The sequence below is a fragment of the Pseudomonas sp. Leaf434 genome (genome assembly GCF_001425545.1).
GTDB lineage: Bacteria > Pseudomonadota > Gammaproteobacteria > Pseudomonadales > Pseudomonadaceae > Aquipseudomonas > Aquipseudomonas siliginis.
In genome coordinates, this window is the sequence record NZ_LMQZ01000012.1 from 172,421 (window position 1) to 285,187 (window position 112,767).

A 112,767-nucleotide genomic window follows, 5' to 3' on the forward strand; every position below is an offset into this window, starting at 1 on the left:
TGCGCCGAAACATCGTTCATCAGGCTCAAGCGCGGGTCGTACATGGTCCGCAGCAGGCCTTCGACTTTCAGGTTCGGGTTGAGCAGCTCGGCGATGCGCTTGATGTTATCCACAAGGTCGCTCAAACCTTCCAGCGCAAAGTATTCGCACTGCATGGGGATAATCACCCCGTCAGCGGCGACCAGTGCGTTGAGTGTGAGCATCGACAGCGACGGTGGGCAGTCGATCAAAATGTAATCGTAGTTGTCACGGATCGGCGCCAGCGCGCTGCGCAGACGGCTTTCCTTCATCTGCATTTCCAGCAGCACCACTTCGGCCGCGGTCAGATCGCGGTTGGCCGGCAGCAATTGATAACCGCCGTGCTCGGAGAAGTGCATGGCCTGACCCAGGTCGCATTCACCGATCAGCAGATCGTAGACCGAGTTTTCCAGACCATGTTTATCCACACCGCTACCCATGGTGGCGTTGCCCTGTGGATCGAGATCGATCAACAGCACCCGGCGCTTGGTCGCGACCAGGGATGCTGCGAGGTTGATGCAGGTGGTGGTTTTGCCCACACCACCCTTCTGGTTCGCTATCGCGAATACCTTAGCCATTCTTGCTTGTGTTCCCAATCATGCCGTGCGGCGCAGTATCAGCAGATGGCGTTGGCCTTGGCAACCGGGGACGGCCAGGGCGTGTTCGCTATCGAGTTTGAAATCTGCCGGCAATGCTACCAGCTCATCGGCCGGATGAACGCCCTTCATTGCCAGCCAGCGTGTATCGGCATCGCCGAGGTGACGCGTCCAGTTGGTAAAGTTTTCCATGCTGCTGAAGGCCCGGGAAATGATCCCGTTGAATGGTTGCGCAGGCTGAAACGCTTCGACGCGACTGTGGATAACTTGCAGGTTATCCAGCTTCAGCTCCAGTTTGACCTGAGTCAGAAAGCGGGTTTTCTTGCCATTGCTGTCCAGACAGGTCACCTGCGAGTCCGGATACAGGATCGCCAGCGGAATACCAGGCATGCCACCACCACTGCCGACATCGAGCCAGCGACCGTTTTCGATAAACGACATCACGCTGAGACTATCGAGCAAGTGCCGCGAAACCATTTCGTCCGGATCGCGCACAGCGGTCAGGTTGTAGGCCTGGTTCCATTTGATCAACAGGGCCAGATAACCCAGCAGCAATGCGTGCTGAGTTTCTGTGAGATTGACACCGAGCTCGCGGGCTCCTGTGGATAACTCTTCGGCGTGTTGCGAAGTGACCCTGGCACTCAAGCGCTTTGCTCCAACTGACGGCCCGCGCCGCGTTTTTTCAAATGAATCATCAACAGCGAAATCGCTGCCGGGGTCACGCCCGGGATCCGCGAAGCCTGGCCCAGCGTTTCAGGACGTGTGGCGCCGAGCTTGCTCTGGATCTCCTTGGACAGACCGGAGATGTTGGTGTAATCGATATCCACAGGCAATTTCGTGTCTTCGCTGGCGCGCAGACGGGCGATTTCGTCCTGTTGGCGGTCGATGTAACCGGCGTACTTGGTCTTGATCTCAACCTGCTCGGCGACCTGTGGATCTTCGGCGCCCTGCCCGGTCACTTCGACCAGACCGACGTAGTCGATTTCCGGACGGCTCAACAGGTTGAGCAGGTTGTATTCGTGGGTCAGCGGCGTGCCGAATTTCTCGGCAATCGCATCGCCCTGCGGGGTGTTCGGCCGAACCCAGGTGCTTTTCAGGCGCTGTTCTTCAAGCTCGATGCTTTCGCGTTTCTTGCAGAAGGCCGCCCAGCGCGCGTCATCGACCAGACCGAGTTCGCGACCTTTTTCGGTCAGACGCAGGTCGGCGTTGTCTTCGCGCAGAATCAGGCGGTATTCGGCGCGGGACGTGAACATGCGATACGGCTCTTGGGTACCGAGGGTGATCAGGTCGTCGACCAGAACGCCGATGTACGCTTCATCGCGGCGCGGACACCAGGCCTCTTTGCCCTTCGCCCGCAGCGCGGCGTTGGCGCCGGCGAGCAGACCTTGAGCGCCAGCTTCTTCGTAACCGGTGGTGCCGTTGATCTGCCCGGCGAAAAACAGACCGCCGATGACTTTGGTTTCCAGACTGTACTTCAGATCGCGGGGATCGAAGTAGTCGTACTCGATCGCATAACCCGGACGCACGATGTGCGCGTTTTCCATACCGCGGATCGACTGCACGATCTGCAATTGCACGTCGAACGGCAGGCTTGTGGATATCCCGTTCGGATACAGCTCATGGGTGGTCAGACCTTCCGGTTCGATGAACACCTGATGGCTTTCCTTGTCGGCAAAGCGATGAATCTTGTCTTCGATCGACGGGCAATAACGCGGGCCGACACCTTCGATTTCACCGGCAGCGGAATACATCGGCGAACGATCAAGATTCGCCGCGATGATTTCGTGGGTACGCGCATTGGTATGGGTAATCCAGCAACTGACCTGGCGCGGATGCTGCTCCTTGCTGCCCATGAACGACATCACCGGGATCGGAGTGTCACCCGGCTGCTCGGTCATCACCGAGAAATCCACAGATTTGCCATCAATACGCGGCGGTGTACCGGTTTTCAGGCGCCCGACACGCAATGGCAACTCACGCAGACGGTGAGCCAGAGCAATCGACGGTGGATCACCGGCGCGACCGCCAGAGAAATTCTGCAAACCGATGTGGATAAGTCCGCCGAGGAATGTACCGGTGGTCAACACCACGGAATCGGCGAAGAAACGCAGACCCATCTGTGTGACGACACCACGGACTTGCTCCTGCTCGACAATCAGGTCGTCAGCAGCCTGTTGAAATATCCACAGGTTTGGCTGGTTTTCCAGGATTTCGCGGACAGCGGCCTTATAGAGAATTCGGTCGGCTTGCGCACGGGTGGCCCGTACTGCCGGGCCTTTGCGGCTGTTCAACACACGAAACTGGATGCCGCCCTTGTCGGTAGCCATGGCCATCGCGCCGCCGAGGGCATCGATTTCCTTGACCAGATGGCTTTTGCCGATGCCACCGATGGCCGGGTTGCAACTCATGGCGCCGAGGGTTTCCACGTTATGCGTCAGCAACAGGGTTTTTGCCCCCATGCGTGCTGACGCCAGTGCTGCCTCGGTACCGGCATGACCGCCGCCGATGACGATCACTTCAAAACGGGAAGGGAAATCCACCACGCACCTCGTGCCTGCTTAAGTAGGTCATTCAGGAAATATTGAAACCAGGTTTCTGGACCTGGTCGGCAAGTATAGGGACTTCGCCCTTTCTAAAGAACCCTTTGCACAAAATTTAACCAGCTGTGGAGAACTCGAGGTTAAAAAAATAAAAAAGAGAGAAATTTATAAAACCTTTGTTTTTATGTTTATTCTTACTGAACCACTTTTCTGTGGATAGATCGCTACAGACCTTATTTTTCAGCGTGTACAGAGATTAAAAACCCTGTGCTCATGTGGCAATGAGGCCCTTGGATAACCGGTGTAAGCCTGTGGATGAAAGGGGTGGTTATCCACAGCGTGGGTTATCTCCAGTTTTGAGGCCCTGTTATCAACTGCCCTCAGTGGCAGTTATTCACAGGGCTTAATCCACAGAAATTTGATGGAGGAAGAGGTACCGGGCAGCCGAAAACCGCTCAGGGAGAAAAAATCTGCCCGGCACTCTTGGAGGATTTTAGAAAAGAGGGAAGCAGACAGGTCGCGAACGGACCTGTCTGTGAATAGCAGGAGGGTTATTTGCCGATGCAGAAGCTGGAGAAGATCCTTCCAAGCAAATCATCCGAGCTGAATGCCCCGGTGATTTCACCCAGAGCGTGCTGTGCCTGACGCAAATCTTCAGCCAACAGTTCACCGGCCCCGGCCAGCGTCAATTGTGCGCGACCGTGTTCCAGTGCTGCACTGGCGTGGCGCAGCGCTTCCAGATGCCGGCGGCGTGCGCTGAAACTGCTTTCCGAGGTCTGTTCGTAGCCCATGCAGGCTTTGAGGTGTTCGCGCAGCAATTCCAGCCCCTCACCCGCCGATTTGGCGCTGAGGCTGATGGTGACGTGGCCATCCTCGCTGACTTCCAGGGCAATCGCTTCACCCGTCAGGTCCGCCTTGTTGCGGATCAGGGTCACTTTCGCCGGATCGGGCCGGGGTTCGAGGAACTCCGGCCACAGGGCAAACGGATCTGCTGCTTCCGGCGCTGTCGCATCGACGACCAACAACACCCGATCGGCTTCTGTGATGGCCTTGAGCGCCCGTTCCACGCCGATCTTTTCCACCTGATCGTCCGTATCGCGCAGACCAGCGGTATCCACCACATGCAACGGCATGCCGTCGATGTGGATATGTTCGCGCAGAATGTCCCGCGTGGTGCCGGCGATCTCGGTGACGATCGCAGCTTCACGCCCCGCCAAAGCATTCAACAGGCTGGACTTGCCGGCATTCGGTCGGCCGGCGATCACTACGGTCATGCCATCGCGCAGCAATGCGCCCTGCCCGGCTTCGCGCAGCACTGTGGATAATTCATCGCGTACCTTGTCGAGCATGCTCAGCACATGGCCATCGGCAAGGAAGTCGATTTCTTCTTCCGGAAAGTCGATGGCCGCTTCGACATAGATTCGCAGGCTGATCAACTGCTCGGTCAGGTTATGCACACGCTGGGAGAACGCTCCTTGCAAGGAACGCAGTGCATTGCGCGCAGCCTGTGCAGAACTGGCTTCGATCAAATCGGCAATTGCTTCGGCCTGGGCCAGATCGAGTTTGTCATTGAGGAAGGCGCGCTCGCTGAATTCACCTGGACGGGCCAGACGGCAGCCCAGTTCCAGACAACGCTTGAGCAACATGTCCAGAACGATCGGGCCGCCATGGCCCTGCAATTCCAAGACGTCTTCGCCGGTAAACGAGTTCGGACCCGGAAAATACAAAGCCAGACCTTCGTCCAGCACCTGCTGGTCGTCACTGAAAAACGGCCCGTAATGGGCGTAACGTGGTTTCAGTTCTCGGCCGCTGATGGCTATTGCCGCAACGCTGGCCAACGGCCCGGAAATACGGACGATGCCCACACCGCCGCGCCCTTGAGCGGTGGCGACAGCGGCGATGGTTTCACGGGGTGTGCTCATAAAGCGGCATCCAGACAAAAGTGGCAGATAGCAAAACGCCCCACTAGGGGGCGCTTTGAGTGGTGTTATCCACAGTGCAAGTTACGCCTCGGCTTTTTTCGTCGCCGCTTCGATCTTACGCGTGATGTACCACTGTTGTGCAATCGACAGGCAGTTGTTCACAACCCAGTACAGTACCAGGCCCGCCGGGAACCACAGGAAGAAGAAGGTGAAGATGATTGGCATCATTTTCATGACCTTCGCCTGCATCGGATCCGGAGGCGTCGGGTTCAGCTGCTGCTGGATGAACATGGTTGCGCCCATGATGATCGGCAGAATGAAGAACGGATCCTTGATCGACAGGTCAGTGATCCACAGCATGAACGGCGCCTGGCGCATTTCCACGCTTTCCAGCAGAACCCAGTACAGCGACAGGAAGACCGGCATCTGCACGAGGATCGGCAAGCAGCCGCCCAGTGGATTGATCTTCTCTTTCTTGTACAGCTCCATCATGGCCTGCGACATTTTCTGCCGGTCATCGCCATGTTGCTCTTTCAGCGCAGCCAGTTTCGGAGCCACGGCACGCATGCGCGCCATCGATTTGTAGCTGGCGGCCGACAGCGGGAAGAAGATCCCTTTGATCAGCATGGTCAGGAAGATGATCGACCAGCCCCAGTTACCGACAATGGCGTGGATATGTTGCAGCAGCCAGAAGATCGGCTGGGCAATGAACCACAGAATGCCGTAGTCGACGGTCAGTTCCAGACCTGGGGACAACTCTTTCAACACAGCCTGGCTTTTCGGACCTGCGTACAGCACAGCGCTGGTTTCAACTTTTGCACCTGGAGCAGCGGTCAGAGTCGGACCGGTGTAACCGATGATGTAGTTGCCTTTGCTGTCTTTACGGGTCTGGACGATATTGTTCTCGCCCTTGGCCGGAATCCACGCGGTCACGAAGTAGTGCTGCAGCCAGGCTACCCAACCACCGGTGACGGTTTCCTTGAGCTGCGCCTTGTCCATGTCCTTCATCGACACTTTCTTGTACGGCTCGGAACTTGTCCACAGGGCGGCGCCCAGGTAAGTCGCGGTGCCAGTAGCCGTGGTCGACGAAGGATCAGCGCTGGCGTCGCGCTTCAACTGGGCAAACATTGCGCCGTTCCAGGGCTGAGCGCTCTGGTTATCCACAATGTAGGAGACAGCGACGTCGTACAGGCCACGTTTCATGGTGAAACGTTTGATGTAGTTGACGCCGTCCTTGCTGAATTTCAGGTCAACGACGAGTTGATCCTGACCGTCAGCCAGTTGGTAAACCTTCTTCTCCGAGGAATAAACCGGACGACCGGCCGGGTTTGCATCCGGGCCGTTGGTACCGATCAGACCGCTTTGCGCCAGATATACACGTTCGCCGCCGTTATCGAACAGCTGGAACGGAACGTCAGGACGATCCTGACGACGTGGATACAAAGGCAGAGTCAGTTGCGCAACGTCGCCACCCTGTGGATCGATCGCCAGATCGAGCACATCGGTCTTGACCTGAATCAGATCCTTGCTGGCGGCGACCGGCGTTTCGGCAGGTGCGCTGGTATCGCTGGCGGCGCGCGGAATATCGTCACTGGCAGCATTTGTGCCAGTGGCGGTGTCCGGCAAACCGGATGTAGTCGTACTGGAAGCAACATTCTGAGTCGGCAGGGCAGCCTGACCATAATCCTGGTTCCATTTAAGAACCATGACGTAGGACACGATTGCCAGGGCGACGATCAGGATCGTGCGTTTGATATCCATGATTACTCGGCCATCGAAGAAGAACGGGAGGTAGGGACAGGTGGAACCGGGTCATAACCACCGGGATTCCACGGATGACAGCGACCTAAACGACGAAAGGTCAGCCAGCCACCGCGCAGAAGGCCATGATTTTCAATGGCTTCATACGCGTAGCAGGAACAACTGGGGTAGAAGCGACAGTGGCTGGCCATTAAAGGACTAATGGCATAGCGATAAAACTGGATCGGAACGAGGGCCAGTTTACGCATCGGTACTGTCTACCCCTACAGTTTCGGTGTTGACTGCCGGAACGGGCTTGTTGCGTGCCAGACGCTTCCAGAGTTTGCCGAAATGCTGAATCAATTCGGGGTTTTCTACATCACCCAAACCTTTGCGCGCGACGATAACGATGTCCCAGCCGACCAGTGAATCCTGGTGCAGACGGAACGATTCGCGCATCAGACGTTTGAGGCGATTGCGCTCAACGGAGAGCTTTACGCTCTTTTTCCCGATAACCAGCCCGAGACGGGGGTGATCAAGATCGTTGTTGCGTGCAAGGAGCAGGAGATTTTTCCCCGGAACCTTGCCGGTAGGGGAGTCAAAGACTGCCTTGAAATGCCGGGGGGTAAGCAGACGCTTTTCCCGACTGAAGTCCTGACTCACCTCCAGTACCGGATTATCAAACTGCCAGACGCGCACGACCTTTGGCGCGACGACGCGACAGGACTGCGCGGCCGTTCTTGGTAGCCATGCGAGCACGGAAACCGTGGGTACGAGCGCGTTTGATAGTGCTTGGTTGGAAAGTACGTTTCATGTCGTGTTACCTGGTTCGTCCACAACGGGCCGGAATGGCCCCCGTTTTAAGAGACCGGGGATTCTAGAGAAAGCAAGCCTTCAGGTCAATTTCCAACCAGCGTTTCCTTATAAATAGATCAGGGCAGGGTTTGAGCTCGAAAGCCTGTCAGCTAGATATAGAAATAAAGAAGGGAATTATTTAAAGCTTTTCTGTAAAGCTTGTAAAAGCTAGACACACCATCTTCTGTGGATAACTGCCATGGGGCCTTATTCTACGGGGTGTACAGAGAATGACAACTACAGTGGAAAACCGTGTTCAGCCTGTGCTGCGCTATCGGAAAAGCTGTGTGTGAAAGGGCTTGTTATCCACAGGCTGGTTATCCACCGGGTTTAACCCCCAGTTGTCCAGTGCCCTCAGAGGCGTTTATCCACAGGGCTTATTCATGTGCCGTTGGTCGCCTTTTAATGCGTTAACGCATTGATAAATGATGGCGATGGACCTACCTGCATGTGGATAAGTGAACCGCTCGCCGCTACAATGGCCGCTTGTTTTTGCCTCACCGGCTTTCAACTTAGGGGATATCCGTGTCAGTGGAACTTTGGCAGCAGTGCGTGGAGCTTTTGCGCGAAGAGCTGCCTGCCCAACAATTCAACACCTGGATCCGTCCACTACAGGTCGAAGCCGAAGGCGACGAGTTGCGCGTCTACGCACCGAATCGTTTCGTGCTGGACTGGGTCAACGAAAAGTACCTGGGCCGCGTTCTTGAACTGCTGGATGAGCACGGCAATGGCTCGACGCCGGCGCTGTCCTTGTTAATAGGCAGCAAGCGCAGCTCGGCACCTCGTGCCGCACCCAATGCGCCGCTGGCGGCCGCGCAGGTTGCTCAGGCGCAGGCCAATAATGTGCCAGCGAGCAATCCGGCACCGACGCCAGCCCCTGCTCCGGCCAAGCGTTCCACACAGAAGGCCGCTGAAGTCAGCGAAGAGCCTTCCCGCGACAGCTTCGACCCGATGGCGGGTGCTGCTTCGCAGCAGGCCCCGGTTCGCGCGGAGCAGCGCACCGTGCAGGTAGAAGGTGCGCTCAAGCACACCAGTTACCTGAATCGCACGTTCACCTTCGAAAACTTCGTTGAAGGTAAATCCAACCAGCTAGCCCGTGCGGCGGCCTGGCAGGTGGCGGACAATCCCAAGCACGGCTATAACCCGCTGTTCCTTTATGGTGGCGTCGGCCTGGGTAAAACCCACTTGATGCACGCAGTGGGCAACCATCTATTAAAGAAGAATCCGAATGCCAAGGTCGTGTACCTGCATTCCGAGCGTTTCGTGGCCGACATGGTCAAAGCGCTGCAACTGAACGCCATCAACGAATTCAAGCGTTTCTACCGTTCGGTGGACGCCTTGCTGATCGACGATATTCAGTTCTTCGCCCGCAAGGAGCGTTCCCAGGAAGAGTTTTTCCACACCTTCAACGCGCTGCTTGAAGGTGGTCAGCAGGTCATTCTCACCAGTGACCGCTACCCGAAAGAAATCGAAGGCCTTGAAGAACGCCTCAAATCCCGCTTCGGCTGGGGCCTGACCGTTGCGGTCGAGCCGCCGGAACTGGAAACCCGCGTGGCGATCCTGATGAAGAAGGCCGATCAGGCCAAAGTCGAGTTGCCCCATGACGCCGCGTTCTTCATCGCCCAGCGCATCCGCTCGAACGTTCGTGAGCTGGAAGGCGCGCTGAAACGTGTGATCGCTCACTCGCACTTCATGGGCCGCGACATCACCATCGAGCTGATTCGCGAATCCCTGAAAGACTTGCTGGCGTTGCAGGACAAACTTGTTTCTGTGGATAACATTCAGCGCACCGTCGCCGAGTATTACAAGATCAAGATTTCCGACCTGCTGTCCAAGCGCCGTTCGCGCTCGGTGGCTCGTCCGCGTCAGGTGGCCATGGCGTTGTCCAAGGAACTGACCAACCACAGCCTGCCGGAAATCGGCGATGTGTTTGGCGGCCGCGACCACACCACCGTGCTGCACGCCTGCCGCAAGATCAACGAACTTAAGGAATCCGACGCGGACATCCGCGAGGACTACAAGAACCTGCTGCGTACACTGACCACTTGATGAACACCAGCGCAGCTTATTAAGGCAAGGGACTAGACCATGCATTTCACCATTCAACGCGAAGCCCTGTTGAAACCCCTGCAACTGGTCGCAGGCGTCGTCGAGCGCCGACAGACCTTGCCGGTACTGTCCAACGTGCTGTTGGTCGTCGAAGGCCAGCAACTGTCGCTGACCGGTACCGACCTGGAAGTCGAGCTGGTCGGTCGTGTGCAACTCGAAGAGCCGGCCGAAACCGGTTCCATCACCGTGCCGGCGCGCAAGCTGATGGATATCTGCAAAAGCCTGCCCAACGATGCGCTGATCGACATCAAGGTCGACGAGCAGAAGCTGGTGGTAAAGGCCGGCCGTAGCCGCTTCACCCTGTCGACCCTGCCGGCCAACGATTTCCCGACCGTCGAAGAAGGCCCGGGCTCGCTGACCTGCAGCCTGGAGCAAAGCAAACTGCGTCGTCTGATCGAACGCACCAGCTTCGCCATGGCCCAGCAGGACGTGCGTTACTACCTCAACGGCATGCTGCTGGAAGTTTCCGCTGGTGTGATCCGCGCCGTGGCCACCGACGGACACCGTCTGGCGATGTGCTCGATGCAGGCCGATATCGGTCAGCCGGATCGCCATCAGGTGATCGTGCCGCGCAAAGGTATCCTCGAACTGGCGCGTCTGCTCACCGAGCCGGATGGCAATGTCAGCATCGTCCTCGGCCAGCACCACATCCGCGCCACCACTGGCGAGTTCACTTTCACCTCGAAACTGGTCGACGGTAAATTCCCGGATTACGAGCGCGTCCTGCCGAAAGGTGGTGACAAGCTGGTACTCGGCGATCGTCAGGCGTTGCGTGAAGCGTTCAGCCGTACCGCGATTCTGTCCAACGAGAAGTACCGCGGTATCCGTCTGCAACTGGCCAGCGGTCAGTTGAAGATCCAGGCCAACAACCCGGAGCAGGAAGAAGCGGAAGAAGAAGTGGGCGTTGAATACAACGGCGGCTCGCTGGAGATCGGCTTCAACGTCAGCTACCTGCTCGACGTGCTGGGCGTGATGACCACCGAGCAGGTTCGCCTGATCCTGTCCGACTCCAACAGCAGTGCGCTGGTGCAAGAGTCCGACAATGACGATTCGGCTTACGTTGTCATGCCGATGCGTCTGTAATCAGCTGATCCTGAATGTCGTTAAGTCGTGTTTCGGTCACCGCGGTGCGCAATCTGCACCCGGTGACCTTCTCCCCCTCCCCCCGCATCAACATTCTTTACGGCGCCAACGGCAGCGGCAAAACCAGTGTTCTGGAAGCCATTCATCTGCTGGGGCTTGCCCGTTCGTTTCGCAGCACGCGGCTGTTGCCCGTCATTCAGTACGAACAGCTTGCCTGTACCGTATTCGGTCAGGTTGAGCTGGCTGAAGGCGGACACAGTGCGCTGGGGATTTCCCGCGACCGTCAGGGCGAGTTCCAGATTCGCATCGACGGCCAGAACGCCCGTAGCGCTGCGCAGTTGGCGGAGATCCTGCCGCTGCAGTTGATCAACCCGGACAGCTTCCGTCTGCTGGAAGGCGCACCGAAGATTCGCCGGCAGTTTCTCGACTGGGGCGTGTTCCACGTCGAACCGCGTTTCATGGCCACTTGGCAGCGTTTGCAGAAGGCGCTGCGCCAGAGAAACTCCTGGCTGCGGCATGGTACACTTGACGCCGTTTCGCAAGCGGTTTGGGACAGGGAACTGTGCCAGGCCAGCGCTGAAATCGATGAATACCGCCGCGCTTACATCACAGCCTTGAAACCGGTCTTCGAACAGACCTTGAGCGAACTGGTTGAGCTCGAGGGTTTGACGCTCAGCTATTACCGAGGCTGGGACAAGGACCGCGAATTGAGCGCCGTACTCGCCGCTTCCGTACAACGGGACCAGCAGATGGGGCACACCCAGGCCGGACCGCAACGAGCTGATTTGCGTCTCAGATTGGGCGCACACAATGCCGCGGACATTTTGTCCCGGGGTCAGCAGAAGTTGGTGGTGTGTGCACTGCGGATTGCCCAAGGGCACCTGGTCAGCCAGGCCCGTCGCGGACAGTGTATTTATCTGGTGGATGACTTGCCGTCCGAGCTGGACGAGAGCCACCGTCGCGCGCTATGCCGCTTGCTGGAAGACTTACGCTGCCAGGTGTTTATCACCTGTGTAGATCACGAATTACTGAGGGAAGGCTGGCAGACGGAAACGCCAGTCGCTTTGTTCCACGTGGAACAGGGCCGTATCACCCAGACCCACGACCATCGGGAGTGAAGGCATTGAGCGAAGAAAATACGTACGACTCAACGAGCATTAAAGTGCTGAAAGGCCTGGATGCCGTACGCAAACGTCCCGGTATGTACATTGGTGACACCGACGATGGCAGCGGTCTGCACCACATGGTGTTCGAGGTGGTCGACAACTCGATCGACGAAGCCCTCGCCGGCCATTGCGACGACATCAGCATCATCATTCACCCGGACGAATCCATCACCGTTAAAGACAACGGTCGTGGCATCCCGGTAGACGTGCATAAAGAGGAAGGCGTTTCCGCCGCAGAGGTCATCATGACCGTCCTCCACGCTGGCGGTAAGTTCGACGACAACTCCTACAAAGTATCCGGCGGTCTGCACGGCGTAGGTGTGTCGGTGGTGAACGCGCTGTCCGAAGAACTGGTCCTGACCGTTCGCCGCAGTGGCAAGATCTGGGAACAGACCTACGTCCACGGCGTGCCTCAGGCACCGATGGCCATCGTTGGCGACAGCGAAACCACCGGTACCCAGATCCACTTCAAGGCTTCCAGCGAAACCTTCAAGAACATTCACTTCAGCTGGGACATCCTCGCCAAGCGCATTCGTGAACTGTCCTTCCTCAACTCCGGTGTCGGCATCGTCCTCAAGGACGAGCGCAGCGGCAAGGAAGAGCTGTTCAAGTACGAAGGCGGCCTGCGTGCGTTCGTTGAATACCTGAACACCAACAAGACTGCGGTCAATCAGGTGTTCCACTTCAACATCCAGCGTGAAGACGGCATCGGCGTGGAAATCGCCCTGCAGTGGAACGACAGCTTCAACGAGAACCTGTTGTGCTTCACCAACAACATTCCGCAGCGCGACGGCGGCACTCACCTGGTGGGCTTCCGCTCGGCACTGACGCGTAACCTGAACAACTACATCGAGCAGGAAGGTCTGGCGAAGAAGCACAAAGTCGCCACCACCGGTGACGACGCTCGTGAAGGCCTGACCGCGATCATCTCGGTGAAAGTGCCGGATCCGAAGTTCAGCTCGCAGACTAAAGACAAGCTGGTGTCTTCCGAAGTGAAGACTGCAGTGGAACAGGAGATGGGCAAATACTTCTCCGACTTCCTTCTGGAGAACCCGAACGAAGCCAAGCTGGTAGTCGGCAAGATGATCGACGCCGCCCGTGCCCGTGAAGCCGCGCGCAAGGCCCGTGAGATGACCCGCCGCAAAGGCGCGCTGGACATCGCCGGTCTGCCGGGCAAGCTCGCCGACTGCCAGGAAAAAGACCCGGCGCTGTCCGAACTGTACCTGGTGGAGGGTGACTCCGCGGGCGGTTCTGCGAAGCAGGGACGTAACCGCAAGACCCAGGCGATCCTGCCGTTGAAGGGCAAGATCCTCAACGTCGAGAAAGCCCGTTTCGACAAGATGATCTCGTCCCAGGAAGTGGGCACGCTGATCACCGCGCTGGGCTGTGGCATCGGTCGCGAAGAGTACAACATCGACAAGCTGCGCTATCACAACATCATCATCATGACCGATGCTGACGTCGACGGTTCGCACATCCGTACCCTGCTGCTGACCTTCTTCTTCCGTCAGTTGCCCGAGCTGATCGAGCGTGGCTACATCTACATCGCCCAGCCACCGCTGTACAAAGTCAAAAAAGGCAAGCAAGAGCAATACATCAAAGACGACGACGCCATGGAAGAGTACATGACGCAGTCGGCCCTGGAAGATGCAAGCCTGCACCTGAACGAAGAAGCCCCGGGCATTTCCGGCGAAGCGCTGGAACGTCTGGTGAACGACTTCCGCATGGTGATGAAGACCCTCAAGCGTCTGTCGCGTCTGTACCCTCAGGAGCTGACCGAGCACTTCATCTATCTGCCGGCCGTCAGTCTGGAAACCCTGGGCGACCACGCGGCGATGCAAGAGTGGCTGGCGCAGTATGAAGTCCGTCTGCGTACCAACGAGAAGTCGGGTCTGGTCTACAAGGCCAGCCTGCGTGAGGATCGCGAACGTGGCGTCTGGCTGCCAGAGGTCGAACTGATCTCCCACGGTCTGTCGAACTACGTCACCTTCAACCGCGACTTCTTCGGCAGCAACGACTACAAAACCGTGGTCACCCTGGGCGCGCAACTGAGCACCCTGCTCGATGAAGGCGCGTACATCCAGCGTGGCGAGCGCAAGAAAGCCGTTACCGAGTTCAAGGAAGCCCTCGACTGGCTGATGGCCGAAAGCACCAAGCGCCACACCATCCAGCGCTACAAAGGTCTGGGCGAAATGAACCCGGATCAGCTGTGGGAAACCACCATGGACCCAAGCGTGCGGCGCATGCTGAAAGTCACCATCGAAGACGCCATCGGTGCAGACCAGATCTTCAACACCCTGATGGGTGATGCGGTCGAACCTCGCCGAGATTTCATCGAGAGCAACGCACTGGCGGTTTCCAACCTGGACTTCTGATCCTGTTTGCTACCCGCTCATGGAAAACCCCGGCCAATGCCGGGGTTTTTTTGTTGCCTCACTCATTCCCAGTGCCGACACTCTCCAACCGATACCCATACCCATAAATTGTCAGCAACTGCCAACCCCGATCCGCTGTCAGCCCGAGCTTGTTGCGCAATCGGTAGATATGCGTATCCAGTGGCCGCGAAGAAGTTGTCTCCTCGTTCGGCCAGAAGCGCTCGTACAGGTAATCCCGCGACAATGGCCGCCCCAGGTTGCTGAACAGGCAACGCGCCAGGCGGTATTCGCGTTCGGTCATGAGGATCGGTTTGCCTTCACGGGTGACGGTCAGTTCGGCGTCGTCGAAAGTCAGATCGTGAAACGTCTGTATTTCGCGCGCCGCGCTGCGCGGTTGGCTATGCCGACGCAATACCGCAGCCACCCTCGCCTTCAACTCATTGGGGCGAAACGGCTTGCTGACATAATCGTCAGCCCCGGCATTCAAGGCTTGAACGATATCGCTTTCGCCGTCGCGGCTGGTGAGCATGATCGCCGCAGGTGGCGCGTCCATGTGTTCGCGGGTCCAGCGCAGCAGTGCCAGGCCCGTGAGATCAGGAAGTTGCCAATCGAGAATCAACAGGTCGAAGGTTTCCCGGCGCAACTGGCGCAACAAGTCTTCGCCGCGCTCGAAGCTGTGCAGCGACCACGGCTGTTCGCCAGCTTCGGCCATTTGCTCCAGGGTTTGCTCGACCCGGCGCAGTTCGGCAGGTTCGTCGTCCAGAATGGCAACGCGCATCGGCGGTGTTCCTTGTCGCTGGGGCTGGGATGTCGACAATAGCGACTCCCCGGCCGCGATGAAAGAAGCAGCCCGTCGTTGGTCGACGTCCGCTATGATTCTTCGGGTCTACGCCTCAGACCTGAGACCTATGAAACCATTCCCACTGCCCTGCCCTGTGCCTCATGCATAAAACTCAACGCCGACGTGAAAGTCGTGAGCCGAGCCAGGTCCAGCGTCTGTTCCGCCGGCTGGTGCGCGAGTGGTTGTGGATAAGTTTAGTGCTGTTGCCGCTGACTGCCTTGTTGTCTTATCGCGCCCAGATCAATCTGCACAATCCGTCGCCAGCGCCCGGCGCACTGTTGTCGGTGGCGATGGTCGCGAGTGTGCTGGGATTGTTGCTGTGGCGGCCGCGTTGGGCGCTGTGGGTAACCTTGGTGGGTATGGCCTGTGCGCTGATCGCCAGCGCCCTGCTGGCCGAAGTCCGCTACTGGTGGTCGCCAACGCCAGCAGCCCTGGGGATGTTGTTCGGTTACCTGATCTGGAACTGGCGACGCTTGAGTGTTGTGCTGACGTATTTCGGCTGGGAGCTGGCACGTCTGGACAGCGAACCGAAAGTCTTCCCTGAACGTCGGCGGACCCGCTTCACCGGTGCCGACCGTTTGCAGGGCCAGATCATGGCGCTCGAACAAGCCATGAGCCGCACCCGCGACACCCGGCGGTTCATTGCCGATGGCCTGGAATACCTGCCGGTGGCGACGCTGATCAGTGATCCGCTGGGCAAGATCCTGCTGGGCAATCGCAAGGCGCGCGAGTTGTTCGAGGATCCGCTGGTGGGCGATGACGTACTCGATCAACTGGCACGGCTCGGCTATCCGGAATTATCCACAGCGCCGCGGCCGCCGCTGGCCACCCTGCCGCTGCTGGAATTTCGCGATCACAGGGAACGCAGTCTGCGCCTGGAAAGAGCGGCGCTGCTGCCGGTCGACGGCGATACGCCGATCGGTTGGCTGCTCAGCCTGACGGACTTGAGTGCCGAGCGTGCGGCTGAGGAGCAGCGCGGCGTCCTGCTGCGTTTTCTTTCCCACGACCTGCGCGCCCCCCATTCGGCGATCCTCGCCCTGCTGGATGTGCATCGTCACCAGGCGGGTGCTGATGCGCCGCTGTTCGAGCAGATTGAGCGTCAGGTGCGCCGCGCGCTGGATCTGACTGATGGTTTTGTCTTGTTGGCGCGGGCTGAATCCGAAACCTACCAGTTCCGCCCGACATTGTTCGCCATGCTGGTACTGGATGTGCTCGATCAGGCGTTGCCGATCGCCCAGCAGAAACGCATCGAGCTGCTCAACGAGGTCGATGAGCAATGCCAGGAGCGGCTGATTCTGGCCGATCAGGGATTGCTGACGCGCGCCCTGTTCAACCTGCTGGAAAACGCGATCAAGTACAGCCCCGCAGACAGCACTGTGCAACTGCAGGTCAGCTGTGCTGGACAGTGGCTGCGCTGCGAATTGACCGATCAGGGCAAGGGCATTGCCGCCGATGAATTGCCTGACCTGTTCAGCCAGTATCGGCGTTTCTCTTCGGCCCAAGGCATCGACGGCGTGGGCTTGGGTTTGTCGATGGTCAAAGCCGTGATTGATCATCATGGCGGTACGATTGAGTGTCGTAGCGTGGTCGATGCGGGAACCACTTTCCTTATCGAGTTGCCGCTGCTCGCTGAATGAAAAAGGGGCACAAAAAAACCGGCTATAACGGCCGGTTTTTTTACATCCGAATAAAACTTATGCACCGATTTTGTTCAATTCATAAATTTATAAATATCTATGAAAATCAATAAGTTAGAAAACAATTGCGGTCTTTTTTAGCAAAAGCGTACACAGGTTATCCACAAAATTCAGACAGCCAGCTGGTCACTCGCTGCCGGTGCCTGTGGCGCCGGTGGCAGCGAGCCCATTTCACGCTGGGTTTTCTCGTTCCACGCCTGCACACGGTCATTCAGATCAGCGATGGCGCGCGGCCCGCTGCCTTCGGCATACATCGGTTCGCCGATGACCACGGTGATCACTCCGGCCTGTTTGCCCCAGCCGATTTTTGGCCAGAATTTGCCGGCATTGTGTGCAATCGGCAGCACAGGAAGCGCCGCATTCACCGCCAACGCACTGCCACTGCGAGAGAATTTTCCGACAGTGCCGTAGGGGACTCGTGTGCCTTCGGGAAAGATCAGCACCCAGACGTTGTCCTTGAGCAGCTCGTCGCCTTTAGCCGCGACTTGTTTGAGCGCGGCCTTCGGGTTGTCGCGGTCAATGGCGATCGGGCGCAGCATTGCCATGGCCCAGCCGAAGAACGGCACGTAGAGCAATTCGCGCTTGAGCACTTGGCTCAATGGCGAGAAATAAGCGGAGAGAAAGAAGGTCTCCCAAGTGCTCTGATGGTTCGATTGAATCACGCAGGGCCGGTCAGGCACGTTTTCCGCGCCTTTGATTTCGTAGCGGATGCCAAGGAAAACCTTGGTCAGCCACAGGGCGCAACGGCACCAGTACACGTTGATGAAACGATAGCGCGCCTTGAAGGACAGAAACGGCGCGATGAAAAAGCTCAGACTGCACCACAGCAACGCTGTTGTGCCCAGCAGCAGGTAAAAAATAAAGATTCTGAAGGCCCGCAGTATCGACATGGCGACGGTTACCGTTACGGGGCAATGCCCCGACTGTTCAAGCGCACTCCCGAGCAATCCCTGGCCAGGAAATTCAGAAGTACTCTAGTTGTGGATAAGTTCTGCGGCAATCGCCGCCAGATCGTCAAAAATCAGGGTGCCAACCGGCAGGGTTTTACCCTGAGTCTTTTCGCCTTTCCCGGTCTTCACCAAAACTGGCTGTGAATCGACGGCTTTGGCGGCCTCCAGGTCACCAAGGCTGTCGCCGACGAACCAGACGTTGGTCAACGGCACCGTGTAATGCTCGGCAATGGTTTTGAGCATTCCCGGTTTCGGTTTGCGGCAATCGCAACCTTCATCCGGGCCATGCGGGCAATACACGATCAAACCGACTTCACCGCCCTGCTCCGCGACCAGCTCGCGCAGGCGCGCGTGCATGGCCTCGAGGGTGGCGAGGTCGTAATAGCCACGAGCAATGCCCGACTGGTTGGTGGCCACCGCCACCGTCCAGCCGGCCTTGCTCAACTGCGCGATCGCTTCGATCGAGCCGGGCAGCGGGATCCACTCCTCCACCGACTTGATGTAGGCATCGGAGTCGTAATTGATCACGCCGTCACGATCGAGAATCAGCAGTTTCAACAGCAATCCCTCAACTCAGCAGCGAAATGTCGGCAACACCGAGGAACAGGCCACGCAGGCGCGCCAGCAGCGCGTAGCGGTTAGCTCGCACATTGGCGTCGTCGGCATTGACCATCACCGCGTCGAAGAACGCGTCGACCGGCTCGCGCAGCGCCGCCAGGCGTGCCAGCGATTCGTTGTACTGACGCGCTGCGGCCATTGGCTGCACGGCCTGATCCGCTTGCTGGATCGCCGAGTACAGCGAGAACTCGTTGGCGTTGTCGAAATACTTGGCTTCGACCACGGTCGGTACCGAGCCTTCGACTTTGCTCAACAGGTTCGACACGCGCTTGTTCACCGCCGCCAGCGCTGCCGCTTCCGGCAGTTTGCGGAAGGCCTGAACCGCTTGCACACGCTGGTCGAAGTCCAGCGCCGAACCCGGCTTCAATGCACGTACCGACAGGTAGGTGGCGACGTCGACGCCTTCGTCTTCATAACGCGCACGCAGACGGTCGAAGATGAATTCCAGCACGGCTTCGTTGAGGCCGGCCGCCTTGACCTTGCCGCCAAATGCAGTCACGGCGAACGCCACGGCGTCGTTCAGGTCTAGATCGAGTTTCTTTTCGATCAGGATACGCAGCACGCCCAGTGCCGCACGGCGCAGGGCATAAGGGTCTTTGCTGCCGGTAGGCAGCATGCCGATACCGAAGATGCCGACCAGAGTGTCGAGCTTGTCGGCGATGGCGACGGCTGCACCGGTCAGGGTCGCCGGCAATTCGGCACCGGCACCGCGTGGCATGTATTGCTCGTTCAGCGCCAGCGCGACGTCCTGCGGCTCGCCGTCATTGAGGGCGTAGTAGTAACCGGCGACACCTTGCATCTCCGGGAACTCGCCAACCATTTCGGTGGCCAGGTCGCACTTCGACAGCAGGCCCGCACGGGCAGCCCACGAGGCGTTGCCGCCGATGCGCGCGGCGATGTACGCGGCCAGTTTGGAAACGCGCTCGGCCTTGTCGTAGACGCTGCCGAGTTTTTCCTGGAACACCACGTTCTGCAGGCGCAGGTTGAAGTCTTCGAGTTTCTGCTTCTTGTCCTGCTTGAAGAAGAACTCGGCGTCGGTCAGGCGTGGGCGAACCACTTTCTCGTTACCGGCGATGATCTGCTGCGGGTCTTTGCTTTCGATGTTGGCCACGGTAATGAAACGTGGCAGCAACTTGCCGTCGGCATCCAGCAGGCAGAAGTACTTCTGGTTGTCCTGCATGGTGGTGATCAGCGCTTCCTGCGGCACGTCGAGGAAGCGTTCTTCGAACGAGCACACCAGCGGCACCGGCCATTCAACCAGCGCAGTCACTTCGTCGAGCAGTGCCGGCGGCACGATCGCCGTGCCTTCCTGACGGGTGGCCAGCTCTTCGGTGCGCTTGCTGATGATCTCGCGACGCTCGTTGGCATCGGCCAATACGTAAGCGGCACGCAAGTCGGCGAGGTAGCTCGACGGCGAACCGATGCGCACGCTCTCCGGATGATGAAAACGGTGACCACGGGATTCACGGCCAGCCTTCTGCGCGAGGATCGTGCAGTCGATGACCTGGTCACCGAGCAGCATCACCAGCCACTGGGTCGGACGCACGAATTCTTCCTTGCGCGCACCCCAACGCATGCGTTTCGGGATCGGCAGGTCGTTCAGCGAATCTTCGACGATGGTCGGCAGCAGGCTCGCGGTCGGCTTGCCGGCGATGTTCTGGCTATAACGCAGTTTCGGACCGCTCTGGTCGATTTCGCTCAGCTCGACGCCGCACTTCTTGGCGAAGCCCAGGGCGGCCTGAGTCGGATTGCCATCAGCGTCGAACGCGGCCTGACGTGGCGGGCCATCGAGGTTGATGCTGCGATCCGGCTGCTGAGTGGCCAGCGCAGTGATCAGCACGGCCAGACGACGTGGCGCGGCATAAACGGTTTTGCTTTCGTAGCTCAGGCCGGCGGCTTGCAGGCCCTTGTCGATACCGGCGAGGAACGCATCAGCCAAAGTGTTCAGGGCTTTGGGTGGCAGTTCTTCGGTGCCCAGTTCAACCAGAAAATCTTGCGCACTCATTGTGCAGCCTCCAGCTTGGCCAGTACTTCGTCACGCAGGTCCGGGGTCGCCATCGGGAAGCCCAGCTTGGCGCGGGCCAGCAGGTAGGCTTGCGCAACGGAACGCGCCAGGGTGCGCACGCGCAGAATGTATTGCTGACGCGCAGTCACCGAGATTGCCCGGCGCGCATCCAGCAGGTTGAAGGTGTGCGACGCCTTCAGCACCATTTCGTAGCTCGGCAACGGCAGCGGCTGGTCGAGTTCGATCAGGCGCTTGGCTTCGCTTTCATAGAAGTCGAACAGCTCGAACAGTTTGTCGACGTTGGCGTGTTCGAAGTTGTAGGTGGACTGCTCCACTTCGTTCTGGTGGAACACATCGCCATAGGTGACTTTGCCGAACGGGCCGTCAGCCCAGACCAGGTCGTAGACCGAATCGACGCCTTGCAGGTACATCGCCAGACGCTCGAGACCGTAGGTGATCTCGCCGGTCACCGGGTAGCACTCGATGCCGCCCGCTTGCTGGAAGTAGGTGAACTGGGTGACTTCCATGCCGTTGAGCCAGACTTCCCAGCCCAGACCCCAGGCGCCGAGGGTCGGCGATTCCCAGTTGTCTTCGACGAAGCGGATGTCGTGCACCAGCGGGTCGAGGCCGACATGCTTGAGCGAGCCCAGGTACAGTTCCTGGAAGTTGTCCGGGTTCGGCTTCAGGACTACCTGGAACTGGTAGTAGTGCTGCAGACGGTTCGGGTTTTCGCCGTAACGGCCGTCAGTCGGACGGCGGCTTGGCTGCACGTACGCGGCGTTCCAGGTTTCCGGGCCGATGGCGCGCAGGAAGGTCGCGGTGTGGAAAGTGCCGGCGCCTACTTCCATATCGTAGGGCTGAAGTACCACACAACCTTGCTCGGCCCAGTATTGCTGGAGCGCGAGGATCAAGTCTTGGAAGGTACGCACGGCTGGCGTAGGCTGGCTCACGAAATTCACCTGTTTCTTGGGCTGCGATTTAAAGAGCGGGAGTATACCCGATTCGTTGCTGCGCACGCCCCCTGGAGCCTTATGCCACGCTGCTTTTGGTGTACCGAAGATCCGCTGTACATGGCTTATCACGATCAGGAGTGGGGCACGCCGCTGCGCGATGCGCAGGGTTTGTTCGAGTTGCTTTTGCTCGAAGGGTTCCAGGCCGGGTTGTCGTGGATCACTGTGTTGCGCAAACGTGAGCGCTATCGCCAGGTGCTGTTTGGCTTCGACGTGCAGCGCGTCGCGCAGATGAGCGATGCCGAAATCGACGAGCTGATGCTCGACCCGGGCATCATCCGCAATCGCCTGAAACTCAACGCTGCGCGGCGCAATGCCCAGGCGTGGCTGGCGCTGGAGGATCCGGTGGCGTTGCTCTGGTCATTCGTAGGCGACCAACCGATCATCAATCATTTCAAGGATCGCAGCGAAGTCCCGGCGATCACCCCGGAAGCGCTGGCCATGAGCAAGGCGCTGAAAAAAGCCGGCTTCACCTTCGTCGGTCCGACCATTTGCTACGCGCTGATGCAGGCCTCGGGCATGGTCATGGACCACACCCAGGATTGCGACCGCTACGCGCAGCTCGCCAACGCCGGTTAGAATGCCCGCCTCGCGCACAGCACAAAGATCAGGAGTGACCTGTGGAAAAGTTTAAAGGCGCCTTGCTGGTAGGCGCTCTGCGGCTGTTTGCCCTGCTGCCATGGCGGGCCGTGCAGGCCGTGGGTTCGGTGATCGGCTGGATCATGTGGAAAACCCCCAATCGTTCCCGCGACGTGGTGCGGATCAACCTGTCCAAGTGTTTTCCGCAGATGGATGCGGCCGAACGTGAGCGTCTGGTCGGGCAGAGTCTGAAGGACATCGGCAAGTCGCTGACCGAAAGCGCCTGCGCGTGGATCTGGCCGGCGCAGCGCTCGATCGATCTGGTCCGCGAAGTCGAAGGCCTCGATGTGTTGAAAGACGCGCTGGCCTCGGGCAAAGGCGTGGTCGGAATCACCAGCCACCTCGGCAACTGGGAAGTGCTCAACCACTTCTATTGCAGCCAGTGCAAACCGATCATTTTCTATCGTCCGCCGAAGCTCAAGGCAGTGGATGAATTGCTGCGCAAACAGCGCGTGCAGCTGGGCAACAAGGTCGCGGCGTCGACCAAGGAAGGCATTCTCAGCGTCATCAAGGAAGTGCGCAAGGGTGGTGCCGTGGGCATTCCCGCCGACCCGGAACCGGCCGAATCCGCCGGGATTTTCGTGCCGTTTTTCGCCACCCAGGCGCTGACCAGCAAATTCGTGCCGAACATGTTGGCCGGCGGCAAAGCGGTCGGTGTGTTCCTGCACGCCCTGCGCCTGCCTGACGGCTCTGGCTACAAAGTCATTCTCGAAGCCGCGCCCGAAGCGATGTACAGCACCGATACCGCAGAGTCCTGCGCGGCGATGAGCAAGGTAGTGGAACGTTATGTTGCGGCGTATCCGAGCCAGTACATGTGGAGCATGAAACGCTTCAAGAAGCGTCCGCCGGGCGAGGCGCGCTGGTACTGAGCAACTTCGATGGGGTGACGGTTGATGCAGACGGGCTCGCCTTGCTCAATCGGTAGCTCAAGGCGCCTGCCGCTCAAGCTTTTTCAGGAATACCGTCATCTCCTTCTCGGCCTGTTTGTCACCGTGGGCGCGGGCCGCTTCCAGGCCTTGTTCCCAGGCCTGACGCGCAGCGGCGTGATCGCCTAGCGCCAGCTGCGCCTTGCCCAGCAGCTTCCACGCTGCCGAGTATTTCGGATCGAAAGCGACACAACGCTGAAAATGCTCGGCAGCCTTGGCGTTTTCACCCAGGTCCAGATAACCCTTGCCCAGACCGAAGCGCAACAGCGCGTTATCCACACCCTTGGCGAGCATTTTTTCCAGGGATTCGAGCATTGGCGGATTCCTTTCTATTGTTCGTCAGAGAACCTGCGAGTCTGTCAAACCGCTTTCGCGAGCAGGCTCGCTCCCACATTTGGAATGCATTCCACTGTGGGAGCGAGCCTGCTCGCGAAGGGGCCATCACGGGCAACGTTGTCTTCAGGTCAGAAAAAGCTCAACCCCACATGAAACAGCTTTTCCACATCGCGAATATGCTTTTTATCCACAAGGAACAGAATCACATGGTCACCCGCTTCGATCACCGTGTCGTCGTGGGCGATGATCACGTTCTCGTTGCGGATCACTGCGCCGATGGTGGTGCCCGGCGGCAGGCCGATCTTCTCGATCGGCTTGCCGATGACCTTGCTGGACTTCGCATCACCGTGGGCAATCGCCTCGATCGCTTCCGCCGCGCCGCGCCGTAGTGAGTGCACGCTGACGATATCGCCTCGGCGCACGTGGGCGAGCAAGGTGCCGATGGTCGCCAGTTGCGGGCTGATGGCGATATCAATGTCGCCGCCCTGGATCAGGTCGACGTAGGCCGGATTGTTGATGATCGTCATGACCTTCTTCGCCCCCAGCCGTTTGGCCAGCAGCGACGACATGATGTTGGCTTCATCGTCGTTGGTCAGGGCGAGGAAGATATCGGCGTCGGCGATGTTCTCTTCCAGCAGCAGATCGCGATCCGACGCACTGCCCTGCAAGACCACGGTGCTGTCGAGGGTATCGGAGAGGTAGCGGCAGCGCGCCGGGCTCATCTCGATGATCTTCACCTGATAACGGCTTTCGATCGCCTCGGCCAGGCGCTCGCCGATCTGCCCGCCCCCGGCGATAACGATGCGTTTGTAGGTTTCGTCGAGGCGACGCATTTCGCTCATCACTGCGCGAATGTCCTCACGGGCAGCGATGAAGAACACCTCGTCATCGGCCTCGATCACCGTGTCGCCCTGCGGCAAAATCGGCCGGTCACGGCGGAAGATCGCCGCTACGCGGGTTTCGACATTCGGCATGTGCTCGCGCAACTGGCGCAGTTGCTGGCCGACCAAAGGCCCGCCGTAATAGGCGCGCACCGCCACCAGTTGCGCCGCGCCTTCGGCGAAGTCGATCACCTGCAAGGCGCCGGGATGCTGGATCAGGCGCTTGATGTAGTTGGTCACGACCTGCTCGGGACTGATCAGCACGTCGACCGGAATCGCTTCGTTCTGGAACAGCTGTTCCTCGCGATTGAGGTACGACGCTTCCCGCACGCGAGCGATCTTGGTCGGCGTGTGGAACAGCGTGTGCGCGACCTGGCAGGCAACCATGTTGGTTTCGTCGCTGTTGGTCACCGCTACCAGCATGTCGGCGTCGTCGGCACCGGCCTGACGCAGCACCGACGGCAGCGAGCCCCGGCCCTGCACGGTGCGGATGTCGAGGCGGTCGCCGAGGTCGCGCAGGCGCTCGCCATCGGTGTCGACCACAGTGATGTCGTTGGCCTCGCTGGCCAGATGTTCGGCCAGCGAACCGCCGACCTGTCCCGCACCGAGGATGATGATTTTCATCCAGTCACTCCATGAATCCGTTTAGCCGCGCGCGGCGGCGATCTTGATCAGCTTGGCGTAGTAAAACCCGTCATGCCCGCCCTGCTGGGCCAGCAACTGGCGACCATGGGGCTGCTTGATTCCCGCCGCTGTGGCCAGGTCCAGTTCACGGGCACCGGGGGTGCGCGCGAGGAACGCGGCGATGACTTCGGTGTTCTCGGTCGGCAGCGTCGAGCACGTGGCGTAGAGCAGGATGCCGCCGACTTCGAGGGTTTTCCACATGGCGTCGAGCAGTTCGCCTTGCAGTTGCGCGAGGGCTGTGATGTCGTCGGGCTGACGGGTCAGCTTGATGTCCGGATGACGGCGAATTACCCCGGTGGCCGAGCATGGCGCGTCGAGGAGGATGCGCTGGAACGGTTTGCCGTCCCACCATTTGTCGATATCGCGACCGTCGGCGGCGATCAGTTCAGCGTCGAGGCCGAGGCGCTCGAGGTTTTCCTTCACCCGCACCAGACGCTTGGCCTCCAGATCCACCGCCACCACCCCGGCCAACGCCGGTTCGGCTTCAAGGATGTGGCAGGTCTTGCCGCCAGGGGCGCAACAGGCGTCGAGTACGCGCTGGCCCGGGGCCAGATCGAGCAGGTCGGCGGCCAGTTGCGCGGCTTCGTCCTGCACGCTGATCCAGCCTTCGGCGAAACCCGGCAGGCTGCGCACGTCGGCAGCGGCTTCGAGGACGATGCCGTCGCGGCTGTAAACGCACGGTGTCGCGGCGATCCCGGTTTCGCCCAGCAACGCAAGATAAGCATCGCGGCTGTGATGACGGCGGTTGACCCGCAGGATCATTGGCGGATGCGCGTTGTTCGCTGCGCAGATCGCTTCCCACTGCTCGGGCCAAAATGCCTTCAGGGATTTTTGCAGCCAGCGCGGGTGGGCCGTGCGCACCACCGGGTCGCGTTCCAGTTCGGCGAAGATCGTCTCGCTTTCGCGCTGGGCATTGCGCAGCACGGCGTTGAGCAGACCTTTGGCCCAGGGCTTTTTCAGCTTGTCTGCGCAGCCGACGGTTTCGCCGATCGCGGCATGGGCCGGTACCCGGGTGTATAGCAGTTGATACAGACCGACCAGCAGCAAAGCCTCGACATCAGCGTCGGCGGCTTTAAACGGTTTCTGCAGGAGTTTTTCCGCCAATGCCGACAGGCGTGGCTGCCAGCGTGCGGTGCCGAAGGCCAGATCCTGAGTGAAACCGCGATCACGATCCTCGACCTTGTCCAGTTGCGTCGGCAGGGAGCTGTTCAGCGAAGCCTTGCCGCTGAGTACGGCGGCGAGCGCCTTGGCGGCGGCCAGACGCGGGTTCATTGCGCTTCCACCGCAGCGCCGAGGACGCTGCCGACGGCGAATTTCTCGCGGCGGCTGTTGAACAGGTCGCTGAAGTTCAGCGCCTTGCCGCCAGGCAATTGCAGGCGGGTCAGGCACAGCGCTTGTGCACCACAGGCGACGATCAGGACGTCCTTGCTGGCGCTGAGGATTTCACCCGGAGCGCCAGTGCCTTCGGCCACGGTCGCGGCCAGCACTTTCAACGCTTCGCCATTGAGCGTGCTGTGGGTGATCGGCCATGGATTGAAGGCGCGGACCAGACGTTCCAGCTCCACCGCCGGACGGCTCCAGTCGATGCGTGCTTCGTCTTTGTTGAGTTTGTGTGCGTAGGTGGCGAGTTCGTCATTCTGCACCTCACCTTGCAGGGTGCCGGCAGCCAGACCGGCAATCGCCTGCACCACAGCGGGCGGCCCCATCTCGGCGAGGCGATCATGCAGGGTGCCGCCAGTGTCTTGCGCGCTGATCGGCGTGACGACCTTGAGCAGCATCGGCCCGGTATCCAGCCCGGCCTCCATGCGCATCACCGTTACACCGCTTTCGGCATCGCCGTGTTCGACCGCGCGCTGGATCGGCGCCGCACCGCGCCAGCGCGGCAGCAACGACGCATGGCTGTTGATGCAACCCAGACGCGGAATATCCAGCACCGCTTGCGGCAGGATCAAACCGTAGGCGACCACCACCATCAAGTCCGGCTTCAGCGCGGCCAGCTCCGCCTGGGCCTCGGCATTGCGCAAGGTCGGCGGCTGCAACACCTGGATATTATTTTCCAGGGCGAGTTGTTTGACCGGGCTTGGCATCAGTTTTTGCCCACGGCCGGCCGGGCGATCCGGCTGGGTGTAGACCGCAACTATCTCGTACGGGCTGCTCAGCAGGGCCTTGAGGTGTTCGGCGGCGAATTCCGGGGTACCGGCAAAAACAATGCGCAGTGGCTCAGTCATGAAAGGCGTCTCATAAAAAGAAAAAGGCTTGCCGCAGCAAGCCTTTGAAGAGGGGCATCAAGCGCTCTGGCGGTGCAGCTTTTCCAGTTTCTTCTTGATCCGGTCGCGTTTGAGCGTGGACAGGTAATCGACGAACAATTTGCCGTTGAGGTGGTCGCATTCGTGCTGGATGCACACGGCGAGCAGGCCTTCGGCGATCAGTTCATAGGGCTTGCCGTCGCGGTCCAGCGCCTTGATCTTGACCTTTTGCGGGCGGTCGACGTTTTCGTAGAAGCCCGGTACCGAAAGGCAGCCTTCCTGATACTGGTCCATCTCGTCGGTCAGCGATTCGAACTCGGGGTTGATGAACACCCGTGGCTCGGTACGGTCTTCGGACAGGTCCATCACGACGATACGTTTGTGCACGTTGACCTGGGTCGCGGCGAGGCCGATGCCCGGCGCTTCATACATTGTTTCAAACATGTCGTCGACCAACTGACGCACTTCGTCGTCCACTACAGCCACTGGTTTGGCGATAGTGCGCAGACGCGGGTCCGGAAATTCGAGGATGTTTAAAATGGCCATAGGCTTCGCTTGCTGCACACGTTGAGTAAAGTCGGGTCGATGGCCTGGCGGGTCCGAGGATGCAGGCTACCGTTGTGAAGCGTAGCTTCTGAAAAACAGAAGCGAGCCACGGGGGCTCTGACGATTCACGCGAACGCACATGATAAAGGGATTCACTGCATGAGGAAAACACTACTCGCCCTGCTGCTCCTGGCTTCGGCCGGCGCCGCGCAAGGGCAAGTGCAACTCAAGGATGGTTTTCCACAGCAATACACGGTGGTTTCCGGGGACACGCTCTGGGACATTTCCGGCAAATACCTGCGCGAGCCGTGGCAGTGGCCACAACTGTGGCGGGCCAACCCGCAGATCGAAAACCCCAACCTGATCTATCCCGGCGACACGCTGACCCTCAGCTACGTCAACGGCCAGCCGCAACTGACCGTCCATCGTGGCGAGTCGCGCGGCACCATCAAACTCTCGCCACGGATTCGCACCAGCCCGGTGGCCGAGGCGATTCCGAGCATTCCGCTGAAATCGATCAACAGTTTTCTGCTGAGCAATCGCATCGTCGACAAGGCCGAAGACTTCGACAAGGCGCCGTATATCGTCGCCGGCGATGCCGAACGGGTGCTCAGCGGTACAGGCGATCGCATCTTCGCCCGTGGCCATTTCGATCCGGAGCAGCCGGTGTACGGCATCTTCCGCCAGGGCAAGGTCTACACCGACCCGCAGACCAAGGAATTCCTCGGCATCAACGCCGACGATATCGGCGGCGGCGAGGTTGTTGCCACCGAAGGCGACGTTGCCACTCTCGCCTTGCAACGCACCACCCAGGAAGTGCGCCTCGGTGACCGCTTGTTCGGCGGTGAAGAACGCTCGATCAATTCGACTTTCATGCCCAGCGCGCCGAAGCGTTCCATCGACGGCCTGATCATCGACGTGCCACGCGGCGTCACGCAGATCGGTGTGATGGACGTGGTTACCCTGAACAAAGGCAAACGTGACGGTCTGGCCGAAGGCAATGTCCTGGCGGTGATGAAAACCGGCGAAACGGTGCGCGACCGGATTACCGGCCAACCGCTGAAAATTCCCGATGAACGAGCCGGCCTGCTGATGGTGTTCCGCACCTACGACAAACTCAGTTACGGCCTGGTCCTCAATGCTTCACGCTCGCTGGCGGTGCTCGACAAGGTGCGAAATCCGTAAGCTTGCTTAACAAGTTACCAACAGAGTTATCCACAGCTTGTTCCGAATGGTTCGGAGCATCGAACGATCAAGGATGATCCATTCATGTTGTCTGTCAGTACAGCCATTTCCCCGGCGGAACTGGAGGCGCGTCTGCGCCTGCACCGCATGCCGGATATCGGCCCCAAGCGTTTTGCCAAACTGCTCGAAGCCTTCGGCTCGGCGTCCAAAGCCCTCAGCGCGCCGGCCAGTGCCTGGCGCTCGCTGGGATTGCCGGCGGCGTGCGCCGAGGCACGGCGTTGTCCGACGGTGCGCGACGGCGCCAGCCACGCAATGCGCTGGCTAGAGCGCCCCGGTCAACATTTGCTGATGTGGGACCAGGCGGACTATCCAGCGTTGCTGGCGCAGATTCCTGACCCGCCGCCACTGTTATTCGTCGCCGGCGATCCGTCGATTCTGGAAAAACCGCAACTGGCGATGGTCGGCAGCCGCCGCGCTTCGCGCCCGGGCATGGACACGGCGGCGGCGTTTTCTCGCAGTCTGGCCGGGGCCGGTTTTGTCATCACCAGTGGTCTGGCGCTGGGCATCGATGCGGCTGCCCATCAGGCCGCACTGGACGTTGGCGGCTTGACCGTGGGGGTGCTTGGCACGGGCCTGGAAAATTTTTATCCACAACGCAATAAACGCTTGGCTGAGGCGATGATTGCGTCGGGCAGCGCGGTGCTCTCGGAGTTTCCGCTGGACGCCGGGCCAACCGCGAGCAACTTCCCCCGGCGCAATCGCATCATCAGCGGGTTATCCCTTGGCGTGCTGGTGGTCGAGGCCAGTGTTGCCAGCGGTTCGTTGATTACCGCGCGGCTGGCGGCAGAGCAAGGGCGCGAGGTTTATGCCATTCCGGGCTCTATCCATCACCCCGGCGCGCGCGGTTGTCACCAGTTGATTCGCGACGGGGCGGTGTTGGTGGAGACTATCGAACATATCCTCGAAGCGCTGCGCGGCTGGCAGCAACCGTTGTTATCCACAGCGCCGCCGCAGGCCGATCACCCGTTGCTGGCGCTGCTTCACGCCGCGCCGCACACCAGCGAGGCGTTGGCCGCGAGCTGTGGCTGGGCGTTGCCGAAAGTGCTGGCAACGTTGACCGAGCTGGAAATCGAAGGCCGTGCGGTATGCGAAAACGGTCGCTGGTTGGCGCGGTCAAGCTAGGTTTTACGATGAAGATCGGTAAACTGCGCGAAACCTGTTTGTGGAGAGTTTTTTCATGGTCAACAGTTGGCGTGTGCAACAAGCCGCGCGTGAAGTTCGCGCCGGCGCGGTGATTGCCTATCCAACCGAAGCCGTCTGGGGGCTGGGTTGCGACCCGTGGAACGAAGACGCAGTGGACCGCTTGCTGGCGATCAAGAATCGCTCGGTGAGCAAAGGGCTGATCCTGGTCGCCGACAATATCCGCCAGTTCGATTTCCTCTTCGAGGACTTCCCGCAGGACTGGATCGACCGCATGGCCAGCACCTGGCCGGGGCCGAACACCTGGCTGGTGCCGCATCAGAACCTGTTGCCGGAATGGGTCACAGGCGTGCATGACACCGTGGCGCTGCGAGTCAGCGATCACCCGCAGGTGCGCGACTTGTGCTCGCTGGTCGGGCCGCTGATCTCGACATCAGCCAATCCACAGGGGCGACCGCCCGCGCGCACGCGTTTGCGCATCGAGCAGTATTTCCGTGGGCAGGTCGATCTGGTGCTCGGCGGCAGCCTTGGCGGGCGCAAGAATCCCAGCGTGATCCGCGACCTGGCCACCGGTAACGTCGTTCGTCCTGACTGACGCCTTTCTTTTTATTTTTTGCGGACTCCTCGGCGCTATCGACGAGGAGTTTTGCGCATGCCCGCAGTTTGTTCCTGCACTCGTTTAAAACTTATCCGTTGCCATTGTTCTTGCATGCGTCAGACGGTTCTTCGACTCTGCAATATCTGTAAGTTTTCCCACGCGATTATCAGAACGCGTGCAGTGGCGAGATTTTCAAAAGCATCCATTCTTTCAATGTGCTTGATACAACTTCGAAATGTTAATGGCTGCGGAGAAGTAATGGATATTACGGATTTACACCTCAAGGATTATCTGCAGGGCTTTCAAGAGGCACTCAAGAATCAACAGGCCGATTATCGTGTGGCCATTCTTGAGGCGGGGTCGGACGCCGGAGAATTCGAGCGTTTCATTGGTCGGCAGTTTCGCCTGCGATTGCAGCATTACATGCTCACCTCCAGAGCCCGGGCGCTGGAAACCCGCTTGGCGATCACCTCGCGCAGTACGCACTTCCTGCTCTACCAGCGAGATCAACTCATTGCAGTGCTGCGGGCAACCCCGGCGCCGTTCGAATGGGCCTCACTGGCGCAGCATCATGTGTCTCCCACTGTGGCATTGGCGCGGCATGTCGAATTCAGTCGCTTGATTACCCATTCCCAGCAGCACCGGCCGGTGTCGATCAATGGCTTGCTCGCCACCGCCGCCGAATGGGCGATCGATCGCGGATATCAGGGGGTGACGGCCTTGTGCAGATCGCCACAGCGGCAACTGTTTCAGCGCTTCGGCCTGACACCGATCGCTTCGCACGCCATGCACATCGAGCAGCGTGCCCGGGGCGATTATTGGCTGTTGTCCGCCGAATGGCGGCAAATCCTGATGGCCCTGGATCAGCCAGTGAACATGAACGTGCATCAGCCGGAGTATCGTGATGTTCACAACCGTCAGTATTGATCCGCCAATAATCGAAGAGTGGGCAGAGAAATGGCTTGTATACGAGTCGAAGAAGTTACGCAGGAAGTTTTCCGGTCGTAGGCCAGCGGCGAAGAAACTTCACCGGAAGATGTACTTGATATAGCTGAAAGATACTCGGCGAACTCATGGAAGAGTTCACCGAGTGTCAACTTGAAGCGTTATGGCAACAGAATCGTGGAACCGGTAGTGCGCCGTGCCGACAGTTCGGTTTGTGCTTTTGCCGCATCGGCCAATGCATGGCGCTGGCTGATGTCGACCTTCAGCTTGCCGCTGATGATCATCTCGAACAGCTCGTCGGCCATGCGCTGCAGGTTCTCGGCGTTGTTGGCGTAGGTCGCCAGCGTAGGCCGGGTGACGTACAACGAGCCCTTCGCGGCAAGAATGCCCAGGTTGACGCCGTCGACTGCGCCCGAAGCATTGCCGAAACTCACTACAAGGCCACGTGGTGCCACGCTGTCCAGGGACGTGAGCCAGGTGTCCTTGCCGACGCCGTCATACACCACCGGGACTTTCTTGCCGTCAGTCAGCGCCAGCACGCGCTCGGCAACGTTTTCATGGCTGTAGTCGATGGTGGCCCAGGCGCCGTTGGCCTTGGCCAGTTCGGCTTTCTCCTTCGAGCTGACGGTGCCGATCAGCTTCACGCCCAGCGCTTTGGCCCATTGGCAGGCCAGAGAGCCGACGCCACCGGCTGCGGCGTGGAACAGAATGGTTTCGCCGCCCTGCAGTTGGTAGGTCTGGCGCAGCAGATATTGCACCGTCAGACCCTTGAGCATGACCCCGGCGGCAGTTTCGAAACTGATTTCATCGGGCAGGTGCACCAGATTGTCCTGCGGCAGAACATGCAGCTGGCTATAGGCGCCGAGCGGGCCGCTGCCGTATGCCACGCGATCGCCGACCTTGAAACGGGTGACTTCGCTGCCCACCGCTTCGACCGTGCCGGCGCCTTCCGAACCCAGGCCGGACGGCAACGCGGGTGGTGCATAGAGGCCGCTGCGGTAATAGGTGTCGATGAAGTTCAGGCCGATCGCCTGGTTGGCCACGCGCACCTGATTCGGCCCGGGTTCAGCGGGTTCGTAGTCAACATGTTCGAGCACTTCGGGACCGCCGTGGGCGCGGAACTGGATACGCTTTGCCATCTGCCTGCTCTCCTTGGGTCGTTGCTAAGCCCTCTATCCAACTCCCCTGCTTGATCTTCGTCAACTGCGGCGCGCCGGTCTGCGATGGTATGCTACGCGCCCATTTGCGCCGCCCGCCTGCCGGGGCGCCGCCCGATTCAAGGTGAAGCCATGACGACCCGCACCGACGCCGTAAAGGCCTATCTGCTCGATCTGCAAGACCGCATCTGCGCTGCACTGGAAACCGAAGACGGCGGCAAATGCTTCGTCGAAGACGCCTGGACCCGGCCGGCGGGCGGTGGCGGGCGCACCCGCGTGCTGGAAAACGGCACGCTGATCGAAAAGGGCGGCGTCAATTTTTCCCACGTGTTCGGCAGCGGCCTGCCGCCCTCGGCCAGCGCCCATCGGCCGGAACTGGCCGGGCGTGGTTTCGAGGCGCTCGGCGTGTCGCTGGTGATCCACCCGCACAACCCGCATGTGCCGACCTCCCACGCCAACGTGCGTTTTTTCATTGCTGAAAAAGAAGGCGAAGAACCGGTCTGGTGGTTTGGCGGCGGTTTCGACCTGACCCCGTATTACGGCGTTGAGGAAGATTGCATTCATTGGCACCGCGTCGCCGAGCAAGCCTGTGCGCCGTTCGGTGCGGACGTCTATCCGCGTTACAAGGCCTGGTGCGACACCTATTTCCATATCAAGCATCGTCATGAGCCACGGGGCATTGGCGGTCTGTTCTTCGACGATCTGAACGAGTGGGATTTCGACACCAGTTTCGCCTTCATGCGCGCCATCGGCGATGCCTATATCGAGGCCTACCTGCCGATCGTGCAACGGCGCAAGAACGACGCCTTCACTGCCCAGCAGCGCGAATTCCAGGAATTCCGCCGAGGCCGCTACGTCGAATTCAACCTGGTTTACGACCGTGGCACGCTGTTCGGTCTGCAATCGGGTGGCCGCACTGAATCGATTCTGATGTCGCTGCCACCGCAAGTGCGCTGGGGCTATGACTGGAAGGCCGAGCCGGGCAGTGCAGAAGCGCGCCTGACCGATTACTTCCTGCAGGATCGCGACTGGCTGGCCGAGGCCTGAGGACGGGTGATGGATCGTTACGTTGTTTTCGGTAATCCGATCGGCCACAGCAAGTCGCCGATGATTCACCAGTTGTTCGCCGAACAGACCGGCCAGCGCCTCGACTACAGCACGCTGCTGGCGCCGCTGGATGATTTTGTCGGCTGCGCCAAGGCGTTCTTTCGCGAAGGGCGCGGCGCCAATGTGACGGTGCCGTTCAAGGAAGACGCCTACCGTCTGGCCAACAGCCTGACCGCCCGCGCGCAGCGCGCCGGTGCGGTGAACACCTTGAGCAAACTGGACGATGGCTCACTGCTCGGCGACAACACCGATGGCGCAGGCCTGGTCCGCGATCTGACGGTGAATGCCGGGTTCAGCCTGACCGGTAAGCGCATCCTTTTGCTCGGCGCTGGCGGCGCGGTGCGCGGTGCGCTGGAGCCATTGCTGGCGGAGAAGCCGGCCTCGGTGATCATCGCCAATCGCACCGTGGACAAGGCTGAACTGCTGGCCGAGTTGTTCTGCGACCTCGGGCCGGTGTCGGCCAGTGGTTTCGACTGGCTGCGCGAACCGGTGGACGTGATCATCAACGCCACCTCCGCCAGCCTGACCGGTGACGTGCCGCCGATTGCGCCAAGCCTGATCGAGCCAGGCCAGACGCTGTGCTACGACATGATGTACGGCAAGGAGCCGACCGCGTTTTGCCGCTGGGCCAATGAGCACGGCGCGGCGCTGGCGATGGATGGTCTGGGCATGCTCGCCGAACAGGCGGCAGAGGCATTCTGGCTGTGGCGTGGCGTGCGCCCGGATACCGCGCCGGTACTCGCCGAGCTGCGCCGCCAACTGGCCCTTTAAGCTTTGCTCCCACATTGAAATACGATCAATGTGGGAGCGAGCCTGCTCGCGAATCGCATCACCACCGCGATATCAGATCAATCCTCAAACCTGATTGGGCACTTCTCCGCCCCCTCCAGCTTCCTCAACTCCTCCACCACCGGCGGCCGCGCCCGGCGCAGGGTCAGGCTGCGACGCTGGCTCAGCAGGCGTCGCGCTTCCTGGTGCAGCATCTCCACCCCCGAATAATCGATGAAGTTGATCTGCTCTGCCTCGATCACCACCCGTGCGCCATGCAGGCGTTGCAGGCGCACTTGCAGGTAATGGCTGGCGCCGAAAAAGATCGAACCGCCCACGCGCAGCACATCGTCGTCACCGTCGCGCCAATGCTGCACCCGTGGTTGCGAGGTGCGCTTGAGGTAAAAGAACAACGACGCCAGCACCCCGGCGTAGATCGCCGTCTGCAATTCCAGCAGCAAGGTCGCAAGACAGGTCAGGGCCATCACCACGAACTCGGCACGGCTGACCCGCAGCAAAGCGCGAATGCCCCGGTGATCGACCAGACCCCAGGCGATCAACAGGATGCTGCCGGCCATGGCCGGGATCGGGATGTGCGCGATCAGCCCTGCGCCGAACACCGCAAACAGCGCCACCCAGAGCGCCGAAAACACCCCGGCCAGCGGCGAGCAGGCACCCGCCTCATAACTCAATCCCGAACGGGTAAACGATCCGGCTGAGAGCGACCCGGAAAAGAACGCACCGACGATGTTCGACAAACCCTGTGCGCGGACTTCCTGATTGGCATCGAGCAACTGCTGCGACCGCGCCGAAATCGAGCGGGCAATCGACAGGCTGGTGACCAGCCCGAGCATGCCCACTGCCACCGCGCTTGGCAGCAGGCGCAGGATAACCTCCAGATCCAGCGGCAGCGTACTGAACGGCGGCAAGCGTCCGACGAAAGCGCTGACCAGATGCACATGGCCGAACATCGCTGGCCAGATCCACACCAGCAGACTGGCCAGCACCAGCGTGAGCAACAGCGTCGGCCAGCGCGGCAGAAGTTTTTTCAGGGCCACGCCGACGATCACTGTAGCGACGCCGAGCATCAGCGAGGGCTTATCCACAGCCCCCAGATGCCGCAACAGGTCCATCAGGCTGGCGAGCGCTGTGGTGTTGGCCGGCAATTCCAGCCCGAGCAGATTGGGCAATTGCCCGATGGCGATCACCACGGCGGCACCGAGGGTGAAGCCGAGCACCACCGAATGCGAAACGAAATTCACCAGTGCGCCAAAGCGCAGCAAGCCGAGCAACCATTGGAAAATCCCCGCAAGGAACGTCAGCAGCAGGATCAGAGTGATGTAGTCCTCGGAAGCCGGCACCGCGAGCGGGCTGACGCTGGCGTACAGGACAATCGAAATCGCCGCCGTCGGGCCGCAGATCAGATGCCATGACGACCCCCACAGGCAGGCGATCAACACCGGGATGATCGCCGCATACAGGCCGTATTCCGGTGGCAGCCCGGCAATCAGCGCGTAGGCAATCGACTGGGGCAAGGCGAGAATCGCACCGCTGAGGCCGACGATCAGGTCCCGCCCGACGCTGGCGCGGGTTTGCCGTGGCAACCAGCTCAGGAAAGGAAAAAGTGAATGGCGGCAGGGGAAGGCCATGGGTCCTCGCGGTTGGGGTTTTGTTCAAGGTTATCAGGGTGTCAGGTCTAAAAGCCCCTCACCCTAGCCCTCTCCCTGAGGGAGAGGGGACTGACCGAGCTGTTTGTTGAAGATTCACCGACCTGCGATTTCGGCGTTGAACGCAAGTTTCGATTCAACAGCGATCGGCTCCCTTTCCCCCTCGCCCCCTTGGGGGAGAGGGCTGGGGTGAGGGGGAAAAAATCTCCAGCCGAATGCTATCCCAGCAACCCTGAGATCAAAGCTTGGCCTTCACCGCCACCAACGCATCCTTGCCATCCACCGTTTTCACCCCGTCCAGCCACTTGTCCAGCACCGCCGGATTGGCCTTGATCCACGCCTTCGCCGCTTCGGCATTGCTGACCTTCTTGTTCACCACCTCGGCCATGATGCTGTTCTCCATGTCCTGGGTGAACGCCAGATTGGTCAGCAATTTACCCACATTAGGGCAGGCCTCGGCGTAGCCCTTACGGGTCAGGGTGAATACGCTGCCGGTATCGCCGAAGTATTTTTCGCCGCCCTTGAGGTAACGCATTTTCAACTGCACGTTCATCGGGTGCGGGGTCCAGCCGAGGAAGGTGACGAATTTCTGTTTCTTCACCGCCCGCGACACTTCGGCGAGCATCGCCTGTTCGCTGGACTCGATCAGCTTCCACTGGCCCATGTTGAAGTCGTTCTTCTTGATGATCTCCTGCAGCGAAATGTTCGCCGGCGCGCCTGAGCCGATGCCGTAGATCTTCTTGTCGAACTTGTCGGCGAATTTGTTCAGGTCGGCAAAATCATGCACACCCGCCTCCCAGACATAGTCGGGGACGGCGAGGGTGAATTCGGTGCCTTCCAGGTTCTTGGCCAATTGCGTCACATCACCGGTGGCGACGAACTTGTCATAGAAGCCCTGCTGCGCCGGCATCCAGTTGCCGAGGAACACGTCAACCTGGCCATCCTTCAAGCCGCCGAAGGTGATCGGCACCGCAAGGGTGTCGACTTTGGCCTTATAGCCCATGCCGTCCAGCAGAAACCCGGTGATGGCATTGGTTGCGGCGATGTCGCTCCAGCCCGGATCGGCCATCTTCACGGTCTCGCAGCTTTGCTCGGCGAAGGCCGAGGCGCTGCTCAATGCGATCAGACCGACAGTGACAGCTGTGGATAACTTGCGCATGGACTTCCCCTTAACATTTTTGGTTTTGGCAGGGTTGTGGATAACGGGCCTTGCGCTCCAGATCATCAAGGTCGATGTGGTTGCGCATGTACTGCTGACTGGCATCGACCAGCGGCTGGTGATCCCAGCTCTTCAACTTGCCGATGGTTAACGCATCGGCGACGAAACGGCGTCGGCGCTGGCTGGCCAGCACGTCCCGATGGATCGCCGGAATGTCCCACTTGGCCCGCGCTTCGGCGAGAAAGTCTTCGAACAGCTGACGATGTTGCGGCGATTGGCTCAGCTCTTCTTCTTCGCGCGGATCGTTATCCACATCGAAGAGTAGGCACGGGTCGCTTTCGCTGTAGATAAATTTGTAGGCGCCCCGGCGAATCATCATCAGCGGGCTGACAGTGCCTTCGGCCATGTATTCGCCGAACACCTCGTCATGCCCGCCCTGCCCTTGCAGGTGCGGCAGCAAGGAACGGCCGTCCAGTGGCAGGCCCGGCTCAAGCGTGCCACCGGCCAGATCCACGAAGGTCGGCAGCAGGTCGGCGGTGGAAACGGCGGCGCTGACCCGGCCGGCCTCGAATTGTCCCGGGGCGCTGATCAGCAGCGGCACTCGAGCAGCCATCTCGAACCAGTGCATTTTGTACCAGAGGCCTTTCTCGCCGAGCATGTCGCCATGGTCACCGGAGAAGACGATGACGGTGTCATCGATCAGCCCGGTTTCCTCAAGGGTTTGCAGCAGTTTGCCGACATTGGCGTCGATATAGCTGCAAGCGCCGAAGTAGGCGCGACGGGCATCGCGGATCTTATCCACAGGCAGCGGCTTGTCCCACAGGTCGTAAACCTTGAGCAGACGTTGCGAGTGCGGATCGAGTTCGCCCTGGTTCAAAGCTGTAGGCAACGGGATATCAGCATCGTCATACAGATCCCAGAACGCCTTGGGAATCGTGTACGGGTCGTGCGGGTGGGTCATCGACACAGTCAGGCAGAACGGCTGGTCGCCGTCCTCGCGGATGTGATCGAACAGATATTGCTGCGCCTTGAACACCACCTCTTCGTCGAAATCCAGCTGATTGGTGCGCACGCACGGCCCGGCCTGCAGTACCGAAGACATATTGTGATACCAGCTCGGCCGCACGTCCGGCTCGTCCCAGTTCACCGCCCAACCGTAATCGGCCGGATAGATATCGCTGGTCAGGCGTTCTTCATAACCGTGCAACTGGTCCGGCCCGCAGAAGTGCATCTTGCCCGACAGCGCGGTGCGGTAGCCGAGACGCCGCAGGTAATGCGCGTAAGTCGGAATGTCGGCAGGAAAGTCAGCCGCGTTGTCGTAGGCGCCGATCTTGCTCGGCAACTGGCCGCTGACCAGGGTGAAACGCGACGGCGCGCACAGCGGGCTGTTGCAGTAAGCAGCATCGAACACCACGCCTTGGGCGGCGAGGCGGGACAGATTCGGCAGTTTGATTGGCGATGGGCCGTAGAACGGCAACATTGGCGCGGCCATTTGATCGGCCATGATGAAAAGAATGTTCTTGCGCTTCATGTGATCGCGGCATTCCATGTTGAATATTTATGCGAGAGTGCTGCGATCGAGCATGGATTCCATGCCTGTTCCGGTAAAGCCCGCGCCGGACAATGACTAGGATAAGTACAGCTTATGTATGACGCCCTCGGTGACCTCTCCCTCGATCTGCTGCGCGCTTTTGAAGCGGCGGCCCGCCATCGCAGTTTTACCGCTGCTGCGGTGGAGCTTGGCACCACGCAACCGGCTATCAGCCAGCAGATAAAACGTCTGGAGGAGCAGCTCGGCACACGCCTGTTCGACCGGATTTACCGGGGTATCGAGTTGACAGAGGTTGGCGCCCTGCTTTTCGAGCAAGTTGCCCTCGGTTTGCAGAATATCGACGCAGGATTAAGCGCAATCAGCACTCAGCAGCAACATGAAGTGCTGCAAGTGGCCACGGATTTCGCTTTCGCCGCTTATTGGCTGATGCCGCGCCTGCATCGCTTCCATGAGGCCAATCCGCATATCGATGTCAGCTTGGTCACCAGCGAGCGCAACCACAACATGCTGCGCACCGACATCGACGTGGCGATCCTGTTTGGCGATGGTCGATTCAAGCAGGGTGAGAGCCACTGGCTGTTCAGCGAAGAAGTATTCCCGGTGTGCAGCCCGCTGCTGCTCAAGGAGCGTTCATTGCCGTTGCCCGCGCAGGCCCTGCTGGAATTGCCGCTGCTGCATCTGCGTGGTGAAAACAGCAGCAACTGGTTCGACTGGAGCGGGCTGTTCCGTCAACTTGGCCTGACCACGCCGCCGGCGCCGGGGCAGCTGCGCTTCGACAATTACACGTTATTGATCCAAGCGGCGATCGGCGGACAAGGCGTGGCGATTGGCTGGCGGCACCTTGTGGATAACTTGCTGGTGCAGGGTTTGCTGTGCCGGCCGCTGGCGGAAACCACGCTGTCGCGGCTGGGGTATTACGTGGTGTTGCCGCAACGCAAGCGTCGGGGTGCGTTGATTCAGGATTTTGTTGATTGGTTAATGGCGGAACAGGCCAGCAGTGCCGAATCGCTTAACGGTCTGGCCCTGCCCTCGATTGCGGTGTGAAGAGCAAAAGATCGTCCGATCTTTTACGAATCAGAAGCCGCCACAAAATTCACATGCTGCCCCACATGCAGGTTCAACCGCAGTTCATCGGCAATCCCCACCGCGACACGGTTCAAGCGTTCCAGCGGTTCGGCCAATCCCGGTTCGAGATTGCCGCCGACCTGACTGAAGTGCTCGATGGTCAACCCGGCCACGCCATGGGGCGCGTTGACCAGGGTCCAGCGCAGTGAGCTGCTTTGTACCGCCTCAAGGATTTCTTCGGCGGCGTGACGCTGCAGACGCTCGTCATTGTCAGGCTCGTCGAGCACACCGAAGTTGCCGACCAGAAACAGGCGCGGCACGCTGGCCAGTTGCAAACCTTCGACCAGCGCGTCGACTGCCAGTACCTGTTCGACCGGCCCCAGCGTTACCGAGCGTTCGACATGATCGCTGCTGAACGGCAACCCCGGAGCATCGAGCAGGCAGATCACCGCCGAACTGCCGGCGACGCTCTGATTGACCCGCTCGGCATCGAATAGATCGCCGGTCTTGGTGCGCAACCCCGGACGCGGCGCGAGTGCGGTGAGATCGTCGAGAATGGCGATGACTTCGTGTTGGCGACGCAGCAATTCAGCCATCAATGCACCGCCCAGGCTGGCCATGGCACCATAAAGCACCACTTTGACCACTGGGGTCTCGGCATTTTTCATGGCTGTTTTCCTTATAGTTGTCCTATATGACCTGTGACGGTGGAAACAGCCAAGGGTTCGAACCGATTGAGAGGCGAAACGATGCAAGGGATCAAGGGCTATCACGCCCATGTCTATTTCGACGCGCAAACCATCGACCAGGCGCGGGCCTTGTGCGAACAGGCCGCGCAGTTGTTTGCGCTGAAAATGGGCCGCGTGCACGAACGCCCGGTGGGGCCGCACCCCGACTGGAGCTGCCAACTGGCTTTCGGTCCCGAGCTGATCGGCGAGGTGCTGCCGTGGCTGGCGCTTAACCGCAAGGGGTTGGTGGTGTTCCTGCATCCGGACACTGGCGATGACCTGCTCGACCACACCGAACACGCGATCTGGATGGGCGCGGTGCGGCCGCTGGATCTGTCGATTTTTTAACCAAGTGCTTGGACTGAACTGATAACGAATATGTCCAGGCTGCCAGCCAGCGTTGTTCTATCCGTTCACTCGTATCGCTTCTCGTCCCGTACTCATTGGCTGTCGCTGCATCCGACCGCCGGTTGACCATTCATTCATCGCTTTCTGTCGCGAAAGGTAGCTGAAAGCTTCCCCGATTAGGATCGCCCCACTCCCGGCAACAGACCGGTTGGCCCAAGCCCTGTGTTTTTTCCACAGGCCCGGCCCAATTAACAACAACAATGGTGATTCTGATGTCTTCTGCAACCCGCCGTTTCTCCCGCTTCCTGCTGGTCACTCCGCCCGTACGCCTCGCGCCTCCCGTTTTGCGCTGATCCCGCCCGATCCGCTCATTCAACTAGCCGCGCTACGCCTGGAGTATTCCCATGCTGACTTTCCTTGGCTTCGCCATGGTCATCACGTTCATGTTCCTGATCATGACCAAGCGCCTGTCCGCGCTGATCGCCCTGATCATCATCCCGATCCTGTTCGCCCTGTTCGGTGGTTTCGCGCCGAAGATCGGCCCGATGATGCTTGAAGGCATCACCAAACTGGCGCCGACCGGCGTGATGTTGATGTTCGCCATTCTGTATTTCGCCCTGATGATCGACTCCGGTCTGTTCGACCCGGCCGTGCGCAAGATCCTCAAACTGGTCAAGGGCGACCCGTTGAAAGTTTCGGTCGGTACCGCCGTTCTGGCGCTCGTCGTTTCCCTCGATGGTGACGGCGCGACCACTTACATGATCTGCGTGGCTGCGATGCTGCCGCTGTACAGCCGCATCGGCATGAGCCCGCGAATCATGGCCGGTCTGATCATCCTCGCCGGTGGCGTGATGAACATGACCCCGTGGGGCGGCCCGACCGCCCGCGCGGCGAGTGCCCTGCATGTCGATCCGTCGGACATTTTCGTACCGATGATCCCGGCCATGGCCGCCGGTGTCTTGGCGATCCTGGTGATTGCCTACTTCTACGGCAAGCGTGAACGTGCCCGCCTCGGCGAGCTGCACCTGGTTGGCGATGAGATCGATCACAGTGAAATCAGCGTCTCGCAATTCCCCGACGCACGCCGTCCGAAGCTGATCTGGTTCAATGCCGCACTGACTTTCGGCCTGATGTGCACGCTGATCGGCGGCCTGTTGCCGCTGCCGGTGCTGTTCATGGTGGCGTTCAGTATTGCGATGATCGTCAACTACCCATGCCTGCAAATGCAGAAGGATCGCGTCGCCGCGCATTCCGGCAGCGTGCTGGCAGTGGTCGGGCTGATCTTTGCGGCCGGTATCTTCACCGGTATCCTGTCGGGCACCGGCATGGTCGATGCGATGTCGAAGAGCCTGTTGGCGGTGATTCCGGAATTCCTCGGCCCGTACCTGGCGGTGATTACGGCGCTGGTGAGCATGCCGTTCACCTTCTTCATGTCCAACGATGCGTTCTATTACGGTGTATTGCCGGTGCTGACCGAAGCGGCCAGCCACTATGGGATCACTGCGGTGGAAATGGCCCGTGCCTCGATCGTCGGCCAGCCCGTCCACTTGCTGAGCCCGTTGGTGCCGTCGACCTATCTGTTGGTGGCGCTGGCCGGCATCGATTTCGGTGATCACCAGCGTTTCACCCTGAAATGGGCGATCCTGGTGTGTATCTGCATTCTGATTGCTGCACTGCTGTTGGGGACTTTCCCGCTGTTCAGCACTCTATAAGCCCAAGACTCACCGTTACGGGTCCCGGCTTCGCGGTTTGAAGCCCGGACCTGTTTCGGTTTAACACTCGCTCAAAGGAATACACATGGATTGGCTGACCAACCCCGAAATCTGGGTTGCCTTTTTTACCCTGACCGCCCTGGAAATCGTCCTCGGTATCGATAACATCATCATGATTTCGATCCTGGTCAGCCGCATGCCGAAACACATGCAGCAGCGCACGCGGATCTTCGGTCTTGGCCTGGCCATGGTCACCCGGATCCTGTTGCTGCTGTCGATTACCTGGGTCATGCGCCTCACTGCCGACCTGTTCGAAGTGTTCGGCCAGGGCATTTCCGGCCGCGACCTGATCCTGTTCTTCGGTGGCCTGTTCCTGTTGTGGAAGAGTTCGCAGGAGATGTACCACGCGCTGGAAGGTGAAGATGAAAGCGACGACGCGCCATCGGGCAAGGGCGGCAACTTCCTCTACACCATCATCCAGATCGCGATCATCGATATCGTCTTCTCGCTGGACTCGGTGATCACTGCCGTCGGCATGGTCTCCCACGTTCCGGTCATGGTCGCGGCGATCGTCGTGGCGGTGCTGGTGATGATGCTGGCGTCGGGCAAAATCAGCGAATTCATCGACAAGCACCCGTCGCTGAAAATGCTCGCGCTGTCGTTCCTGCTGGTGGTCGGTACCGTGCTGATCGCCGAATCGTTCGACGTGCACGTGCCAAAAGGCTACGTCTACTTCGCCATGGCGTTCTCGCTGGCGGTTGAGGCTATCAACATCAAACTGCGCGGCGCGATGGCCCGGAAAAAGAAACAGCAGGATCCGGTGAAACTGCGCAAGGATGTTCCGGGCCAATAATCCGGTAGTCCCGGCAGCACGCTACACCCCTGTGGGAGCGAGCCTGCTCGCGAAGACGGAGTGCCAGTCGACAACAATGTTGGCTGGCCCACCGCTTTCGCGAGCAGGCTCGCTCCCACATTTGTTTGTGCAGCATTCAGGCACCGCGGACCCTGTGGGAGCTGGCTTGCCAGCGATAGCGGAATGTCAGGCGACATCAATGTTGGTTGTGCCGACGCCATCGCTGGCAAGCCAGCTCCCACAGGGGCGGCGTTGATTTAAATGGGAGTGTATGAAGCGCTTCTCATGACACTTTTGTTTCAATCCACTCTTTAGCTGTGCAATGCTGGCGCCGAGACCGTTCGCCAACTACAGCTTAAGTATCAAAAACGTAGAAACCGCGCGGTGCCGTTCACTTGCCCCTCTGGGGCGCTGCTACTACAGGGGGTCTGCATGCTCACCCTGCTCAATCTGTTGTCCGCCGTCGCCCTGTTGATCTGGGGCACGCACATCGTCCGAACCGGCATCCTGCGGGTTTATGGCACCAATCTGCGACATGTCATCGGCCAGAACATGTCGAAGAAATGGCTGGCGTTCATCGCCGGTATTCTCGTCACCGCCATGGTGCAGAGCAGCAACGCCACGGCGATGCTGGTCACTTCGTTTGTCGGCCAGGGCCTGATGGCGCTGACCCCGGCGCTGGCGACCATGCTGGGCGCCGATGTCGGTACCGCGTTGATGGCGCGGGTGCTGACCCTCGATCTGTCGTGGCTGTCGCCGCTGCTGATTTTCCTCGGGGTGATTTTCTTTCTGTCGCGCAAACAGACGCGGCTCGGGCAGATGGGCCGGGTGTCGATCGGGCTGGGGCTGATCATTCTCGCCCTGCAATTGATCGTCGAGGCCGCTGCGCCGATCACTCATGCGCAGGGGGTGAAGGTGATTTTCGCCTCGCTGACCGGCGACATCCTCCTCGACGCCCTGGTTGGCGCCCTGTTCGCGATGATTTCCTACTCCAGCCTCGCCGCCGTGCTGCTCACCGCTACATTGGCCGGTGCTGCGGTGATCAGCTTGCCGGTGGCGATCGGTCTGGTGATCGGCGCCAATATCGGCAGCGGCATTCTTGCCTTCATGAGCACCAGCATGCAGAACGCCGCCGGCCGCCAGGTTGCGCTGGGCAGTCTGCTGTACAAACTGATCGGCCTGCTGCTGATCATCCCGGTACTCGACCCGCTGGTGCACTGGATCGACAGCCTCGATTTCAGCCCGCAGGAAATGGTCATCGGCTTCCACCTGCTCTACAACACCGCGCGCTGCCTGATCCTGCTGCCCAGCGTCGGGCCGATGGCGCGGCTTTGTGCGTGGCTGCTGCCCGAGCGGCCGGAGGTCAACGGCGCCGCCAAACCACGCCATCTCGACCCGACCGCGCTGGTCACGCCGAGCCTGGCGCTGGCCAATGCCGCGCGGGAAACCCTGCGCATGGGTGATCTGCTCGACAACATGCTCGACGCCTCCCTCGATGTGTTGCGCGGCAAGCAGACCGCCGTCACCCAGGAGATGCGCCGACTGACCGACGACATCGAAGCGCTGTACAGCGCGATCAAGCTGTATCTGGCGCAGATGCCCCGCGAGGATCTCGGCGAGCACGACAGTCGGCGCTGGGCCGAGATCATCGAACTGGCGATCAACCTGAAACTCGCCGCCGACCTGATCGAGCGCATGCTGCGCAAGATCCAGCAGCAGAAGACTTCGCAGCGTCGTTCGTTTTCCGAAGAAGGCCTGGAAGATCTTGCCGGGCTGCAACAGCAACTGATCGCCAACCTGCGCCTGGGCCTGTCGGTGTTTCTCAGCGGCGACCGCGAAAGCGCGCGGCAGTTGTTACGGGAGAAACGCCGCTTTCGTGCGCAGGAACGGCGTCTGGCCCATGCGCATGTCAGCCGTTTGCAACGCAAGATCGTTCAGAGCCTGGAGACCAGCTCGCTGCATCTGGAGTTGATCGCCGACATGAAACGGCTCAATTCTTTGTTCTGCAGCAGCGCCTATGTGGTGCTGGAAACGGCGGACACCGGCGCGCTGGCGGTGGATGACATGGCCGACATTACGCATTCGCCTTGAACGTCTGGGGCTGGGGCCAGTCAGTTACAGTGGTTCAGCCTTGAGACCGTCATCGCTGGCAAGCCAGCTCCCACAGGGTTTTGTAAGCGCCGCAGATCCTTGTGGGAGCTGGCTTGCCAGCGATGGGGCCCTGACTGACGACACGGATCTCCAAATCAGCCGTATGGAAGCCTGTTATGCGTTGCCTGTTGTTTGCCTGTCTGTTGCTCGGTTCCCTGCCCGCTTTTGCCCTGGATCGGTTTCAGGTCGAAGGCTATGCGCTGCCCAATGGTTTACAGCTGATGCTCAAGCCCGGCACCGAGCGTGGGCATGTGGCGATCCGGCTGGTGGTCGGCGTCGGCCTGGATGATTTCGACTGCGACGAGAAAGAGCTGCCGCATTTGCTCGAACACCTGCTGTTCAGCGGTATCGACGCCACTGGCGAAGGTGGTCTGGAAGAACGCATGCAGGCGCTGGGCGGTGACTGGAATGCGTTCACCAGCAACGCCGACACCACGTTCGTCATCGAGGCCCCGGCGAAAAACCAGCGCAAGGTGCTCGACCTGCTGCTCGCGCTGCTGACCCAGACACGCATCGACGACAACGCAATCAACGCGGCGAAACGGGTGGTCGAGCGTGAGGACGGCGGGCATTACACCAGGCTGCAACGTTTCCTCGACCGTCAGGACCTCGGTCATACCGCGAGCAATCAACTGGCTGTCGAGCTGGGACTGAAATGCCCGCAGCGTGCCGAAGTCGGCCATCTGACCCAAGAGCAATTGGAGAAGGTGCGCAAGGCCTGGTACGCGCCGAACAACATGACCCTGATCGTCGTCGGCGAACTCGACAAACTGCTGCCGGCCTATCTCGAGCGTACCTGGGGCGAGCTGGAGCCGGTCGAGCCCACCGAACACCGCGCGCTGCCGGACATCCGCACCAGCGCCGCCCATGAGCGCACCCTCACCCGTGGCTTCATTGGCGACAGCGCCAAACTGCACTGGCTGGTGCCGGAACCGGTGCTCGACGATCAGTACGATCAGACGTTCGACATTCTCAAGGATTACCTCGACTGGGCACTGTACCGGCAGATTCGTCTCAACCATGGCTTGTCGTACGGGCCCTGGGCCGAGCGTGAAGTGTTCGGCGGTGTCGGCTTCATGAGCCTCAACGCGGACCTGGATCGCGATGACGTCGACGAAGCCATCCAGGTACTCGATGACCTCAAAGCCGACCTGCTGAAAAACGGCCTCGACCCGAGCACTTTCGCCCGCATCAAACAAGCCGCCATTGCTCACCAGGCCTGGGCCGTGCAGGGCAACAGCGCGCTGGCGGACTATTACTGGAGCGCGCTGGCCGACTATCAGGATGGCCGCTTTGCCAATCCCGCGCGCGAGCTGCAAGGGGTGACGCTGGAAGCGGCGAACAAGGCGATGCGCGAGCTGTTGCTGCAGCCGGGGTATATCCGGATCGAGAAGCCTTTGATCAGTGATGATCAGGTGTTGTGGCTGGCTGCAGGTGGGGTGGGTCTGGTACTGCTGATGTTGATCGGCTGGCGTGTGTATCGTCGCCACAAAATTGCTGGAAGCCATTGATCCTGTGGTGAGTGAGCACTTGTGGCGAGGGGATTTATCCCCGATGGGCTGCGCAGCAGCCCCAATAAGGGCTGCTCGGTATATCCAGACAAAATTCGCTCGCAGGATCTACGACGGCTGCGCCGCCGATCGGGGATAAATCCCCTCGCCACAGGGGGCATGCGGCGTTAACCTTTCCGGGATTTTCCCCATAACGTCGTGAACCGCCAAAATGCCAAAACTGACCCTCCTTATCCAGCGCCTTCTCGAGCTGATGAAGCGCTACCCCGGGTTGATCGCAGCGGGTGGTTTCATTTCCGGGGTCGGCAGTTTCATCCTCGTCGATCGGCAACAGGGGCTGGCCAGCTGGATCACGGTGATCATGCTGCTCAGCTGGATCTGGCTGATGCTGGAAAACACCCTGACCGGGCTGTTCACGCGGATCTTCAAGCGCGAGATTCCCCAGCCGCTGCTGCGTTATGCGACGCAGATGATCCATCAGGAAAGCCTGTTTTTCGTCCTGCCGTTCTTCTTCATCACCACCACGTGGAACAGCGGCCAGTTTGTCTTTACGGGGCTGCTCAGCGTTGCTGCAATGATCTCTATCGTCGATCCGCTGTACTACAAATGGCTGGCGCCACGGCGCTGGGCGTTTCTCGCGCTGCACACCCTGACCCTGTTCGCCGCACTGCTCACTGCGTTGCCGGTGATCATGCACCTGACCACCGCGCAGAGTTTCAAATGGGCGCTGGGAATTGCCGTGCTGCTGTCGTTCCCGAGCCTGGCGTCAATCTTCCCGATCCGCACGGTGCGCAATGCCCTGGCGATTCTGTTCATTACCTTCGGCATCGGCGGCGTCGGTTGGGCGCTGCGTTCGTGGGTGCCGCCGGCAACGCTGTGGATGACCGACGTAGCGATCAGCACGCAGTTGCAGGATCGCACCCCCGGCGCCAGCCTCGACACCGTCAGTGCCGAGCAGATCCGCAGCGGCGGGCTCTACGCCTACACTGCGATCAACGCGCCGCGCGGTCTCGACGAGCGGATTTATCACGTGTGGACTTTCAACGGCAAAGAGGTCGACCGCATCGCCCTCGACATCCATGGCGGGCGCAAGGAAGGCTACCGGGCGTGGACGCACAAACAGAACTTCCCCGGCAACCCGGCGGGCAAGTGGCAGGTGCGGGTGCTGACCGAGGATGGCCAGTTGATTGGCGTGCTGCGTTTCGCAATTACCGACAGCACACCGGCCAAAGAAAAGTAATCCGGTTCGTGCTATTACGTAGGATCTCGTAACGGCCGTACAAGCACGGAGCTTATGACCAGCAGCCCAACCCCCGGCAGTGCCCACCTGGACACCGCGCTCAGCCCTGCCCGTCTGCGGGTCAGCGGCGACTGGACGCTCGCCCACTACACCGCGCTCAAGCATCTGAGCGAAAAGCTCCGCGGCCAGTACGACGTCAACACTTCCATCGATCTGAACGGCCTCGGAGCCCTCGACACCGCCGGCGCCTCGTTGCTGGTCGAGCTGCTCGGTTCCGAGCGCTTGGGCAAAACCGCCGAACACCCCGATTGCACCCTTTCGACGGCTGATCGCGCCTTGCTGCAAACCGTGTATTGCTCGCTGAGCGATTTCTGCGTGCCGATCAAGGAACCGGAAATCAGCGTCAGCGTGCAACTGCTGACGCGCATCGGCCGCGCAGTGGATACGGTGTGGAAAGACACGATGCAGCTGCTCGGCTTCGTCGGCCTGATTCTCGAAGTCATCGCCCGTGGTCTGTTGCGGCCCAAGCGCTGGCGGATCACGCCGATGATCGCGCACATCGAGCAGACCGGCCTCGACGCTGCGCCGATCGTGGCCTTGCTGACGTTTCTGGTCGGTGCGGTGGTGGCGTTTCTTGGCGCCACGGTACTGGCCAGTTTCGGCGCGACGATTTTCACCGTGGACCTGGTCGGCTTCTCGTTCCTGCGCGAATTCGGCGTGTTGCTCACGGCGATCCTGATGGCCGGGCGCACCGCCAGTGCTTTTACCGCACAGATCGGCTCGATGAAGGCCAACGAAGAAATCGACGCGATCCGCACCCTCGGCCTCGACCCGATCGAGTTGCTGGTGGTGCCGCGTGTGCTGGCGCTGCTGGTGGCGCTGCCGATGCTGACGTTTCTGGCGATGCTCTCGGGGATCGTCGGCGGCGGTGTGGTCTGTGCGGTGTCGCTGGACATTTCGCCGGCAATGTTCCTTTCGCTGCTGCAATCGGACATCGGCATTCAGCATTTTCTGGTCGGGCTGGTGAAGGCGCCGATCTTCGCCTTCCTGATCGCGGCAATTGGTTGCCTGGAAGGTTTCAAGGTCAGCGGCAGCGCCGAATCGGTCGGCGCGCACACCACCTCCAGCGTGGTGCAGTCGATTTTTGTGGTGATCGTGCTTGATGCGGTGGCTGCGCTGTTTTTCATGGAGATGGGCTGGTGAGTCGTCTACCCCGCGCGCCCTCGGAGGCGGTGATCGAAGTCCGTGGCCTGTGCAATCGCTTCGGCCCGCAGAGCGTGCACGAGAACCTTGATCTGGACGTGTACAAGGGCGAGATCCTCGCCGTGGTTGGCGGTTCCGGTACCGGCAAATCGGTGCTGCTGCGCAGCATTGTCGGGCTGAATCGGCCCAGCGAAGGCATGGTCAAAGTCTTCGGCCAGAACCTGCCGAACCTGGCCGAGCATGAACGCTCGCTGATCGAACGCCGCTTCGGTGTGCTGTTCCAGAAAGGCGCGCTGTTCTCGTCGCTGACCGTGACCGAGAACGTCGCCCTGCCCCTGATCGAACACGCCGGCCTCAGCCGTCACGACGCCGAGCATCTGGCGGCGGTGAAACTGGCGCTGGCCGGGCTGCCGTTGTCGGCGGCGGATAAATACCCGGCGTCGCTGTCCGGCGGCATGATCAAGCGCGCGGCACTGGCGCGGGCCCTGGCGCTGGATCCGGACATTCTGTTTCTCGACGAACCCACCGCCGGCCTTGATCCGATTGGCGCGGCGCAGTTCGATCAATTGATCCTGACCCTGCGTGATGCGTTGGGGCTGAGCGTGTTTCTGGTGACCCACGACCTCGACACGCTGTACACCATCACCGATCGCGTGGCGGTGCTGGCGCAGAAGAAAGTGCTGGTTGCCGGCCCTATCGACGTCGTCTCGGAAACCGCCGACGCGTGGATTCACGAATACTTCCACGGCCCGCGCGGCCGCTCGGCGCTGGACGCCGCCAAACTGCTCAACGAGGTCTGATATGGAAACCCGAGCCCATCATGTGTTGATCGGCCTGTTCACGGTGATCGTCGTGGCCGGCGCCCTGCTCTTCGGCCTGTTTCTGGCAAAGTCCAGCGTCGACACCGAATTCAAGGATTACGAAGTGGTGTTCAACGAGGCGGTCAGCGGTCTGTCCAAGGGCAGCTCGGTGCAGTACAGCGGCATCAAGGTCGGAGACGTGGTCAGCCTGCGCCTCGACCCGCAGGACCCGCGTCGGGTGCTGGCGCGGATTCGTCTGGCGGGCGACACGCCGGTCAAGGAAGACACCCAGGCCAAACTGGCACTGACCGGCATTACTGGCACGTCGATCATCCAGCTGAGCGGTGGTACGCCAGAGAGCCCGAAATTGCGCGGGCATGACGGCAAGCTGCCAACGCTGGTCGCCTCGCCCTCGCCTATTTCGCGTCTGCTCAACGACAGCAGCGACTTGATGACCGGCATCAGCGCCCTGCTGCAAAACGCCAACCACATGTTCTCCGCGGAAAACGTCGAGCGCGTGAGCAAGACCCTCGCCCATCTGGAACAGACCACCGGCACCATCAATGACCAGCGCGGCGACATCAAGCAAGCCATGCAGCAACTGGCAACAGTCGGCAAACAGGCCGGCAGCATGCTCGAGCAGACCTCGCTGCTGATGCGCAACGCCAACGGCCTGCTCAACGATCAGGGCAAACAGGCCCTTGGCAGCGCCGAGCAGGCGATGAAGTCGCTGGAGCAAAGCAGCGTGACCATCAACGGCTTGCTCAGCAAAAACCAGAACTCGCTGGATAACGGCATGCAGGGCCTCAACGGCCTGGCCCCGGCGATTCGCGAACTGCGCGAGACGCTGACCTCGCTGCGCGCGATTTCCCAGCGCCTTGAGGCCAATCCCAGCGGCTACCTGCTGGGCAGCGACAAGAACAAGGAATTCACCCCATGAAACTGACTCGAATCGCCCTGCTCGGCGCTGGCCTGACCCTGATCGGCGCGTGCTCGATCTTGCCCAAGTCGGAACCTTCGGATGTTTACCGCCTGCCCGCTGCACCGGCGCCCGCCTCGGCCAGCCCGGCGACGGCGCAGTCGTGGTCGCTGCGCTTGAATAAATTGCAGGCCAGCGAAGCACTGAACCGGCCGAGCATTGCCGTGATTCCGCAGGGCGATGTGATCAGCTCCTACAAGGGCTCGCGCTGGAGTGATCCGGCGCCGGTGCTGCTGCGCAATCGCCTGCTCGATGGATTCCAGCGTGACGGCAGAGTGACGTTGCTGAGCACCGACGACAGCAACTTCCAGGCGGATCTGGAACTGGGCGGTAGTTTGCAGGCGTTTCAGACCGAATATCAGGGCACCCAGGCCGGCGTTGTGGTGCGGGTTGATGCGTTGCTGGTGCGTGGTTACGACCAGCGCATCCTCGCCAGCCGCCGTTTTGAAGAGCGCCAGTCGTTGAATGATGTGCAGGTGCCAGCGGTGGTCGCCGGGTTTGGCCAGGCCAGTGATCGCCTTACGGCCAAGGTTGTGGCCTGGGCCGTGGAGCAAGGCCAGAAACTGGCCCCCCAAAGGCCTTAAGCCCAACACAATCCCTGTGAGAGCGGGCTTGCCCGCGATGGCGGTGTGTCAGCTACCAGATATTTCGGATGTGCTTCCCTCATCGCTGGCAAGCCAGCTCCCACAGGGTTCTTTATCAACCAAAGAACCAGTAGCAGACCCCGATAGCGCCCACCACACCAGCAAACTCCGCCAGCAACGCACACCCCACCGCATGCCGTGCGCGCTGAATCCCCACCGCGCCGAAGTACACCGCCAGCACATAGAACGTGGTTTCGGTACTGCCCTGCACCGTCGCCGCGACCAGCGCCGGGAAGCTGTCGACGCCGGAAGTCTGCATGGTCTCGATGAGCATCGCCCGCGCGGCGCTGCCGGAGAACGGTTTGACCATCGCCGTCGGCAGCGCATCGACGAAGCGCGTGTCCCAGCCGGCCCACTCGACCAGATGACGAATACCGTCCAGGCCGAAATCCAGCGCACCAGAGGCGCGCAACACGCCAACCGCACAGAGCATCGCCACCAGATACGGCAAGAGGTTCTTCGCCACATCGAAGCCCTCTTTCGCGCCTTCGACGAACGCCTCGTACACCTTGACCTTGCGCAGCGCGCCGATCAGCAAGAACAGCATGATCAAGCCGAACAGCGTGAGATTGCCGAGGATCGACGACAATCCCGCCAGTGCTGTCGCAGAAAGCGTACCAAGCAGGGCCATGAAGCCGCCGAGGATCAGCGCGCCGGGCACCAGATAGGCGAGCACCACCGGGTCCCAGATGCGCAGGCGTTGCATGAAGGCAACGGAGAGGAAGCCGACGATGGTCGAGCAACTGGTCGCCAGCAGAATCGGCAGGAACACCAGCGTCGGATCCGGCGCGCCTTGCTGGGCGCGGTACATGAAGATGGTCACGGGCAGCAGGGTCAGCGACGAGGCATTGAGCACCAGAAACAGGATCTGCGCATTACTGGCGATGGTGGCGCTGGGGTTCAGCTCCTGCAGCGCTTTCATGGCCTTGAGGCCGATCGGCGTGGCGGCGTTGTCCAGGCCCAGACCGTTGGCGGCGAAGTTCAGCGTGATCAGGCCAAGGGCAGGGTGGCCGGCCGGGACTTCCGGCATCAGCCGCAGAAACAGCGGGCCGAGGACCTTGGCCAGCCACTCGACGATCCCGGCCTTTTCGGCGATGCGCAGAAAGCCCAGCCACAGGGTAAGGGTGCCGAACAGCAGCACCATGACTTCGACCGACAGCTTGGCCATGGCGAAAATGCTTTCCACCATCGCCGCAAAGATCCCGGCGTTGCCGCCGATCAGCCACTGCGCCAGCGCCGACACGGCTGCCACGATGAAGAAGCCAAGCCACAGGCCATTAAGCATCAGTCAAATCCCCCGAAGAATGCGGCGAATGATAGCGGGGTCACCAGAAACGACAAACCCCGGATTTCTCCAGGGTTCGTATGGATCTGCCGCCCCCCGATTTACTGGGTGGCCTCAATCTACTGTAGGAGCTGCCGAAGGCTGCGATCTTTTGATTTTGTTTTTTAAAAGCAAGATCAAAAGATCGCAGCCTGCGGCAGCTCCTACAGGGGGGTGTCAGTTCTTGGAAATCTCGCCAGCCGGCAGTTTTTCCTTGCTGCGCCAGTGCGGCAGGGAATTCCAGTAACGCTCGCCCTTGGCGTCGTCGTACATGCCTTCCCAGCGCGCGATAACCAGCACTGCCAAGGCATTACCGATCACGTTCAGTGCAGTACGCGCCATGTCCATGATGCGATCGACACCAGCGATGAACGCCAGGCCTTCGAGCGGGATGCCAACGCTGCCCAGAGTGGCCAGCAGCACCACGAAGGACACGCCCGGTACGCCGGCGATGCCTTTGGAGGTGACCATCAGCGTCAACACCAGCAGCAGTTGCTGGCTGATCGACAGGTCAATGCCGTACAGCTGGGCAATGAAGATCGCCGCGATCGACTGGTACAGGGTCGAGCCGTCGAGGTTGAACGAGTAACCGGTCGGTACCACGAAGCTGCAGATGGCTTTCGGCGCGCCGTAGGCTTCCATCTTCTCGATGACACGTGGCAGCACGGTTTCCGAGGAAGCGGTGGAGTAGGCCAGCACCAGCTCATCCTTGAAGATGCGCATCAGCTTGAGCACCGAGAAGCCGAACAGCTTGGCGATCAGGCCCAGCACGACGAAGGCGAAGAAGGCGATGGCGACGTAAACCAGAATCACCAGTTTTGCCAGCGGCAACAGCGAAGCGAAGCCGAAATTGGCGACGGTCACCGCGATCAGTGCGAATACGCCAATCGGAGCGTAGTTCATGATCATGTGGGTGACTTTGAACATGCTTTCCGAAACGCCCTGGAACATCTTTACCAGCGGCTCGCGCAGGTCCGACTGCAGGCTCGACAGGCCGAGACCGAACAGTACGGAGAAGAAGATGATCGGCAGCATTTCGCCGCGAGCCATGGCCGCGAAGATGTTCGACGGGATCAGGTTGAGGATGGTTTCGATGAACGCATGTTCATGCTGCACTTCGGCGGCGGTCGCCTGGTACTTGGAGATATCCACCGTGCCCAGGGTGCTCATGTCGATGCCGGTGCCCGGATGGAACACGTTGGCCAGCACCAGGCCGACGACGATGGCGATGGTGGTGACGATCTCGAAATAGATGATCGTCTTCAGGCCGATACGCCCGAGCTTCTTGGCGTCGCCCACGCCAGCGATGCCGACGATCAGCGAGGAAATGACGATCGGGATCACGATCATCTTGATCAGACGGATAAAGATATCGCCTGCCGGTTGCAGGACGTTGCTGATCCACCAGGCCTTCTCGGCGCTGAAGTGATTGAGCAACGCACCCAGTGCAATCCCCAGAACCAGACCGATGAGGATCTGCCAGGCGAGGCTGATTTTTGCCTTCTTCATTATCTTTACCCTTACTTGCGTTTGACTCAGGCACATGCAGGAACTGGAACGCTCATCAGCGGAAAAGTCTGTGCATCTGCCTCCGTATAAGGTGCCCCGAAGCGCGTGTTTACGGCTCTTCGGCAGGCGAAAAAAGGCGCAACTATTCCGATGCAAGGTGGCGCCGTCTAATGCCGTAAACGCCTACCCTATGCCGAATCGGCATGAGTTTTTTCAATTGAAACTGGCGTCCCAAGCGGTTCGATTGTGACATTTCAGCCGGCATAAGTGCCGTGAACCGGCCATTACAGCTTAGGGCGGTCAAATTTTGTACAGCGGGAATTGGCGGAAATTTCCAGAAAAACTCCAAATCGAAAGACTAGGAGTCACACGAATCGAGCGCGATCTTTGTCGATATACGGTCGTCAGGAAACACCGCGAAATGTTTTTCCGCACAGTGTCGACGATTCTAAGAAGGGGATTGGCGCGCTGGATCAATGGTTTAGCTGATTCAAAGCCCAGCGCAGATTCGTCAGACCATCGGGTCGACGAACCTGCGGCGCAGCTTTTACCCTGACCCGGCCCTTGCGCAGGTACTCCCTGTACCCGTAGGTCACTCCGACCCTGCATCAGTCAGAACGTCCCGGCCCCCTGGTCATGCACCGACCCTCATCGGGCGGCGCAATGGAAAGCAGCGGGGCGCTGCTTTCGTGTTCGAAACCTTTGCGCGTTCTGCGTCAGTACCACTTCGGATCTTTCTTCAGGGTTTCCATCAGCAGATCCTGCATGCCCTGATCAGGTTTGCCGAAGAAGCGATAAGTCGCGTGTCGCGTCGGCGACTTGTCTTGCGGCAGACCTTCCGGCACATCGACCAGCATGGCGTAGGCGTCATCCTTGTCGAAGCTGAAGGCCACGATCAACCGGTGATTCAGGCACTTGTCCTGACTCTCGCAGAGCGGGCCGACCAGATACTGATCACCATCTTCCGTAACGGCGTGCATCTGTTGCTCGGAAGTGCCGGACAGGTTGATCACCCATTCCGGTACGCGCTCTTCCTTTTTGATCACGCCTTCCCAGGTTTCACGGTACTGCGCGTCGGAGGCGAGCAGTTCGTTGACCCGGGTCTGGCCGTCATTGGCCGCCATGGCCATGGCACTGCCGCCCAGAAGCAGGGCGGCGGCCAATGTCTTGAGACCGATCATCGTTAACCTCGGCCGCGACGGCCAAAGAAGAAGGAAGCGATGAACATCACCAGGAACACGACAAAGAGAATCTTGGCGATACCCGTGGCGGTGCCCGCGATACCACCGAAGCCCAGAACGGCGGCGATGATGGCAATGATCAAGAATGTAATTGCCCAGCTCAACATGGTGATTCTCCTTACTTCTCTATTTAGGGGTGTTTCCGGTTTCCGGCGCTACGCGCCCGAATGTATTCACTGACTTAGAAAACCCAGCGCTCTTCCCGTGGCAATTGATCCAGCGGTTGCGCCTGGTCGACATCGATCATGTGCATCGAAGCGTTTTCAGCCTGGCTGCTGCTCACGGCACTGAAGTGCGTCTGAGTGCTGTGCTGCATCGAAATCAATGGCTCGGGTTTACGGCTGTTTTCCCAGCTCATGTACTGCTGGCAGACGATCAGGGTGATCAGCAACGCCAGTACACCGAACAGACCTTGCTGGATCTGCAGTGGCGAAATACGTACTTGGGCGGCGATTGGGCGAGTCATCCTGTGTTCCTCACGCTTGTTCTGTTGGGGCAGTGCTGTTCTGCCCGGGCTGAGTGAAGTATTGCAGCCTGCATGCCAGTTTTTTGATGTCAGAAATTATCAATAAAAACAATAAGTTACGTACTCTTCGGAAATTTCCTGCGACGCATCCTGCACGATGGCTCTTCTGCGGTCGTGCGCAATGCACGATTATTTCGTGGGAAATTTCGATGATATGGAATTGCTACCGGTACGCAGATGTCAGAAGAGGACGCAGGATCTGCCCTGCAAAACGCCGAATGTTTTAAAACTCAACGAAATCAATGAATTGGCCGTTATGGCAGTAGAGAGCTACCCTCCTATGGCTGGTATCGTTCAGAATCAACCATGCAACTTGCCCGATTTTTCCGGGACTAACCCAAGACTAATCACTATGGAGCGTAGGAAAAATGGAATCTGCCACTGAGCAACAAGGCCGCATTCTGCTGGTGGACGATGAATCCGCCATCCTGCGTACGTTTCGTTATTGCCTCGAAGACGAAGGCTATACGGTAGCCACCGCCAATAGCGCGGCCCAAGCCGATGCTTTGCTGCAACGTCAGGTCTTCGACCTGTGCTTCCTCGATTTGCGTCTGGGCGAGGACAACGGTCTCGACGTTCTTGCACAGATGCGCATTCAGGCGCCGTGGATGCGCGTAGTGATCGTCACTGCCCATTCGGCGGTCGACACCGCTGTTGATGCCATCCAGGCTGGCGCCGCCGATTATCTGGTCAAGCCGTGCAGCCCTGATCAACTGCGCTTGGCCACCGCCAAGCAACTGGAAGTGCGCCAGCTCTCCGCGCGCCTTGAAGCGCTGGAAGGCGAGATCCGCAAACCGAAAGACGGTCTTGATTCCCACAGCCCGGCGATGAAAGTCGTGCTGGAAACGGCCCGTCAGGTCGCAAGCACCGACGCTAACATTCTTATCCTTGGCGAGTCCGGCACGGGTAAAGGTGAACTGGCCCGTGCGATCCACGGCTGGAGCAAGCGCGAGAAGAAGTCCTGCGTCACCATCAACTGCCCGTCGCTGACTGCCGAGTTGATGGAAAGCGAGCTGTTCGGCCATAGTCGTGGCGCGTTTACCGGTGCCAGTGAAAGCACCTTGGGGCGTGTTAATCAGGCTGATGGCGGCACGCTGTTTCTCGACGAGATCGGCGACTTTCCTCTGACGTTGCAACCAAAATTGCTGCGCTTCATCCAGGACAAGGAATACGAGCGGGTCGGCGATCCGGTCACTCGCCGCGCCGATGTGCGCATCCTCGCCGCCACCAACCTCAACCTCGAAGACATGGTCCGCGACGGACGTTTCCGCGAAGACCTGCTCTATCGTCTCAACGTCATCACCCTGCATCTGCCGCCATTGCGCGAGCGCGCCGAAGACATCCTGACCCTTGCCGATCGCTTCCTCGCACGTTTCGTCAAAGAGTACGCGCGTCCGGCGCGGGGCTTCAGCGACGAGGCCCGCGAAGCACTGCTCGGTTATCGCTGGCCGGGCAACATTCGCGAACTGCGCAACGTGGTCGAGCGAGCGAGCATCATCTGCCCGCAGGAACGCGTGGAAATCAGCCACCTGGGCATGGCCGAACAACCGGCCAACAACGCGCCACGGGTCGGCGCGGCGCTGAGCCTGGACGAGCTGGAGAAAGCGCACATCGGCGCGGTTCTGGCCACCGCCGGCACTCTGGATCAAGCGGCGAAAACCCTCGGCATCGACGCCTCGACCCTGTATCGCAAACGCAAGCAGTACAACCTGTGAGCACTGCGCGATGAAACTGGCGATCAAGCTGCGCACGCGCCTGTTCCTGAGCATTTCTGCGTTGATCACCGTGGCCTTGCTCGGGCTCTTGCTCGGGCTGGTCAGCGTGATGCAGATGGCCGGGTCGCAGGAAGCGCTGGTGCGCAGCAACTTTGTCACTCTGGATCTGGGCCTCAAGCTGCGCCAGACCCTCGGTGATCAATTGATCATCATGCTCGCCGAGAAGCCCGACCCCGTCGCGTTCGAAGCGTCCAAGCAGCACTACTTCGAGTTGCTCGACCAAGGCATCGCCCAGCAGCAGGAGGGCGATGGCCAGCCTTACGGTTTCCGCCAGGCCAAGGCCGATTACCTGAACTTCCTCGCCTCATTCGACGTCACCGCCGAAGCGGCAAAGAACGCCAGCACCAGCGCGGATTTCCGCGAGCGCTTCAATATCCTGCGTAATGGGTTGATTGCTGAGCACAAGCACGCGCTGGACAGTATCAATGAGGTGCAGCACGCCGCTCGCGAACGCGCCCTGCTGATAGCCGGGCTGCTTGGCCTGGTCGGGCTGGCAGTGCTGATCATCGGTTTTGTCACGGCGCAGGGCATTGCTCGGCGCTTCGGCGCACCGATCGAAGCGCTGGCCAAGGCTGCCGACAACATCGGCCAGGGCAACTATGACGTGACTCTGCCGATTTCCACGGCCATGGAAGTCAACCTGCTGTCGCGGCGCTTCGGCCTGATGGCCGAGGCGTTGCGCGAACACCAGGCGATGAATGTCGACGAACTGTTGGCCGGCCAGCAGCGCTTGCAAGCGGTGCTCGATAGTATCGACGACGGTTTGTTGATGATTGATCGCCAGGGCCAGCTCGAGCACCTCAACCCTGTTGCTCAGCGCCAGTTGGGCTGGGAAGACGATCGACTGGGCCAAGGCTTGGGCACCGCGCTCGGCCGCCCGGAACTGGATGCGCAACTGCAATTGGTCCTGCGCGGCGGCACGCTGGAGCGGGCGCCGGAAGATCTGAGCATCGAAGTCGATGGCGAATCGCGCCTGCTGACTTACAGCCTGACGCCGGTCAGTCATACCCAAGGACATATTCTCGGTGCGGTGATGGTGCTGCACGACGTCACCGAGCAACGCGCGTTCGAGCGCGTGCGCAGTGAGTTTGTCTTGCGCGCTTCCCATGAGCTGCGCACGCCGGTCACCGGCATGCACATGGCTTTCGGGCTGTTTCGCGAGCGGGCCAAGTTCCCGGCGGAATCGCGCGAAGCTGACCTGCTGGATACGGTCAACGAAGAAATGCAGCGGCTGATGCAATTGATCAACGACTTGCTGAATTTCTCGCGCTACCAGAACGGTCTACAGAAACTCACCCTGGCGCCATGTTCCATTGAGGACCTGCTGGAGCAGGCGCAACTGCGCTTTGCCGACGTGGCTGCGGCCAAAGGTGTTGCGCTGAACGTCGAGATTCAAGGCCCGCTGCCGAGGTTGCAGGCTGATCAGGCGCAACTCGATCGAGTCCTCGACAACCTGATCGACAACGCCTTGCGCCACACCGCCCGCGACGGCCAGATCCGTCTGCAGGCGCGCCGCCATGGCGAGCGGGTGATCATCAGCGTCGAAGACAATGGCGAAGGCATTGCCTACGGCCAGCAGGGGCGGATTTTCGAGCCGTTCGTGCAGGTCGGGCGCAAGAAGGGCGGCGCCGGGCTCGGCCTGGCGCTGTGCAAGGAAATCGTCCAGTTGCACGGCGGGCGCATGGGCGTCTACTCGCGGCCTGGGCAGGGCACCCAGTTCTACATGGCGCTGGCCGTTTAAGCCTCGTCGTCCATACGCCGCCCGGCCAGGCGTCGACCTCGGGTGATCAGTTCGATGAATTGCACGGCGCTCAAGGCGTGGGCGAACAGCCAGCCCTGACCGAACTTGACCCCCTCACTGCTGAGCAGCGCTGCCTGGGATTCCAGCTCGATGCCTTCGGCAATCACTTTCAGATCCAGCGCCTGCGCCATGTGAATGATGTGCGGAGCGACGCCGCTGCTCGCCGCGTCATGGCCCAGCGCATCGATGAACGCCTTGTCGATCTTCAGGCAGTCCACCGGCAAGGTCTGCAGATAGGCAAGGCTGCAATAGCCGGTGCCGAAATCATCGATCAGCACCTGATGGCCAACGTCACGCAAGGCTTGCAGGTTTTCCCGCGCCACCACTACATCGATCAGACCGCGTTCGGTCACTTCGAAGGCTATCTGCCGCGCGGCGACACGGTGCAGCGCCAGCAGCCGCGCCATGACCTGGCCGATGCGCGGCACCATGACATCGCAGGCCGCGAGGTTCACCGAGATATACAGCTGCGGATTGGCGCGCAGTAACTGGCCCAGTTGTTCGAGCAGACGCTGCAACACGAAGTCGGTCATCTGCCGGATCTGCCCGGTGTTCTCCGCCATGGGAATGAACAGGTCGGGGCTGGTCAGGGTGCCGTCCGGGCGCCGCCAGCGCAGCAGCGCTTCGGCGCCGACGCAGTTGCGGCTGTCGAGATCGAAGATCGGCTGATACAGCACCTGCAACTCACCCCGGCGGATCGCCCCGTGCAGCTCGGCATCCAGCGACTGGCGCTGACGCACCAGCAGCAAGGTCAGAAAGCCGACAACGGCGCCGGCGATCAGGCACACCGGCAACAGCCACCACCACACAGCCGGAACGTGCATGCCCGTGCGCGGCGTGATCAGCACCAATTGATATTCCGGGTTGTCGGTGGGCATGCGATAGATCAGCCGCGTTTGTGTGACTTGCAGCGCATCACGGCTCTTCGGTGGCCAGGGTTCGGTCGGTGGCCAGGTCTGTGCGGTGCCGAGCACCGGAATCGCGCGAGTGCCGTGATCGAGTACCACCAGCAGGCTGCTGCCGGGCGACAGATCGACCATGTCGGTCAAATGTCCGCGCGAGGTAGCGACACGAAAGTTACCGCGACCGAGCATCAGTGCCGCGCGGTTTTCATCGGGTTCGGTGGTGGTATTCAGCCAATAGCTGTAGGTCGGGCCCTGAATGTCCGGCGCGCGCACCAACGACAGACCTTCCTGGCGCGGACGGTTGGAGCAGAATCGCGAAGCGTCCATATATGCCGCTTCATAGACGAAGCGGTAGTTGAAGGTGACTTGCTGCAGGGTCGCGATCATTTCTTCGTCGCAGCCACGCAAGGGCTGGGCTTCAAGATCGTCGAGACTTTCGCGCAACTGGCCGAACAATTGTTCGAGGCGAGCGAGGAAACGCTCGCCCTGGGCGTTCATTTCCTGGCTCTCGCGCATTTCCATCTGCCGTATCGCCGCGAACATACCGCCGGCGATCAACAGACTGGCGCTGAGGACAGCCGCGATCATCGCCAAAAAAGCAGGGCGATAAAACCAGCTACGCAGCGTCTCTCGGGTCGCAGCCATCAAGGATTTTCCGAAGAATTACCATGAGTTATAGCTGCTGATTGCGATTTCGCCCTGACCGTCGGGCGGGCGTCATTATTTTGTCTGATTGAGGATCAGGAGAAGTGCCGCGGTTTGTGCATCCGGCGTGCCATCGAAGCGGGCAGGGCGGTAATGCATCTGGAACGCGGCGAGGACGTGGCGCGTGGCGACGTCCAGCTCGCCGGTCTGCGGCGTGTCGTAACCCAGGCGCGCAAGTTGCGCCTGGAACCAGCCGATCTCCGGCAGCGGATTGGTGTTGAAAACCGCCTGCTGACGCGCCACCGCTTGTTCGTTCGGCCACAGGCCAAGGCCTTCGGCGGCGAGACGTTTCCACGGAAACAGTGGCCCCGGATCAAGCTTGCGCAGCGGCGCGATGTCGCTGTGACCGATGATGTGCCGCGGGCTGATGCCGTTGCGCTTGCTGATGTCCTTGAGCAGCGTAATAAGCGACTGGATCTGCGCTTCGCTGTACGGATACCACAGGCGCCCGGTCGGGGTGTCCTTGTAGCCGGGATTGACGATTTCGATGCCGATGGAGCTGGAGTTCAACCAGGTGCGGCCTTGCCATTGACTCTCGCCGGCGTGCCAGGCCCGTTGGTTTTCGTCCATCAGCTTGTAGATTGTGGCGTTGTTGTCATCGCCGATCAGGTAATGGCTGCTGACGTCGCCATGGGTCAGCAATTGCAGCGAACGCTCCAGCGACGCCGAGGTGTAATGCACCACGACAAACTGGATGCGGCTGTCGTAATTGGCCGAAGGGTGGCTGGTGTCGTAACGCGGGCCGCTGGCGCAACCAGCGAGGACGAGCAGCGAGGCAACAAGGGCAAGGAATTTCATGGCAGGGGACGATACGCTGAAAACGATAATGCAACAGTGTAACGTACGGATTTGCTCAGAGTCCGCCAGCGGGCGGATTTAAACAAAATGGAACAATTGCCTTAGCCGAGCTCCACTCGGTTGCGCCCGGCGTTTTTTGCCCTATACAGCGCCTGATCGGCTCTTTTCAACACAAGATCGCTGTGTTCTCCGACCCTGAACGATGCCAATCCCATGGAAATCGTAATGGTCACTCGCTCGCCTTTGAAATGAAACGGGCAGGCTTCGATCGCCGCGCGCAGGGTTTCCAGCAGTTTCGCGCCAACCGCTGGTGGCGTCGCCGGCAGCAACAGCACGAACTCTTCACCGCCGAAACGGGCGATGAAATCCGAGCCGCGCAGGCGTTTGCGCAACACCGTGGCGATGATCTTCAGCACTTTGTCGCCGGCCAGATGGCCGTAGCTGTCGTTGATGCGCTTGAAATGATCGAGGTCGAGCATGGCCAGGCTGAGGGTGTTGCCGTGCTGCTGCCATTGCTGGATTTCATGCTCCAGGCGTTCACTCCACGCCGCGCGGTTGGGCAGGCCGGTCAACGGATCGATCAGGGCTTTCTGCCGCTGTTCCTCAAGGTGTTCGCGGAAGCCCATGGCTTCCTGCTCCATATGCGCCACCCGCTCCGACAGGCTCTTCAACCTGGCGGCGACTTCCTGCTCTCGGGCGTCGCGCTGTTTCTGGTGCTGGTCCATCGTTCCCAGCAGGCCTTCCAGATGATTCTCCAGCACATGCTTGAGGTCATCGAGGTCGGCTGCTTGCTGGACGCTGCTCTGCAAGCCGTCGACCTGCTGGCGAATCTGCGTGTCCATGGCCCGCGCCGCCGAGCTGTTGTCGGCATGCCCTTCGCTGGCCGCTTGCAGGTTGCTCTGGAACGCTTCAAGGCGTTCGTTGAGCTGTTGCAGATAGGCTTCGAATTCGTGCTGACCGCTATCGGTAATCGCCAGCATCAAAGTTGCAAGATCGTCGAGGATCGGCAGCAGTTCGTACCAGTTCAACCCGTGTTTGAGCCGTTCGCGCATGGCTTCGGCTTGCGGCCGGTGGCGCTCGGGCAGGGTCAGGTCGTCGAGCAGGCCGATCAGCGTGTCTTCGATATGTCTGGCCACGGAGCTGTAGGACGGCTCCGGGGAATCCGGCAGAGCGAAGAGGATGTCGTGCTCCGACTGCTCCGGGTCGATGGCGGCCAAGGCTTGAGCAATCGGTTCGGGCAGGGGCAGGCTATCGAGGATCAGCGGCGAGGGATCGCCGGGGTGGATCAGTTCGTCGGGGTTGAACGCCTCGGTTGCTGGCGCAGCGACGGTCATCTCGGTGTCAGCGACGGGTTCAACTTGCGCTAGCTCGGCTTCAACGGCGACCACAGGCGCAGCGAACGCAACGACTTGCGGCTCATCAGGCGGCGTCTGGGCGGGCGTTTCGATGATGGTCTCCGGCGCTGCGATCGCTGGCTCAGCGTTGGCCACCGATGCCGTTTGCGCAGGCTCCGGTTCAGGCTGCTGAGCTTCGACCGGCTGCGGCACTGGTGTTGCTGGTATGTCGGCCGCCGGTGCAACGGCTTCTTCACCGTCGCGACTACCAAACAAACGCTGCAACAACCCCGGCCGACCCGGCTCGGCAGGCGTTTCCAACTGACTCAAGGCCTTGCCCTGCAAGCCACTGAGTTCGCTCAGCAGCAGTGGCATTTCCCGCGCCTGACCGACGCGGCTGTCCAGTTGTTTGGCGAATTTCTTCAGCGGTTGCGCGACTTCGCGCGGCAGCGGCAAAGCCTGCAACTGGGTGACCAGCGCGGTCAGCGCGGTGCTGACCTGATCAATGCGGGTCTCACGGCGCTGCTCGGAGTCGAGCACGGCTTTTTCCAGACGCGGCAGCAGGGCCGCGAGGCCGGCGTCCATGTCATCGGTGCGCACGACTTCGCGCATTTCTTTCATGCACTGATCGACGACCTTGTCGGTGCCTTCGGCCGCCAGCGTGCTGCGCACCAGACCGCGCCGCAGCAGGTCCAGTCGCGCGGCCCAGCGGCGTTCGAGCTTGTCCTGCTGTTCGATGCTCTTGAGGTACTTCTCTTTCCAGCGCTGGGCGTCGTCGCTCATTCACAGGTTCCGCGAGGGGCAGGGCTCAACGCGGGCAATGCGTCGGCCGTGAGCGAACCCGGCAGACGAATTTCCACCGCGACCGGCAGGTGATCGGAAATGGGCTGGGCCAGTACCTCGACCTTTTCCAGGGTCAGGGTCGGGCTGAGCAGAATATGATCAAGGCAACGCTGTGGGCGCCAGCTGGGGAAGGTCGCTTCCACCTGCGGGGCCAGCAGGCCGAGATCGCGTAATGGCGAGTGTTCGAGCAGGTCGCTGGCATGGGTATTCATGTCGCCCATCAGCACCTGATGCTTGTAACCGCTGATCAAATCACGAATGTAGGCCAGTTGCAGGCTGCGGGTCCGCGCGCCGAGGGCCAGGTGCATCATTACCACCACCAGCGCTTCCGGACCTTCGCCGAAACGCAGCAGGATCGCGCCGCGACCTTTCGGGCCGGGCAGCGGATGATCCTCGATCGCCCACGGCTTCAGGCGACTGAGCACGCCATTGCTGTGCTGGGCCAGTCGACCGAGGTTGCGATTGAGTTGTTGATACCAGTAGGGAAAGGCGCCGAGATGGGCCAGATGTTCGACCTGATTGACGTAGCCCGAACGCAGGCTGCCGCCATCGGCTTCCTGCAGCGCGACCAGATCGAAGTCGCCGAGCAGGTCACCGATCTTCTGCAGATTGCCGGAACGCCCGGTGTGCGGCAGCAGATGCTGCCAGCTGCGGGTCAGGTAATGCCGATAGCGCTCGGTGCTGATGCCGACCTGAATGTTGAAACTGAGCAAGCGCAGACGCTGGTCTGCGGGCAGGCCCGTAGACGCCAGGTGATGCTCGTTGACCTGCGGATCATGCAGGCCAACGATGCGTTCGGACTTCCAGCGGCGCATGGCGAATGCCGCGCTTAGTTGGCAGCAGCCTTGTTCGCCGCTCGCTCTTTGGCGACCAGATCGTCAGCCAGCTTCAATGCTTGCTCGGCACCACCGGCAGAGCCGATGTCGAAGCGGTATTTACCATTGACGATCATGGTTGGCACGCCAGTAATTTCGTACTTCTTCGCCAGCTCACGGGCCTTGACGATCTGGCCTTTGATAGCGAACGAGTCGAAAGTGGCGAGGAACTTGTCCTTGTCCACGCCTTGAGTGGCGAGGAAGTCAGCCATGTCGTTCTTGTCGGTGAGCTTCTTGTGTTCTTTCTGGATCGCGTTGAACACGGCGTTGTGTACCTGGTGCTCGACACCCATGGCTTCGAGGGTCAGGAACATCTGGCCGTGAGCGTCCCATGGGCCGCCGAACATGGCGGGAATGCGCACGAAGTTGACGTCGGACGGCAGTTTTTCAACCCATGGATTGATCACTGGCTCAAAAGCGTAGCAATGCGGGCAGCCGTACCAGAACAGCTCGACCACTTCGATTTTGCCAGGCTTTGCAACCGGCACCGGATTGGCCAGTTCGACATAAGGGGCGGCAGGGGCTTCAGCGGCCTGGGCGGTGACGCCGAACAGGCTGGCAGCGACGAGGGCGGCGCTGATGATCAGATTACGCATGCTTTACTCCTGAACAATTTGGGTCGCCTCGCTCGACCTGTTGCGACACAGATCCTGGCGGGCATGAGTGCTGTAGTGTAACGGCAGCGGCCACAAAAAAGGGCGGCCAAAGCCACCCTTTTTATACTTGCTGCGAAGGATTAATCGAGCGTTAACGTGGCCGGCGCTGCGCGCCTCGTTCAGCCCTCGATTCAGGGCCTCAGTGCAGGCCCTGGATGTAGCTGGAAACCGCAGCGATGTCTTCGTCGCTCAGCTTGCGCGCGATGGTGCGCATGGTCATCGCGTCGCCGTCGTTGGCGCGACCGCCGTCTTCCTTGCGGAAATCGGTCAGTTGCTTGGCGATGTATTGAGCGTGCTGGCCACCCAGGTGCGGGAAGCCTGCGGCGGCATTGCCGGCACCGTTCGGCGAATGGCAACCGGTGCAGGCTGGCAGGCCTTTTTCCAGGTTGCCGCCACGGAACAGCGCTTCACCGCGAGCGACGATCTTCGGATCGGCGGCGCCGACACTGCCTTTCTGACTGGCGAAGTACGCAGCGATGTCGGCCAGATCCTGATCATTCAGGTTGGTCAGCAGCCCGGTCATTTCCAGCACCACGCGCTTGCCCGACTTGATGTCGTGCAATTGCTTGTCGAGGTAGCGTTCACCCTGACCTGCCAGTTTCGGAAAGTTTGGCGCCATGCTGTTGCCGTCCGGGCCATGGCAGGCCCCGCAAACGGCAGCTTTGGCCTGGCCTGCTGCGGCATCGCCGGCAGCATGGGCGATACCTGAAATTCCCACGGTCAACAGCAGACTCACGATCAATTTGTTCATCAGCTAATCCAACTACGGCTAAGGGTTAAGTTATGGACCGGGCTTACTCTCGCTCATCCACAGGATGATGGCCTGGTAATCCTCGGCACTGCAGTCCATGCACAAACCACGCGGCGGCATCGCCTTGAAACCCTGGGTCACGTGTTGCACCAGCGTCCCCATACCTTTCGCCAACCTCGGCGTCCAAGCTTCCTGATCGCCTCTTGCGGGCGCCATGGGTAGTTGGCCGGAATGACAGGCACCACAAACACGGTTGTACACGGCTTCCGGATCCTGTGTAGCCTGTGCGCTGTAAAGCGGCATCAAGACTCCGGCAGCCAGCAGCCATTTCGTCATAAAACGACCTTTTCAGGGTTGAGAGCGTTCTGCGTTCTAATGCGCAATCAAAGTCTGTCGCTCTCGTGAGCTTCATCCTTCGCTGGGACAAAGCACACACAAAATCTGCGGCATTATATACTGGCGCCACTGAAACGGAAGCGACACCGCGTTCCGCGCCCAATCCCGGCGCCGCCCACATCGGAAATCCCATGCAACTCAAGAATCCCATCCTCGGCCTGTGCCAACAGTCCACATTCATGCTCAGTGCCGCCAAAGTCGATCAATGCCCTGACGACGAAGGCTTCGAAGTGGCGTTTGCCGGTCGTTCCAACGCCGGCAAATCCAGCGCGCTGAACACCCTGACCCACGCCAGCCTGGCGCGCACCTCGAAAACTCCGGGTCGCACACAGCTGTTGAACTTCTTCAAGCTAGACGATGATCGCCGTCTGGTCGACCTGCCGGGCTACGGTTATGCAAAAGTACCGATCCCGCTCAAGCAACACTGGCAGCGCCACCTTGAGGCTTACCTCGGTGGTCGGGAGAGTTTGAAAGGTCTGATTCTGATGATGGACATCCGCCATCCGATGACCGACTTCGACCTGCTGATGCTCGACTGGGCCGTCGCCGCTGGCATGCCGATGCACATCCTGCTGACCAAAGCCGACAAACTCACCTACGGCGCAGCCAAGAACACCCTGCTGAAAGTACAGTCGGAAATCCGCAAAGGCTGGGGCGACTCGATCACCATCCAACTGTTCTCCGCACCAAAACGCATGGGCCTGGAAGAGGCCTACACCGTATTGGCCGACTGGATGGAACTGGCAGACAAAAACACCGAGGCGGCAGCCGAGTAAGACAATTTCAAAACTGACTGTGGTGCTGTCAGGCAAGGCGAAAGCACCGCTAAAAAGCGGAGTTTAGGGTACCTAAATGAGCATTTTTAGCGGTGCTTTTAACGCAGCATGACGGCATCACAGCCAGTTTTGGGGCAAAAAAAGCCCCGGACTTCATTGGGGAGGGAGAAGTTCCGGGGTTCAAGTTCCGAACCGCTAGGGCGGGGTTCAGATATCTGCCAACACTTAACACAACATAGGAGCATCGAAGGGCTTCACCAGCCATTCAGTACCTCTGAGTGTTCGGTCGACAGATTAGTTCAGATTTTTTTCAAAAAGCTTTGGAATAGCCTCAAGCATTTATCGTTCTAAGCCGGTTTACGGGACTTGCCGCGACGTCGCGTCGCGGCACCTTTACAAACTCAGTGCGCCTCATCCCAGTTGTTGCCCACGCCAACTTCCACCAGCAGCGGCACATCCAGTTTCGCCGCTTCGCTCATGTGCGTACGAATTTCGGCACTGACCTGCTCGACCAGATCCTCGCGAACCTCCAGCACCAGTTCATCGTGCACCTGCAGGATGACCCGGGCATCCAGCCCCGACGTCGCCAGCCAGTTGTCCACTGCGACCATGGCTTTCTTGATGATATCCGCTGCCGTGCCCTGCATCGGCGCGTTGATCGCTGTGCGTTCTGCAGCGGCGCGTTCCTGCGGCTTGTTCGAGTTGATCTCCGGCAAGTACAGGCGACGACCGAAGAAAGTTTCGACGTAACCCTGATCCGCCGCCTGCGCACGAGTGCGCTCCATGTATTCGCGAACGCCTGGATAACGGGCGAAGTAGGTGTCGATGTAAGCCTTGGCGGTCTTGGTGTCGACGCCGATGTCCTTGCCGAGCTTCTGCGCGCCCATGCCGTAGATCAGACCGAAGTTGATCGCCTTGGCGCTGCGGCGCTGGTCCGAGGTCACTTGATCAAGCTCGACCTTGAATACTTCGGCAGCGGTTGCAGTGTGCACGTCGAGATTGTTGCGAAAGGCGTTCATCAGGCCTTCGTCGCGGGACAGGTGCGCCATGATCCGCAACTCGATTTGCGAGTAGTCCGCCGCCAGCAGTTTGTAACCCTTCGGCGCGACGAACGCCTGACGAATGCGCCGGCCTTCGGCAGTGCGTACCGGGATGTTCTGCAGGTTCGGATCACTGGAGGACAGGCGTCCGGTCGAAGCCACAGCCTGGTGATACGAGGTGTGGATGCGCCCTGTGCGCGGGTTGATCTGTTCGGGCAGGCGATCGGTGTAGGTGCTTTTCAGCTTGCTCATCGAACGGTGCTCCATCAGCACCTTCGGCAAGCGGTGATCGTCTTCGGCGAGTTTCGCCAGCACTTCTTCAGCGGTGGACGGCTGGCCCTTGGCGGTTTTCTTCAGCACCGGCAGGCCGAGCTTTTCATAGAGAATCACGCCCAGCTGCTTCGGCGAGCCGAGGTTGAATTCCTCCCCGGCAATTTCGAAGGCTTCACGCTCCAGCGCGACCATTTTGTTGCCCAGCTCAATGCTCTGAATGCCGAGCAGTTCGGCATCGACGAACGCGCCCTGGCGTTCGATGCGCGCCAATACCGGTACCAGTGGGATTTCGATGTCGGTCAAGACGCTGGCCAGGCTCGGAATCGCGCTGAGCTTGTCGAACAGGATCTGGTGCAGGCGCAGAGTGATGTCGGCGTCTTCGGCGGCATACGGCCCGGCCTGTTCCAGAGCGATCTGGTCGAAGGTCAGTTGCTTGGCACCTTTGCCGGCGATGTCCTGGAAGCTCACCGTGGTGTGGTCAAGGTACTTCTGGGCGAGGCTGTCCATGTCGTGACGGGTCGCGGTGGAATTGAGTACGTAGGACTCGAGCATGGTGTCGAAGGCGATGCCGCGCACGCTGATGCCTTCACTCTGATCGCCGCCAATGGCGCAGTTGGCCAGAATGTTCATGTCGAACTTGGCGTGCTGGCCAACCTTGAGTTTGCTCGGGTCTTCCAGAATCGGCTTGAGTGCGCGCAGCACGGTGTCGCGATCCAGCTGCTCCGGCACGCCGATGTAGGAGTGGGTCAGCGGGATGTACGCAGCTTCGTTGGCCTGTACGGCGAACGACAGACCGACCAGTTGCGCTCGCTGCGCGTCGATGCCGGTGGTTTCGGTGTCGAAGGCGATCAGCTTGGCGTTGCGCAGTTTTTCCAGCCAGACGTCGAAGCGAGCCTGATCGAGGATGGTTTCGTAGGCGGCTTCGGCAGGGGCAGCAGGTGCCTCGGCTTGCGGGGCGCTGAACAGATCATGGGCGAGCGCAGGTTCGGCCGCCGCGCTCAGTTCCAGACGCTTGGCATCGCGATCCAGATCATTGAGCCAGCTCTTGAATTCCAGCAGGGTGTACAGCTCGTAGAGTTTGGCCGGATCTTCCTGGCCCATCTGCAGATCATCGAGGCCGATATCCAGCGGCACGTCGACCTTGATAGTCGCCAGTTGATAGGACAGGAAAGCCATTTCCTTGTGCTCTTCGAGCTTGGCCGGCAGGGTTTTTGCGCCACGGATCGGCAGGGTCGGCACGATGTCGAGGTTGGCGTACAGCTCGGTCAGACCGCCGTTGACGCCGACCAACAGGCCGGACGCCGTCTTCGGGCCGATCCCCGGCACGCCCGGAATGTTGTCGGAGGAATCGCCCATCAGCGCCAGATAATCGATGATCTGCTCCGGTGCGACGCCGAATTTCTCCTTCACGCCCTCCACATCCATCGAGCTACCGGACATGGTGTTGACCAAGGTAATGTGGCCGTCGACCAGTTGCGCCATGTCCTTGTCACCGGTGGAAATGATCACCGGGCGATCTGCTGCCGCACTGCTGCGGGCGAGGGTGCCGATCACGTCGTCGGCCTCGACGCCGTCGACGCACAGCAGCGGGAAGCCGAGGGCGATCACGCTCTGGTGCAGCGGCTCGATCTGCACGCGCATGTCATCGGGCATGCTCGGCCGGTTGGCCTTGTATTCGGCGTACATCTCGTCACGAAATGTTCCGCCCTTGGCGTCGAACACCACGGCGAAGGGGCTGTCCGGGTACTGCTTGCGCAGACTCTTGAGCATGTTCAGCACGCCTTTGACCGCACCGGTCGGCAGGCCTTTGGACGTGGTCAGTGGTGGCAGTGCATGAAAGGCGCGGTACAGGTAAGACGAACCGTCCACCAGGACGAGGGGGGCTTGGCTCATGAGCAGGATCAACCTTTTCGGCGGGTCCGGCGCTAGAATAGCGGGACCGTTGACGACAAAGGGACAAGGTTATCATGCGTACGTTAAATCGCTTGCTGCTGGTCGGGTTGATCGCTGTCTCACCACTGGCCGCGATCGCGGCGGATGATGCGCCGGGCGGCGACCCCGAGGTCACCATCCGCACGGAGGGCGACAAGACTATTCAGGAGTACCGTCAGAACGGTTTCCTGTATGCGATCAAGGTCACGCCGAAGGGCGCGCCGCCGTACTTTCTGGTGCGCGCCGACGGAACGGATGCCAACTTCATCCGCTCGGACCAGCCGGATATGCTGATCCCGTCATGGAAGATCTTCGAATGGAAGTAGGTTTTTAATTCACTTGTGGCGCCGCCGTTGCGGCGCCCGTACTGGCAGTCAAGACATGTCTGTGTTCACTCCCCTGGCTCGGCCCGAGCTGGAAACCTTTCTCGCCCCTTACGGGCTCGGCCGCCTGCTTGATTTCCAGGGGATCGCCGCCGGCAGCGAAAACACCAATTTCTTCATCAGTCTGGAGCAGGGCGAGTTTGTCCTGACCCTGGTCGAGCGCGGCCCGGTGCAGGAGATGCCGTTCTTCATCGACCTGCTCGACGTGCTGCACGAAGCCGATCTGCCGGTGCCTTACGCCCTGCGCACCACTGACGGCGTGGCACTGCGTGAACTCAAAGGCAAGCCGGCGTTGCTGCAACCGCGTCTGTCGGGCAAGCACATCAAGGTCGCCAACGCCCAGCATTGCGCCCAGGTCGGTGAGTTGCAGGCACATCTGCATCTGGCGACTCAAGGCGAGCGCATGATCAAGCGCAAGACCGATCGCGGCCTGGACTGGATGCTGGAGGAGGGCACTGAATTTCTCTCGCACCTGAGCGATGAGCCGCGTGCCTTGCTGCAAAAGGCGCTGGATGAGATCACCGAGCGCAAAGAGAAGATTCTTGCGCTACCTCGCGCCAATATTCACGCCGATCTGTTCCGCGACAACGCCATGTTCGAAGGCACCCATCTGACCGGGTTGATCGACTTCTACAACGCCTGCTCGGGGCCGATGCTGTACGACGTGGCGATCGCGTTGAATGACTGGTGTTCGGACGAGGAGGGCGTGATCGATGGCCCGCGCGCCCGGGCATTCCTCGGTGCCTACGCGGCGCTGCGCCCGTTCACGGCGGCGGAGGCTGAGCTCTGGCCAACGATGTTGCGTGTGGCTTGTGTGCGGTTCTGGCTGTCACGCCTGATCGCCGCCGAGCAGTTCGCCGGGCAGGATGTGTTGATTCACGATCCGCAAGAGTTCGAGCAGCGCCTGGCGCAGCGGCAGAAGGTGCACACACCGTTGCCTTTCGCCCTTTAAGATCAAAAGATCGCAGCCTTCGGCAGCTCCTACAAGGGATTGATGTACACCCTGTAGGAGCTGCCGAAGGCTGCGATCTTTTTCTATGGGGTTACAGAGATTCCAGGCATTCCGCCAAATCATTGCCCAACTTTTCCAGCACCTGCTCATAGCCCTGAGCCGTCGCCGGTGTGTACCCGCCCAACGCATCCAGCTCGGCGAGTTTCACCGGCAAACCGGCCACCAGGGTTTCCGCCAGGCGCGGACGCAACGGCGGTTCGCTGAACACACAGGTCTTGCCTACTTCCTGCAAACGCTTGCGCATCGCCGCGACATGCTGGGCGCCGGGCTGTACTTCGGCGGCCACCGCGAACACGCCCGCGTGCTTCAGGCCGTAAGCGTCTTCGAAATAATCAAAGGCCTCGTGAAAGACGAAGTACGGCTTGCCTTCGACATTGGCCATACGCGTCTTCAAGCGCTGATCCAGCGCATCCAGACGTTCATCGAAGGCTTTGGCATTGCTCTGATAGCGCTGGGCATTGGCCGGGTCGGCGGCGCTGAGGTCGGCGGCCATTTTGTCGGCGATTACCCGCGCATTGACCGGTGACAGCCACAAATGTGCATCCAGCGAGCCGGGGCGATGATCGTGATCATGCTCGTCGGCTTCTTCGGCATGGGAATGGTTGTCCGCGCCAAAATGCCGCAGCTTGAGCCCCGGCAGATCCTGCACGGCGACGCTCGGCAGGCTGCGACCGCCGAGTACGCGCGGCAGGAAACCTTCCATGTCCGGGCCGATCCAGTAGAGCAGATCGACTGACTGCACCTTCCGTACGTCGGATGGGCGCAGGGCGTAATTGTGTGGGGAGGCACCCGGCGGCAGCAGCACCTCGGGAATCGCCACGCCGTCCTGCACGGCAGCGGCAATCAGCTGCAACGGTTTGATACTGGTGAGCACTTTGACCTCGGCCTGGGCCGTACCGATCAGCAGAAAACTGGCAACAAAAGCCACAAAAACAGAAAAAAGTCGGGACACGATGACCACTCAAGGAAGCGAGAACGGGTAACATAATAACGTCTCCAGCAAATCTCGTCGCCGCTCATGCCTATTACACCGATTGCCAGCCGTCCCCACGACCACTCCCATTGCGTGCACAGCGCTCTGTCCGAGGCCGATACCTTGTGTGCGCAGAAAGGTTTGCGTCTGACTGCCCTGCGCCGCCGCGTGCTGGAACTGGTCTGGCAAAGCCACAAGCCGCTGGGTGCCTACGACATCCTTGCGGTGCTCAGCGAGCAGGACGGCCGCCGCGCAGCGCCGCCTACGGTGTACCGCGCACTGGATTTCCTGCTCGAAAACGGCCTGGTCCATCGCATCTCGTCGCTCAACGCCTTCGTTGGCTGCGTGCATCCTGAACACGCGCATCAAGGCCAGTTCCTGATCTGCCGCGAGTGCCACGCCGCCATCGAACTTGAGCAAAAAGTGATCAGCGACGCGATCATCAGCAGCGCCAAAGATGTCGGTTTCATCGTCGAAGCGCAGACGGTCGAAGTGGTTGGTCTGTGCGCCGGTTGCCAGGGGGCCTGATGAGCAACGCGCTGATCCGTCTGGAGCAGGTCGCCGTCACGTTTGCCGGGCAGACCGTGCTGGACAACATCGAGCTGAGCGTCGAGCCGGGGCAGATCGTCACCCTGATCGGCCCCAATGGCGCCGGCAAGACCACGCTGGTACGCGCCGTGCTCGGGCTGTTGAAGCCGAACAGTGGCAGCGTCTGGCGCAAGCCGAAATTGCGCGTCGGCTACATGCCGCAGAAGCTGCATGTCGACCCGACGCTGCCGCTGTCAGTGCTGCGCTTCCTGCGCCTGGTGCCTGGCGTCGATCGTTCGCGTGCCTTGGCCGCGTTGAAGGAAGTTGGCGCCGAACACGTGATCGACAGCCCGGTGCAGAGCGTTTCCGGCGGCGAAATGCAGCGTGTGCTGCTGGCTCGGGCACTGCTGCGTGAGCCGGAACTGTTGGTGCTGGATGAACCGGTGCAGGGCGTCGACGTGGCCGGGCAGGCCGAGCTGTACAGCCTGATCACCCGTCTGCGCGACCGCCACGGTTGCGGCGTGCTGATGGTGTCCCACGATTTGCATCTGGTGATGAGCACTACCGATCAGGTGGTCTGCCTCAATCGTCACGTCTGCTGCTCCGGGCATCCCGAGCAGGTCAGCGGCGATCCGGCATTTGTCGAGTTGTTCGGCAAGAACGCGCCGAGTCTGGCGATCTATCACCACCATCACGACCACGCCCACGACCTGCACGGTTCGGTGGTCAAAGGTCCGCTCGGCGGGCAACCTCATGTTCATGGAGACGGCTGCAAGCATGGCTGATTTTCTTTTGTATGCCCTGCTTGCAGGTCTGGCCCTGGCGCTGGTGGCCGGACCGCTCGGCTCGTTTGTGGTGTGGCGGCGCATGGCCTATTTCGGCGATACCCTGTCCCACGCCGCATTGCTCGGCGTGGCACTGGGCTTTTTGCTGGACGTCAGCCCGACCGTGGCAGTGACGGTCGGTTGCCTGCTGCTGGCGGTGCTCTTGGTGACGCTGCAACAGCGTCAGCCACTGGCGTCCGACACACTATTGGGAATTCTTGCACCGAGCACGCTCTCTCTCGGCCTGGTGGTACTAAGCTTCATGCATGAAGTGCGGATCGACCTGATGGCCTATCTGTTCGGCGACTTGCTGGCGATCAGTCCGAGCGATCTTGCGTGGATTCTCGGTGGCACCGCGGCGGTGCTGTTGTTGCTGGTGACGCTGTGGCGGCCGCTGCTGGCGGTCACCGTGCACGAAGAATTGGCGCGGGTCGAAGGCCTGCCGGTTGCGGGTTTGCGCTTGGCGCTGATGCTGTTGATCGCGGTGGTGATCGCCGTGGCGATGAAAATCGTCGGTGTGCTGCTGATCACTTCGCTGCTGATCATTCCGGCGGCTGCGGCACAGCGTCACGCCCGTTCGCCGGAGCAGATGGCCTTGGGCGCGAGCCTGCTGGGCATGCTCGCGGTGTGCGGCGGGCTGGCGTTGTCGTGGTTCAAGGACACCCCGGCGGGGCCGTCTATCGTTGTGACGGCAGCCGCGCTGTTTCTGTTGAGTTTTGTTCTGCCCCGTCGTGGGGTGTAGACTTGGCCGCTTTTTGCGCAATTAGAGAGTCGCAGGAATGAAGCCGTTCGCCTCCCGTTATCTGCTCCTTGTCGCATTTTCAGTGCTACTGGGCGCCTGCCAAAGCACGCCGCCGGTGGCTGAAGTCCCGGACGCGCGGGCTACGGCCATCGCGCAGCTGGAGCAAAGCCTGGCCAGCAGCGAACTGGCCACCGCCGAAGACCAGTTGGCCGCGTTGCAGGCCGCGACCCCCAACGATCAGTCCCTTGAGCAGTACCAGCGGCAGCTGGCCGAGGCGTACCTGCGCCGCAGCCAGATCGTTCTGCAGAAAGGCGATGTCAACGCTGCCGCCACCGCGCTCAGCCGCGCCCGTGCTCTGATGCCCAAGGCGCCAGCGCTGACCGGCGGCGTCAACGGCGCGATCACCGAAGCGCGCAAGGCCGAGCTGGAAAAGGCCGAGGCCGCGCTGCTGGCTGCCGAAGCCAGGCCGAAAGCCAAGGTCATCGACCCGACCGCCGAGAGCACCACTGTTGCGTTGAACATCGGCGATATTCACAAGCTGCAACGGCAACTCGATGCTATCGCCGCCGATGTGGTGAATTACGAATGCGCTGTCAGCATTCAGGCGCCGCGCACCGCGGATTATCCTTGGCTGGCGACGTTGCTGAGCAAGCGAGTAAAGAAGCTCGATCCTGATTTTGATTTGCAGATCGAGAAGCAGATCTTGCGCACGGTTCCGGCGCAGATGGTTTTAAGCCCGCGCAAGCCATAAAAAGCTTCGCGAGCAGGCTCGCTCCCACAGGTGCAACAGCGTACCTGTGGGAGCGAGCCTGCTCGCGAAAGCGTCCTCTCAGCCAATAAAGATCTTAAGCCGGAATAGCCTTGGCCTTAGGCTCCCGCGCCCAGACCCGATGCTCGCCGATCGCGGCGAAGAACGGTTTGGTCAACGCCCCTACATCCGCGCCCTGCAGCAGCCCAGCATCCGCATCCAGCTTCAGCAAGTCCTGCAATTGCTTGGCCTCGCCGTGCAGCGCGATCGCCTTCAGGTGCTTGTAGGCTTCGAGCAGGTAGTGCAACGCCACGCCGTCACCGCTCAACGCGGTAATCGACGCCGCGCCACCCGGTACGAACACCGCATCGAACGCAATTGAAGGCATGCCTTCCATCGACGCATCCACCGGCAATGCCTTGCCGTCAGCGGTCTTCACTGGCGCCGAGGTCGGGCCAAGCAGTTTCGCGTGGGCGCCCTCGGCTTCCAGCGCCTTCTTCATCGCATCGATGGCCGCAGCGTCAGCACCGTTGGCAGCAAGGATCGCCACTTTGCGCGTCTTGATGTTGCCCGGCAGCAGGTTGGCCTGGCTCAGCGCTGGCGATTGCTCCAGCGAGGTCTTGCGCACTTCGACCGTGCCTTTGGCGGGTGCCGGCAAACCAAGGTTTTCAGCCACGCGTTTGGCCAGGTTCAGGTCGATATTGGCGAGGATCTCGTTCACTTCACGGGCACGGATGAACTCACGTTCGACCTTGCCCAGCTCGAAGCTGTAGGCAGCGATGATGTGCTCTTTCTCGTGGTCGCTCATGCTGTTGAAGAACAGGCGGGCCTGGGAGAAGTGATCGCTGAACGACTCGCTGCGCTGACGGATCTTCGCTGCGTCGATGCGCTCCGGGTAGCTCTCGAAACCACCGTCCTGTGCCGCCGGCGGGGTTTCTTTCGGCCAGCCGCCGTCGATCGAGTTCGGCTCGTACGAGGCACGCCCCTTGTCGATGGTGGTGCGGTGTTGCGCATCGCGCTGGCCGTTGTGGAACGGCGCCACCGGACGGTTGATCGGCAACTCATGGAAGTTCGGCCCGCCGAGTCGGCTGATCTGCGTGTCGGTATAGGAAAACAGCCGACCTTGCAGCAACGGGTCATTGGAGAAGTCGATACCCGGCACAATGTGGCCAGGGCAGAAGGCGACCTGCTCGGTTTCGGCGAAGAAGTTGTCCGGGTTGCGGTTCAGGGTCATTTTGCCCAGCGGCGTAATCGGGACGATTTCTTCTGGAATGATCTTGGTCGGGTCGAGGATGTCGAAGTCAAAATCGTGTTCGTTCTCTTCTTCGACGATCTGCACGCCCAGTTCCCATTCCGGGTAATCGCCCATCTCGATCGCTTCCCACAGGTCGCGGCGGTGGTAGTCGGTGTCCTTACCGGCGAGCTTCTGCGCCTCGTCCCACACCAGCGAGCAAGTGCCGGCGGTAGGGCGCCAGTGGAATTTGACGAAGCGTGATTTGCCCTCGGCGTTGATCAGGCGGAAGGTGTGTACGCCAAAGCCCTGCATGCTGCGCAGGCTTTTCGGGATCGCCCGGTCGGACATCGCCCAGATGACCATGTGCGCCGATTCCGGCACCAGCGAGACGAAGTCCCAGAACGTGTCGTGAGCCGAGCCGCCGGTCGGGATTTCGTTGTGCGGCTCGGGTTTCACCGCGTGGACGAAGTCCGGGAACTTGATCGCGTCCTGAATGAAGAACACCGGCATGTTGTTGCCGACCAGGTCGAAGTTACCCTCATCGGTAAAGAATTTCACCGCAAAGCCGCGCACGTCGCGCACGGTATCGCCGGAACCCCGTGGCCCCTGCACCGTAGAAAAACGCACGAACACCGGGGTTTTCTTGCCCGGATCCTGTAGGAAACCGGCCTTGGTCAGTGCTGCATGGTTCTCGTAGGTCTGAAAGAAACCGTGGGCGCCGGTACCGCGCGCATGGACGATACGCTCCGGAATGCGCTCATGGTCAAAGTGCGTGATCTTTTCACGCATGATGAAATCTTCCAGCAGCGAAGGCCCGCGCGGCCCGGCTTTGAGGGTGTTCTGGTTGTCCGCGATCTTCACGCCCTGATTGGTGCGCAGCGCCTGACCGGTGGCGTCGGAACGGAAATCTTCCAGGCTGTCGAGCTTGGCGTTGGTGTTGGCGCGATCCGGGGTATCGGTCCCGGCCATTTCGCTTTTATCAGGTGCAGGCTTTTTGATGCTCATCAGACGTAAACTCCTCGTTTGGCCCCGGATGCCTTCCGCAGACCCTTGAGTGATTCCCGGGCACGGCACCCAGGGTTTCAAGTCGCTTAACTAGTGACTGATGAGGCGCTCGGAGCGTTCCTTTTTTATGACCTTTGATCTTGTTATTGCCAAATCGAAGGTTAATTGCGAAATAAATGCTAAGAACCTCTATACGGACAGGCTAAAATGCGCGCCCGGCTAACCGCTGATCCTTTTCCAACGCGCCCCACAAGGTTCGCTACGTGATCGAGTTTCAAAACGTCCACAAGACTTACCGCGTTGCCGGTAAGGATATTCCCGCGCTGCACCCGACCAGTCTCGCCATCGAGAACGGCCAGGTGTTCGGCCTGATTGGCCATTCCGGTGCGGGCAAAAGTACCCTGCTGCGTCTGATCAATCGCCTGGAAGACTCCAGTGGCGGCAAGATCATCGTCGACGGCGAAGAAGTCACCGCACTGGACGCCAACGGCCTGCGCCGTTTCCGCCAGCAGGTCGGGATGATCTTCCAGCACTTCAATCTGCTCGCCTCCAAGACCGTCGCCGACAACGTGGCCCTGCCGCTGACCCTGGCCGGTGAGCTGTCGAGCAGTGAAATCAACCAACGGGTGGCCGAGCTGCTGGCGCGGGTCGGTTTGTCCGACCACGCGAAAAAGTACCCGGCGCAACTGTCCGGCGGTCAGAAGCAGCGCGTCGGCATCGCCCGTGCGCTGGCGACCAAGCCGAAGATTCTGCTGTGCGACGAGGCCACCAGCGCCCTCGACCCGCAGACCACCGCATCGGTCCTGCAACTGCTGGCAGAAATCAATCGCGAGCTGAAACTGACCATTGTCCTGATCACCCACGAAATGGACGTGATCCGTCGAGTCTGCGATCAGGTCGCGGTGATGGACGCCGGCGTGATCGTCGAGCAGGGTCCGGTGGCCGATGTGTTCCTGCATCCGCAGCACCCGACCACCAAGCGTTTCGTCCAGGAAAGCGAGCAGATTGACGAGAGCGAGCAGCGTGACGATTTCGCCCACGTGCCCGGGCGCATCGTGCGTCTGACCTTCCAGGGTGAAGCGACCTACGCGCCGTTGCTCGGCACCGTCGCCCGGGAAACCGGCGTCGACTACAGCATCCTTGCCGGTCGCATCGACCGCATCAAAGACATTCCGTACGGGCAACTGACCCTCGCTGTCACCGGTGGCGACATGGAAGCGGCGTTTGCCCGCTTCACCGCCGCTGACGTTCACATGGAGGTGTTGCGCTAATGGCCGACCTGATGAGTTTCTTCGCCAATATCGACTGGTACGAAATCTGGCTGGCGACTGGCGACACCATGCTGATGCTCGGCGGTTCGCTGTTGTTCACCGTGCTGCTCGGTCTGCCGCTGGGGGTGCTGCTGTTTCTCTGCAGCCCGCGTCAGTTGCTGGAGAACCGTGGCCTCTACGCCGTGCTGTCGCTGGTGGTGAACATCTTGCGTTCGCTGCCGTTCATTATTCTGCTGATCGTGATGATCCCGTTCACCGTGCTGATCACCGGCACCTCGCTGGGTGTGGCCGGGGCGATCCCGCCGCTGGTGGTGGGCGCCACGCCGTTCTTCGCGCGTCTGGTGGAAACCGCGCTGCGCGAAGTCGATCGCGGCATCATCGAAGCGACCCAGTCGATGGGCGCGACCACGCGGCAGATCATCATGAACGCCCTGCTGCCGGAAGCCCGCCCGGGCATCTTCGCAGCGATTACGGTGACAGCGATTACACTGGTGTCCTACACGGCGATGGCCGGTGTGGTCGGCGCCGGTGGTCTGGGCGACCTGGCGATCCGTTTCGGCTATCAGCGTTTCCAGACCGACGTGATGATCGTCACCGTGGTGCTGCTGTTGATTCTGGTGCAAGTGCTGCAAATGGTTGGCGACCGCCTGGTCGTGCATTTCTCGCGCAAATAAGCGGTTTTTTAATCAAGAGGCGCGGGCCATTCGCTGGCGGGCGCCCTCACAAGGAGTTAGCTGAATGAAAAAACTGATCGCTGCTTTCGCCGCTGTTGCGGCGTTTTCGGCCCACGCCGAGACCCTGACCGTTGCCGCCACTCCGGTGCCGCACGCGGAAATCCTCGAGTTCGTCAAACCGGCCCTGGCCAAGGAAGGCGTGGATCTGAAGGTCAAGGTCTTCACCGACTACATTCAGCCGAACGTACAGGTCGCGGAAAAGCGTCTGGACGCGAACTTCTTCCAGCACCAGCCGTATCTTGATGAGTTCAACAAGGCCAAGGGCACTGATCTGGTCGCTGTGACAGGCGTGCATCTGGAGCCACTGGGCGCATATTCGAGCAAGATCAAGGATCTGAAAGACCTGCCCGGCGGTGCCAACGTGGTGATCCCGAACGACGCCACCAACGGCGGCCGTGCGCTGTTGCTGCTGGACAAGGCTGGCGTGATCAAGCTCAAGGATTCGAAGAACATTCTGTCGACCGTCAAAGACATCGCCGAGAATCCGAAAGACCTGAAGATCCGTGAACTGGAAGCCGCGACCATTCCGCGCGTGCTGACCCAGGTCGATCTGGCGCTGATCAACACCAACTACGCGCTGGAAGCCAAGCTTGATCCGTCCAAGGATGCGCTGGTGATCGAAGGCAACGACTCGCCGTACGTGAACATCCTCGTGTCCCGCCCGGACAACAAGGAGAGCGACGCGATGAAGAAACTGGCGGCTGCGCTGCACAGCCCGCAAGTGAAGCAGTTCATTACCGAGAAGTACAAAGGCGCGGTATTGCCGGCGTTCTGATTTGGATGGCTGCAATGAAAAAGGGGACGCCAATGGCGTCCCCTTTTTTGTGTCTGGTGTCTGGCTTTGGACCTGCTTTGAAGCTGCCCCTCACCCCAGCCCTCTCCCAGAGGTAGAGGGGGCCGACSGAGGTGTCTGGCGCTATGCATCGACATGAAAGATCCAGTCGATTATGGATTCAGCACAGCGCTTACAAGTCGGCGTATTGCTTCAGCATCCCCCGATCAGTCCCCTCTCCCTCTGGGAGAGGGTTAGGGTGAGGGGCTTTTCGCTTTCTGCGTTTATTTGCGGTTGAGCATCACCGGCAATTGCGCCACCAGTTTTGTGTTATTCAACGGCGCCCGAATAAACCCACGCTGCGTACCATCCGGCCCGATCACGGCCAGATTGCCGCTGTGGTCCACGGTGTAATTCGGCTTGCTGGTATCAGCCGGAATGAACGGAATGCTCACCGCATTCGCCACCTTCTGCAGCTCTGCGATAGATGAAGGCGTCAGGCCAATGAACTGCGGATCGAAGTAGCCCAGATACTGCTTCAACTGCTTCGGCGTATCGCGGTTGGGGTCCACGCTGACCAGCACGATCTGCAATTTATCCACAGCCTCTTTCGGCAGTTCACTCTTGATCTGTCGCAGTTGCGCCAGGGTGGTCGGGCAGATGTCCGGACAGAAGGTGTAGCCGAAGAACAACAGACTCCATTTGCCTTTCAACTCATCGATTGCAACCGGTTTGCCGTCCTGATCGGTCATGGTCACGTCCGGCAGGTTGCGGCTCTGCGGCAGCAGGATAATGCCGGCGTCGATCAGCGCAGTCGGGTCGCCCTGGCCTTTGCCGCTGAGCACTTTGTTGACGGTAAGCCCAAGGATCAGCGCGATCACGGCGACGAGGATGAAGACGGTTTTCTGGGTTCGGGTCATAGGTTCAACAGTAAGTAGTGGTCTACGAGCAGGGCGATGAACAACAGGAACAAGTAATAAATAGAGTACTTGAAGGTGTTGATCGCCGCGTGCGGCCGACTGCCACGGTACAGCACCACGGCCCATTGCAGAAACCTTGCGCCCAACACCAGCGCACAGACCAGATACAACACGCCGCTCATGTGAATCACGTACGGCAGCAGACTCACCGCCAGCAACGCAAATGTGTAGAGCAGAATGTGCACTTTGGTGTAGTGCTCGCCATGGGTCACCGGCAGCATCGGAATGTCGGCCTTGGCGTATTCCTCCTTGCGATGAATCGCCAGCGCCCAGAAATGCGGCGGGGTCCAGGCGAAGATGATCAGCACCAGCAACAGCGGTTCGGCGCTGACATGGCCGGTGGCGGCGGTCCAGCCGAGCAGCGGTGGCGCCGCGCCAGCGAGGCCGCCGATGACGATGTTCTGCGGCGTCGCACGCTTGAGAAAACCGGTGTAGACCACCGCGTAACCGAGCAGCGAGGCGAGGGTCAGCCACGCGGTCAGCTGATTGGTGAAAGTCAGCAGCAGCGCCTGACCGAGCAGCGCCAGCACCAATGCGAAGGTCAGCGCCGCCGCAGGTGAAACCCGGCCTTCGGCCAAGGGACGTTTGTGCGTGCGCGCCATTACCGCATCGATACGCCGATCGACCACATGATTGACCGCCGCCGCACCGCCGGCACACAACGCAATGCCCAGATTGCCAAACACCAGCACTGTCCACGGTACGCCCGCGCGGGTGGCGAGGAACATGCCGACCAGCGAGGTGATCAGCATCAGCACCACGACTTTCGGTTTGGTCAGCTCCAGATAATCGCGCCACAGCGCTTGCGCCGCACGCTCGCCGATCAGACTCGCCATGGCGTTTCTCCTTTCAATGCGATGGGCGCAACGGCAGGTTTGTGCGCACTCAAGCGCCAGCGCGCCAGCACCGGTTGGCTCACCCGCAGCAGGCTGGTGCGCGCGTGATAATTGACCAGTACCAGCGTCAGCAACAGCGCCGCACCGCCAGCGTTATGGGCGACGGCCACCGGCAGCGGCAGATGAAACAGCACGTTGCTGATGCCGAGGGTGATCTGCGCCGCAAGGGCGATCAGCAGCAAACCGGCCAGTCGGGTCATGCCCACCACTTTCAACTGCCAGGCCAGACCGAGCAGTACGACCGTCACCAGCAAAGCGCCGATGCGGTGTGTCAGATGAATGGCCGTGCGCGCGTCGCTATCGAGTTGTCCGCCGAGATAATTCGGGCCGATGTGCTGGGTCAGGTGAAAACCATTGGCGAAGTCCGCCGGCGGCAGCCATTGGCCATGGCAGGTGGGGAAGTCGATGCAGGCCACCGCTGCATAGTTGGAACTGACCCAGCCGCCCAAAGCGATCTGGCCGATTACCAGCAGCAGCCCCGCCGTCGCCCAATATTGCAGGCGCTTCGGTACCGTCAGCGCCGGCAGCACGCCGGATAACCTCAGCGTCAACAGAAACAGCAGACTCAACGTGGCAAAGCCGCCGAGCAAATGTCCGGTGACCACTTGTGGCCAGAGCTTGAGCGTCACCGTCCACATACCGAACGCCGCTTGGGCGATGACCACCGCCAGCAGAAACAGCGGCAGTTTCAGCGGCTGGCCCGGATGGCGCCGGTTGACCCAGGCGCGCCCGGCCAGCACTGAAATCAGCAAACCGAGGGTGCCGGCGAAGTAGCGGTGAATCATCTCGTTCCAGCCCTTGTGCGCCTCCACTGGCGCGTCAGGGAAGTGCAGTTCGGCATGGGCCAGTTGCGCCTCGCTTTTCGGCACGCTGATAAAGCCGTAGCAGCCTGGCCAGTCCGGGCAGCCGAGGCCGGCATGGGTCAGGCGGGTGTAGGCGCCGAGCAGCACTACAATCAGTGCCAGCAGGGTGGCAAACAGCGCGAGGCGAAATCCAGGTTTGGCCATGACGATGCCCTCATCCGATGTTCGACAGTTTCAGCAGATGCCGCAGGTCGTTAAGCAGATCCTTGCCCTTCACATTCGGCTCGTAACGCAGCACCAGATTGCCGTGCGGGTCGACGATCCACAGCTGCGGCACGGCTTTGTCGCCGGTGGTCCTGGCGAACACGCCGGCATCCAGCGGATAGCGCTGCAGTTGCGGATATTCACGGTCGAGCTTGGCGGCGTAATCGGCGCTCAGTGGTTGCGCGGCGGCGAGGGCGTGGCTGGCGCGCCCGGCTTCGCGGCCGAGGCTGATCTGGATCTGCCGCGCCAGATAAACCAGTTGCTGGCAATCGACGGCACAATCCTTCGGCGCCGTGACCAGAATCTGCCAGCGCTGCTCGTCGGCCTGCACGCCGAGGTCGGCGCGGGTCTGGCCGTTGCCGATCAGCTCGCCGTGATAGCTGCGTCCTTCCGGCACCCAGAACTGCAATTTGTACATGCCGGTGGCGAGCAGCATCGGCCCGACCACGCCAAGCACGATCAGCAACAACTGAATGCGCCCGCGCCGGCGGCTGGGAACGGGTTTGGCCTCAGACATGCTGGGTGGATTCATGGCGCTTCCCATGGCGTTTCTCCTTTGCGTTGTGCCAGCCCAAATAGAGGTAAAGACCGAGCAGGGCCGTGGCCATGGCGAACCATTGCACGGCGTAGCCGAGGTGTTTTTCCGGACCCATCGCGACTACCGGCCAATCGGTCTGATAGCTGACCGGGCCGGGTTCGGCACGTAATTCGTAGGCGAAGCCGTCGCGCTCCAGGGTTCGCCACAATTTGCCCGGCTCGACGGCGGTGATGGTCTGCGGCCAGATACTGCTGACCGGATCGGCGTGCAACTGGAACGTTGCGCCGGGGGCGACATAGACCCAGGCGTCGAGCGTCAGCGTCTCGGTGGGTGTTGTAAATTGCGGCGGCACACGCCGGTCGGGCCAAGGCAACCAGCCGCGATTGACCAGCAGCCACAGACCGCTGCGTTGATCCTGAAACGGTTGCAGCAGTTCAACGCCGACCTTGCCGCCACGCTGGCGGTTGTCGAGCAACAGGGTATGGGCGGGGTCGAACTGGCCGTGCAGGCGCACGCGGCGGTAAGCCGGGTCGGCGTTGCCGAGCAGTTCACTGCTGGCCAGCGGTTCGGCCACGCGACGTTCGGCATAACTGGCCAGCAGCGCGGTTTTCTCCGCGCCCCGGCCCAGTTGCCAGAAGCCCAGCGCAACCATCAGCGGCAGCAACAGCGCCACCACGACAGTGGGAATCACGCCCGGGCTAAAGCGCTTCATGGGCGCGCCATAAAGTCAGTCATCGCGATCGCTATACTCAATTGCATCGCCTGTCCCCCGGAGTCTTGCCATGTTCAAAGCAGCGATCGTCCTGATGCTGATTGCCACGGTCGTCAGCCTGTTCAGCGGCCTGTTTTTCCTGGTCAAGGACGACAGCAGCTCCAATCGGCTGGTCATCGCCTTGAGTGTTCGGGTGGCACTGGCCGTGGGCACCGTCGGCCTGATGGCCTGGGGTTTCTACAGCGGCCAGTTGGTGTCCCATGCGCCCTGGTAGCGCCAGCAGTCAGAGGACGTAAACGAAGAAGAACAAACCGATCCACACCACATCGACGAAGTGCCAGTACCAGCTCGCCGCCTCGAAACCGAACTGGTGCTCGTTGTCGAAGTGGCCCTTCATGATGCGCATCAACATCACGAACAGGATGATCGTGCCGATGGTCACGTGGGCGCCGTGGAATCCGGTGAGCATGAAGAACGTCGCGCCGTAGATGCCCGAGCCGAGGGTCAACCCCAGCTCTTTATAGGCGTGGATGTATTCCTCGGCCTGGAAACCGAGGAACGCGATGCCCAGCAGTACGGTGATCGCCAGCCACAGTTTCAGTGCGCCGCGATGGCCTTTCTTCAGCGCATGGTGGGCGATGGTGATGGTCACGCTGGAGCTGACCAGCAGAATGGTGTTGATCAGCGGCAGGCCCCACGGGCTGATGACTTCTTTTGGCGGCGGGAACAGTTTCGGATCAGGTGTGTGCAGCAGCGGCCAGACAAATTCGAAGTTCGGCCAGAGCATGTGCGCGATGCCTTTCGGCCCCTCACCGCCCAGCGCCGGCCCGGACACATGGCGCACATAGAACAGCGCGCCGAAGAAGGCGACGAAGAACATCGCCTCGGAAAAGATGAACCAGCTCATGCCCCAGCGGAACGAGCGGTCCAGCTGCGGGCTGTACAGCCCCGCGCGACTTTCCTTGATCACCGCACCGAACCAGCCGAACAGCATGTACGCCAGCAGCAGGCCGCCGACGAAAAAGATCAGCGGGCCGTGGGAGTCCGGGCGTGCGGCCTTGAGATCGTTGAACCAAGTGGCGAGGCCGTACACGGTGACGAACATCCCGAGCGTGGCGATGATCGGCCATTTGCTCTGGGCCGGGACGTAATAATGCTCATGAGTTGCCATTTATTGTTCTCCTTATCGGCCACGCTCAACCGCCAGTGTTAACAGCCACCGGCGGATGTCGGGCGGTGATATCGAACAGCGTGTAGGACAGCGTCAGGTGCTTCACTTCCTTGGGCATGTCGCGGTCAACGATGAAACGCACCGGCATCTCGATCTGTTCACCGGGTTGCAGCACCTGCTGGGTAAAGCAAAAGCATTCGGTCTTGTGGAAAAACGCCGCGGCGTTGCTCGGCGCAATACTCGGCACCGCTTGCGCACTCATCGGTTTGTCGGTGGGATTGCGTGCGATGAAGACCATCTCGTTCACCGCGCCGGGATTGGCGGTCAGCTCGTCGTGTTTCGGGTAAAAGTCCCACGGCATGTCGGCGGTGTTGGTCGAGAGAAACTGCACGCGCACCTGGCGCGAGGTGTCGACCACTTGCTCGCCCGCATACTGGCCGCCGGTCTTGCCGTTGATGCCGAAGGCTTTGCACATCACGTCGTAGATCGGCACCAGGGCGAAACCGAAGACGAACATCGCCACCACCACCAGCAACAGGCGGGTGACGAGTTTCTTCAGCGAGATCGAGTCAGCCATGGTTCATGCCTCCCTCGTGTTCCCTGGTGGCCGGTGATGCTGTGGTGAGGGGATCTGTGTACATCCACAGAAGATCTGTGAGCATCCACTGGGGATCTGTGCCTCTGCACACATTGCAAAAAACAGGAGGTGTTCATTTCACTTCCGGCGGCGTGGTGAAGGTGTGATACGGCGCCGGCGACGGCACGCTCCACTCCAGCCCTTCGGCGCCGTCCCACGGTTTGGCCGGGGCCGGTGCGCCGCCACGGATGGTCTTGATGACGATGAACAGGAAGAAGATCTGCGTGGCGCCAAACATGAACGCGCCGATCGACGAGACCATGTTGAAATCGGCGAACTGCAAGTTGTAATCCGGAATCCGTCGCGGCATCCCCGCAAGGCCGACGAAGTGCATCGGGAAAAAGGTCAGGTTCATGCCCACGAACGACAGCCAGAAATGCAGCTTGCCGAGGGTTTCGTCGTACATGTGCCCGGTCCACTTCGGCAGCCAGTAATAGGCCGAGGCGAAGATGCCGAAGATCGCCCCCGGCACCAGCACGTAGTGGAAATGCGCGACGACAAAGTAGGTGTCCTGATACTGGAAGTCCGCCGGGGCGATCGCCAGCATCAGCCCGGAGAAACCGCCAATGGAGAACAGGATGACGAACGCCACGGCAAACAGCATCGGCGTCTCGAAGGTCATCGAGCCCTGCCACATGGTGCTCGCCCAGTTGAACACCTTCACACCCGTAGGCACGGCGATCAGCATGGTCGCGTACATGAAGAACAACTCGCCCACCAGCGGGATGCCGACCACGAACATGTGGTGCGCCCAGACGATGAACGACAGGAACGCGATGCTCGCCGTGGCGTAGACCATCGAGGTGTAGCCGAACAGAGGTTTGCGCGCGAAGGTCGGGATGATCTGGCTGACCGCGCCGAACGCCGGCAGGATCATGATGTACACCTCGGGGTGGCCGAAGAACCAGAACACATGCTGGAACAGCACCGGGTCACCGCCGCCGGCAGCACTGAAGAAACTGGTGCCGAAGTGGATGTCCATCAGCATCATCGTCACGCAGCCAGCGAGCACCGGCATCACTGCAATCAGCAGAAACGCGGTGATCAGCCAGGTCCACACGAACAGCGGCATTTTCATCAGGGTCATGCCGGGCGCGCGCAGGTTGAGGATGGTCGCGACCACGTTGATCGCGCCCATGATCGAACTGATGCCCATCAAGTGGATGGCGAAGATGAAGAACGTCACGCTCTCCGGTGCGTAAGTGGTGGACAGCGGCGCATAAAAGGTCCAGCCGAAATTCGGCCCGCCACCGGGGGTGAACAGGGTCGAGACCAGCAGCAGAAACGCGGCCGGCAACAGCCAGAAACTGAAGTTGTTCATCCGTGGCAGGGCCATGTCCGGCGCGCCGACCATCAGCGGAATCATCCAGTTGGCGAGACCGACGAACGCCGGCATCACCGCGCCGAACACCATGACCAGACCGTGCATGGTGGTCATCTGATTGAAGAATTCCGGCTGCACGATCTGCAGGCCGGGCTGGAACAGCTCGGCGCGAATGACCATGGCGAACGAGCCGCCGAGCAGGAACATGCAGAAGGCAAACCACAGGTACAGCGTGCCGATGTCCTTGTGGTTGGTGGTCAGCACCCAGCGCATCAGGCCTTTGGCGGGGCCGTGGGCGTGGTCGGCGTGACCGTGGTCATCGATGACAGCGCTCATGGCCGGTCTCCTTCACGAAAGTGGACGGGGCAGGCCAGGGCGCGCTGCCCCGACCGGTTCACTGAATACGCAATTGACCGGCTCATTTGCTTTCCGCCTGTTTCAGCTCCAGCACTTCTTTTGGCGTGACCATGTCGCCCTTGTTGTTGCCCCAGGCGTTACGTTCGTAAGTCACGACCGCTGCGATATCGACTTCCGACAGCTGTTTGCCGAACGCCGCCATGGCGGTGCCCGGTTTGCCGTGGTAGACGATGCTCAGGTGATCCTTGATCGGCCCGGTGGCGATTTTCGAGCCCTTGAGTGCCGGGAACATCGGCGGCAGGCCCTGGCCTTCGGCCTGGTGACAGGCAACGCAGGTGGTGTGGTAAACCTTGTCGCCGCGCTCCTTGAGCTCGTCGAGGGTCCATTCCTTGCTGGTCAGTTCTTTGAGCTGCGCGGCCTCGGCCTTGCGCTCGGCGAGCCATTTTTCGTAGTCGGCCTGTTCCTTGACCTCGACCACGATCGGCATGAAGCCGTGGTCCTTGCCGCACAATTCGGCGCACTGGCCACGGTAGAGGCCGGGTTTGTCGATGCGCGTCCAGGCTTCGTTGACGAACCCGGGGATCGCGTCGCGCTTGACCGCAAACGCCGGCACCCACCATGAGTGAATGACGTCAGCCGAGGTCACCAGAAAGCGCACCTTGGCGCCGATCGGCAGCACCAGCGGCTTGTCGACTTCGAGCAGGTAGTGCTCGCCCTTGGCTTCTTTATTGTGAATCTGTTCGGCGGGGGTGGCCAGGTTGCTGAAGAACTCAACGTCCTGGCCCAGGTATTTGTAGTGCCACTTCCACTGATAACCGGTGATCTGGATATCGATGTCCGGCTCGCTGGTGTCGTACATCTTGATCAGCGTCGCGGTGGCGGGGACGGCCATGGCCACCAGGATCAGCAGCGGCACGATGGTCCACATGATCTCGACGCCGGTGCTTTCGTGGAATTTGGCCGCGACCTGGCCGGTAGAGCGGCGGTGCACCATCATCGACCAGAACATGGCGCCGAAGACGATGATCCCGATCACCACACAGATCCAGAAAATGGTCATGTGCAGGTCGAATACTGCGTGACTGATTTCAGTCGCTCCAGGCGCCATATTCACAGTCCAGGCCGCGTTGGCCGGGCTGAAAATCGACCACAACAGGAGGCCCATCCAGACATGTGGATGTCGCATCATTGCGGGTTCCCCTTATCGTTCTTGTTATCCCGCCGGCGTATCGCCTGCGGCAAGGGAGCGGCTGCATCAGACTACGAACTTGAATCGCCGGGCCTTGCTGCGGGTGCAGTCGGGCGTCATCAGCTAACTCCATTCATTGGCGAGTATAGACAGCGCCCGGGATTTGCAACCCGGGCACGTAAATGAGCTGAAACACCCGGCGCTTGCGTTCAAGTGCCCGAATGGAGAAGGATGCAGACGAGTGGTGGCGAATGGATATAACGCAGCTGCATCAAGGATGAAATAATTATGACAAATGCGTCTTAGCGTTTTTCGTAAGCCAGCTAAGTTATGTCTTCCCTATTTCATTGCCTTGTTTCCTGGAGTTTTCATGAACACCGCCGCATTGCGCGAGCAGATCCAACAAGCCCAACAGCACGAAAAAGACACCGGCCTGCTGACCCGTCAGCTGGAAAGCAAGCTGCCTCACCTGCACCCGGCGATCCAGTTGCCGGAAGCCGACGCCCAGGGCGTTCTGACACGTTTTGTCGCCGCCTACATCGATGAAGTGCCGGACCTGCTGGATGCAGCCAATGAAGTCGCCAGGGAAGCGGGAATCGAATCGCAGATCAAACCGGTGCTGAAGATCGCCGAGCAGTATTTCCTCCAGCCGCCGGCGATCATGGCTGGGCACGTCGGCCTGGACAGCCTGCTCGACGAGGCCTATCTGGCACACCGTTTTGTCGAAGAGGTCAACGACCTGTACATCAAGCATTTCGGCCAGCCATTGATCCCCTTGGACATGACGGTCGCCAACCTGATTGCTCACCAATTGATCGGTGAGGAATTCGCCAACCAACTGGACGAAGCGGTGCATCACGCGATCGACGAGATGCTCAACGAAGAGAGTTTTGCCCTGGAATCGGTAGAAGCCTACCGCGAAAAACTCAGCAGCCCGGACACCGGCGCGGCGTGGAAACGCTGGCCGTGCATGAGCCGCCGGTTGGGTGTGGGGCTTGAGCTCGATCAGCCTGCTGCCTGATTTTCTTGGGTCATAAATCCAGTGTGGGAGCGAGCCTGCTCGCGAATGCGGTCGATCATTCAACATCTCTGTTGGCTGATACACCGCTTTCGCGAGCAGGCTCGCTCCCACAGGGTTTGTGTTCACAATGGATTATCTAGCCGGCCGCACCGATGCCGGTGTTAGTCCGCACCCGCCCCTCAAGCCGTCGCTTCAACCCGCGCGATTCGATCAACAGCTTCGACCCCTTCGCCGCATTCGCCCGGCCCCATTCCTCAAGCAACTCGAGACACGAATGGTCGATGTAGCTCAGGTTGTTGAGCGGCACATGCACTGTGGTGCCGTGAGGAATGCTGCCCAGCACTTGAGTCAGCGCCGGCACTTTGAGGAACGTCGCTGCACCAACCAGACGCAGTTCCATCTCGCCGTCCTGCGGCAAGTCGATCAGGCTGATCTTCAGGCGCGAAGCCTTGAATGCCAGCTTCAACATTGTCAGACCGAAGCCGATCAGCACACCGGTGAGCAGGTCAGTGAAGATGATCGCCAACGCTGTAGCGGCGTAGGTGAACATCGGCATCCGCCCGTATCGACCCAGACCACGGAAGGCTTTCAGGTCGACCAGCTTGAAGCCGGTATACACCAGCACACCCGCCAGACTCGCCACCGGAATGCTTTGCAGCACGCTCGACAGCAACAGCACGAATGCCAGCAGCCATAGGCCATGGAAAATCGTCGAGTAGCGTGTGGTCGCACCGGCCTGGACGTTGGCCGAACTGCGCACGATCACTCCGGTCATCGGCAGCGCGCCGACCAGACCGCAGAGCATGTTGCCGACACCTTGCGCCGACAGTTCACGGTCGAAGTCCGAACGCACGCCGCTGTGCATGCGGTCCACCGCCGCGGCGGACAACAGGGTTTCGGCACTGGCGATAAACGCCACGGCGAACGCGGCAATCAGCAGTGTCGGGTCGGCCAGGCTCATCAGGTCGGCCGGCTTGAGCCAATCGATCGCCTCGGCCAGGTTCGCCGGTACCTCAACGCGCTTGACCTGCAACGCCAGCATCAGGCTCGCCACCGTCGCCAGACCCACACCGAGCAATGCGCCGGGAATGAAGCGTAGCGAATGCGGGCGGAATTTTTCCCACAGCCACATCACCGCAATCGTCGACAGACCGAGCAGACCCGCCTGCCAGCCGAACGATGGCAAGGCCTGCGCCACGGCCGCTGGGAACGCCGTGAGGTTGTCCAGCCCGGAAGGCTGCGGCTTGGCATCGAGCATCACATGGATTTGCGAGAGCACAATCAACACGCCAATGCCCGCGAGCATGCCGTAGACCACTGCTGGCGCCGTGACCCGAAACCAGCAGCCAAGCTTCAGCCGCCCGGCGACCAGTTGCAGAAAACCGGCGAGCAGCAGGATCGGCCCGAGCATCTCGATGCCATGCTGGCGCACCAGCTCGAAAACCAGCACCGCCAGACCCGCCGCCGGACCGCTGACCTGCAACGGCGACCCCGCCAGCCAACCGACCACCAGGCCGCCGATGATGCCGGTGATCAGACCTTTTGCCGGCGGCAGCCCTGAGGCAATCGCGATGCCCATGCACAGCGGCAGGGCGACCAGAAACACAACCACGGAAGCCAGCAGCTCCCGTGGCAACACAGCTTTCAATTGAGCCGCACGCATGGCGATTCTCCCGAAGTTTTCTTCAGGCGTGGCGAGGCCGGACCGCTGAATCAGCGGCCGGCGTCATACCACACAGATTGTTGGGAAGATTTAGAAGCGCGCTTTGGGCGTCGCCACAGGAATCGGATGGCTGCCGTCGAGAGGCAGGAAACGACCCTGGTCCGCGTCGTAAGCTTTGATTTCGCTGGTTTCGATGTTGTAGACCCAGCCATGGATGAACAGATGACCGTTCGCCATGCGCGAGGCTACCGAAGGATGGGTACGCAAGTGCTGCAGTTGGGCGATGACGTTTTCCTCGGTGAGGATCGGCATGCTGTCTTTTTCGTCGGTGCAGTTGCAGTTGTCGTGCACCATGGTTTTCGCGACTTCAGCGTGGCGCAGCCAGGCTTTGACCGTCGGCATTTTTTCCAGGCTGTCGGGGTTGAGTACCGCGCGCATGGCGCCGCAATCGGAGTGGCCGCAAATGATGATGTGCTGCACGCCCAGCGCCAGTACCGCGTACTCGATAGCGGTGGAGACGCCGCCGTTCATCTGACCGTAGGGCGGCACCACGTTGCCGACGTTACGGGTAACGAACAGATCGCCCGGCGAGCTCTGGGTGATCAGCTCGGGAACGATGCGCGAGTCGGCGCAAGTGATGAACATCGCCTTGGGCGCCTGAGCGGTGGCGAGCTTCTTGAACAGTTCTTCCTGCTGCGGAAAAACGTCATGATGAAAGCGTAAAAAGCCATCAACGATCTGTCGCAGTGCTGCATCGGCGGATTGTGCTTCAGGGCTTTGCGCCGAGGCAGCCAACGACTGTTTATCCTTGTCACTCATGATTCATCCTCTTGTGCGGATTCAGGGAGTCTTCCCCGGTATTCCGGTATGAAGCCAGTGGCTGTTTAAACCATCCGGGTCATCCCGACCCGTCAGTCACTCGATGAACAAGGTAGCCGCCGAAACTTAACTGAAACTGAATCAAACGCTCTAGAACGTGTGTTCCAGGTCACAAAAAACGTGACTGGCGTGTTTCGGCGGAAGGATTCCAACCCGTCAACCTAAAGCCAATTGTCGCTAAATCAACGACATCTGGCGACCCGGCGGACAGAAGGCCGAGCAGTCGAGGTTATAGCCCTCGCGTTTGTTCAGGCCAAGCTTTTTGATGGCCTTGGCAAATCTTTGTGCGAGCAGGTCTGCAAACGGTCCTTCACCACGCATCCGCGCACCGAAACGGCTGTCGTAGAGTTCGCCGCCGCGACTCTGGCGGATCAGGCTCAACACATGGGCGGCACGTTGCGGATAGTGCGCCTGCAACCACTCCTCGAACAGCGGCGCGACTTCCAGCGGCAGGCGCAGCATCATGTAGGCAGCGCTTTGCGCACCGGCGGCGTGGGCCTCGGTGAGCAGGCTTTCGATTTCGCTGTCATTGATCATCGGAATCATCGGCGAACACAGCACGCCGACTGGAATGCCTGCTTCGCGCATCACCCGGATCGCGCGCAGGCGTGCCTTGGGCGCGGCGGCGCGCGGTTCGAGGGTGCGTTTGAGTTCATCGTCCAGTGTGGTCAGGCTGATCATCACCGACACCAGCCGTTGCTGCGCCAACTCGGTCAGCAAATCGAGATCGCGCAGAATCAGCGAACCTTTGGTGACAATGGTCACCGGATGCCGGTAACGCAGCAGCACTTCCAGGGTCTGACGGGTGATTTTGTATTCGCGCTCGATGGGCTGATACGGGTCGGTATTGGAGCCGAGATTGATCGGCGCACATTGATAGCCGGGTTTGCTCAGCTGTTCTTCGAGGACCTGGGCGGCATTGGTCTTGGCAATTAGCCGGGTTTCGAAATCCAGGCCCGGTGACATGTCCCAATAGGCGTGGCTGGGGCGTGCGTAGCAATAGATGCAGCCGTGTTCGCAGCCGCGATAGGGATTGAGCGAACGGTCGAAGGGCAGATCCGGCGAGGTGTTGCGGCTGATGATCGATTTGGCCTTCTCGATGATCACTTCGGTGTTTTGCGTCTCTGGCACTTCCTGATACCAGCCATCGTCCTCGGCCACCGAACGACTGGGCGCAAAGCGGTTGTGCGGGTTGGTCGCGGTGCCGCGACCGCGAGGTGGCAATGGAATAGACATGAAAACGCCCCGATACTGTATATGCGCACAGTATCGGGGCGATCGTCATCTGGCTAGTGCCATCGGGCGAGTGGTCAGTTGTGTTGCGTCACTTGGCCAAGATCGTCACCGGAGGTCTGCTTCATATCCTCCGTACGCAACTCGGCAACATCGGCAGCTTTCACTGGCGCACCCTTGTTGCCCCAGCTGCCACGAATGAAACTCACCACATCCGCGACTTCCTGATCCGACAGGCGCCAGGCGAAACCGGGCATGGTGAAGGTCGATGGCGCGGTGTGCGTTGCCGGCAAAGTCCCGCCCTTGAGCACGATGTGGATCAGCGATGTCGGGTCATCCGTCTGCAGCACCGGATTGCCCGCCAGCGCCGGGAACACCCGGGTGTAGCCATGACCATCGGTACGGTGGCAGGCTGCGCAGTTGTCGATGTACACCGACGCGCCGCGTTGGCTGTCGTCGCCGTTCCACAGCGCTTTGGCCACTTTCTCGTCGTACTGATGCGGCTGATCCGCCGGGTCATTGGCCGGTAGCGATTTGAGATAGCGGGCAATCGCGGTGAGGTCGGCGTCGCTCATGTACTGCATGCTGTGGGTGACCACATCGCTCATGCCGCCGAACACTGCGCTGCGATCACTGCGCCCGGTCTTGAGGAACTGCACCAGTTGTTCTTCGCTCCAGCTGCCGAGGCCATCCTTATGATCGCCGCGCAGGCTCTTGGCGATCCAGCCTTCCAGCGGTGCACTGCCGGCGAGGAATTCGCTGCCGTCCGCCGCGCTCAGGGATTTTTCCTGCATGGTCAGCGCGCGCGGGGTATGACAGGCGCCGCAGTGGCCGAGGCCTTCGACCAGGTATGCGCCACGATCGATCACCGGATCGGCCGATGTGGCCTGGTAATCCTCGACCTTCGGCGCAAACAGCCAGCGCCAGCCCATCAGCGGCCAGCGCATGCTCAACGGCCAGGGAATATCGCTGGCCTTGTTCTCCTGCGCCACCGGTTCGACGCCGTGCATGAAATACGCATACAGCGCCTGCATGTCGGCCTGGTTGACCCGCGCGTAGGACGGATAAGGCATCGCCGGGTACAACGTGCTGCCGTTTTTGGCCACACCGTGGCGCACGGCCTGATCGAAGTCTTCGAAGCTGTAGTCGCCCAGACCGGTCTTGTCCGGGGTGATGTTGGTCGAGTAGATCGTGCCGATCGGCGTCTCCATCGGCAGACCGCCGGCGAACGGCTTGCCGCCCTTGGCCGTGTGGCAGGCCACGCAGTCGCCGGCGCGGGCAAGGTATTCGCCTTGCTTGATCAGATTTTGATCAACATCGGCCGCATAAATTGCAGTGCTGCCGAGCAGGGCGACGGTGGCGATAACGAGGGTTTTCATGGTCATCGCTCCTTAAGCCTGCACCAGCGGGCCGGGGTTTTTCAGGTATTGCTCGCGGATCGCTTTTGCCGACCAGTAGGTCAGCGCCGCCACCAGCCCGGTCGGGTTGTAGCCCAGGCCCTGCGGGAACGCCGAGGCGCCCGGGACGAATACGTTGTGCACGTCCCAGCTCTGCAAATAGCGGTTCAGGGCGCTGGTCTTCGGATCGGTGCCCATGATCGCGCCACCGTTGAGGTGGGTGGTCTGGTACGAGGCGGTGTTGAAGTGATCGCCGACCTGCTTGCCGATCACTGCAATGGCTTTCGGGCCCATGGCTTGGGCGATCTTGCCCATTTTCTCGACCATGAAGCGGTTCATCTTGATGTCGTTTTCCTGCCAGTCGAATGTCATGCGCAGCAGCGGCAGGCCGTAGGCATCGCGGTACACCGGATCGAGATCGAGGTAGTTGCCACGGTAGGATTGATGCGCGCCGTGGGCGTCCATCGACACCTGGTGGGTGTAGTAATCGGCGGTGGCGCGTTTCCATGCGCTGCCCCAGGCCGGTGTGCCCGGCGGGTTCGAGGTGCCGGCAATCGGTCGACTGCCAGCCTGGTTGACCCACATCGGCGAACCGCCGACGAAGCCGTGCGGGCCGTGGTCGAAGTTGTCGGCGTTGAAATCGTCCACCGCCACGCCGTTGCCGCCAGCGCCGATGAAGTTGTTGGTGTGGGTGTCCTTGTCGAAGAAGGCCTTGATGGTGGCCATGTTCTGGTAGGCGAAGTTACGCCCGACCACGCCTTCGCCGCTGATCGGGTCGTACGGTTTGCCGATCCCGGACAGCAGCATCAGACGCACGTTGTGCAGCTGGAACGCGCCGAGGATCACCAGATCCGCCGGCTGCTCGATCTCGCGGCCCTGGCCATCGATGTAGGTGACGCCTGTGGCTTTGCTTTTCGTGCTGTCGAGATTGACCCGCAGCACATGGGAGTTGGGCCGCAGCTCGAAATTCGGCAGGGGCTTGAGCGCCGGCAGAATGTTCACGTTCGGCGAGGCTTTGGAATACATGTAGCAGACGTAGCCGCTGCAGAAACCGCAGAAATTGCACGGCCCCATCTGTGCGCCGTAGGGATTGGTGTACGGCCCAGAGGTATTTGCCGAAGGCAGGTTGTAAGGTTTGTAACCCACCTCTGTAGCCGCTTTACCAAACAGCTGTGCGGATACGGTGTTTTTCTGCGCTTCAAGCGGGAACGGGTTGGAACGATCCGCCGCGTATGGGTTACCGCCCTTGCCCTGACCAACCAGTTGGCCTTTCACCGTCCAGGCCTGGCCGGAGGTGCCGAAGACTTTTTCCGCGAAGTCGAAAAACGGTTCCAGCTCTTCATAGCTGACGCCGAAATCCTGAATGGTCATGTCTTTGGGGATGAAGCTTTTGCCGTAGCGTTCTTCATAGTGGCTGCGCATGCGCAACTCGATCGGGTCGACACGAAAGTGCACGCCCGACCAGTGCAGACCGGCGCCGCCGACGCCATTCCCCGGCAGGAACGCGCCCAGCTGGCGGTTGGGCAGGGCGATGTCGTTGACGCTGTGGCGAATGGTCACCGTTTCTTTGGAGATGTCCTGAAAGAGTTTCTTGCGCACGCTGTAGGTGAGTTCGTCGATCACCTGCGGATAGTTGCCGTCGGGGTAGGTGTCCTGCATCGGCCCGCGCTCCAGCGCCAGCACGTTCAGACCCGCCTCGGTGAGCTCCTTGGCCATGATCGCGCCGGTCCAGCCAAAACCGACGATGACTGCATCAACCTTCTTCATTACCGTTGCCATGCTTACGCCCTCTCGCCGCGAATCGACACTGCCGGGAAGGGGTATTGCTCGTTGCGTTCCACCCAATCCATGAAATCGGCGCGGGCGCCGGGGAAACCGATCATGGTCCAGCCGACCATGCCTTTATTGCCACCGTGGATCGGGTCGCAGAAGAAACCTTCCTTGGTGTTTTGCAGCAGCAGATTGAAGAAAATCTTCGCCGGCACCGCATCGAACTGCGGCTTGCCGGCTTCAAGTTGCTTGAGCAAATCGTCTCGGGTAGCGCTGTCTTGCTCGGCAAATGTTTTACCGCTCAAACCTTTTACCCACTGATCCGTGGCGGCGATGCCGAGGCGATAGATGTCTTTGGGCACCAGTTTGCTCTGCCAGCCCATCTCCGGTGCCGCGTCGGCATTGAACGGGCCTTGCATGTACCACAGGGCACCGGCGGCGTACGGGGTGTTCATCTGCCGGTCGATGTATTCCGGCACGCCGGCTTCGAGGGCACCGGGGCCTTGCGCGTCGTTGGGGATCAACTGGGCGACGGCGGCATTGATGAATGCCCATTCTTCAGCGGTGAAAAAGCTCGGCTGATAGTCACCAGCGACAGAGGCCGGTTTTGCTGCGGCCGGCGCCGGTGTGCTTTCAGGTGCGGCTTGCAGCACGCTGCTGCCCAGGCCGGTACCGGCAAGCGTGACCACCGGAATCAGGGTCAGGGATTTGCGCAAGAATTCACGCCGCGGGTTGTCTCGATCTTGATCAGACATGGGGGGCACCTCATCAGGCATAGAAGTCAGCCGCTTCTGCGAGCAGCTCGAGGAATTTTGCGTTGCGACGATCAGGGTTCGGTCGGGTAAAAGCCGTTCCCTCTGCAACATCATGTGACAAATGGTAGCAGGCTAAGCATCAAGAAAAACCGTTTGCACGGAAAAAAGCCCGGCGCGGCGACGATTCACGTTTCTTTGACGGCCGGCTCACGGCGCGTTGACCGCTCAAAAGCGAAGCTGCAATTCCTCCCATGAAGATTGCCGAAACGGTCAGCCCAGCATGTCTCGAGTGCGCTTTTTCCCCGCGTTATGTTTTTCGCTTGTTGCACTGTTGCATGGCATTGCCGCCCGGGCGGCCGACGCCACGCCATCTCGCCCGGCCGAGTGGGCACAGCCGGTTGAGGCGCAGTTCAACCTGTTCCGCATGTCACCGACGCTGTATCGCAGCGCCTTGCCCAGCCGCAGTGCGGTGCCGCTGTTGAACGATCTGCATGTCGTCACCGTAATCAACTTCCTGCCTGACGCTGATAGCGACTGGCTCTCCGCGCCGGGCATCAAGCAGGTGCAACTGCCATATCGCACCAACCACGTCGACGACAGCGATGTGCTCAAGGCTCTGCGCGCGATTCAGTCTGCCGAAGCCGACGGCCCGGTGCTCATGCACTGCAAGCACGGTTCTGACCGCACCGGACTGATGGCGGCGATGTACCGCGTGGTGGTGCAGGGCTGGAGCAAAGAGCAGGCGCTCAAGGAAATGACCGAGGGCGGTTTTGGCGACAGTCAGCATTTCCACGACAGCGTGCGCTACGTGATGCAGGCCGATGTCGATCGGTTGCACGAAGCCTTGATCAATGGCGAATGCAGCACCAGTGCATTCGCCATGTGTTCGATGAAGAACTGGTTCGACTCGGCGCACGTCCAGCGTTGATCAGTTCAATCGGCTGGCGCAGGAAACAGTGCGCTGTCGATGGGTTTTCCGAGAAAGGCTTGCAGTGCGGCGGGCAGTGCCTGCCTGTCCCCCGAGAGCAGGTGTTCGCGCATGTCGCGGCCCGTCTGTTCGTTGAACAGACCTTCACGTTCGAAGCGCTTGAACGCCTCGCTCGCCAGCACACCCGACCATTTGTAGGCGTACAGCGAAGCCTCATAACCGGTAACCAGATAATCGCAGCTGTTGGCGAAGCGGCAGTAGGCCGGGATGGACAGGTGCGCGAACTCACTTTGCACATCCTCGACTACTTGCTGAACAGTGCGACCGTCACCGTGACAGCGGTGCAGTTCGAAGTCGACCAGCGCGTTCAGCAACAGCATTGCCGTCTCCCGGCTGCGCTGGATGCCTGTGGCGGAAAACGCGGTATTGGCCTGCGCTTCGGAGAGACGTTCACCGCTCTGGTGATGCGTACCCAGCCAGCGCAGGAATTGCCCGGATAACGCCCATTTTTCGAACAGTTGCCCGACAAACTCGGCAGCGTCGCGGCTCAGATGCGAAATGCCGGACAGGTTGTAATGCGGCGAACGCGTCAGCACGTGATGCAGGCAATGGCCGAATTCGTGCAGCAGAACGCGCAGATCCTGCGGATCCAGCAGGTGCGTTTGCCCGTTTTCCGCTGCCGGGTAATTGCATTGAAGCGAGGCAATCGGCAGTAATGGTCGGCCTTCGGCGGTGATCCGTCGATTGCGCAGTACACCGGTCCAGGCATAGTCGTTGCCCGCGTCGCGGTGGAACGGGTCGATGTAGATGTAACCAACCGGTTGCTGACGCTCGCTGATTTCGAACAGGCGAACATTTTCGGCGAAACGCTCGTGGACGGTATTTTCGCTGATGCTGATACCGAACATATGCTCGCTGAAGCGGCAGAGGCTGTGCAGTGTGGCTTGCAGCGCGAAGAACTCGCGCAGGTCCTGCTCCGTGCCGCCGGACTGCTTCAGGCGTAATTGCTCGGCGAGGAAATCGTGATCCCACGCTTCTAGCTGTTCAACCCCGTGCTCGCGGGCCAAGGCCTGCAATTCATCGGTCTCGCCCGCCAGTGACACGGCATTGCGGGCGATCTGCTGGCGCAGAAAACGGCCAACCTGATCGGTACCGGTAGCCATACGGTTGTGCAGGCGCAGATGGGCAAAGTTGTCAAAACCCAAGAGCCGGGCTTTGGCATGACGTGCGGCCAGCAGCGTCTGCAAAACCGGCCCGTTATCGAAGCGACCGGCCTGTGGCCCCTGATCCGAAGCGCGGGTGCACCAGGCTTTGAAATACTCCTCGCGCAGTCCGCGGTGTTGTGCCCGCCTCATGACCTGTTGGTAAGTGTTCTGATCCAGGGTCAGCCGCCACCCGGGCAGGCCGGCCTTGTGGGCATTGGCGGCCAGATGCGCCCGCATTTCGGCCGGCAGTCCCGCCAATAGCGCGGCATCGTCGATGTCCTTGCTCCATGCCGCGTTGACCGATTTGAGGTTGCTCATGAAGCGCTTTTCCAGCAGATCGATTTCGCCGTTCAATCGCGCCAGATCCTTGCGCTGCGCACTCGACAATTCGCTTCCCGCCAAGTGAAACCGGCGCAGGATTTTCGCCAGCGAGGCTTTGCGTGCATCACTGAAGCTGGCGGCTATGGAGCTCTGTGCCAATCGTTGATAAACCTGGAGCAACTGTCGATTGCCGGCCTTCGCAGTCTTGTAACGCTGCGCGGCGTGCGTACTCAGGGCTTCCTGCATCAACCACTGGGGCTCATCGGCATGACTGATCGAGAGGAATTCGATGATCGCCATGGTTTCATCCAGGCGCGCATCGGCTTCATCGATGGCAATTACCACGTCGTCCCAGTTGGGATGATCGACCTGAGTGGCGATGACGTTTTCGATGATCAGCAGGTTGTCGGCAACGATGCGCTCGACTGCTGGCAGCAGATGTTCGGCGCGTATCGCCGCCCAGGGCGGCAACTGCCAATGTTGCAGGAGTGGGTTGGTGTCAGGCATGGCGTCTTCCGTGAGAGAGGGCTGGATTGGCCAGCCTAATCAGGAAGCGCAGAGGCAAGGTGGTGAATAGATACCGCCACCTGCCGACGATGATCGGCAGGCAGCGGTCGTTGTCATTGTTGCTCGTCGGACTTTTTCTTCAACTTGGGGTTGGGGAAGAACTGCACCGCCTGAACCTTTTTGTCGGCGGCAGGTTTCAGCGCGCTGGTATTGACCCGCGTGCCCAGCTCTTTGGGCACCGACAGGCCTTGCTCGTTGAGCGTGTCGGAGTAACCGCAGGCCACGCATTCGCGGTGCGGCACGCCGTCTTCGTTCCACATCATCAACTTGTCCGGCTCGCTGCACGCCGGGCAGACCGCCCCGGCGATGAAGCGCTTCTTGGTGATCACAGGGCCGTCGCTCATGCTGCCGCGTCCTCACTCAGGCCGCTGTGGCGCAACAGCGCGTCGATCGACGGCTCACGGCCACGGAAGTCGACGAACAGCACCATCGGTGCCTGCGAGCCGCCGCGCGCCAGAATCGCCTCGCGGAACGCCCGACCGGTTTCAGCGTTGAGCACGCCGTCTTCCTCGAATTTCGAGAAGGCGTCGGCGGACAGCACTTCAGCCCACTTGTAGCTGTAATAACCCGCCGCGTAACCACCAGCGAAAATGTGCGCAAAGCTGTTGGGGAAGCGGTTGTAAGCCGGTGGACGCATCACCGACACCTCGTCACGCACGCCCTCGAGCACTTGCGCCACGCTGCGGCCATCGCCATGGGTGGCATGCAGTTCGAAGTCGAACAGCGAAAACTCCAGCTGACGCACCATCATCAGCCCGGACTGGAAATTCTTCGCCGCGAGCATTTTTTCCAGCAGGTCCTGCGGCAGTGGCTCGCCAGTCTCGTAGTGGCCGGAAATCAGCGCCAGGCCTTCCGGCTCCCAGCACCAGTTTTCCATGAACTGGCTCGGCAGCTCGACCGCGTCCCAGGCCACGCCGTTGATGCCGGATACGCCAGCGTGTTCGACGCGGGTCAGCAGGTGATGCAGGCCGTGGCCGAACTCGTGGAACAGGGTGGTCACTTCATCGTGGGTCAGCAGCGCCGGTTTGCCGCTGTCGGCCGGAGTGAAGTTGCACACCAGATTGGCCACCGGGCTTTGCAGCACGCCGTCGATGGTGCGGCGACGGTCGCGGGCGCCGTCCATCCACGCGCCGCCACGCTTGTTGGCGCGGGCATACAAGTCGAAGAAGAAGCGGCCGACGTGCTGACCGTTTTCCTTGATCTCGAACAGGCGGACGTCCGGGTGCCAAGTGTCGAAGCCTTTCTGCTCGGCGATCTCGATGCCGTACAGACGCTGGACGATGGCGAACAGGCCGCTGAGGACTTTGTCGATCGGGAAGTAGGCTCGCAGGGTTTCCTGAGCGACGCTGTAACGCTGCTCGCGAAGTTTTTCACCGTAGAAACCGCTGTCCCAGCTTTGCAGATCGGCGCAGCCCTGTTCGGCGGCGTACGCGCGCAGCTGTTGCAGATCCTGCGCGGCGAACGGCTTGCTGCGTTGGGCCAGATCGCGCAGGAAGCTCAGCACCTGATCGCTGGATTCGGCCATTTTCGTCGCCAGGCTCAGCTCGGCGAAACTGGCGAAGCCCAGCAGTCGGGCCAGTTCCTGGCGCAGGTCGAGGATCTCTTCCATCACCGGGCCGTTGTCGTTCTGGCCAGCATTCGGGCCTTGATCCGAGGCACGGGTGCAGTAGGCGGCGTAGACTTCTTCGCGCAGCGCGCGGTCTTGCGCGTAGGTCATCACCGCGTAATAGCTGGGGAATTCCAGAGTGATCAACCAGCCATCCAGACCTTTGGCCTGGGCGGCGGCAGCCATTTGCGCCTTGGCTGAATCGGTCAGGCCGGCGAGGGCGGCTTCATCGGTAATGTGTTTGGTCCACGCCTGAGTGGCGTCGAGCAATTGGTTGGAGAAGCGGCTGCCGAGCTCGGACAGCTTGCTCTGCACTTCGGCGTAACGTTTCTGCTCGGCTTCCGGCAGGTCGATACCCGACAGGCGGAAATCGCGCAGGGCGTGTTCCAGAATGGTTTTTTGCGCGACGTCGAAACTGGCAGCTTCCGGACTGTTGGCCAGCGCTTCATACGCCTGGAACAGTTCGCGGTTCTGGCCCATTTCGGTGGAGTAGGCGCTCAGGGCCGGCAGGCACGACTCGTAGGCTTCACGCAATTCGGCGCTGTTGCACACGGCGTTAAGATGGCTGACCGGGCTCCATGCCGCACCGAGGCGATCGTTGAGTTCGTCCATCGCCAGCACCAGACCGGCCCATGTCGGGTTCTTGCCCTGGGTCTTGAGAATTTCGGCGATGGCGGCGCGGTTGTCCGCGAGGATGGTTTCGATGGCGGGCAGGACGTGTTCGGCACGGATCGTGGAGAACGGCGGCAGGTCGTAGGACTGCAAAAGAGGGTTGTTCACGCTCACGGTTGGCACCTTGGCTGGAAGAAACATGCGCCCATCTTAATTACAATCGACACTCACCGCAGCTATCGGCGACAGAGAGAGAACTAATCGTGTCCCTTCGCAAATATCAGAATCACACCCCACGCCTGAGCAACGGCGCATTCGTCGACGGTTCGGCGGTGGTGATCGGCGACGTCGAAATTGGCGCAGACAGCTCGGTCTGGCCGCTGACGGTGATCCGTGGCGACATGCACCGCATCCGCATCGGTGCGCGCACCAGCGTGCAGGACGGCTGTGTGCTGCACATCACCCACGCCGGCCCGTTCAACCCGGACGGTTTTCCCTTGCTGATCGGCGATGATGTGACCATCGCCCACAAGGTCATGCTGCACGGCTGCACCGTTGGCAGCCGCGTATTGATCGGCATGGGCAGCATCGTCATGGACGGTGCCGTGGTGGAAGACGATGTGATCATCGGCGCCGGCAGCCTGGTGCCGCCGGGCAAGCGCCTGCAGAGCGGCTTCCTGTATGTCGGCAGCCCGGTCAAGCAAGTGCGCCCGCTGACCGACAAGGAAAACGCCTTCTTCACCTACAGCGCGGCGAATTACGTCAAGCTCAAGGACCTGCATCTGGCCGAAGGCTACGACCAGCTCTGAATCGCCCTACACCTGCTCGGGAATTTCCATGCATTACCAGACTGTACTGTTCGACCTCGATGGCACCCTGACCGACCCGCGTGAGGGCATCACCCGCTCAATTCAATTTGCCTTGGCCAATCTCGGCATCGACGAGCCGGACCTGAGCAAACTGGAACACTTCATCGGCCCGCCGCTGCTGCAAGCGTTCATGCAGTTCTACGACTTCGACGAGGCCAAGGCCTGGGAAGCGGTGAATTTCTACCGTGAGCGCTTCAAGGTCACCGGCCTCTATGAGAATCGGGTGTTCGACGGGGTCACGCCGTTGCTGGAAACCTTGAGCGGGCAGGGGCGGCAGTTGTACATCGCCACCTCCAAACCGTGGGTGTTCGCCCGCGAGATCGCCCGGCACTTCGACTTCGCCCGCCACTTCAAGGTGATCTACGGCAGCGAGCTGGACGGCACGCGGACCAACAAGGTTGAGTTGATTGCGCACTTGCTTGAGGAAGAACGCCTGGACCCGGCGCAGACCCTGATGATCGGCGATCGCAAGCACGACCTGATCGGCGCGCGCAGCAATGGCCTGGATGCGGCGGCGGTGGGCTATGGGTTCGGCAGTTTTGAAGAACTGAATGCCGAGGCGCCGGCTTATCACTTTGAAACCTTGGACGAGTTGCATCAGGCGTTTTTGCAGCGCTGATGAAATAGCCTTCGCGAGCAGGCTCGCTCCCACAGAGGCAGCGCGATCCAATGTGGGAGCGAGCCTGCTCGCGAAAGAGCCGTTATGCCTCCGAGTTCCTTAGGACTGGGCCAGCGCTTCCAGCGCCGCCTTACGCTCATCAACCGGCAATCGCCCCAACCGCTCAACCTCGGCATAGAACCTCAGCCAATCCCCACCCACTTGGTTGAACAGCGCCGCAAACGCCGGCACCCACTGGTCATACAGCCCGAACGGCAACAACCGCGCATTGTTCAGCGGCGCATTGACCCAGGCGTCATAGCGCTTGTCCCCGGCCCACTGACTGTCGCGCGTTGCCTGATACTCCCGGCGCAAGCGCTCGAATTCAGCTGCTTTGTGCTCACGCATTTGCTCAACCGACAGCGGCTGCGCATACAGCGTCTCCAGTCGTGAACGCGTGGCGAGTACCAGTTCGATGAATTGGTCACGCTGCTTGAGCCTCGCATCCGACTCTGCCGGTAGCCCGCGAAACGCGCGCCATTGCCGCGTGCCTTCCTGCTCGACAAACGTGGCAAATGACTCGTTGAATTCGGTGTCGTCCTTCACATAGAACTTCTGGTGCGCCAGCTCATGAAAGATCAGCGTGGCCAGACGTTCGTCGCCCCAGCCCATCATCGAATTGAGGATCGGGTCATTGAACCAGCCGAGCGTCGAGTACGCCTCGACCCCGCCGATCGACACGTCCATGCCCTGCAAGCGTTGAATCGCCGCTTCGCCACGGGCTGCGCTCTGGCTGTAGTAGCCGCGATAGGCCACGCAGCCGGCAATCGGGAAGCAGTGATTCTGCGGTGTCAGGGAGAACTCTTGTGTAGCGAACACATTCCACACCACGTAGGGGCGATGGATATCGGCGTAAAGGCGATAGCTCTGGTTATCCGGCAAATGCAGATGCTCGCTGGCAAAGGTACGGGCCTTTTGTGATTGAGCCAGATGCGCGCGCAATTTGGCATCGCGGCTGGGGTCGGCAATGACCTTCTCCACCGGCTCCCGGGCGCGCAGCAATTGCAATTGGCCGCTGGCGAGCTGGCTGTAATAGCTGACGCTGGCGCAACCGTTGAGCAACAAAAACAACACACCCGGAAACAAAATCGGAAAAACGCGATCAAGTAACCCAAGGCTGGAAAACGGCCTGATCAAAATAAGAAATTCCCCGGAAAGTCTGCCCCAAGACTATCCCGCCTCAAGGAGCACCGCTATGCGCATGTTCATGCTGACAGGAGGCCTGCTGACGCTGGCCGGTTGTGCCGGATTCGGAATGCCCGACCCCGACCCCTCGCAAGCCTGGATCGATCTTGACGCTCGCCAACACGACACGGCGCTGCAAGCCGTTCAAGTCGATGCCACCCAGGCCATCGACAAACGCTATTTCGAAGTGCAGCCCGGCAGCCATGAGCTGAAGGTGCGCTATCAATTCCCGGTGGAGGCCACCAATATCGGCCCGACTGCCGAACCGCTGTGGCGCGATTGCCAGTTGAGCGTGAAATTCAAGGACTTCAACGCCGGCCAGCGCTATCAGTTGCAGGCGGGCAGCATCGGCTTCCGGCCTTGGGCCAAGCTTTATGACGAACAGCGCAAGGTTGTCGGTCAGGGCACACCGGCGGGCTGTCAGAGCAGTTGATCAGCGCTATGCTGGAAATCCCGTCTAAGGATATCGATCATGCGCAAGTTGACGACATTGCTGGCCGCCAGTGTGCTCGCCGGTTGTCAGAGCCCGTTGCCGGCGGCCGATCCAGACAAAGCCTGGGTCGACTTCGCCATGCCTACCCCCGGCGGCAAAGTGCTGATGGCCGAGCGCCTGGATAAACAGCGCTTGCGCGACGGACGGTTTTTTCAGGTGACGCCCGGTAGTCATGAGCTCACCGTGCGCTTTGACTTCGAAGTATTCGGGGGTGGTCAGGGCATGGATACCGATCCGCAAGAGCGGCTGTGTTACATGACCGTGCCCTATGACCACTTCGAGGCCGGGCAGCGTTACCGCCTTGAGGCCCGATCGCTGGCCTTCACGCCAAGTGCACGCTTGATCAATCGTCAGGGCCAGATCGTTGCCAACGAGCGGCAGATCAATTGCGTGCCGTGAAGGACAATCATCTATCGTTTTTCTGATAGATGATTCGCTTGGTGCCGTTCTCGCAAGAACCAACGATCATGGCTGAGTCATGCTGCTTCGCCTCTTCCGCCGTGATGATTTCAAGGGTGTACGTTGGCACCGCTTTCGCCTGAATTTTGACCTCGATTTCCTTTCTAAGCTCCTCGCATTTTTTGGGGGCTGCGATTGCGGACGTGGCCAGTGCACTGCAAAGGATCGCCAAGCCAATACGTTTCATCGATGAAGCTCCTTGAGGCAGCGCGCACGGGTGTGCGCTGAAGCTGCTTTCGATTATTCGACCACATTTCTGCGGAGCGGGTTCTGACTTTGCTCACACCTTGTATTAATTGCCGGCCGCTGAGCTGGTTTCGAGACTGCCTTCGCGAGCAGGCTTTTTCCCACACTGAATCTGCGTCGTGCACAAATCCCCTGTGGGAGCGAGCCTGCTCGCGAAGGCGTCAGCCCTGCAAACGCCCAATCAGCTGACCAGCGAAGCCTCAAGCGTGATCTTCGCATTCAACACCTTGGAAACCGGGCAACCTTCCTTGGCCTTGTTGCTCAGTTCTTCAAACTGCTGCTGAGTTGCGCCTGGAATCTTCGCCTTGAGAATCAGCTTTACCGCAGTGATTGCGAAGCCGCCGTCAACCTGATCGAGGGTGACTTCAGCGTTGGTGTCGATGCTGTCTGCCTTCAGGCCGGCATCGCCGAGAATCATCGAAAACGCCATGGAGAAGCAGCCGGCGTGAGCCGCGCCGATCAGTTCTTCCGGATTGGTACCCTTGCCGCCTTCAAAGCGCGCCATGAAGCCGTACGGCGCTTCGCGCAGTACGCCGGTTTCGGTGGAGATCGAGCCGAGACCGGATTTCAGATCGCCTTCCCAATGCGCCGATGCCTTTTTCACGATAGCCATGTCTGCCTCCTCAAATGTGGCGCGGGACGCCGCGCCGTCGCGGTTTTTACTAGCAAGGCTTCTGAGGATAGACGGCGGAACAAAGTTCAGCCTGGCTGAATCGTTGACTTTTTTAGTAGGAAATTTCGTCGCTGCTATTGAATCTCGGGTATATGCCCTCATTCCATAAAACACGCTTATGGATTTGGCAGGTTTTCGCTCGCAAGAAAAACCTGCCTCCCCACCCGGAGATGCAGGTTCATGAAAAAACTGTCCGACGTTAAATTTTCCACCCTCGACCTGGTGCCAGTGCGCGAAAACGGCAGCGCAGCGCAATCGCTGCGCAACTCGCTGGACCTGGCGCAGCATGCCGAGAAATTCGGCTACACGCGCTTCTGGGTCGCCGAACATCACAACATGGACGGCATCGCCAGTTCGGCAACTTCGGTGTTGCTCGGCTATCTGGCCGGAGGCACGTCGACGATCCGCGTCGGTTCCGGCGGGGTAATGCTGCCCAACCATGCGCCGCTGGTGATCGCCGAGCAGTTCGGCACCCTCGAGAGCCTGTACCCGGGACGGATCGACCTGGGTCTGGGCCGCGCGCCCGGCTCTGACCAGATGACCGCCCGCGCCTTGCGCCGTGAGCGCTCGGGCAGCGCTGACGACTTCCCTGAAGACGTTGCCGAACTGATGCGCTACCTCGGCCCGCGCACCCCGGAGCAACGGGTGATCGCCATGCCCGGCACCGGCACCAACGTGCCGGTCTGGCTGCTCGGCTCAAGCCTGTTCAGTGCGCAATTGGCGGGTGAGCGCGGCTTGCCTTACGCCTTCGCCTCGCACTTCGCGCCGCGCTTCATGCACGAGGCGATCCGCATCTACCGCAATCACTTCAAACCGTCGGCGGTGCTCGACAAGCCGTACGTGATGCTCGGCGTGCCGCTGGTGGCAGCGGATACCGATGAGCAAGCCGATTACCTGGCGACGTCTGTATACCAGCGCATTCTTGCGCTGATGCGTGGCCAGAGCCTGGTGCAGCGTCCACCGGTGAAAACCATGGACGGCCTGTGGCTGCCCCATGAACGTGAAGCGGTGGGCGATTTCCTCGGTCTCGCCATGGTCGGCGGCCCGCAGAAGATCCGCGCCAAGCTTGAGGTTTTGATCGAGCAGACCCAGGCGGACGAGCTGATTTTCACCAGTGATCTTTACGAACACGCCGATCGCATCCATTCCTACGAATTGCTGGCCCAAGTCATGAAGGGATAACGCGAACCCTTGCAGGAGCTGTCGAGTGCAACGAGGCTGCGATCTTTTGATTATGATTTGAAATCAAGATCAAAAGATCGCAGCGTCCCGCAGCTCCTACCCGGAAAATCATCGTCCACAAAAAAGCCGACGCATCCACGTCGGCTTTTGTGTTTCAGGCGCAATCAACCTCGCTTGTAGACGATGTCCTTGCTGCCGCCTTCGCAACTGCCGACGACGTCGCCATCAACGGCCGCACCCTTGTCGACAACTTCCAGCGAATAACCGGATACGCCTTTGGCGTCGAGCTTCGCGGCGATTTCGCTTTTCAGCTCTTCACATGGCTTGCCGGCTGCAAACGCACCACCCGCAAGGCTCAACAAACCTACTGCCAACATGAACTTCTTCATCGGTCGCACTCCCTGGTCGGATTGAATGAGGCGGGCATCGGGTCATCCACCCGATGCGCTCACCTTGTAGCGCTTTGCCATTCCCTATGGCACTCGGCCAGCGCGCAAGTTCAGAAGACTAGCTCAAACTCAGCTGGCGGCAATCTTGAAGCCGACTTTCAGCGTTACCTGAAAGTGCGCCACCTGGCCGTTTTCGATGTGGCCACGGGTTTCGGTCACTTCAAACCATTCCAGATTGCGCAGGGTTTTGTTGGCTTCGGCCAGTGCGTTGTTGATGGCGTCTTCGATGCTGGTGGTGGACGAACCGACCAGCTCGACTTTCTTGTACGTGTGATGGTCACTCATGGCGTTCTCCTTGGGTTGGAATGGCGTGTGAAATTGAGCCTAGCAGGCAATTGCACTGTTGATTTCGGCGCCTCTGCGCTGCCGAAGTTCAGAATTTCTGCACTTTCTCGAAGTGGTGAAGTCCCAACCAACACACGCCACTCATCACCAATGCAGGAGAGCCACCATGGCCAACACCTCTTTACGTAAAGCCTCGTTGCAAAGCATGGAAGCCGAGATCGAGAGTCTGCTCAAATCGTTGGAAAGCTTGAAAGACGATGCTTCGGACGAGTCGCGCAAGACCCTCAAGGCGCTGAAAAGCAATGCCGAAAGTGCATTGAAACATTCCCGTCATCTGCTCAGCGACGCGTACGAAGAAGTCAAAGTGAAAACCCGCGAGACCGGCATTGCCACTCGTGATTACGCGCAGGAACATCCTTGGACCACAGCCGGTGTGGCTGTCGGTGCAATCGGTCTGCTCGCCGCCTACTTTTTGTTCAAGCGCGGTGAGTGATCAGTCTGGCGCAGCTCGTTCTTGAGCCATTGCGCCAGTTGCCGGGCGCGTCCGTCTGCGGCGCGCTTGGGTAGCCACAACGCCAGTTGCGCCGGGGTTTCGCAGAAGCCCCATGGCGCAACCAGGCGTCCTGCCTTCAGATCTTCGGTTACCAGCGGCTCCGGCGCGATTGCCACGCCGAGACCTGCAACAGCCGCCTCCAGCAAATAATACAAATGCTCAAAACCTTGCCCGAGCTTCAACGCCTTGGGATCAAGGTGGTTTTGCTGTGCCCAGCTGGGCCAGGCTTGCGGGCGAGAGGTGGTGTGCAGCAAGGGCTGCTTGAGCAATTCTGCGCCAGGAGCGTCGTGCAGGTTCTGATAACCGCTGAATAACGGGCTCATCACCGGGCCGATGCGTTCCGCCGCCAGTTCATAGACCTGCATATCGGCCGGCCACGGTGGCTCGGCGAACAGCAATAGCGCATCGAGGCCCGGGCGCCGAGGGTCGAGATCGCCTTCACCGGCCGACAGGTGCAGTCGCAGATCAGGCAAATCGGCATTCAACCGCCCCAGGCGCGGAATGAACCAGCGCGCCAGCAGACTCCCCGAACAACCAAGCACGAACGGCGCATCGGCAGTGCTTTGGGTCAATTCCGCACAAACAGTGCGCAAGCGATCAAACGCCTCTGCGCTGGCATCGCGCAGACGCACGCCGGCATCTGTGAGTTTCAAGCCGCGCCCGTCCTTGACGAACAGGCTCACGCCGAGATGTTCTTCAAGCGCTTTCAGCTGGCGGCTGACCGCGCCGTGAGTGACATGCAGCTGCTCGGCAGCCTGACTGACGCTGTTCAGACGGGCGGTGGCCTCGAAGGCGCGCAAGGCATTGAGCGGGGGAAGGTCGTGGCTCATGGTATCTGTGAGTTTT

General features: G+C 60.4%; 107 protein-coding genes (1 of these 107 running past the window's edge). 45 read left to right on the forward strand and 62 right to left on the reverse strand.

Annotated elements, in window-relative coordinates; all coding sequences use genetic code 11:
- From ASG55_RS24300 to rpmH, 8 genes are all read right to left on the reverse strand, one after another.
- Positions 1 to 596 carry the 5' portion of a ParA family protein gene (locus ASG55_RS24300; protein ID WP_016772400.1) on the reverse strand. 202 nt of this gene lie to the left of the window's left edge, so 596 of the gene's 798 nt are visible here — the first part of the coding sequence; the start codon lies at positions 594 to 596; its stop codon lies beyond the left edge, outside the window.
- A gap of 18 nt (positions 597 to 614) precedes the next feature.
- Positions 615 to 1,259, reverse strand: coding sequence for a 16S rRNA (guanine(527)-N(7))-methyltransferase RsmG (rsmG, locus tag ASG55_RS24305; RefSeq protein ID WP_056791110.1), 645 nt, complete (start codon positions 1,257 to 1,259; stop codon positions 615 to 617).
- Positions 1,256 to 3,154, reverse strand: a complete 1,899-nt coding sequence (mnmG, locus tag ASG55_RS24310; protein WP_056791112.1) for a tRNA uridine-5-carboxymethylaminomethyl(34) synthesis enzyme MnmG — start codon at positions 3,152 to 3,154, stop codon at positions 1,256 to 1,258. Before mnmG ends, rsmG begins: the two co-directional genes overlap by 4 nt.
- Positions 3,155 to 3,705: 551 nt before the next feature.
- Positions 3,706 to 5,076: a tRNA uridine-5-carboxymethylaminomethyl(34) synthesis GTPase MnmE gene (gene mnmE, locus ASG55_RS24315; protein ID WP_056791115.1), complete on the reverse strand. Its 1,371-nt coding sequence runs from the start codon at positions 5,074 to 5,076 to the stop codon at positions 3,706 to 3,708.
- 81 nt (positions 5,077 to 5,157) lie between these two features.
- Complete coding sequence (gene yidC, locus ASG55_RS24320; RefSeq protein WP_041476523.1) at positions 5,158 to 6,837, reverse strand: membrane protein insertase YidC; 1,680 nt, start codon at positions 6,835 to 6,837, stop codon at positions 5,158 to 5,160.
- A 2-nt stretch (positions 6,838 to 6,839) separates the two neighbouring features.
- A complete protein-coding gene (gene yidD, locus ASG55_RS26615) occupies positions 6,840 to 7,085 on the reverse strand; it encodes a membrane protein insertion efficiency factor YidD (RefSeq protein WP_027901580.1) in 246 nt (81 codons plus the stop codon).
- The gene (gene rnpA, locus ASG55_RS24325; protein ID WP_056791338.1) at positions 7,078 to 7,479 is read right to left on the reverse strand and encodes a ribonuclease P protein component; all 402 of its coding nucleotides are present in this window, start codon (positions 7,477 to 7,479) and stop codon (positions 7,078 to 7,080) included. Before rnpA ends, yidD begins: the two co-directional genes overlap by 8 nt.
- A 16-nt stretch (positions 7,480 to 7,495) precedes the next feature.
- Positions 7,496 to 7,630: a 50S ribosomal protein L34 gene (gene rpmH / locus ASG55_RS26620; protein WP_003213577.1), complete on the reverse strand. Its 135-nt coding sequence runs from the start codon at positions 7,628 to 7,630 to the stop codon at positions 7,496 to 7,498.
- A gap of 566 nt (positions 7,631 to 8,196) precedes the next feature.
- Between rpmH and dnaA the strand changes: the two genes are divergently transcribed.
- Genes dnaA through gyrB form a run of 4 tightly spaced genes read left to right on the forward strand, consistent with a single transcriptional unit; the run spans position 8,197 to position 14,404 of the window.
- Positions 8,197 to 9,720: a chromosomal replication initiator protein DnaA gene (dnaA, locus tag ASG55_RS24330; protein ID WP_024014947.1), complete on the forward strand. Its 1,524-nt coding sequence runs from the start codon at positions 8,197 to 8,199 to the stop codon at positions 9,718 to 9,720.
- Positions 9,721 to 9,759: 39 nt separating this feature from the next.
- A complete protein-coding gene (dnaN, locus tag ASG55_RS24335) occupies positions 9,760 to 10,863 on the forward strand; it encodes a DNA polymerase III subunit beta (protein WP_016772390.1) in 1,104 nt (367 codons plus the stop codon).
- A 14-nt stretch (positions 10,864 to 10,877) separates the two neighbouring features.
- Positions 10,878 to 11,981 (forward strand): DNA replication/repair protein RecF, encoded by a 1,104-nt coding sequence (gene recF, locus ASG55_RS24340; RefSeq protein WP_056791117.1) that lies wholly within the window; start codon positions 10,878 to 10,880, stop codon positions 11,979 to 11,981.
- Between the two features lie 5 nt (positions 11,982 to 11,986).
- A complete protein-coding gene (gene gyrB, locus ASG55_RS24345; protein ID WP_024014948.1) occupies positions 11,987 to 14,404 on the forward strand; it encodes a DNA topoisomerase (ATP-hydrolyzing) subunit B in 2,418 nt (805 codons plus the stop codon).
- A 58-nt stretch (positions 14,405 to 14,462) separates the two neighbouring features.
- Here the strand turns inward: gyrB and ASG55_RS24350 are convergent, their stop codons facing one another.
- The gene (locus tag ASG55_RS24350) at positions 14,463 to 15,182 is read right to left on the reverse strand and encodes a response regulator transcription factor (RefSeq protein ID WP_056791120.1); all 720 of its coding nucleotides are present in this window, start codon (positions 15,180 to 15,182) and stop codon (positions 14,463 to 14,465) included.
- A gap of 164 nt (positions 15,183 to 15,346) precedes the next feature.
- On the opposite strand from ASG55_RS24350, the gene ASG55_RS24355 reads away from it, so the two are divergent.
- Complete coding sequence (locus tag ASG55_RS24355) at positions 15,347 to 16,882, forward strand: sensor histidine kinase (RefSeq protein WP_056791123.1); 1,536 nt, start codon at positions 15,347 to 15,349, stop codon at positions 16,880 to 16,882.
- Between the two features lie 170 nt (positions 16,883 to 17,052).
- Here ASG55_RS24355 and ASG55_RS24360 read toward each other — a convergent pair whose 3' ends face one another.
- From ASG55_RS24360 to glyQ, 4 genes are all read right to left on the reverse strand, one after another.
- Positions 17,053 to 17,832 (reverse strand): lysophospholipid acyltransferase family protein, encoded by a 780-nt coding sequence (locus ASG55_RS24360; RefSeq protein WP_056791126.1) that lies wholly within the window; start codon positions 17,830 to 17,832, stop codon positions 17,053 to 17,055.
- Positions 17,833 to 17,916: 84 nt separating this feature from the next.
- Positions 17,917 to 18,456, reverse strand: coding sequence for a D-glycero-beta-D-manno-heptose 1,7-bisphosphate 7-phosphatase (gene gmhB / locus ASG55_RS24365; protein WP_164488352.1), 540 nt, complete (start codon positions 18,454 to 18,456; stop codon positions 17,917 to 17,919).
- Between the two features lie 4 nt (positions 18,457 to 18,460).
- The gene (glyS, locus tag ASG55_RS24370) at positions 18,461 to 20,515 is read right to left on the reverse strand and encodes a glycine--tRNA ligase subunit beta (RefSeq protein WP_056791129.1); all 2,055 of its coding nucleotides are present in this window, start codon (positions 20,513 to 20,515) and stop codon (positions 18,461 to 18,463) included.
- Positions 20,512 to 21,465, reverse strand: coding sequence for a glycine--tRNA ligase subunit alpha (glyQ, locus tag ASG55_RS24375; protein ID WP_003187265.1), 954 nt, complete (start codon positions 21,463 to 21,465; stop codon positions 20,512 to 20,514). Before glyQ ends, glyS begins: the two co-directional genes overlap by 4 nt.
- An 81-nt stretch (positions 21,466 to 21,546) precedes the next feature.
- Here glyQ and ASG55_RS24380 point away from each other — a divergent pair, with 81 nt between their 5' ends.
- Complete coding sequence (locus tag ASG55_RS24380; protein ID WP_056791133.1) at positions 21,547 to 22,104, forward strand: DNA-3-methyladenine glycosylase I; 558 nt, start codon at positions 21,547 to 21,549, stop codon at positions 22,102 to 22,104.
- Positions 22,105 to 22,145: 41 nt separating this feature from the next.
- Complete coding sequence (locus tag ASG55_RS24385; RefSeq protein ID WP_056791136.1) at positions 22,146 to 23,033, forward strand: lysophospholipid acyltransferase; 888 nt, start codon at positions 22,146 to 22,148, stop codon at positions 23,031 to 23,033.
- A 57-nt stretch (positions 23,034 to 23,090) separates the two neighbouring features.
- On the opposite strand, the gene ASG55_RS24390 is transcribed toward ASG55_RS24385, so the two are convergent.
- From ASG55_RS24390 to def, 5 genes are all read right to left on the reverse strand, one after another.
- Positions 23,091 to 23,405 (reverse strand): tetratricopeptide repeat protein, encoded by a 315-nt coding sequence (locus ASG55_RS24390; RefSeq protein WP_041476513.1) that lies wholly within the window; start codon positions 23,403 to 23,405, stop codon positions 23,091 to 23,093.
- A gap of 149 nt (positions 23,406 to 23,554) precedes the next feature.
- Entirely contained in the window at positions 23,555 to 24,931 is a 1,377-nt protein-coding gene (trkA, locus tag ASG55_RS24395) for a Trk system potassium transporter TrkA (RefSeq protein WP_041476512.1), read from the reverse strand.
- A 21-nt stretch (positions 24,932 to 24,952) separates the two neighbouring features.
- On the reverse strand, positions 24,953 to 26,263 hold the full coding sequence (gene rsmB / locus ASG55_RS24400) for a 16S rRNA (cytosine(967)-C(5))-methyltransferase RsmB (RefSeq protein WP_056791139.1): 1,311 nt from the start codon (positions 26,261 to 26,263) through the stop codon (positions 24,953 to 24,955).
- Positions 26,260 to 27,219, reverse strand: a complete 960-nt coding sequence (gene fmt / locus ASG55_RS24405; protein ID WP_056791142.1) for a methionyl-tRNA formyltransferase — start codon at positions 27,217 to 27,219, stop codon at positions 26,260 to 26,262. Before fmt ends, rsmB begins: the two co-directional genes overlap by 4 nt.
- A gap of 57 nt (positions 27,220 to 27,276) precedes the next feature.
- Entirely contained in the window at positions 27,277 to 27,783 is a 507-nt protein-coding gene (gene def, locus ASG55_RS24410) for a peptide deformylase (protein WP_056791145.1), read from the reverse strand.
- A gap of 159 nt (positions 27,784 to 27,942) precedes the next feature.
- Here def and ASG55_RS24415 point away from each other — a divergent pair, with 159 nt between their 5' ends.
- The 4 genes from ASG55_RS24415 to ASG55_RS24430 all read left to right on the forward strand — a co-directional run bounded on the left by ASG55_RS24415 (position 27,943) and on the right by ASG55_RS24430 (position 31,693).
- The gene (locus tag ASG55_RS24415) at positions 27,943 to 28,968 is read left to right on the forward strand and encodes a LysM peptidoglycan-binding domain-containing protein (RefSeq protein ID WP_056791148.1); all 1,026 of its coding nucleotides are present in this window, start codon (positions 27,943 to 27,945) and stop codon (positions 28,966 to 28,968) included.
- Between the two features lie 84 nt (positions 28,969 to 29,052).
- The gene (gene dprA / locus ASG55_RS24420) at positions 29,053 to 30,150 is read left to right on the forward strand and encodes a DNA-processing protein DprA (protein ID WP_056791151.1); all 1,098 of its coding nucleotides are present in this window, start codon (positions 29,053 to 29,055) and stop codon (positions 30,148 to 30,150) included.
- Between the two features lie 55 nt (positions 30,151 to 30,205).
- Complete coding sequence (locus ASG55_RS24425; RefSeq protein WP_039757175.1) at positions 30,206 to 30,763, forward strand: L-threonylcarbamoyladenylate synthase; 558 nt, start codon at positions 30,206 to 30,208, stop codon at positions 30,761 to 30,763.
- A gap of 261 nt (positions 30,764 to 31,024) precedes the next feature.
- Positions 31,025 to 31,693 (forward strand): hypothetical protein, encoded by a 669-nt coding sequence (locus ASG55_RS24430; RefSeq protein ID WP_056791154.1) that lies wholly within the window; start codon positions 31,025 to 31,027, stop codon positions 31,691 to 31,693.
- A gap of 179 nt (positions 31,694 to 31,872) precedes the next feature.
- Here the strand turns inward: ASG55_RS24430 and ASG55_RS24435 are convergent, their stop codons facing one another.
- A complete protein-coding gene (locus ASG55_RS24435) occupies positions 31,873 to 32,850 on the reverse strand; it encodes a quinone oxidoreductase family protein (RefSeq protein WP_056791157.1) in 978 nt (325 codons plus the stop codon).
- Positions 32,851 to 33,000: 150 nt separating this feature from the next.
- Between ASG55_RS24435 and hemF the strand changes: the two genes are divergently transcribed.
- Both hemF and aroE read left to right on the forward strand, forming a co-directional pair.
- Positions 33,001 to 33,915, forward strand: coding sequence for an oxygen-dependent coproporphyrinogen oxidase (gene hemF, locus ASG55_RS24440; RefSeq protein WP_024014963.1), 915 nt, complete (start codon positions 33,001 to 33,003; stop codon positions 33,913 to 33,915).
- A gap of 9 nt (positions 33,916 to 33,924) precedes the next feature.
- Entirely contained in the window at positions 33,925 to 34,746 is an 822-nt protein-coding gene (aroE, locus tag ASG55_RS24445; RefSeq protein WP_056791160.1) for a shikimate dehydrogenase, read from the forward strand.
- Between the two features lie 77 nt (positions 34,747 to 34,823).
- Here the strand turns inward: aroE and ASG55_RS24450 are convergent, their stop codons facing one another.
- From ASG55_RS24450 to betC, 3 genes are all read right to left on the reverse strand, one after another.
- Entirely contained in the window at positions 34,824 to 36,392 is a 1,569-nt protein-coding gene (locus ASG55_RS24450) for a SulP family inorganic anion transporter (protein WP_056791163.1), read from the reverse strand.
- A 256-nt stretch (positions 36,393 to 36,648) separates the two neighbouring features.
- Entirely contained in the window at positions 36,649 to 37,569 is a 921-nt protein-coding gene (choX, locus tag ASG55_RS24455; RefSeq protein ID WP_056791166.1) for a choline ABC transporter substrate-binding protein, read from the reverse strand.
- A gap of 10 nt (positions 37,570 to 37,579) precedes the next feature.
- Positions 37,580 to 39,100, reverse strand: a complete 1,521-nt coding sequence (gene betC / locus ASG55_RS24460) for a choline-sulfatase (RefSeq protein WP_056791169.1) — start codon at positions 39,098 to 39,100, stop codon at positions 37,580 to 37,582.
- Positions 39,101 to 39,214: 114 nt separating this feature from the next.
- On the opposite strand from betC, the gene ASG55_RS24465 reads away from it, so the two are divergent.
- Complete coding sequence (locus tag ASG55_RS24465) at positions 39,215 to 40,165, forward strand: choline sulfate utilization transcriptional regulator (protein WP_056791172.1); 951 nt, start codon at positions 39,215 to 39,217, stop codon at positions 40,163 to 40,165.
- A gap of 23 nt (positions 40,166 to 40,188) precedes the next feature.
- Here ASG55_RS24465 and ASG55_RS24470 read toward each other — a convergent pair whose 3' ends face one another.
- Positions 40,189 to 40,854, reverse strand: coding sequence for an NAD(P)-dependent oxidoreductase (locus tag ASG55_RS24470; protein WP_041476500.1), 666 nt, complete (start codon positions 40,852 to 40,854; stop codon positions 40,189 to 40,191).
- Between the two features lie 81 nt (positions 40,855 to 40,935).
- Here ASG55_RS24470 and ASG55_RS24475 point away from each other — a divergent pair, with 81 nt between their 5' ends.
- From ASG55_RS24475 to ASG55_RS24520, 10 genes are all read left to right on the forward strand, one after another.
- Complete coding sequence (locus tag ASG55_RS24475) at positions 40,936 to 41,262, forward strand: DOPA 4,5-dioxygenase family protein (protein ID WP_056791177.1); 327 nt, start codon at positions 40,936 to 40,938, stop codon at positions 41,260 to 41,262.
- Between the two features lie 404 nt (positions 41,263 to 41,666).
- Positions 41,667 to 42,974: a CitMHS family transporter gene (locus ASG55_RS24480; RefSeq protein ID WP_056791180.1), complete on the forward strand. Its 1,308-nt coding sequence runs from the start codon at positions 41,667 to 41,669 to the stop codon at positions 42,972 to 42,974.
- An 85-nt stretch (positions 42,975 to 43,059) separates the two neighbouring features.
- The gene (locus tag ASG55_RS24485) at positions 43,060 to 43,827 is read left to right on the forward strand and encodes a TerC family protein (protein WP_056791183.1); all 768 of its coding nucleotides are present in this window, start codon (positions 43,060 to 43,062) and stop codon (positions 43,825 to 43,827) included.
- A gap of 432 nt (positions 43,828 to 44,259) precedes the next feature.
- A complete protein-coding gene (locus ASG55_RS24490) occupies positions 44,260 to 45,918 on the forward strand; it encodes a Na/Pi cotransporter family protein (RefSeq protein ID WP_056791186.1) in 1,659 nt (552 codons plus the stop codon).
- 176 nt (positions 45,919 to 46,094) lie between these two features.
- Positions 46,095 to 47,489, forward strand: a complete 1,395-nt coding sequence (locus ASG55_RS24495) for a M16 family metallopeptidase (RefSeq protein ID WP_056791189.1) — start codon at positions 46,095 to 46,097, stop codon at positions 47,487 to 47,489.
- A gap of 211 nt (positions 47,490 to 47,700) precedes the next feature.
- Positions 47,701 to 48,729, forward strand: coding sequence for a DUF5924 family protein (locus ASG55_RS24500; RefSeq protein WP_056791192.1), 1,029 nt, complete (start codon positions 47,701 to 47,703; stop codon positions 48,727 to 48,729).
- Positions 48,730 to 48,783: 54 nt separating this feature from the next.
- Positions 48,784 to 49,932: an ABC transporter permease gene (locus ASG55_RS24505; RefSeq protein ID WP_056791195.1), complete on the forward strand. Its 1,149-nt coding sequence runs from the start codon at positions 48,784 to 48,786 to the stop codon at positions 49,930 to 49,932.
- Positions 49,929 to 50,732, forward strand: coding sequence for an ABC transporter ATP-binding protein (locus ASG55_RS24510; RefSeq protein ID WP_056791199.1), 804 nt, complete (start codon positions 49,929 to 49,931; stop codon positions 50,730 to 50,732). The genes ASG55_RS24505 and ASG55_RS24510 overlap by 4 nt, the downstream gene beginning before the upstream one ends.
- Before the next feature lies 1 nt (position 50,733).
- The gene (locus ASG55_RS24515) at positions 50,734 to 51,672 is read left to right on the forward strand and encodes an MlaD family protein (RefSeq protein WP_016772359.1); all 939 of its coding nucleotides are present in this window, start codon (positions 50,734 to 50,736) and stop codon (positions 51,670 to 51,672) included.
- A complete protein-coding gene (locus ASG55_RS24520; RefSeq protein WP_056791202.1) occupies positions 51,669 to 52,295 on the forward strand; it encodes an ABC-type transport auxiliary lipoprotein family protein in 627 nt (208 codons plus the stop codon). Before ASG55_RS24515 ends, ASG55_RS24520 begins: the two co-directional genes overlap by 4 nt.
- Before the next feature lie 115 nt (positions 52,296 to 52,410).
- Here the strand turns inward: ASG55_RS24520 and ASG55_RS24525 are convergent, their stop codons facing one another.
- The 5 genes from ASG55_RS24525 to ASG55_RS24540 form a co-directional block, all read right to left on the reverse strand.
- The gene (locus ASG55_RS24525) at positions 52,411 to 53,640 is read right to left on the reverse strand and encodes a nucleoside recognition domain-containing protein (protein WP_041476489.1); all 1,230 of its coding nucleotides are present in this window, start codon (positions 53,638 to 53,640) and stop codon (positions 52,411 to 52,413) included.
- Positions 53,641 to 53,856: 216 nt separating this feature from the next.
- The gene (gene gltP / locus ASG55_RS24530; RefSeq protein WP_039757150.1) at positions 53,857 to 55,188 is read right to left on the reverse strand and encodes a glutamate/aspartate:proton symporter GltP; all 1,332 of its coding nucleotides are present in this window, start codon (positions 55,186 to 55,188) and stop codon (positions 53,857 to 53,859) included.
- Between the two features lie 716 nt (positions 55,189 to 55,904).
- Positions 55,905 to 56,369: an inhibitor of vertebrate lysozyme family protein gene (locus ASG55_RS24535; RefSeq protein ID WP_016772356.1), complete on the reverse strand. Its 465-nt coding sequence runs from the start codon at positions 56,367 to 56,369 to the stop codon at positions 55,905 to 55,907.
- A 2-nt stretch (positions 56,370 to 56,371) separates the two neighbouring features.
- Positions 56,372 to 56,536: a DUF1328 domain-containing protein gene (locus ASG55_RS26630; RefSeq protein WP_003177151.1), complete on the reverse strand. Its 165-nt coding sequence runs from the start codon at positions 56,534 to 56,536 to the stop codon at positions 56,372 to 56,374.
- 74 nt (positions 56,537 to 56,610) lie between these two features.
- Entirely contained in the window at positions 56,611 to 56,895 is a 285-nt protein-coding gene (locus ASG55_RS24540; protein ID WP_024014979.1) for a hypothetical protein, read from the reverse strand.
- Between the two features lie 428 nt (positions 56,896 to 57,323).
- On the opposite strand from ASG55_RS24540, the gene algB reads away from it, so the two are divergent.
- Both algB and ASG55_RS24550 read left to right on the forward strand, forming a co-directional pair.
- The gene (algB, locus tag ASG55_RS24545) at positions 57,324 to 58,670 is read left to right on the forward strand and encodes a sigma-54-dependent response regulator transcription factor AlgB (RefSeq protein ID WP_024014980.1); all 1,347 of its coding nucleotides are present in this window, start codon (positions 57,324 to 57,326) and stop codon (positions 58,668 to 58,670) included.
- A 10-nt stretch (positions 58,671 to 58,680) separates the two neighbouring features.
- Positions 58,681 to 60,471, forward strand: a complete 1,791-nt coding sequence (locus tag ASG55_RS24550; protein ID WP_056791205.1) for an ATP-binding protein — start codon at positions 58,681 to 58,683, stop codon at positions 60,469 to 60,471.
- Here the strand turns inward: ASG55_RS24550 and ASG55_RS24555 are convergent.
- From ASG55_RS24555 to ASG55_RS24585, 7 genes are all read right to left on the reverse strand, one after another.
- A complete protein-coding gene (locus ASG55_RS24555; RefSeq protein ID WP_041476486.1) occupies positions 60,468 to 62,081 on the reverse strand; it encodes an EAL domain-containing protein in 1,614 nt (537 codons plus the stop codon). The two genes, ASG55_RS24550 and ASG55_RS24555, sit on opposite strands and share 4 nt — an antisense overlap.
- A 75-nt stretch (positions 62,082 to 62,156) precedes the next feature.
- Entirely contained in the window at positions 62,157 to 62,939 is a 783-nt protein-coding gene (locus tag ASG55_RS24560; RefSeq protein WP_056791208.1) for an N-acetylmuramoyl-L-alanine amidase, read from the reverse strand.
- Positions 62,940 to 63,040: 101 nt separating this feature from the next.
- The gene (locus ASG55_RS24565) at positions 63,041 to 65,056 is read right to left on the reverse strand and encodes a GGDEF domain-containing protein (RefSeq protein ID WP_056791211.1); all 2,016 of its coding nucleotides are present in this window, start codon (positions 65,054 to 65,056) and stop codon (positions 63,041 to 63,043) included.
- A complete protein-coding gene (locus ASG55_RS24570; RefSeq protein WP_024014985.1) occupies positions 65,053 to 65,931 on the reverse strand; it encodes an endonuclease/exonuclease/phosphatase family protein in 879 nt (292 codons plus the stop codon). The genes ASG55_RS24565 and ASG55_RS24570 overlap by 4 nt, the downstream gene beginning before the upstream one ends.
- A gap of 14 nt (positions 65,932 to 65,945) precedes the next feature.
- Entirely contained in the window at positions 65,946 to 66,587 is a 642-nt protein-coding gene (locus ASG55_RS24575) for a thiol:disulfide interchange protein DsbA/DsbL (protein ID WP_016772349.1), read from the reverse strand.
- 199 nt (positions 66,588 to 66,786) lie between these two features.
- Positions 66,787 to 67,398, reverse strand: a complete 612-nt coding sequence (locus ASG55_RS24580; RefSeq protein ID WP_056791217.1) for a c-type cytochrome — start codon at positions 67,396 to 67,398, stop codon at positions 66,787 to 66,789.
- A gap of 30 nt (positions 67,399 to 67,428) precedes the next feature.
- Complete coding sequence (locus tag ASG55_RS24585; RefSeq protein WP_016772347.1) at positions 67,429 to 67,734, reverse strand: c-type cytochrome; 306 nt, start codon at positions 67,732 to 67,734, stop codon at positions 67,429 to 67,431.
- A 191-nt stretch (positions 67,735 to 67,925) separates the two neighbouring features.
- Between ASG55_RS24585 and yihA the strand changes: the two genes are divergently transcribed.
- Positions 67,926 to 68,570 carry a ribosome biogenesis GTP-binding protein YihA/YsxC gene (gene yihA, locus ASG55_RS24590; RefSeq protein WP_056791221.1) on the forward strand — a complete coding sequence of 215 codons (645 nt, stop codon included), beginning with the start codon at positions 67,926 to 67,928 and terminating at the stop codon, positions 68,568 to 68,570.
- Between the two features lie 401 nt (positions 68,571 to 68,971).
- On the opposite strand, the gene polA is transcribed toward yihA, so the two are convergent.
- Complete coding sequence (polA, locus tag ASG55_RS24595) at positions 68,972 to 71,776, reverse strand: DNA polymerase I (RefSeq protein WP_056791224.1); 2,805 nt, start codon at positions 71,774 to 71,776, stop codon at positions 68,972 to 68,974.
- 74 nt (positions 71,777 to 71,850) lie between these two features.
- Here polA and ASG55_RS24600 point away from each other — a divergent pair, with 74 nt between their 5' ends.
- Positions 71,851 to 72,141 (forward strand): DUF2782 domain-containing protein, encoded by a 291-nt coding sequence (locus ASG55_RS24600; protein ID WP_041476480.1) that lies wholly within the window; start codon positions 71,851 to 71,853, stop codon positions 72,139 to 72,141.
- A 55-nt stretch (positions 72,142 to 72,196) separates the two neighbouring features.
- A complete protein-coding gene (locus ASG55_RS24605; protein ID WP_056791227.1) occupies positions 72,197 to 73,150 on the forward strand; it encodes a homoserine kinase in 954 nt (317 codons plus the stop codon).
- Positions 73,151 to 73,241: 91 nt separating this feature from the next.
- Here the strand turns inward: ASG55_RS24605 and ASG55_RS24610 are convergent, their stop codons facing one another.
- Complete coding sequence (locus tag ASG55_RS24610) at positions 73,242 to 74,162, reverse strand: zinc ABC transporter substrate-binding protein (protein WP_177342736.1); 921 nt, start codon at positions 74,160 to 74,162, stop codon at positions 73,242 to 73,244.
- Positions 74,163 to 74,228: 66 nt separating this feature from the next.
- Here ASG55_RS24610 and ASG55_RS24615 point away from each other — a divergent pair, with 66 nt between their 5' ends.
- Genes ASG55_RS24615 through ASG55_RS24630 form a run of 4 tightly spaced genes read left to right on the forward strand, consistent with a single transcriptional unit; the run spans position 74,229 to position 77,028 of the window.
- On the forward strand, positions 74,229 to 74,711 hold the full coding sequence (locus ASG55_RS24615) for a Fur family transcriptional regulator (protein WP_024014990.1): 483 nt from the start codon (positions 74,229 to 74,231) through the stop codon (positions 74,709 to 74,711).
- Positions 74,711 to 75,496 (forward strand): zinc ABC transporter ATP-binding protein ZnuC, encoded by a 786-nt coding sequence (znuC, locus tag ASG55_RS24620; protein ID WP_024014991.1) that lies wholly within the window; start codon positions 74,711 to 74,713, stop codon positions 75,494 to 75,496. Before ASG55_RS24615 ends, znuC begins: the two co-directional genes overlap by 1 nt.
- Positions 75,489 to 76,277 carry a zinc ABC transporter permease subunit ZnuB gene (znuB, locus tag ASG55_RS24625; RefSeq protein ID WP_056791234.1) on the forward strand — a complete coding sequence of 263 codons (789 nt, stop codon included), beginning with the start codon at positions 75,489 to 75,491 and terminating at the stop codon, positions 76,275 to 76,277. Before znuC ends, znuB begins: the two co-directional genes overlap by 8 nt.
- Before the next feature lie 37 nt (positions 76,278 to 76,314).
- Entirely contained in the window at positions 76,315 to 77,028 is a 714-nt protein-coding gene (locus tag ASG55_RS24630) for a PA5502 family lipoprotein (RefSeq protein ID WP_016772339.1), read from the forward strand.
- A gap of 94 nt (positions 77,029 to 77,122) precedes the next feature.
- Here ASG55_RS24630 and katE read toward each other — a convergent pair whose 3' ends face one another.
- The gene (gene katE, locus ASG55_RS24635; RefSeq protein ID WP_056791237.1) at positions 77,123 to 79,264 is read right to left on the reverse strand and encodes a catalase HPII; all 2,142 of its coding nucleotides are present in this window, start codon (positions 79,262 to 79,264) and stop codon (positions 77,123 to 77,125) included.
- A gap of 263 nt (positions 79,265 to 79,527) precedes the next feature.
- Between katE and ASG55_RS24640 the strand changes: the two genes are divergently transcribed.
- The 3 genes from ASG55_RS24640 (at position 79,528) to ASG55_RS24650 (ending at position 82,044) form a co-directional block, all read left to right on the forward strand.
- A complete protein-coding gene (locus ASG55_RS24640; RefSeq protein ID WP_016772338.1) occupies positions 79,528 to 80,535 on the forward strand; it encodes a methionine ABC transporter ATP-binding protein in 1,008 nt (335 codons plus the stop codon).
- Positions 80,535 to 81,209, forward strand: a complete 675-nt coding sequence (locus tag ASG55_RS24645) for a methionine ABC transporter permease (RefSeq protein WP_016772337.1) — start codon at positions 80,535 to 80,537, stop codon at positions 81,207 to 81,209. Before ASG55_RS24640 ends, ASG55_RS24645 begins: the two co-directional genes overlap by 1 nt.
- A gap of 64 nt (positions 81,210 to 81,273) precedes the next feature.
- Positions 81,274 to 82,044: a MetQ/NlpA family ABC transporter substrate-binding protein gene (locus tag ASG55_RS24650; protein ID WP_056791240.1), complete on the forward strand. Its 771-nt coding sequence runs from the start codon at positions 81,274 to 81,276 to the stop codon at positions 82,042 to 82,044.
- Between the two features lie 281 nt (positions 82,045 to 82,325).
- Here ASG55_RS24650 and ASG55_RS24655 read toward each other — a convergent pair whose 3' ends face one another.
- From ASG55_RS24655 to ASG55_RS24675, 5 genes are read right to left on the reverse strand one after another with little or no spacing between them, the layout of a single operon-like run.
- Complete coding sequence (locus ASG55_RS24655; protein ID WP_056791242.1) at positions 82,326 to 82,961, reverse strand: SCO family protein; 636 nt, start codon at positions 82,959 to 82,961, stop codon at positions 82,326 to 82,328.
- Positions 82,958 to 83,857 carry a heme o synthase gene (gene cyoE / locus ASG55_RS24660; RefSeq protein ID WP_056791245.1) on the reverse strand — a complete coding sequence of 300 codons (900 nt, stop codon included), beginning with the start codon at positions 83,855 to 83,857 and terminating at the stop codon, positions 82,958 to 82,960. The genes ASG55_RS24655 and cyoE overlap by 4 nt, the downstream gene beginning before the upstream one ends.
- Positions 83,845 to 84,924 (reverse strand): COX15/CtaA family protein, encoded by a 1,080-nt coding sequence (locus tag ASG55_RS24665; protein ID WP_056791248.1) that lies wholly within the window; start codon positions 84,922 to 84,924, stop codon positions 83,845 to 83,847. Before ASG55_RS24665 ends, cyoE begins: the two co-directional genes overlap by 13 nt.
- A 10-nt stretch (positions 84,925 to 84,934) precedes the next feature.
- The gene (locus ASG55_RS24670) at positions 84,935 to 85,528 is read right to left on the reverse strand and encodes a hypothetical protein (RefSeq protein ID WP_056791251.1); all 594 of its coding nucleotides are present in this window, start codon (positions 85,526 to 85,528) and stop codon (positions 84,935 to 84,937) included.
- Positions 85,494 to 86,234 carry an SURF1 family protein gene (locus ASG55_RS24675; protein ID WP_056791254.1) on the reverse strand — a complete coding sequence of 247 codons (741 nt, stop codon included), beginning with the start codon at positions 86,232 to 86,234 and terminating at the stop codon, positions 85,494 to 85,496. The genes ASG55_RS24670 and ASG55_RS24675 overlap by 35 nt, the downstream gene beginning before the upstream one ends.
- Before the next feature lie 70 nt (positions 86,235 to 86,304).
- On the opposite strand from ASG55_RS24675, the gene ASG55_RS24680 reads away from it, so the two are divergent.
- Positions 86,305 to 86,508: a twin transmembrane helix small protein gene (locus tag ASG55_RS24680; protein WP_056791257.1), complete on the forward strand. Its 204-nt coding sequence runs from the start codon at positions 86,305 to 86,307 to the stop codon at positions 86,506 to 86,508.
- A gap of 9 nt (positions 86,509 to 86,517) precedes the next feature.
- Here ASG55_RS24680 and ASG55_RS24685 read toward each other — a convergent pair whose 3' ends face one another.
- From ASG55_RS24685 to coxB, 4 genes are all read right to left on the reverse strand, one after another.
- On the reverse strand, positions 86,518 to 87,405 hold the full coding sequence (locus tag ASG55_RS24685; RefSeq protein ID WP_056791260.1) for a cytochrome c oxidase subunit 3: 888 nt from the start codon (positions 87,403 to 87,405) through the stop codon (positions 86,518 to 86,520).
- 25 nt (positions 87,406 to 87,430) lie between these two features.
- The gene (locus ASG55_RS24690; RefSeq protein WP_016772328.1) at positions 87,431 to 87,982 is read right to left on the reverse strand and encodes a cytochrome c oxidase assembly protein; all 552 of its coding nucleotides are present in this window, start codon (positions 87,980 to 87,982) and stop codon (positions 87,431 to 87,433) included.
- Positions 87,983 to 88,115: 133 nt separating this feature from the next.
- Positions 88,116 to 89,702 carry a cytochrome c oxidase subunit I gene (ctaD, locus tag ASG55_RS24695; protein ID WP_016772327.1) on the reverse strand — a complete coding sequence of 529 codons (1,587 nt, stop codon included), beginning with the start codon at positions 89,700 to 89,702 and terminating at the stop codon, positions 88,116 to 88,118.
- An 82-nt stretch (positions 89,703 to 89,784) separates the two neighbouring features.
- Complete coding sequence (gene coxB / locus ASG55_RS24700) at positions 89,785 to 90,912, reverse strand: cytochrome c oxidase subunit II (RefSeq protein WP_016772326.1); 1,128 nt, start codon at positions 90,910 to 90,912, stop codon at positions 89,785 to 89,787.
- Between the two features lie 370 nt (positions 90,913 to 91,282).
- On the opposite strand from coxB, the gene ASG55_RS24705 reads away from it, so the two are divergent.
- Positions 91,283 to 91,933, forward strand: coding sequence for a hypothetical protein (locus tag ASG55_RS24705; RefSeq protein WP_041476468.1), 651 nt, complete (start codon positions 91,283 to 91,285; stop codon positions 91,931 to 91,933).
- 136 nt (positions 91,934 to 92,069) lie between these two features.
- On the opposite strand, the gene ASG55_RS24710 is transcribed toward ASG55_RS24705, so the two are convergent.
- From ASG55_RS24710 to ASG55_RS24735, 6 genes are all read right to left on the reverse strand, one after another.
- The gene (locus tag ASG55_RS24710; protein WP_056791263.1) at positions 92,070 to 93,596 is read right to left on the reverse strand and encodes a SulP family inorganic anion transporter; all 1,527 of its coding nucleotides are present in this window, start codon (positions 93,594 to 93,596) and stop codon (positions 92,070 to 92,072) included.
- A 90-nt stretch (positions 93,597 to 93,686) separates the two neighbouring features.
- Complete coding sequence (locus tag ASG55_RS24715) at positions 93,687 to 94,415, reverse strand: carbonic anhydrase (RefSeq protein ID WP_016772323.1); 729 nt, start codon at positions 94,413 to 94,415, stop codon at positions 93,687 to 93,689.
- Positions 94,416 to 94,652: 237 nt separating this feature from the next.
- On the reverse strand, positions 94,653 to 95,711 hold the full coding sequence (locus ASG55_RS24720; RefSeq protein WP_056791266.1) for a PA0069 family radical SAM protein: 1,059 nt from the start codon (positions 95,709 to 95,711) through the stop codon (positions 94,653 to 94,655).
- A 74-nt stretch (positions 95,712 to 95,785) separates the two neighbouring features.
- Entirely contained in the window at positions 95,786 to 97,087 is a 1,302-nt protein-coding gene (locus ASG55_RS24725; RefSeq protein ID WP_056791269.1) for a c-type cytochrome, read from the reverse strand.
- Between the two features lie 12 nt (positions 97,088 to 97,099).
- The gene (locus ASG55_RS24730) at positions 97,100 to 98,884 is read right to left on the reverse strand and encodes a GMC family oxidoreductase (protein ID WP_041476464.1); all 1,785 of its coding nucleotides are present in this window, start codon (positions 98,882 to 98,884) and stop codon (positions 97,100 to 97,102) included.
- A gap of 2 nt (positions 98,885 to 98,886) precedes the next feature.
- The gene (locus ASG55_RS24735) at positions 98,887 to 99,630 is read right to left on the reverse strand and encodes a gluconate 2-dehydrogenase subunit 3 family protein (protein WP_056791272.1); all 744 of its coding nucleotides are present in this window, start codon (positions 99,628 to 99,630) and stop codon (positions 98,887 to 98,889) included.
- 280 nt (positions 99,631 to 99,910) lie between these two features.
- On the opposite strand from ASG55_RS24735, the gene ASG55_RS24740 reads away from it, so the two are divergent.
- The gene (locus ASG55_RS24740; protein ID WP_056791274.1) at positions 99,911 to 100,558 is read left to right on the forward strand and encodes a phosphatase domain-containing protein; all 648 of its coding nucleotides are present in this window, start codon (positions 99,911 to 99,913) and stop codon (positions 100,556 to 100,558) included.
- A 5-nt stretch (positions 100,559 to 100,563) separates the two neighbouring features.
- On the opposite strand, the gene ASG55_RS24745 is transcribed toward ASG55_RS24740, so the two are convergent.
- The 3 genes from ASG55_RS24745 to prlC all read right to left on the reverse strand — a co-directional run bounded on the left by ASG55_RS24745 (position 100,564) and on the right by prlC (position 105,043).
- Positions 100,564 to 102,591: a M3 family metallopeptidase gene (locus ASG55_RS24745; protein ID WP_056791277.1), complete on the reverse strand. Its 2,028-nt coding sequence runs from the start codon at positions 102,589 to 102,591 to the stop codon at positions 100,564 to 100,566.
- A gap of 113 nt (positions 102,592 to 102,704) precedes the next feature.
- Positions 102,705 to 102,995 (reverse strand): YheV family putative zinc ribbon protein, encoded by a 291-nt coding sequence (locus ASG55_RS24750; protein ID WP_056791282.1) that lies wholly within the window; start codon positions 102,993 to 102,995, stop codon positions 102,705 to 102,707.
- Complete coding sequence (gene prlC / locus ASG55_RS24755) at positions 102,992 to 105,043, reverse strand: oligopeptidase A (RefSeq protein ID WP_051600831.1); 2,052 nt, start codon at positions 105,041 to 105,043, stop codon at positions 102,992 to 102,994. The genes ASG55_RS24750 and prlC overlap by 4 nt, the downstream gene beginning before the upstream one ends.
- An 89-nt stretch (positions 105,044 to 105,132) precedes the next feature.
- Between prlC and ASG55_RS24760 the strand changes: the two genes are divergently transcribed.
- Positions 105,133 to 105,678: a gamma carbonic anhydrase family protein gene (locus ASG55_RS24760; RefSeq protein WP_016772314.1), complete on the forward strand. Its 546-nt coding sequence runs from the start codon at positions 105,133 to 105,135 to the stop codon at positions 105,676 to 105,678.
- 28 nt (positions 105,679 to 105,706) lie between these two features.
- A complete protein-coding gene (locus ASG55_RS24765; protein WP_024015022.1) occupies positions 105,707 to 106,357 on the forward strand; it encodes an HAD family hydrolase in 651 nt (216 codons plus the stop codon).
- Between the two features lie 99 nt (positions 106,358 to 106,456).
- Here ASG55_RS24765 and ASG55_RS24770 read toward each other — a convergent pair whose 3' ends face one another.
- Positions 106,457 to 107,533, reverse strand: coding sequence for an aminopeptidase (locus ASG55_RS24770; protein WP_056791285.1), 1,077 nt, complete (start codon positions 107,531 to 107,533; stop codon positions 106,457 to 106,459).
- A 58-nt stretch (positions 107,534 to 107,591) separates the two neighbouring features.
- Between ASG55_RS24770 and ASG55_RS24775 the strand changes: the two genes are divergently transcribed.
- On the forward strand, positions 107,592 to 108,014 hold the full coding sequence (locus ASG55_RS24775) for a PA0061/PA0062 family lipoprotein (protein WP_056791288.1): 423 nt from the start codon (positions 107,592 to 107,594) through the stop codon (positions 108,012 to 108,014).
- 39 nt (positions 108,015 to 108,053) lie between these two features.
- Positions 108,054 to 108,473 (forward strand): PA0061/PA0062 family lipoprotein, encoded by a 420-nt coding sequence (locus ASG55_RS24780; RefSeq protein ID WP_056791291.1) that lies wholly within the window; start codon positions 108,054 to 108,056, stop codon positions 108,471 to 108,473.
- A gap of 7 nt (positions 108,474 to 108,480) precedes the next feature.
- Here ASG55_RS24780 and ASG55_RS24785 read toward each other — a convergent pair whose 3' ends face one another.
- Both ASG55_RS24785 and ASG55_RS24790 read right to left on the reverse strand, forming a co-directional pair.
- Entirely contained in the window at positions 108,481 to 108,720 is a 240-nt protein-coding gene (locus ASG55_RS24785) for a DUF1161 domain-containing protein (protein ID WP_056791294.1), read from the reverse strand.
- 240 nt (positions 108,721 to 108,960) lie between these two features.
- The gene (locus ASG55_RS24790; RefSeq protein ID WP_056791296.1) at positions 108,961 to 109,392 is read right to left on the reverse strand and encodes an OsmC family protein; all 432 of its coding nucleotides are present in this window, start codon (positions 109,390 to 109,392) and stop codon (positions 108,961 to 108,963) included.
- Positions 109,393 to 109,632: 240 nt separating this feature from the next.
- Between ASG55_RS24790 and ASG55_RS24795 the strand changes: the two genes are divergently transcribed.
- The gene (locus ASG55_RS24795; protein ID WP_056791299.1) at positions 109,633 to 110,634 is read left to right on the forward strand and encodes an LLM class flavin-dependent oxidoreductase; all 1,002 of its coding nucleotides are present in this window, start codon (positions 109,633 to 109,635) and stop codon (positions 110,632 to 110,634) included.
- A gap of 164 nt (positions 110,635 to 110,798) precedes the next feature.
- Here the strand turns inward: ASG55_RS24795 and ASG55_RS24800 are convergent, their stop codons facing one another.
- Entirely contained in the window at positions 110,799 to 111,023 is a 225-nt protein-coding gene (locus ASG55_RS24800) for a DUF1161 domain-containing protein (RefSeq protein WP_056791302.1), read from the reverse strand.
- A 129-nt stretch (positions 111,024 to 111,152) separates the two neighbouring features.
- The gene (locus tag ASG55_RS24805) at positions 111,153 to 111,368 is read right to left on the reverse strand and encodes a dodecin (protein ID WP_016772305.1); all 216 of its coding nucleotides are present in this window, start codon (positions 111,366 to 111,368) and stop codon (positions 111,153 to 111,155) included.
- Between the two features lie 166 nt (positions 111,369 to 111,534).
- Here ASG55_RS24805 and ASG55_RS24810 point away from each other — a divergent pair, with 166 nt between their 5' ends.
- The gene (locus ASG55_RS24810; RefSeq protein ID WP_039757078.1) at positions 111,535 to 111,861 is read left to right on the forward strand and encodes a DUF883 family protein; all 327 of its coding nucleotides are present in this window, start codon (positions 111,535 to 111,537) and stop codon (positions 111,859 to 111,861) included.
- Here ASG55_RS24810 and ASG55_RS24815 read toward each other — a convergent pair.
- Positions 111,834 to 112,751 (reverse strand): LysR family transcriptional regulator, encoded by a 918-nt coding sequence (locus tag ASG55_RS24815; protein ID WP_056791305.1) that lies wholly within the window; start codon positions 112,749 to 112,751, stop codon positions 111,834 to 111,836. The two genes, ASG55_RS24810 and ASG55_RS24815, sit on opposite strands and share 28 nt — an antisense overlap.
- Positions 112,752 to 112,767: the final 16 nt, after the last annotated feature.

What these genes read in the sequence shown, in the direction of transcription:
- ctaD (WP_016772327.1), bottom strand. Translation starts at nt 89,702, where the DNA reads ATGAGCGCTGTCATCGATGACCACGGTCACGCCGACCACGCCCACGGC.
- ASG55_RS24565 (WP_056791211.1), bottom strand. Translation starts at nt 65,056, where the DNA reads ATGAGCGACGACGCCCAGCGCTGGAAAGAGAAGTACCTCAAGAGCATC.
- polA (WP_056791224.1), bottom strand. Translation starts at nt 71,776, where the DNA reads ATGAGCCAAGCCCCCCTCGTCCTGGTGGACGGTTCGTCTTACCTGTAC.
- ASG55_RS24680 (WP_056791257.1), top strand. Translation starts at nt 86,305, where the DNA reads ATGTTCAAAGCAGCGATCGTCCTGATGCTGATTGCCACGGTCGTCAGC.
- ASG55_RS24675 (WP_056791254.1), bottom strand. Translation starts at nt 86,234, where the DNA reads ATGAAGCGCTTTAGCCCGGGCGTGATTCCCACTGTCGTGGTGGCGCTG.
- ASG55_RS24575 (WP_016772349.1), bottom strand. Translation starts at nt 66,587, where the DNA reads ATGCGTAATCTGATCATCAGCGCCGCCCTCGTCGCTGCCAGCCTGTTC.
- dnaN (WP_016772390.1), top strand. Translation starts at nt 9,760, where the DNA reads ATGCATTTCACCATTCAACGCGAAGCCCTGTTGAAACCCCTGCAACTG.
- ASG55_RS24785 (WP_056791294.1), bottom strand. Translation starts at nt 108,720, where the DNA reads ATGAAACGTATTGGCTTGGCGATCCTTTGCAGTGCACTGGCCACGTCC.
- ASG55_RS24465 (WP_056791172.1), top strand. Translation starts at nt 39,215, where the DNA reads ATGTATGACGCCCTCGGTGACCTCTCCCTCGATCTGCTGCGCGCTTTT.
- ASG55_RS24805 (WP_016772305.1), bottom strand. Translation starts at nt 111,368, where the DNA reads ATGAGTGACCATCACACGTACAAGAAAGTCGAGCTGGTCGGTTCGTCC.
- ASG55_RS24470 (WP_041476500.1), bottom strand. Translation starts at nt 40,854, where the DNA reads ATGAAAAATGCCGAGACCCCAGTGGTCAAAGTGGTGCTTTATGGTGCC.
- ASG55_RS24540 (WP_024014979.1), bottom strand. Translation starts at nt 56,895, where the DNA reads ATGACTCGCCCAATCGCCGCCCAAGTACGTATTTCGCCACTGCAGATC.
- znuC (WP_024014991.1), top strand. Translation starts at nt 74,711, where the DNA reads ATGAGCAACGCGCTGATCCGTCTGGAGCAGGTCGCCGTCACGTTTGCC.
- trkA (WP_041476512.1), bottom strand. Translation starts at nt 24,931, where the DNA reads ATGAAAATCATCATCCTCGGTGCGGGACAGGTCGGCGGTTCGCTGGCC.
- ASG55_RS24515 (WP_016772359.1), top strand. Translation starts at nt 50,734, where the DNA reads ATGGAAACCCGAGCCCATCATGTGTTGATCGGCCTGTTCACGGTGATC.
- ASG55_RS24690 (WP_016772328.1), bottom strand. Translation starts at nt 87,982, where the DNA reads ATGGCTGACTCGATCTCGCTGAAGAAACTCGTCACCCGCCTGTTGCTG.
- yidC (WP_041476523.1), bottom strand. Translation starts at nt 6,837, where the DNA reads ATGGATATCAAACGCACGATCCTGATCGTCGCCCTGGCAATCGTGTCC.
- ASG55_RS24780 (WP_056791291.1), top strand. Translation starts at nt 108,054, where the DNA reads ATGCGCAAGTTGACGACATTGCTGGCCGCCAGTGTGCTCGCCGGTTGT.
- gltP (WP_039757150.1), bottom strand. Translation starts at nt 55,188, where the DNA reads ATGAAGAAGGCAAAAATCAGCCTCGCCTGGCAGATCCTCATCGGTCTG.
- ASG55_RS24605 (WP_056791227.1), top strand. Translation starts at nt 72,197, where the DNA reads ATGTCTGTGTTCACTCCCCTGGCTCGGCCCGAGCTGGAAACCTTTCTC.
- ASG55_RS24810 (WP_039757078.1), top strand. Translation starts at nt 111,535, where the DNA reads ATGGCCAACACCTCTTTACGTAAAGCCTCGTTGCAAAGCATGGAAGCC.
- znuB (WP_056791234.1), top strand. Translation starts at nt 75,489, where the DNA reads ATGGCTGATTTTCTTTTGTATGCCCTGCTTGCAGGTCTGGCCCTGGCG.
- ASG55_RS24775 (WP_056791288.1), top strand. Translation starts at nt 107,592, where the DNA reads ATGCGCATGTTCATGCTGACAGGAGGCCTGCTGACGCTGGCCGGTTGT.
- ASG55_RS24580 (WP_056791217.1), bottom strand. Translation starts at nt 67,398, where the DNA reads ATGAACAAATTGATCGTGAGTCTGCTGTTGACCGTGGGAATTTCAGGT.
- ASG55_RS26630 (WP_003177151.1), bottom strand. Translation starts at nt 56,536, where the DNA reads ATGTTGAGCTGGGCAATTACATTCTTGATCATTGCCATCATCGCCGCC.
- ASG55_RS24650 (WP_056791240.1), top strand. Translation starts at nt 81,274, where the DNA reads ATGAAAAAACTGATCGCTGCTTTCGCCGCTGTTGCGGCGTTTTCGGCC.
- ASG55_RS24495 (WP_056791189.1), top strand. Translation starts at nt 46,095, where the DNA reads ATGCGTTGCCTGTTGTTTGCCTGTCTGTTGCTCGGTTCCCTGCCCGCT.
- choX (WP_056791166.1), bottom strand. Translation starts at nt 37,569, where the DNA reads ATGCGCAAGTTATCCACAGCTGTCACTGTCGGTCTGATCGCATTGAGC.
- ASG55_RS24485 (WP_056791183.1), top strand. Translation starts at nt 43,060, where the DNA reads ATGGATTGGCTGACCAACCCCGAAATCTGGGTTGCCTTTTTTACCCTG.
- ASG55_RS24555 (WP_041476486.1), bottom strand. Translation starts at nt 62,081, where the DNA reads ATGGCTGCGACCCGAGAGACGCTGCGTAGCTGGTTTTATCGCCCTGCT.
- ASG55_RS24765 (WP_024015022.1), top strand. Translation starts at nt 105,707, where the DNA reads ATGCATTACCAGACTGTACTGTTCGACCTCGATGGCACCCTGACCGAC.
- ASG55_RS24745 (WP_056791277.1), bottom strand. Translation starts at nt 102,591, where the DNA reads ATGCCTGACACCAACCCACTCCTGCAACATTGGCAGTTGCCGCCCTGG.
- ASG55_RS24655 (WP_056791242.1), bottom strand. Translation starts at nt 82,961, where the DNA reads ATGACCCGAACCCAGAAAACCGTCTTCATCCTCGTCGCCGTGATCGCG.
- ASG55_RS24380 (WP_056791133.1), top strand. Translation starts at nt 21,547, where the DNA reads ATGCCACGCTGCTTTTGGTGTACCGAAGATCCGCTGTACATGGCTTAT.
- dprA (WP_056791151.1), top strand. Translation starts at nt 29,053, where the DNA reads ATGTTGTCTGTCAGTACAGCCATTTCCCCGGCGGAACTGGAGGCGCGT.
- mnmE (WP_056791115.1), bottom strand. Translation starts at nt 5,076, where the DNA reads ATGAGCACACCCCGTGAAACCATCGCCGCTGTCGCCACCGCTCAAGGG.
- ASG55_RS24730 (WP_041476464.1), bottom strand. Translation starts at nt 98,884, where the DNA reads ATGGCAACGGTAATGAAGAAGGTTGATGCAGTCATCGTCGGTTTTGGC.
- ASG55_RS24665 (WP_056791248.1), bottom strand. Translation starts at nt 84,924, where the DNA reads ATGGCCAAACCTGGATTTCGCCTCGCGCTGTTTGCCACCCTGCTGGCA.
- ASG55_RS24500 (WP_056791192.1), top strand. Translation starts at nt 47,701, where the DNA reads ATGCCAAAACTGACCCTCCTTATCCAGCGCCTTCTCGAGCTGATGAAG.
- ASG55_RS24715 (WP_016772323.1), bottom strand. Translation starts at nt 94,415, where the DNA reads ATGAGTGACAAGGATAAACAGTCGTTGGCTGCCTCGGCGCAAAGCCCT.
- ASG55_RS24750 (WP_056791282.1), bottom strand. Translation starts at nt 102,995, where the DNA reads ATGAGCGACGGCCCTGTGATCACCAAGAAGCGCTTCATCGCCGGGGCG.
- glyS (WP_056791129.1), bottom strand. Translation starts at nt 20,515, where the DNA reads ATGAGTGCGCAAGATTTTCTGGTTGAACTGGGCACCGAAGAACTGCCA.
- yihA (WP_056791221.1), top strand. Translation starts at nt 67,926, where the DNA reads ATGCAACTCAAGAATCCCATCCTCGGCCTGTGCCAACAGTCCACATTC.
- ASG55_RS24645 (WP_016772337.1), top strand. Translation starts at nt 80,535, where the DNA reads ATGGCCGACCTGATGAGTTTCTTCGCCAATATCGACTGGTACGAAATC.
- ASG55_RS24355 (WP_056791123.1), top strand. Translation starts at nt 15,347, where the DNA reads ATGCATAAAACTCAACGCCGACGTGAAAGTCGTGAGCCGAGCCAGGTC.
- ASG55_RS24585 (WP_016772347.1), bottom strand. Translation starts at nt 67,734, where the DNA reads ATGACGAAATGGCTGCTGGCTGCCGGAGTCTTGATGCCGCTTTACAGC.
- ASG55_RS24735 (WP_056791272.1), bottom strand. Translation starts at nt 99,630, where the DNA reads ATGTCTGATCAAGATCGAGACAACCCGCGGCGTGAATTCTTGCGCAAA.
- ASG55_RS24550 (WP_056791205.1), top strand. Translation starts at nt 58,681, where the DNA reads ATGAAACTGGCGATCAAGCTGCGCACGCGCCTGTTCCTGAGCATTTCT.
- ASG55_RS24600 (WP_041476480.1), top strand. Translation starts at nt 71,851, where the DNA reads ATGCGTACGTTAAATCGCTTGCTGCTGGTCGGGTTGATCGCTGTCTCA.
- cyoE (WP_056791245.1), bottom strand. Translation starts at nt 83,857, where the DNA reads ATGGCGAGTCTGATCGGCGAGCGTGCGGCGCAAGCGCTGTGGCGCGAT.
- ASG55_RS24705 (WP_041476468.1), top strand. Translation starts at nt 91,283, where the DNA reads ATGAACACCGCCGCATTGCGCGAGCAGATCCAACAAGCCCAACAGCAC.
- ASG55_RS24505 (WP_056791195.1), top strand. Translation starts at nt 48,784, where the DNA reads ATGACCAGCAGCCCAACCCCCGGCAGTGCCCACCTGGACACCGCGCTC.
- ASG55_RS24435 (WP_056791157.1), bottom strand. Translation starts at nt 32,850, where the DNA reads ATGGCAAAGCGTATCCAGTTCCGCGCCCACGGCGGTCCCGAAGTGCTC.
- ASG55_RS24425 (WP_039757175.1), top strand. Translation starts at nt 30,206, where the DNA reads ATGGTCAACAGTTGGCGTGTGCAACAAGCCGCGCGTGAAGTTCGCGCC.
- ASG55_RS24520 (WP_056791202.1), top strand. Translation starts at nt 51,669, where the DNA reads ATGAAACTGACTCGAATCGCCCTGCTCGGCGCTGGCCTGACCCTGATC.
- recF (WP_056791117.1), top strand. Translation starts at nt 10,878, where the DNA reads ATGTCGTTAAGTCGTGTTTCGGTCACCGCGGTGCGCAATCTGCACCCG.
- ASG55_RS24670 (WP_056791251.1), bottom strand. Translation starts at nt 85,528, where the DNA reads ATGGGAAGCGCCATGAATCCACCCAGCATGTCTGAGGCCAAACCCGTT.
- ASG55_RS24415 (WP_056791148.1), top strand. Translation starts at nt 27,943, where the DNA reads ATGAGGAAAACACTACTCGCCCTGCTGCTCCTGGCTTCGGCCGGCGCC.
- ASG55_RS24390 (WP_041476513.1), bottom strand. Translation starts at nt 23,405, where the DNA reads ATGCTCGAATCCCTGGAAAAAATGCTCGCCAAGGGTGTGGATAACGCG.
- ASG55_RS24740 (WP_056791274.1), top strand. Translation starts at nt 99,911, where the DNA reads ATGTCTCGAGTGCGCTTTTTCCCCGCGTTATGTTTTTCGCTTGTTGCA.
- ASG55_RS24790 (WP_056791296.1), bottom strand. Translation starts at nt 109,392, where the DNA reads ATGGCTATCGTGAAAAAGGCATCGGCGCATTGGGAAGGCGATCTGAAA.
- ASG55_RS24710 (WP_056791263.1), bottom strand. Translation starts at nt 93,596, where the DNA reads ATGCGTGCGGCTCAATTGAAAGCTGTGTTGCCACGGGAGCTGCTGGCT.
- ASG55_RS24480 (WP_056791180.1), top strand. Translation starts at nt 41,667, where the DNA reads ATGCTGACTTTCCTTGGCTTCGCCATGGTCATCACGTTCATGTTCCTG.
- ASG55_RS24685 (WP_056791260.1), bottom strand. Translation starts at nt 87,405, where the DNA reads ATGGCAACTCATGAGCATTATTACGTCCCGGCCCAGAGCAAATGGCCG.
- coxB (WP_016772326.1), bottom strand. Translation starts at nt 90,912, where the DNA reads ATGATGCGACATCCACATGTCTGGATGGGCCTCCTGTTGTGGTCGATT.
- katE (WP_056791237.1), bottom strand. Translation starts at nt 79,264, where the DNA reads ATGAGCATCAAAAAGCCTGCACCTGATAAAAGCGAAATGGCCGGGACC.
- ASG55_RS24815 (WP_056791305.1), bottom strand. Translation starts at nt 112,751, where the DNA reads ATGAGCCACGACCTTCCCCCGCTCAATGCCTTGCGCGCCTTCGAGGCC.
- rsmB (WP_056791139.1), bottom strand. Translation starts at nt 26,263, where the DNA reads ATGAACCCGCGTCTGGCCGCCGCCAAGGCGCTCGCCGCCGTACTCAGC.
- ASG55_RS24490 (WP_056791186.1), top strand. Translation starts at nt 44,260, where the DNA reads ATGCTCACCCTGCTCAATCTGTTGTCCGCCGTCGCCCTGTTGATCTGG.
- ASG55_RS24795 (WP_056791299.1), top strand. Translation starts at nt 109,633, where the DNA reads ATGAAAAAACTGTCCGACGTTAAATTTTCCACCCTCGACCTGGTGCCA.
- fmt (WP_056791142.1), bottom strand. Translation starts at nt 27,219, where the DNA reads ATGACTGAGCCACTGCGCATTGTTTTTGCCGGTACCCCGGAATTCGCC.
- rpmH (WP_003213577.1), bottom strand. Translation starts at nt 7,630, where the DNA reads ATGAAACGTACTTTCCAACCAAGCACTATCAAACGCGCTCGTACCCAC.
- betC (WP_056791169.1), bottom strand. Translation starts at nt 39,100, where the DNA reads ATGAAGCGCAAGAACATTCTTTTCATCATGGCCGATCAAATGGCCGCG.
- ASG55_RS24360 (WP_056791126.1), bottom strand. Translation starts at nt 17,832, where the DNA reads ATGTCGATACTGCGGGCCTTCAGAATCTTTATTTTTTACCTGCTGCTG.
- ASG55_RS24475 (WP_056791177.1), top strand. Translation starts at nt 40,936, where the DNA reads ATGCAAGGGATCAAGGGCTATCACGCCCATGTCTATTTCGACGCGCAA.
- ASG55_RS24570 (WP_024014985.1), bottom strand. Translation starts at nt 65,931, where the DNA reads ATGCGCCGCTGGAAGTCCGAACGCATCGTTGGCCTGCATGATCCGCAG.
- ASG55_RS24725 (WP_056791269.1), bottom strand. Translation starts at nt 97,087, where the DNA reads ATGAAAACCCTCGTTATCGCCACCGTCGCCCTGCTCGGCAGCACTGCA.
- ASG55_RS24430 (WP_056791154.1), top strand. Translation starts at nt 31,025, where the DNA reads ATGGATATTACGGATTTACACCTCAAGGATTATCTGCAGGGCTTTCAA.
- ASG55_RS24615 (WP_024014990.1), top strand. Translation starts at nt 74,229, where the DNA reads ATGCCTATTACACCGATTGCCAGCCGTCCCCACGACCACTCCCATTGC.
- ASG55_RS24535 (WP_016772356.1), bottom strand. Translation starts at nt 56,369, where the DNA reads ATGATCGGTCTCAAGACATTGGCCGCCGCCCTGCTTCTGGGCGGCAGT.
- algB (WP_024014980.1), top strand. Translation starts at nt 57,324, where the DNA reads ATGGAATCTGCCACTGAGCAACAAGGCCGCATTCTGCTGGTGGACGAT.
- ASG55_RS24525 (WP_041476489.1), bottom strand. Translation starts at nt 53,640, where the DNA reads ATGCTTAATGGCCTGTGGCTTGGCTTCTTCATCGTGGCAGCCGTGTCG.
- ASG55_RS24800 (WP_056791302.1), bottom strand. Translation starts at nt 111,023, where the DNA reads ATGAAGAAGTTCATGTTGGCAGTAGGTTTGTTGAGCCTTGCGGGTGGT.
- def (WP_056791145.1), bottom strand. Translation starts at nt 27,783, where the DNA reads ATGGCCATTTTAAACATCCTCGAATTTCCGGACCCGCGTCTGCGCACT.
- ASG55_RS24450 (WP_056791163.1), bottom strand. Translation starts at nt 36,392, where the DNA reads ATGGCCTTCCCCTGCCGCCATTCACTTTTTCCTTTCCTGAGCTGGTTG.
- yidD (WP_027901580.1), bottom strand. Translation starts at nt 7,085, where the DNA reads ATGCGTAAACTGGCCCTCGTTCCGATCCAGTTTTATCGCTATGCCATT.
- aroE (WP_056791160.1), top strand. Translation starts at nt 33,925, where the DNA reads ATGGATCGTTACGTTGTTTTCGGTAATCCGATCGGCCACAGCAAGTCG.
- ASG55_RS24350 (WP_056791120.1), bottom strand. Translation starts at nt 15,182, where the DNA reads ATGCGCGTTGCCATTCTGGACGACGAACCTGCCGAACTGCGCCGGGTC.
- ASG55_RS24720 (WP_056791266.1), bottom strand. Translation starts at nt 95,711, where the DNA reads ATGTCTATTCCATTGCCACCTCGCGGTCGCGGCACCGCGACCAACCCG.
- ASG55_RS24560 (WP_056791208.1), bottom strand. Translation starts at nt 62,939, where the DNA reads ATGAAATTCCTTGCCCTTGTTGCCTCGCTGCTCGTCCTCGCTGGTTGC.
- ASG55_RS24630 (WP_016772339.1), top strand. Translation starts at nt 76,315, where the DNA reads ATGAAGCCGTTCGCCTCCCGTTATCTGCTCCTTGTCGCATTTTCAGTG.
- hemF (WP_024014963.1), top strand. Translation starts at nt 33,001, where the DNA reads ATGACGACCCGCACCGACGCCGTAAAGGCCTATCTGCTCGATCTGCAA.